The following is a 108901-nucleotide window of genomic DNA, read 5'->3' on the forward strand; positions in this document are numbered from 1 at the left end:
CCTCGTGCACAAGCCTGACGAGCGGGCGTTGCTCCCTGAGGACGCGGATCAGTGAGCCCGGTCAGTAAGCGACGCAGATCCGCCTGCGGACGTTGGCGTTCTTCTCCAGCTCGTCGGCGATCGCGACCGCGTAGTCCTCTGCGCTGATGAAGCTGCGGCCCTGCTCGTCGCTGAGCAGGGTGTCGCCGCCCACTCTGAACACGCCGGTGCGCTCCCCCGGCGCGATCTCCGCCGCCGGGGAGACGAACGTCCAGTCGAGGTCGCCGACCTCGCGGTAGAGGCGCAGCAGGGCCCGCCCGGCCAGCGCCTCCTTCTTGTAGATCTCGGGGAACTCGGGCGTGTCCACGAGGTCCTGGCCGGGAGCCACCTGGAGGCTGCCGGCGCCGCCGACCACGATCAGCCGGCGCACCCCGGCCGCGCGCAGGCCGTCGATGAGCGCCTTGTTGGCCTCGATGAACGGCGGCTCGGGCTCGGTGCCGTCGCGCGGCGGGGCGATGGCGGAGACGACGGCGTCGTGGCCGGGCGCCAGGGTGGCGGTGTCGCGGACGTCGCCCTTGACGGGGCCGCCGCCGCGGCTGACGCCGGTCACCTCGTGGCCGCGGTCGCGGAGCTCGGCGGCGATGCGCTGCCCGACCATGCCGGTCGCGCCAAAGACAAGGATCTTCATACGGCCAAGAGTATCCATCGGGTACTGGTTACTTCATCGTGCTATAAGTACCTCATGGATACTGGCGACGTCTTCGATCCCGACTGCCCGACCCGGGTGGTCCTCGACCGGATCGGCGACAAGTGGTCGGCCCTCGTGCTGCTCTGCCTCATCGGGGGGCCGATGCGGTTCACCCAGCTCAGAGCGCGGATCGGCGGGGTCACGCCCAAGGTGCTGACCCAGACGTTGCGGGCGATGGAGCAGGACGGGCTGCTGACGCGCGAGGTGTTCGCGGAGGTGCCGCCGCGGGTCGAGTACACGCTGACCGACCTCGGGCGCTCGCTGCACGGGCCGATCTCGGTGGTGGCCGCGTGGGCGGAGGACAACGTCCACGAGATCATGCGCTGCCGCGAGAAGCACGCGCAGCCCTGATCGGCCCCAGCGGGCCGATCAGAGCTGGAGGGTTCAGGACGCGGTCAGCTTGGTGATCTCGGCGACGATGTCGGGCCACAGGGCCTTCGGCAGGTCGTGCCCCATCCCCGGATACGTCACCAGTCGCGCCCCCGGCACCGCCTCCGCCGTCGCCCGGCCGCCGGCCACCGGGATCAGCGGGTCGGCCTCACCGTGGATCACCAGCGTGGGGGCGCGGACGCCGGCCAGTGCCTGCGTACGGTCGCCCGACGCCCTGATGGCCGCGAACTGCCGGGCCGTGCCCGCCGGGTCGAAGCAGCGGTCGTAGGCCAGGCCGGCCCGTTCCCTGATGGCCTCCTCGTCCAGCTCGTAGCCCGGTGAGCCGATCGTCGACCAGGTCACCACCGACTGGTCGAGCACGCCGGCGCGGTCGGCGGGCGGCGGCGTCATGAGCGCGGTCATCGCCTCGGGGGTGGGCGGGGCGACGTCGGGTCCCGGCGTGGACATGATGGAGGTCAGGGTCAGCACCCGCTCGGGGTGCTCGATGGCCAGCGTCTGAGCGATCATGCCGCCCATCGAGGCGCCCACGACGTGCGCGGACGGCCAGCCGATGGCGTCCATGAACGCGGCGGTGTCGGCGGCCATGTCCGTCAGCGAATACGGTGCGGGCGCCCCCGGCTGGGGGACGCCCGCGTCGTGGATGTGCGTGGACAGTCCCGCGTCGCGGTTGTCGAACCGTACGACGTGGTGTCCCTGCTCCGCGAGGAGCCGGCAGAGCCCTTCGTCCCACTGGATGAGCTGGGCGCCGAGCCCCATGATCAGGAGGAGCGGCCGCCCTGTGGGTGAGCCGAAGCTGTCATAGGCGATCTCAATGCCGTTTGCGGCTACACGGGTCGTCACGCAGGCCAGAATGTCATTCTGGTACGTGTGGCGTAAAGCCGTCAGCGGGCGGCCGGTACGGCGATGCCACCGGCCTGGGAGTTCTGCTCCTGGTCGGCGGGCGGGGGCGCCGGGTTCCTGTCACGCCTGGACCAGGCGCCGGTCGAGAACGGGACCGGGTGGTTCTTCTTGCCCACGCCGTCGCCCCACTTGGTGATGACGTACTCGACCTCGATGTGGCCCTGGCCGCCGACGCCGTCCACACCGAGCGTGCTGGAGTTGAACCTGCCGCCGGTCAGCTCGGCGAACGTCTTGGCGTCGAGGTCGAGCATGATGCCGCGGTTGGAGGGCTCGCCCGGCCCGCGGTCACCGACGAAGAAGGGCGCCTTCTTGCCCTTGTAGACCACGTAACCCTCGGTCATCAGCGGCCAGCTCGGGCTGGCCGCCAGACCCTTCTGCATGGGCTTGCCGCTGGCCGGCAGCCCGGTGTCACCGGCCCGGCCGGAGGCGTCGTCCCAGAAGTACGAGGCCGTGGTCGAGCCCTTGAGCAGGATCTTCTTGTCTTTGTCGGGGGTGTCGGCGTGCGCGGCCGTACTGGCGCAGGTCAGCATGCCGACGCAGCAGGCGGTCAGCGTGGCGAGGGAACGCAGGCTGAAACGGGCAGACATGAAGCAGCAAAACCCTTCACGAGGGGACGGGGGAGTTGCGCTCGGGCGCGAGGGGATGGGGGCGCGGCGGGGCGGTGGACCCCGCGGCGCTACGCGGAGCGCAATTGACGAGCCTGGGGAAGGGGGCCGCTCAGCGGGCGGCCGTCAAAGAGCGGTCTGGGGGTACGACGCGCTGGAACATGTAATACGTGATCCTCTCCATCACGCCTACCGGGTTAGCTGACGGGTTCGGGCGGTGGAGTTGCCCTACCGGCCGCGCTGGCCGGATTCACCCCGAATGCGGGTGGTTCCCCGGTTCCCGAATGGTTCGGGATTCGGCGCCAGCCGGTCGTCCGTCTTGGGTAAGGACTAGGTCACCGGCTGGTAATGGCGAACACTCTAACGACGGGATCGGACACCCGCAAACGTTTCACCACGAATCGGATAAAGATCTACCTTCAGCGGGAATGCATACAAAAGGGGGCACGGCATGCCGTGCCCCCTGAGGATTCGGTCCTCAGCCGCCGCTCTTGCGCCTGAACGATCTCTTATTGGCAGCCGGCCCGTGCGCCCCGTGAATCTTCGATGGGTCGACGCCCCTGCCACCCGCGCCCGCGCCCGCCTGCTGGCTGCGCTTGCGCTCCAGCGCTTCGCGGAACTTGCGCTTCATCTCGTCCTCGGGAGTTTCGCTGACTTCCGGCTCCGGTGTATCCGCCATGAGGACCTCCATGGTGTTGGGGACACTCAAAGCTTCGCACGCCCCCGCTCATGACGCGAAACCGGCCTCCACCGTGTCTTCAGGCCGCCGCGGCGGCCGGTCCGCCGACTCTGCCGGGTCCGCGAGCCGCCTGTCGGGCAGCGCCACCAGCGCGACCAGGGCGATCACCGCGCCCGCCACCCCGAGCGACGGCACGACCAGGGCAGCGGAGGAGGCGTGCGCGGCTGCGGCGCCCGCCCCGCGTACGCTCGCGGCGAACTCCGCCGTGTAGAGCGTGCCGCCGACGGCCAGCGCCACCGAGCCGCCGATCTGCCGGAAGAAGGCCAGGTTCGCCGAGGCGACGCCGAGGTGGCGCGGCTCCACCGACTGCTGCGCGGCCACCGTCAGCCCGGACAGCATCGGCCCCATGCCGAGCCCCAGCGGCAGCATCCACAGCGCGACCGCCGGGCCGGGGCTGTCCACCGCCAGGTTGAGGCAGAGCAGCGCGCCCGTGACCAGCAGGAACGGCGAGACGAGCAGCCACGGCTTGTACCGCCCGGTCCGCGACATCAGCGCGCCCATGAGCACGCTGCCGGCGACCATGCCCAGCGTCAGCGGGTAGATCCGCAGCCCCGACTCGGTGGCGGCCACGCCCAGCGCCTCCTGGAAGTAGCGGGGCAGGAAGACGACGCCCGCGTACATGCAGAAGGCCGTGACGAACGAGATGAGGTTGACCAGCGTGTACGACCGGTTGGCGAACAGCTCCATCGGCATGATCGGGCTGGCCGCGCGCCGCTCGACCGCCACGAAGACGGCCAGCAGCACCAGCGCCAGCAGGATCGGCCCCGCCACGGCCGCGTCGGTCCAGGTGTGGCCGTCGAGCCCCTTCTCGGTCAGGCCGAGCAGCAGGGACGTGACGGCCACGGTGAAGACCGCGATGCCGGCGTAGTCGGGCCTGCCGCCGCCGCCGGCGCCGGGCCGGCGCGGCAGCCGCAGCACGATGATCGCGATCAGCACGAGGCCGATCGGCACGTTCACGTAGAACGCCCAGCGCCAGCTCGCGTGGTCGGTGAACAGCCCGCCCAGGAACGGCCCCGCCAGGAACGACAGCCCCATCACGCCCCCGAGCGCCCCCTGCACGCGGGCGCCGCCCGAGCGGGGCGGGAACATCTCCATGACCAGCGCGATCGACAGCGGCAGCAGCGCGCCGGCGCCGAGCCCCTGGAGGGCGCGGAAGGCGATGAGCTGCGTCATGTCCTGCGCCGCCCCGGACAGCGCCGAGCCGATGAGGAACACCACCATGCCGATCAGCAGCAGCGGCTTCCTGCCGTGCTGGTCGGACAGCCGCCCGTAGAGCGGCACGGTGACCGTGGAGGTCAGCAGGTAGGCGGTCACCGCCCACGTGTAGAGCGCGCCGCCGCCCAGCTCCGCCACGATGCGAGGCAGCGCGGTGCCCACGATCGTCTGGTCGAGCATCGCCAGGAACATGCCGCCGAGCACGGCGAGCAGAACGACGATGTCACCCTTTTTGTCAGCTCTCACAGGTGAAGATTGATATGTAACTTCTGACATGTCAAGTTTTCGATATGCTCACTGCCATGTCCCTACGGATCGCGCTGCTCGGGCTGCTCTCGGCCGTGGGCCCGGCCAGCGGCTACGACCTGGCCAAGACGTTCGACCACTCGCTCAACCACGTCTGGCAGGCCGGGCACACGCAGATCTATCCCGAGCTGGTGAAGATGACCGCCGACGGGCTCGTGGAGGTCGAGTCGGAGGGCGCGAGGGGCCGCAAGATCTACCGCATCACGCCCGACGGCCGCCGCGAGCTGCGCGGGTGGATGGAGGAGCACGACGCCTCGATGACCGTACGCAGCGAGGTCGCGCTCCAGGCGTTCCTGCTGCACCTGGTGGACCGCGACCAGGCCGTCGCCGTGATCGAGCGCATCAGGGCCCGCTACGTGGCGCGGCTGGAGAAGCTGGAGTCGTTGCGGCCCGGCGAGTTCGGCCACCACGCCCACACCCTCGGCCTCGCCATGGCCCGCGCCGGCCTCCAGTGGGCCGACGACACCCTCGCCGAGCTCAGCAGTCCCGTCACTTGATCCAGCCGCGCCTGGCGGCCATGACCGGCCGCGAACCTGGTCTCCGCCGAGAGCAGCTCCATGATCGTGGAGATGTCACGGGCGGACCGTGCGCAGACTCAGCTGACGGGTGCGTCAGGCGGTGAAGGCCAGGAGGCGGAAGACCGGGTCGGGGGCTCCGGACGTGCCCTGGCCGTGGCCGGTGAAGCTGGTCTCGCCGCACAGCCGCAGCCCGCGCCGGGCCGCCGCCTCGATCACCGTGACGGCCCGGTCAGCGGGCCGCCGGTCAACTTTCATGCTCGCGCCGTGGGCGGCGCGTTTGTCGACGGTGGTGACGTACACACCGCCGGGGCGCAGGACGCGGGCGGCCTCGGCGATCACCGGGCGGGCGTCGTCGAGCAGGTGCAGCAGCCAGATCGTGGTGACCGCGGCCACCGACCGATCTCGTACGGGCAGCAGGCGGCCGTCGCCCAGCACCACCGGCACCCGGCCGGCGGCGAGGCGGGCCATCCCGGCGGAGGCGTCCACCCCCAGCACTCGCAGCCCGTCCCCGGCCAGCTCACGCGTCACCAGGCCGGTGCCGCAGGCGACGTCGAGCAGGGTGCCGCTGCCGGGCAACAAGGCGCGCACCGCCCGCGCGGCCGCCTGTGCGCGGGGCAGGCCGCCGCGGGTCGCGTCGTAGCGGGCGGCTTCCCTGTCGTAGTCGAGCACGCGTCCAGTATCGCGGCGCTAACGCCGGTTCGGTAAAAATGCCCGGCTCTCTTCCTGGTGTTGCGTTGGAGCGGCTCAGGAAATATGTCCGGCGATGAGTGTTTTCGGTCGTGATTTGGCGATGGACCTCGGAGCCGCAAGCACGCGCATCTACGCCAAGCGCAGGGGCATCGTGCTCGATGAGCCCTCGGCGGTGATGTGCGACGGCCGCACCGGGAAGGTCATCGGCTACGGCGCGGAAGCCGCCGCCCTCGGGGGCGGCGGCCGTACGTGCTGGCCGGTACGCGGCGGGCTGCCCGCCGACACCGAGCTGGCCCGGCGCATGATCCGGCACTTCCTGCGCAAGGTGCACTGGCACCCCTACTCCCGGCCGCGCGTCGTCATGGCGCTGCCCGGCGACTCGACGCCGATCGACCGGGCGGCGCTGCGCGACATCGCGTACGAGGCGGAGGCCAGGATCGCCCGGCTGGTGCCGCACGCGGTGGCGGCGGCGCTCGGCGCGGGCCTGGAGCTGTCGGACTGCACGGGCCACATGGTGATCGACATCGGCCGCGACAGCGCGCGCATCGCCGTACTGTCGGGCGAGTCGGTGGTGGCATCGGGCTCGGTCCCGTACGGGGGGCTGGCGATCAACCGGGCGATCGCCAGGTTCGTCGAGCGGGAGCACGGCCTGCTGCTCGACGACGACGAGGCGGAGTCGGCCAAGCGCCGGTCCTCGGGCACGAACTCCGAGGTCACCGTGCGGGCCAGGGACCCGGAGACCGGGCGCGAGCACGACCTCGTGCTGCCCGTACAGAAGATCTTCGAGGCCACCGAGCCGTCGTTCGAGTCGATCGCGCGCACGGCGGTGGAGACCGTCGAGCGCTGCCCGGCCGAGCTGGCCGCCGACCTCGGCGTGCGCGGCGCGGTCGTGGTGGGTGGCGGCGCGCTGCTGCGCGGCCTCGGCCGGTGCCTGCGCGGAGCCCTGTGCATGCCGGTACGCCGCGCGGACCGCCCGCTGGAGGCCGTGGCGCTAGGACTGGGCCGCTGCGTGGACGAGCTGGGGCTGATCGGGAGGTTCCGCAGCCGTAGGTGAGCGACCCCCCGTTCCGACAGGAGGTAGGCCATGACCGTCCGCGGCATCGATCACGTCGGGGTCACCGTGCCCGACCTGGAGGCGGCCACCGCGTTCTTCGTCCGCGCGTTCGGCGCCGAGGTGCTCTTCGACACCCTTCCGCGCGAGCGGGGACCCAAGGGCGGCTGGGCGACCGAGCGGCGCCTGGGCGTGCCGCAGGGCACGGCCGAGGTGGCGGTCCGCATGCTGCGCCTGCCGGACGGGCCCGGCATCGAGCTGTTCGAGTTCAGCGGGCCCCGGCAGGGCGGGCCCGTGGTGCCGTGTGACCTGGGGTGGCAGCACGTCGCGGTGTACGTGGACGACCTGGACGAGGCGCTGCGGCTGGTCACCGAGGCGGGCGGGACGGCGCTGTCGGAGCCGGTGCCGTTGCCGGGCCCCGAGGCGGGCCCGCACAACCGGTTCGTCTACTGCCGGACGCCCTGGGGCGCGACGGTGGAGCTGGTCACGTATCCGGACCCGCAGGCGTACGAGAAGGAGACGGACCTGCGCCGCTGGCGTCCTTAGCGCTCGTCGACGATCTCTCCCTCCTCACTGGTCGGGTCCTTGACCAGCGCGAACGCCGGCCCGGTCGCGGGCAGGTCGTGGGCGCCGGCGACCGCCGCCTCCATGGCGGCCCTGGAGTCCCAGCGCCAGGAGTCGACCCAGGTGCGCTCGTCCGGCCGGATGAGCCTGGTCTCGGACAGACCGGGGAAGCGGGTGCGTACGGCGCTGATGAGGTCGGCGCGCCGGGCGAGGATCTGGTCGGCGTCGGCAGGGTCGGCGGTGAAGCGCACGATGCGCAGCACGGACATGGTTGGAGTCCTTCGCTAGAGTTGACTTCTAGTTACTAGACTAGAGTTAAACTTCAGCGAATGAGCGATGTCAAGAGGGTGGGCAAACGCGCCCAGAAGGCCAAAGAGACCAGGGCGCGCATCTTGCGGGCCGCCGGCGAGCTGTTCGTCCACGACGGCTACGGCGCCACCAACCTGCAGGACGTCGCCACCAGGGCGGGGGTGGCCGTCCAGACCATCTACTTCGTCTTCGGCAACAAGCGCACGCTGCTCAAAGAGCTGGTCGACGTCACGATCGCGGGCGACGACGAGCCGGTGGCGACCATGGACAGGCCCTGGTTCAAGGAGGCGCTGGCCGCCCCGACGGCCGCCGGGCACCTGCGGGCGCTCGTCCACGGGTCGTCCGCCGTGCTCGCCAGGGTCGCGCCGATCATGAAGGTGCTCGACACCGCCGTCGCCATGGACCCCGAGGTCGCGGCGGAGTGGACGCAGGACACCGACCCCCGCCACGTCGTGCACACCGCCGCCGCGCGGAGCCTGATGGCCAAGCCGGGCGCCCGCGCCGACGTGCCGCCTGAGCAGGCCGCCGACGTGCTGTACGGGCTGCTCAGCCCCGAGCTCTACCTGCTGCTCGCGGGAGCGCGGGGCTGGCCGCACGAGCGGTTCGAGGAGTGGGTGCACGACACGCTGGCGGCCCAGCTCCTCGACCGCTGAAACCCCTCGATCGGCGCGAAGGTCCTCGATATGGTCGAAGGGTGCGCACCGGCCGTCACGCCCTTTCCGCGGTGCTCATCTGCGCCGCGGCGATGACGGCCTGCACCGCGGGCTGCACTGCGGCCGCCGAGCTGCCCTCCTTCGAAGAGGCGTCGCGGCAGCTCGACCACGACGCCGACACCCTGCTCGGCGCCGGCCTCAGCGGGCCGGCGGTGCGCCTGCGCGACGACGAGACGTGCGTGCCCGGGCAGGTGCGGCACGCGGTCCGCGCCGAGGGTGACCTGGCCGGCTCCTCCGACAGGCTGCTCGAACGGCTGGGCGCGCTGGGCTACGACCGCGTCGCCGACGACGTCGATCTGCGTGACGACGCCGAGGACGTCGCGCTCTTCCGCAACCCGCGCACCCAGGTGACGTTCGAGCTGACCCTGCGCCCCGAGGACGGCGACGGCGTCCGCGTGATCGGCAAGACCGTCTGCTACGCGACCGGCTGACGCCGGGCGCGCCGAGGCCACCGTCCGGCCCGGACGAGCGTCAGGGCGTCGCCAGTGCCTCCGTCGGGGACAGGCGGGAGGCGCGTACGGCCGGGTAGAGGCCGGCGGCGGCGCCGATGGCGAGGGTCGCGGCCAGCCCGCCCGCCGTCGCCCAGGCGGGCACGACCGACGGCCAGCCGCTGTAGAGCGCGTACGCCGTCGTCACCCCCGTCCCGAGCAGCACGCCGCCGATCCCGCCCAGCGCCGACAGCAGCAGCGACTCGGCCAGGAACTGCGTGCGGACCTGCCCCCTCGTCGCGCCCAGCGAGCGGCGCAGCCCGATCTCGGCCCGGCGCTCCAGCACGGAGATGACCATCGTGTTGGCCACGCCGACCCCGCCCACGAGCAACGCCACCGCCCCGACGCCCAGCAGCAGCCCGGCGAACGCCTGACTGGTCGCCTGCTTGGCGGCGAGCGCGTCGGACGGGCGGGAGACGTCCACCTCGTTGGGCGCCTGCGGGTTGGCGGTGGCGCCGAGCACCTCGCGTACGGCCTCCAGCCGCGCCTCGTCGGAGCGGGTGTAGAGCGTGGTCGGATGCCCGTCGAAACCCAGCCGCCCCTCGGCCACCGGCCACCCGACCAGCACGCCGCTGTCGAGGTCGGGGGCCAGCGCCACCGGCTCCAGCACCCCGACCACGGTGAACCTGACGCCGCCCACCACGATCTGGGTGTCCTGGCCGGGCGCGCCGATGCCGAGCCGCCGCGCGGCGTCCGCTCCGACGACGGCGGCCGGGTAGCGCTCGGTGGCCGCGTTCAGCCAGGTGCCGCCGCTCAGCGTGGCGCCGATGGTGGCGGGCAGGTCGAGGCGGGCGGCGTACGTGCTGAGGCCGCCGGTCTGCGCCTCCGGGATGCGCTCCGAGCGGTAGACCTTGGCCTCGGAGACCTTCCCGACCGACGACACCGCCCGTACGGGGCCGATGCGCGCGATCATCGCCTCGGCGTCCATCGGCAGCTGCGCGGCTTCCCCCATGAGCGTGGTGCCCGAGGTGACGGTGAGCAGGTTCGTGCCCAGCGCGGAGAGCTGGCGGTCCAGCTCGGCGCCCGACGACGACGAGAGCCCGACCACGCCGACCATGGCGGCGATGCCGATGGCGATGCCGAGCGCGGACAGGAACGCCCGCAGCGGCCTGGTCCGCAGGCCGATCGCGCCGACCCGCAGCACGTCGCGGGCCCGCATCCGGGCCGGGACGGGCCGGGGCCGCACCTCCATGAGCGTCATCACGCCCCGCCCTTCCACAGCCGCACGGGTTCCTGCGCCGAGTCGGAGACGATCTCCCCGTCACGCATGCGCACCTGACGGGGCAGCCCGTCCGCGATCTCCCTGTCGTGGGTGATGATCACGATGGTGGTGCCGGCCGCGTTCAGCTCGCGCAGCAGCTCCATGACGCCCGCGCCGGAGACCGAGTCGAGCGCCCCGGTCGGCTCGTCGGCCAGCAGCAGCGGCGGGTCGCCCGCCACGGCCCTGGCGATCGCCACCCGCTGCCGCTCGCCGCCGGACAGCTCGTGCGGCTCGTGATCCATGCGGTGCCCGAGCCCGACCCGTTCCAGCGCCTCTGCCGCGCGGCGGCGCCGCTCGGTACGGCTCATGCCGGTGTAGACGAGGCCGTCGGCCACGTTGTCCAGCGCGGGGACCCGCGGCGCGAGGTGGAAGGACTGGAAGACGAAGCCGATCGTGGTGGCGCGCAGCGCGGAGAGCTCATTGTCCGTCAGCGCCGAGACGTCGTGGCCGTCGATGTGCACACTGCCCGTGGTGGGCCGGTCGAGGGTGCCGATGACGTTGAGCATCGTCGACTTGCCCGACCCCGACGGGCCGGCGATGGCGACCAGCTCGCCGTGGCCGATCCGCAGCGACACCTCCCGCAGCGCCGCCACCCCTCCGGGATACGTCCTGGACACGCCGGTGAGAGCGATCATCTCGTACGTCACTTCGGCATCCCCACGGTCATGCCCTCCGCCAGCCCGTCGCCGGACACCTCGACCTTGCCCCCGGCGAACAGGCCGGTCTCGACCGCGACGTACCGGGACCTGCCGCCCTCGACGACCTCCAGGCCGTACCCGCCCTCCTGGAGCGCGACGAGCGCCGCGACCGGCACGGCGAGCACGTTCTCGCGCTTGGACGCGGTGAACGTGACGTCCACGGCCGCCTTGTCCAGCCCGCGCGCCGCCTTGGCATTCCCGATCGACACCAGCGCCTCGACCCGGGTCTCCGGGTCCTGGTTCTGGCTCTCAGCCGGCACGATGACGGTGGCCACCTCGGTCACCTTGCCCTTCACGCTCTTGCCGTCCGGCAGCGTGACCTGGACCTTCGCGCCCTTCTTCGCCAGCCGCTGGTCGTCGGAGCCGAGCTGCACGGTGATCACCTTCGAGGTGCCCGTGTACGCGAGCACCTGCTGCCCCGGCTGCGCCGGCCCGCCCTCCTCGGCCTGCAGGCTCTCCACACGCACCTTGCCGGGGGCGAACACCACCCGGCCCAGCTCCACCACGCCGGTCTCCGGCAGGCCGCGGTCGTCCTGCCACTCCATGACGGCCTGAGCGGTGTCCCAGGTGAACTCGTCGTCCACGGTGAAGCCGTCGTAGCCGAGCTGGTCGAGGTTGCGTTCCAGGCTCTCGACGTCCTTGCCGGTCATCCCGGCCTTCAGGTCGCGGTAGGCGGGGGTGCCGCCGTACATGAGGGTGACCGGCTCGTCGTCCACGCGGTAGAGCGACTTGCCTCGGGTGATCGTCGCGCCGCTCCCGGGCAGCCAGGTGATCGTGCCCGGCCTGCGGGCCACGGCCGTGGTGACCGGGCCGTAGCCGAGCTCGCCATCGGCGTCCGTGGTGTCGTTGAGCGTCTGCCTGGTGACGGTCGCGGTGGCCGGTGGCAGGGCGCTCGCCGAGCCGGACGAGCTCGCGCCGCCCTCCAGCAGGCCCGCGCCGTTGACGGCGACCAGCGCGCCGCCCGCGACCGCCGCCACGGTCAGCAGCGCGGCCACCAGCCCGCCGCGCCGCCGCCGCTTCCTGGGCGGCTCCATCAGGAGTCTCCCAGGCCGGCCTCGCCGGCCTCCTTCTGGCACTTCTTCCTGGCGGACTCGAAGTCGGGGTCGCCGCCGACCTCCGGGGTGATCCGCATCATGCCGCCCTCGGGGTCGGGGTAGCTCTCGACGCCGTTGTCCCGCATGCACTGGGCGAGCTTGCGCAGGCTCTCGGCGGCCTTGCCGTTGCCGCCGCGCCCCGCCTCACCGCTCGGCGCGTACTGCTTGCACGCCTCCTGGGCGGCCTCCACCTTCTCCTTCGGGGTGTTCTTGTCGAACCGCATCGTGAACCGGCCGTTCTCGGGGTCCGGCACGTCGATGCCGTTCTCGCGCATGCACTGGGCGAACTTGAGCGCCTTGTCCTTGCCGTCCTCGCTCGGCTGCGCGCTCGCGGTCGCCTGGGTGCCGGTGCCGGACACCGAGGCCACGTCCGACCCGGTGTCACCGCCGGAACCGCACGCCGCCAGCAGGACCGCCATGAGCAGCGCGGCCCCGACGGCGGGCGCGGTGCGTCTTCTTCCTCGCATGAAGCTCTCCTTCGTGGCACGAACGTCGTACGAGGGCAGATGCAACAGTCCGGGCTGTTTCCTCCGCGTTTCCACCGGCGGCTTACCTGGAGCGAACGCCGCATCGGCCACACTCGGCTCTGTCAGCGAACGAAAGGGGCCTGAGTAACGCCATGCGGGTGCTGGTGGTGGAGGACGAGCCGCTGCTCGCCGACGCGATCGCCGAGTGGCTGCGTGAGGAGACGCACGCGGTCGACCTCGCGCACGACGGCGCGGCCGCGCTCGAGCGGATCGCGGTGAACGACTACGACGTGGTCGTGCTGGACCGGGATCTGCCCCGCGTGCACGGGGACGAGGTGTGCAGGGAGATGGTGGCCGCCGCGTGCGCCGCGCGGGTGCTGATGCTCACCGCCGCCGCACAACTGGACGACCGGGTGAGCGGGCTGTCGATGGGCGCCGACGACTACCTGACCAAGCCGTTCGCGTTCCAGGAGCTGGCCGCCCGGGTGCTGGCGCTGGGCCGGCGCTCGCGCCCCGCCGTGCCGCCGGTGCTGCGGCGGGCCGGGATCACGCTGGACCCGGCCCGCAGGGAGGTGTTCAGGAACGGGAGGTTCGTGCCGCTGTCGAAGAAGGAGTTCGCGGTGCTGACGGAGCTGATGCGGGCGGACGGCTGCGTCGTCTCGGCCGAGCAGCTCCTGGAGAAGGCGTGGGACGAGAACGCCGACCCGTTCACCGGCGCGGTCCGCCTGACGATACTCAAGCTGCGCCGCAAGCTGGGCGACCCGCCGGTCGTGGAGACCGTGCCCGGCGTCGGCTACCGCATCCCATGAGCCTCCTGGTGCCGGCCCGCCTGCTGCGCAGAGCGCGGCCCACGCTGCGGCTGCGGCTCACGCTCGTGTACGGCGCCCTGTTCCTGCTGGCCGGGCTGACCCTGCTCGCGGTCACGTACCTGCTGTTCGACCAGCAGCTCAAGGGCATCTTCGACAGCCAGTACGCCTCCGAGCCAGGCCGGCACAAGCAGATCATCCTCACCAGGAACGGCGTCACGATCCAGGGCGAGGCGGCCCTGGAGTGGCTGCGCGACCAGCAGACCGGGGTGCGCGACGCCGCCGTCACCTCGCTCATCACCCAGGGCGTGGTCGCGCTGCTGGTGGTCGGAGCCGCCGCCGTGGCGCTCGGCTGGGTGGTCGCGGGCCGCGTGCTGGCCCCGCTGAACCTGGTCACCGACACCGCCCGCAGGATCGCCGCCGCCCCCATGGCCGAACGCGGCCTGTCCGAGCGCATCGCGCTGCGCGGGCCGGACGACGAGGTGAAGGACCTGGCCGACACGTTCGACACCATGGTGGAGCGGCTCGACCGCTCCTTCGACGGGCAGCGCAGGTTCGTCGCCAACGCCTCGCACGAGCTGCGCACGCCGCTGACGCTCAACCGGGCGCTGGTGGAGCTGGCCATGCACCGCCGTACGGCGTCGTCCGACGTCAAGGAGCTGGGCGAGAGCCTGCTGGAGATCAACGCCCGCCACGAGCGGCTGATCAGCGGCCTGCTCCTGCTGGCGCGCACGGAGCAGGAGCTGGCCGACCGGGCGCCCGTGGACCTGGCGGACGTGGTCACGCACGTGATCGAGCAGAACGCCGACGCCGCCGCCGCTGCCGGGGTGAAGCTGGACGAGGCCACCGGGCCCGCCCCCACCACCGGTGACGCGCTGCTGCTCGAACGCCTCGTGCACAATCTGGTGGAGAACGGCGTCCGCTACAACGTGGCCGACGGCGCCGGCTGGGTGCGGGTGACGAGCAGGACGGTCTCCCGGGAGACGGTCGAGGTGGAGGTCGCCAACACGGGGCCCGCCGTGCCGCCGTACGACGTGCCGCTGCTGTTCAAGCCGTTCCACCGGCTCGGGGACGAGCGGGCGGTGACGGGGACGAGCGCCGGGCTGGGGCTGTCGATCGTCCGGTCGGTGGCGGTGGCGCACGGCGGGGACGTACGGGCGCGGCCCCGCGACGGCGGCGGGCTGATCGTGGTCGTCTCACTCCCCCGCGCCCGTTGAGCGGCGGGCCGGCAGATCCTCCAGGCTGGTCGCCGGATGCCCGGTCAGGGCCGGACCGGCACCCTGACGACGCCCCGGCGCGCCGCTCACTCGGCTCCGGCGATCACCGCCACCGCCTCGACCTCCACGAGCTGGTCGCTGTAGCCCAGGACGGTGACGCCGAGCAGCGTGCTCGGGGGCTCGTGGTCGCCCATGTACTCCCTGTAGACCTGCCAGGCCGTCACCAGGTCTTTCTGGGAGGTGCCGGCGACGTAGACGGTCGTCTTGACGACGTCGGTCAGCTTGGCGCCGGCGCCTTCGAGCGCGGTGGCGAGGTTGCGCATCACCTGGTGGGTCTGGCCGGCGTAGTCGCCGACGGCCACCGTGGCGCCGTCGGTGTCGAGCGGGCAGGCGCCGGCCACCCAGATCGAGCGCAGCGGCGCGTCCACGGTGGCCGCGTACGCGTATTCGACCTGCTGGGCCAGCTGGTCGTTGCGGATGAGTCGAACACCTGGTGTCATGGGTGTTTTCCTACCATTCGGCGGGATGACGGCGCATCTCGATTGCGGTTGGATGACCGTGTCACCCGAGCATGCCCGGGTCGCGTCCTTTCTCGGGTGACTCGTCCGTCCCAAGGAGAGCCTGTCGTGCGTGTCGTGCCGGTCGTCTTATCCGCCGCCGTGGTGTTCTCGTGCCTGCCCGTACCGGCCACCCAGGCCGCCGCAGCGATGAACGCCACAGTGCCGTACGTGTGCACGGTCGTCGCCACCGGCGCCAAGCAGGACGTCTCCATCGACGTGGAGCTCACCGTGCCCGCCCAGGCGCAGCCCAACGAGGAGCTGACGATCGGCTGGACCGGCGCGTACACCACCGGCTCCGAGCTGCTCGCCCCCGCCACCGGGCTGGAGGGCGACATCAAGATGTACGCCTACGCCGGCATCAGCGGCATCCCGAACTTCACCTCGGCCACCGGCGTCGCCGAGATCGGCACGGTCATCCCCGACGAGCCCATCCCGCTGCCCACGACGACGGTCGACCTCAAGACGACCCCCAGGAACACCGGCACCGGCCAGGTGCACGCCGCCTCAGTCAACTTCGGCCTGCGTCCCACGGAACCGCTGATCGAGTGCGAGATCGAGGACACCAGCGGCCGGACCGACTACCCCATCACCGTCGGCACGGCCGGCCAGGACGACGACGACACCACCCCCACCCCCGACGACTCGGACAGCACCACCCCCACCGATCAGGAGACCGAAGAGGACACGTCGGAGACCACCACCGAGGAGACGCCAGAAGAGGCGCCCTCGGGCGGCGTGGACACGGGCGCCGGCGGTCTCGCCGGCCCGGACGGCCGGGCGCTGATGGGCATCGGCCTGGTGATCCTGCTGGCCGCGCTCACCGGCCTGCGCCTGCGCCGCCCCCGCCGTTCCTGAAAGCCTCCGAGGCGGGCGCGTTCGTGACCACCTCCGTGGAGATCTTCAAGGCGTACGACTCCAGCCTGCACCATTTACGGGATGCGGGCTACACCGGCCCCAACTACTACTACGACAACCACCTCACCGGTTGTGAAGGCCGGCGTGGTCTTTGATCCATGGTGCGGGTAGGCATCACCCGGTCCACATCTCAATGATCCCGTCCGGGCTCGCCGCGAACCCGCATCCCCACGCGGCGGCCTGGGCGGACACCGCGTCGAGCGCGGCTTGTGGCAGAGGCGTCGGCGTACTGTCGGGGACCACGACGAACCGTACGTGGTCCTGCTCCGCCTCCACCCGCACCGAAACTCCCCGTGCCGGAGAGGTCGGCGCCTTCAGCACCGTGCCGAGGAGCAGCAGCAGGTCTCTCATGGCAGAGGCGGACACCCGCGCCGCCGCGCCGGGCCGGTCGAGCGCCGCGTCACGGACCGTGATGGTGAGCCCGCGGGCGCGCCCTGCGACGACGGTTTCCGCCAGAGCGCGGCGCAACCGGCCCCCGGCGTCGCCGTGTCCAGGTCTGGCCAGGGCGCGCAACCAGGTCGCCCCCTCCATGGTCCGCTCTCGAAGCTCCGGATCGGCGATCGCGTCGATGCGCAGCAGCGTGTCCAGGGTCTGCAGCACGTGGTCGTGCAGGGAGCGGGCCTGGCGCTCTCTTTCCCGCTCGACGGCCAGCCGGGTGGCTTGTGTGATCGCTTCGGTACGGGCGGCGCTCAACTCCGCGCCGTCCCTGGTGAATCTGACCGCGCACAACCTGCCGATCGTCGGGTTGATCAGGTAGCCGCCGACGACCACGAGCGCCGGCAGCACCGGCTCGTCCCGCATGAGCACCATCGCCGTCGCGTACGTGCTTCCCCAGACAGCGCCGCACGCCCATGCGCCCGCCAGGCTCCGGCAGCTCAGCCCGAAGGTGAAGGACAGCAGCACCGTGTAGGGGTAGGCGAAGAAGCTCCAGCCGAGGAACCCGCCGGGGGCGGCTTGAAGGCCGGCCAGCAGCGCCGCCGTCCCGAGTGGCAGATCGAGTGCGAGCGTTGCGGGGTGCGGCAGGCTGTGCCGGCGCTCCCACGCCAGGACCACCAGCGCCCCCAGGGTGAGAGCGGCGGCCAGCGCGAGCCCTTGTGCGGGATGCGGCAGCCGCCACAACGCGGTGGGCAGGGCGGCCCACATGAGCACGACCGCGCCGAGGCGAATGGTCACCGCTACAGCCCTCAGGGATCGGTCGCCGCCGGTCAGGTCGAGGCTGGTAGCCACAGCGTCACCACCGTGCCCCATGCCGGCCGGGATTCGATCGTGGCCCGTCCTCCGGCCTGGGCGATCCGGCCGCGGATGGAACCGTCAAGCCCGATTCCCGGCGGTACGCTGCCGGTGTCGAAGCCGCTGCCCGCGTCGGCGACTATGACGGCCAGCCCGGTGGCATCCTTGCGGACGGTCAGGCGGGCATGCCTGGTGCCGGCGTGTTTGCCGACGTTGTTGAGGGCCTCTCTGGCGCCTTCCACCAGTGCGTCCACCTGGGCGGGCGACAACGCGGGCAGTCGTTCGGGAAGGTCTGCGGAGACGACGAGCCCCAGGCGGGTCTTTTCCTCGATCAGCCGCCGCAGCCCGGACAGCAGATCGCCGTCCGGGGGACGTTGGCGGCCGGCCAGATGCTCGCTCATCCAGGCGATGTCTGTGCGGAGTTGCTCCCGCAGCCGCGTCTCGCGCACGGCGTCGGTGCCGACGAGTTGCCGCAGTGTCTCGACCAGCCGGCCGTCGATGGACTCGGCGAGGGCGGCGCGCTCACGCCGGACGGCGAACTCCTGCGCGTGCCGCGCCGCCTGCTCGTACGCCTCGTCCCGCTGACGGCCGAGCCGGCGCAGCCGGGCCGACACGATCCAGGCGATGGCCGTGACGGCGGTGATGTTCATGGCTTCGGTCAGGGTGTTCCAGGCGACGGCCCCGCGTTCCCCGACGATGACGACGGTCGCGAACGCGGACAGCAGCCCGAGCCAGCCGCCCGAGGCGACCGCGGCCCACAGGGGCCAGGGCGCGGCACCGAAGACCAGAGCCAGCATGATGACGTGGTTGTAGACCAGCAGGCCGGACAGGGAACTCTGCGCGAGGGCACAGGCGCACATGGCGATGCTGTAGCAGGCGAGATCACGCAGCGCCCGGGGCCGCGTGATCCGGCGGGACCGCCGGTATCCGTATGCCGTGACCAACGAGTAGCCGCCGGTGGCCAACAGCACGGCGGGCAGCCACCGGGCGGAGGGACCTGCCGAGAGCGTGGGCGTGACGAGCAGCACGCAGGCGCCGGTGCGGGACAGGGCGGCCGCATACGCGAGAACAGCCTCGTGTCGAACGGCCGCCGATAAATGCACCACCGAGCCACTCCTTACCGCGATTCGCCCATCTAGTCTGAACTCAGGTTAATCCCGCCGCGCACTTGCCAACAGATTCGCCGCGTTTCCCTGTCAAAGACGCTCTACATCAGATGTGGTATAAATGCCCTACATCACGTAACAGCGGCTGCCCGAGCCCCTGGGAGCGTCCCTGGTGGTTGATATCGCGGTAATCGACGACCACCCCATCGCCCGTTATGGGGTCGAACACGTCGTCGCCGACGCCCAGGATCTGACGGTCGTCGCATCGGTGGGTTCCGTGGCCGAGTTCACGCGCCTGCTCCAGAGCGGCGGCCACGCCGACGTGATCATTCTCGACCTCTACCTCAACGGTGACGATGCACCCAGCCTGGCCGCGGTCGCGGACCTCGTCACGGCCGGCAGAGTGCTGATCATGTCGACCTCGGCCAAACCGAGCGACGTGATCAGCGCAGTGCGCGCCGGAGCCGCCGGATATCTCACCAAGCGCAGCCCCGCGGACCTGCTGATATCAGGCATTCGCACCGTCGCCGCCGGAGGCTTCCTGCTGTCGGCCGAACTGGCGGACATCGTCCATGACTCACTGCCCTCGCTGCAGCAGAAGGAGCCCCGCCTTTCCCCGCGCGAGGAGGAGACGCTACGGCTCATCGCCTGCGGACTCACCCACGGCCAGATAGCCACTCGGCTCGGCGTGCGCAAACCCACCGTGGACACCTACGTCGAACGCATCAGAGCCAAGCTTAACCTCGGCAACAAAGCGGACCTGACTAGAGCCGCGCTAATCCGTCAAGGCCAAATACCGGAAGATCCTCTGCATTTTCCGTAATCTCCGCCCGCGGGCCGTCCAGCGATTCCTCCACACCCCGATGTAGGTGCTTCTGCCGAACTGACGGCTTGCGCGGCATACGGCATTCTCCAGGTGATGGCGATGATCGCCATGACAAGGAGCCCCTATGGTCAACAGCGTCTTGACGGCCCAGCGCCGTAACCTCCGAACCCTCATCCTGGCCACTTTGGCCGTCGTCGTGGGCGGCTTGATCGCAGCCCCGCCGGCACTCGCTGCCTCAGGCACCATCTCCACCGATGGCCGGACGGATACACCTACTACAAGCGCGAGTGCGTGTCCTTCGCGGCATGGGCCGTCCGGAACGACGGCGTCACCGACCGGAACACCGATCTCACCTGGCTCGGGAACGCCCATTCTTGGGGCCACGACTCGCGTGCCGTCCAGCGCACCGGAACGCCTCGCCCAGGCGATGTCGCCTGGTGGGACAAGAGCGGCAACTACCCCCTCGGTCATGTGGCATACGTGGCCGAAGTTTCCGGAGGCAGTGCCCGCCTGTACGAATACAACGAGCGCGGCGACCATCTCCTGCGTACCGACCGGTGGGTCAGCCTGTCCAACCCCACCGCCTTCCTGACGTTCTCAACCCCGTTCACGCACGTCGCTGGTGCCTCCTGTTCCCGCTCACAGTGAGATCGGCGATGCGGACGCGACCCGTCGTAAAGATGCCCAGCCGGATGCCTCTGGAGTGCCTTCGGCCGGCGAGACGACGCCTGACCCGAGACGTACAACTGAAAGCGAGCCCATCCTCCGGTGGAACGCCCTTGGTGTCGACGCCCATCGACCTCCGGGAACCCTGATCCATGCTGGTGTCGATCGAGACCGGTATCCGTGTCCGGTGAGACCGCCAGATCGCCGCCACACGCGCGGACGAAGGCGAGCACAACGTTCAACGTGGACGGCTTGTTGCCCTTGCTCGCCGGCGAAACGCTGCAACGGCCCCCTGCCCCAGACCAACGTTCCTATCCCTTCGTTGTGCACGGGCGACAGCGCCAGCCCCGACCCCCGATATCAACCAGCACGAAGATTCGTTCCCCATTTACCGCGTCACGCGGAAGGAGACGTAACAGTGAGGTCATCGGTTACTTCCAGGAGCAGGATGAGAATCGCCCGTCTCGTGGGCGCCGCCGTCATCGGGGCCTCCGGGATTCTGCTCTCGGCGACCCCTTCGAATGCCGCCGACATCGCGGCCTGCAGGAACGCCCCGGGCGACGCGAACTGCACCGGCGCGCAGATCAAGCGGCACGACGCGTGCTGGGAAAACTCCCGGGTCGTGGCGGCACGGGCGTACTCCGAGCTGGGGTGGAACTTCCTCACCACGTTGCGCTGGAGCCAGCAGTGCCAGTCCAACTTCGCGGTGACGGAACTCACGTCCCTGGACATCCTCCACAGCCCGTACTACGAACTGCGCAACAAGGTGCGTCGCCACGCCGGCCCGAACGGGCCGTACCGGATGCTGTACGCCCCCTGGGCGAGACTGACCGGCGACGTCGGCAGTCTGGTCATCTCGCCGCTGGTCTGGTCGCCGACCAACCCCGCCGAGGCTTGCCTGAGCATCCGGTCGAACGATCAGGTCGTCTGCACTGAGGCGATCTGAGGGCAGAAACCCGCCCGGGACCGTCTGACACGGTCCCGGGACTCTCAAGCGCCTGACCAGCTAGATCACTTGACAGCCGTGTTCGTCGGGTGGCCGTGCTGCGCGCATACCGCAGCCCCTCGGTGATGAGCCAGGGGGCCCGGCCGCACCCACGGGCGAATGCGGCGCCGCAGGGACAGCTCCTGCTGTTCCCTGCTGACAGCGCAGCACCCGCACGTGATCCGGGCCGAGCGTGGCAGCAGAGCGCCGGGTCGACCAGCCACCTTCACCAGCCGCGTACGCAACGAGCTCCCAGCAGACCGGCCTCGACGGTGGCGTCGACTCGCGGCGGGACCAGGCCGGCGTTCGGCCCCAAAGCGATTTCCCCTGGTGAAGATGGAGGGCGACGGCCTGCTCGGGGCTCTTGCCCGAATGACCGACGGTCAAGCAGGGCGCCCGCGAGCGCGTCGAGGGCGCCCTGCTTGGCGGTCTTGCAGATCTGGTTCACCGTCATCCGGTTGACGCCATATCTGCCGGCGGCTTCGGTACCCGCGGTTGATAGGTGTTTCGGACTGGGACTGGTTCATTGACTCTGACGCGGAAGGGGGCCGGCACCTGGTGTGGACGGTCATGAGTTTCTCCAGGTAGGCGGCCAGCCTGATCCAGGCTGGCGGCCATGCCATCTCCAGGTAGATGGACATGTGACGTCCAGGTGGACGGTCAGGTCAGAGGAACGACGCCCTTCCCGGCGAGGGCCTCGGCCAGGCGATGGGATTCGCCGCTGGTCTCGACCATGTGGGCGTGGTGCATGAGCCGGTCGACGGTGGCGGTGGCCATGGTCTTGGGCATGATCGTGTCAAAGCCGGAGGGGTGGATGTTGCTGGTGACAGCGAGGCTGCGGCGTTCGTAGGCGGCGTCGACCAGGCGGTAGAAGGCTTCAGCAGTCTCGTGGCTGACCGGGAGCAGGCCGATGTCGTCGACCACGATGATGTCGGAGCGGCAGATCTTGGCGATGGTTCGGGCGACGCTGCCGTCGACTTTGGCCTTGTCTATGGTGATGGCCAGGGTTTCCAGGGTGAACCAGGACACGCGCAGGTCGGCGTCGATGGCCTTGTGGCAGAGCGCTTCCATGAAGTGGGTCTTGCCGGTGCCGGACGGACCGGAGATCACGCAGTTTTCGCGGCGGCTGACCCACTCCAGAGTGCGCAGGGCGTTCTGGGTGGCCTGCGGGATGGACGACAGCTCGCTCTCCCAGGAGCCGAAGGTCTTGCCGTTGGGCATGCCGGCGCTCTTGCGGCGGCTGCGCCGGGTGGCGTTGTCCCGGCCGACGACCTCTTCGGCGAGCAGCACCCGCACCACTTCGGCGGGATCCCAGCGCTGAGCGCGGGCGGTGGCCAGAACGTCGGGTGCGGCTTTGCGGGCGTAGGGGAAACGCATCCGGGTGAACAGGGTCTCCAGTTCGGCCGGGATGGGTGGCGCCTTGGGCAGGGAAACGCTCATGTGTAGTCTCCAAATGTTGTTGTTGGTGGTCAGGCCGCCGGATCGGCATGGTGGTTGATGCCGGCGGTCTGGTCAGTCCGTGCTCGTGCGGTTCCGGGGTGTTGCCCGGAAGGCGGCCCAGGAGGCGGTGCCGGGCTGGGCGGAGTGCTCTTCATCGGCCACGGAGGTGGGGCCCGCTGCTGAAGCGCGGTCAGGTGGTCGCAGATGGAAGCCAGATCGGTCTCACCGAAACGGCCGTGGACGGCGGCCAGGCCGAGCGCTGCATCGACGCGTTCGGTGCCGATCAGCGAGGCGAGTTCGATGGCGCGGGCCATCTTGGCGCGGATGCGGGCCACGCCGGTGGCCGCGGCTTCGATCAGCCAGGTCTCGGCGCCCGGGCCGATGGCCAGGAAGCGTTCTTCCGCCTTGGTCTGCGGGCGTGGTTTGGGCTGGCGTGGGCCGTTGCCGCCCGGGTGGTCGGGATAGTGCGCCTCGACGATGCGGGGCCGGCCGGGAGTCGAGAGCTGATGCCGCCAGAGTTCGGCCAGCGCGACGCCGCCGGTCTGCTGCTCACCGGGCCCGCCGTGCTTCCGCTGGCCGACGATGACCAGTTCATCGCCGTGGACGCGGCACCAGACCTTGCGGCCTTCGTGTCCGGGCGGCACCGAGTAGCGGACATCGCCCCAGCGGACGGTGCGGTCCTCGCCGACGAGTCGTTCCTCGCCCAGCGCCAGTGCGTAGGGATCGGCAGGCAGTGGGTGCAGGTGGGCGAGTTCCTCGTCGAGCATGTGAGCGGGCAGCCGGTGGGTGGACCGGTGCATGCGGTGGTTGACCTGCTCGGCCCAGCGGGCGCAGGCGTCCTGCAGTTCGGCGAAGCTGCCGTAGCTGGAGCGCAGATTCGTGGTGGTGGGCACCAGATCGGCTTTGGCGATCTTCACGGTGTTTTCCACGCCGCCCTTGGACTCGGGGTCGAACGGCTCGCAGGTGTGGACCACGCATCCGTAGTGGCGGCCGAGTTCGACCATCTGCGGGTGCCGGACCGGGATCTTGGCGATGTGCTCGACGGTGACCGTGCGGGGGTTGTCGGTCAGCAGATAGGTGGGCGCCCCGCCGATCGTCCGCAGCGCCGCGTCCAGGCAGGCGGTCAGCGAGCCGAGCGTCTGGTCCCAGGACGGCAGCACCACCCGGAACTTCGACCAGGCCAGCCAGGCGCAGAACAGTTGTGTGCGGCGTCCTGCGATACGGGGTCCCTCGCCCCAGTCCCATTGCAGCCACATGCCCGGTTCGGGGATCCAGGGCCGGTAGACCCGTCGCCGGCCCGCTCGCCACGACTCCTTGATCGTCGCGACGGCTCGCCGGGTGGTCCGCTCCGAGCCGCGAAAGCCCATCGCGACCAGGTCTCTGTGGACCACATCGGCCCGGACCTTGCCGCCTAATCGTTCGACCTTCTCCTCGATCTTGGCGAGGAACGGATCGATCGACTTGGGCCGCGGTGCTCGTTCCGACGGGACGCCGCCCGCATCGCGCATCGCAACGTAGCTGATGGAGATCTTCGGCGCCTACGATTTGACCGGATGTGCCTGGTCAGCGGCGCAACTGGCCGGGTGTGACCCCAAGACGGTGCCCATCAGGACCCATCAGGCCATCTACCTGGAATCATCTGTCCGCCGACCTGGAGTTTTAGATGGCCGCATACACCTGGTTCTCGTGACGGAGCACCGGCAGCTCAACGTCCGTGGACATATCAGCGCTGACCAGCACCGTTAGGAGACGATGCAGCAAGACGCAGTTCAGAGCACGAAATCGGGTATCCGAGCGCGACAGCCTTGCCCGGCGGCGGCCAGCTCTTGCGAAAGTCGCCGTTCGAGGCCGAAACCGCTTTGGCCGACGTGCCGTCGCACGGTGCCGGCCCGCCGCTGCGGCGGGCCGGCGTTCTCATGGCCGGGGAGCGATCAGCAGGGTGACCGTGCGGTTGCGGCGGTCGTCACGGAAGGGTTGCGCGCGCTGGTCCCCGCTGACCAGCTTGAACGACGTGCGTGGCAGGTCGCCGCCCTCGGCCAGATGGGCGGCGGCCACGACGGCGCGGGCCAGCGCGAGCACGGAGCCGTCGCGCGTCCGCCCGCCTGGCACGGCCACCGCGTGTCCCACCACGGTGATCTCCGCGTCCATGCCCGCCATCCGGCGGCCAAGTCCCTTCAGCAGCTCCGCGCCCGCGACGCTGATCTTGTCGTCGACCGGGAACAGTGCTGTGCCGAACCGCACCCGTACGTACTGGGGACGGCGCTGGACGAGCACGCCCGGCATGGTCACCCTCCGCGCGATGGCGGCCACCTCGCGCTTGCGGCGGGCCGTTTCCTCGGCGCGGCGGGCCTCGGCTGCGGCCCGGCGTTCGCCGGCGGCCGCGCGTTCGGCCTCGAGGGCCGCCAACCGCCTGCGCGTCTCCTCCGCCCTGGCCGCCTCGCTGGTCGCCGGCCTCGCGGCGGCCTCCCCGCCTCCCGGACGCGCGAGCTGACCGCCAGGGACGAGGACGACGATCCCCGCCACGAGAACCACGGCGGCCACCGCCGCCGCGGCCACCCCGAGCCAGCCAGTGTGGACGAGCGGGCGCTTCCTGCGGCGGCCGGCATTGATCTCCTCAATCGTGCGCCGCCCCGCCGCCGCCCCCTGGTCGTCCGGCGACACGGCCTGTACGGCGGCCCAGCACCGGTCCGCTTCGGTCAGTTCCCCCCGCTGAGCGTGCAGCCTGGCCCGTAGGTCCAGCACCGCCACGGCGGCGTCTCCAGCGGTGTTGACCGTATCGGCAGTGTCGGGTACGTCCAGGGCCTCCAGGAGGCGGACGGCGGTGGCCAGGTCACCGGTGCGGGCGGCCGCACGGGCCCGGTTGACAGTGAACTGCGCCCGCAGCGTGTCGCTCATCGTCTGATCAGGCCAATGATCTTGTCCTGCTCCTCCTTGGGCAGCATCCGGATCATGCGCTGGTTCACCCCTTCGAGCTCTTGCTGGTCACCACGGGTGATGGCCCGCTCGCCCTCCCGGATGAGGTCGTGGGCCCGCCCCGTGAGCGTCAGCGCCTCCCGCAGCGCCTGGAACACCTTGACCGGCCAGTCCGGCCGGCGCCGTTCCAGCTCCATCAACAGCGAGTAGGCCCGGTCAGTCTGGGTGCGAATCGCCGTGAAGTCCTGTGCCTGGATCGCGTCGCGTGAGCGCTGCCGCAGCGCGGACAGCTCCTGCCGATCCCCCGCGTCGCCCGCCGCGAGGATCAGCCGGTCCGCCTCGGCGAGCAGCCCTTCCAGCTCCTCCACCAGCGCGGGCAACTGCGCGGCGTCCTCGACGGCGTCCAGCTCGCTCTGCAGCTCCCGTAGCCGCTCCTCGGCCGTGGCCGCCGCGCCCGCGTCCACCCTGGCCGCCCGTACCTGCGCGCGGGCCACATCGAGGCCGCCCTCCTGGTCGATCTTCTCCAGGCGGCGCACGGCCTCGGGTACGGTGGAGCCGCGCAGCGCGGCCAGCCGCTGCTCGACCTCGGCCAGCAGCCGCTCCAGCGTGTCCGCGTCGGGCGTGCGGACCTCGGTCAGGTTGATCTCGGCCTCGAACTGCGTCTGCACCAGCGGTACATCCGCCACCACCGTGACCAGGCTGGAGTTGTCGACCTCGAAGGTGACCTCGACCTCGGTGCCCGCGGGCAGGTCGATGGTGACGTCCCTCGGCTTGATCTCCAGCTTGCCGACCTCCCGGTTACGATCGCCCCGGCTGCGCTCGCCCTGCAGGATGGGGATGCTGATCAGGGCCTCGCTGTCGGAGCGGTGCAGGGCGCTGGAGGTGTGGAACACCTCGCGTACGGAGGCCGGCAGGGTCGCGCCCTTGCGCAGCATCGGCGCGAACGCGCGGTCGGCGAGCTGGATGCCCAGCGAGTGCGCCAGCCGTACCCCGCCGAATTCCACCTCGCCCAGTTTGATGGACAGGGAGTCCGGCGTCAGCGGCCGGGGCGCGCCCTGCTCGTCGAGCAGCTCGACGCTGAACCGGGAGGTTCGGCCCTCGTCGAGGTCCACCTCGGTGACGAAGTGGCCGGTGGCGTTGAGCGGGACGCGGCCGGTGGTGAACGGGGGCCGTCCTTCGGGGTTGTTGAGGACGACGGAGTAGCCGTTCAGGTCGTCGGCCGGACCGCTCACCCGTCCCGCGACGGTCGGCGTGGGGTTCGTGACGATGGGCTCGTAGGCCAGGTCGACCACGAACTCGCCTTCCGCGCGGGTCAGTTTCCGCGGGCGCCGCAGCGTGCTGGCGAAGATGGCCGCGCCGCGGGCGACGACGGTGGTGGGGTCGAGGCTGGAGTCGAGCTCGATGCCCAGGCCGTGGCGCGGGTCCGCGAGCCGTTCCCTGAGCCCGGGCGACAGGGTGACGCCGCCGACCAGCAGCAGCCGGTCGATGTCGGACGGGTTCAGCGAGGCCTGCTGCAGCGCGTTCCGGCACAGGTTGATCGCCCGATCGTAGAACGGCTCTGCCATCGAGTCGAGTTCGCCGCGGCGCAGCAGGTACTCGAAGGTCTCGACCTCGCCGTCCTCGCCCGTGAGATCAACGGTGATGTCGGTCGTGTCGGAGCGCGACAGCCGGATCTTGGCCTCTTCGGCGGCGGCCTTGAGCTTGGCGAAGTTGGCGCTCCACCGGCGGTTGTCCCTGCGGAACTCGGCGAAGCCCAGCTCACGGACCACGGCGGGGGCCAGGATCCGCTCCACCAGCGCCCAGTCGATGAGCTTGCCGCCCAGGTACGGGTCTCCCGAGTGGTCGAGCACGCGCAGGTCGCCGTCATGCTTGCTGACCACCGCCGCGTCGAAGGTGCCGCCGCCGAAGTCGAACACCATCCAGTACGCCCGCTCGTCGGCGTCGTGGAACCCGTACGCGAAAGCCGCCGCCGTCGGCTCCTGCACCAGCGGGCACGCCGTGGTGAAGCCCGCCAGCATGGCGGCGTCGGTGGTGGCCTTGTTCTGGTTCAGCGTGAACGCCGCCGGCACCGTGATCACCGCGGCGTCCGGCGCCGTGCCCGTGTGGTGGGCCGCGTCAGCCCGCAGCGCCTTGAGCACCTCGGCCGACAGCTCCTGCGGCGACAGCTCCACCCCGCCCTTGACGAACGTCTTGCGGGCGTCGGCCAGCCCCATCTCCAGCTTGAACTCGGCGACGGCGTTCTCGGGGTCGACCTCGACCCGGTCCCGGGCCCGGCGGCCGACGTGAATGAGCTCCGGCTTGGGCATCCACACGGCGGACGGCGTGGTGTCCCACCCGTCGTTGTTCTTGATCACCGAGACCGTGTCCTGCTCGGCCACCGCGATCGCGCTGTTGGTGGTGCCGAGGTCGATCCCGAAGTCGATGGTGTCACGCATACTCGTTCCTCACGTGGTCTCGGGGCGGGCAGCCGACGATCACCTGGCCCATCTGGATGTGCCGATCCCCCAGGTAGATCGACGGTCGTACGGTCTCCAGCACCGTCTCGACGCTGAGCGACGGGTCGTCCTGGAACAGCAGGACCTCGATGGCGCGGCCGGAGTGGAAGGTCTCGCCATCGTGGTCCTGGACGACCAGCCCGGCGTCGGACAGCGCGCCCCGGGTTGTGCGCAGGTAGCGCCCGGCCTGGCGGCTGGTGGCATCCTTGCCCTGCTGGGCGAGCTTGCGCTCGGCCCGCCACAGGTTCGTGGCCGCGGTGGCCAGCGCCTTCTCGTCCAGCGGCGAGGCGGGCTCTGGGGCGGCGGGATCCGAGGCGGCGAGCAACCGGTCGAGCAGGTCCTGGACGGTCTCGTCCCAGAGCGGTGGCGGGATGCGGAAGGCCCGGTGGTGGCGGCGCTGCCGGAACTCCTCCCGCAGCCGGGGCAGCAACCTCACATCACCACCCCCCTGCGCCAGAGCCGCAGTCTGGGCAGGTGCTGTTCGCGTAGTGACGGCCAGAGTGCGATGGCTTCCTCCATGAGCTCCGTGGCCCGGCTGAGCTGGCCGGGTACGCGGTAAAGGCGCAGCGCCTCGGCGGCCAGCCGCCGGGCGTGCTCGTCGGGCGGCCTGGCGGCGGGCTCGCGCCGCTCACGCAGCGCGGCGGCCAGCACGCCGGCGTTGGGGGGCCGGTTGCGCGGGTCCCGCTCGAGCGTGGCCATGACGATCTCGTCGAGCCGGGGATCGACCTCGTCGTTGTACCTGCTGGGCGGCAGCAGCGGCCGGTTGAACCGGGTGAAGGAGTAGGAGGCGAAGGGGCCGGCGCCGTCGTCGTATGGGAAGTGGCCGGTGAGCAGCAGGTACGCGATCGTCCCCACCGACCACACGTCGCTCGCGCACGAATAACCCCCGTTGGTGACCACCTCGGGCGCCATGAAGACGAGGGTCCCGCGCGCGCTGGCCATGTGCGTGAACGGGTCGGCCCGCTTGGCCAGGCCGAAGTCGCTGACGCGCACCCGCATGACGCTGCCGTCGTAGCCGACCAGAACGTTGGCCAGCGTGACGTCGCGGTGCACGATGGGCGGGTCCTGCTCGTGGGCGACAGAGAGGCCGCCGGCGATCTGTTCCATCACCTCCACGGCGATGCCGGTCGGCACGCCGTGCGGGTAGGCCGCCATCAGGCTCTCCAGGCTGCCGCCGGGGACGTACTCCATCGTGAAGAAGCCACGCAGCCCTTCCGGGGTCTGCACTGTGTTGGCGTCGAAGAGCCGCACGATGTTGGCGTGCCCGAGCGTGGACAGCAGCCGGGCCTCGCCCAGCATCTGGTGGGTCTCCTCCAGCGAGGCGACCTTCTTGAACAGCTTCATCGCCTGCAACCCCAGGTACGCGTGCCGTACCCGGTGCACCTCGGCGAACGCGCCCTCGCCGAGCAGCCGATCGATCACAAGGGTGTCGGTGACCCGGTCACCGCTGTTGAGCAGCGCCATCGCCCCACCTCCCCGTGCCGTACTGCACAGCGATCACCGACACGTCGTCGATCGCCCCGCCCGCCGCGGCCGCGCCGAGCAACCGCGCGCACACCCTCTCGACGTCCCCGGCCGTGGTCAGAATGGCCCGCAGTTCCTCATCGCCCACGCTGTGGACGAGCCCGTCGGTGCACAACAGGACGCGGTCGCCGGCGCTCAGCTCGTGCACCGACACGTCCGGATCGGCGCGGCCCGGCATCCCCACGAACCTGGTCAGCCGCCCTTCGTGCACGTGGTCCTCGGTGAGCCGGGCGAGCAGCCCGTCGCGGGCCAGGTAGATCCGGCTGTCGCCCAGGTGCACCGCCAGCGCCAGGCCGCCGCGAACCAGCAGCAGGGCCGTGGCAGCGCCCGTGGTGCCCGGCCCGCTCCTGGCAGTGTCCCTGACGCGGTCGTTGAGCTCGGCCGCGGCCTCGGCTGCGGCGCGGGCGGCCTCGGGGGCGCCGATGGCCGTCACGCGCTCGCGCACCCGCAGAGGGAGCTGCTCGACGACCGCCCGGGCGGTGAGGGCCGCGTCGGCCAGGCCGCCGATGCCGTCGGCCACGACGAACGTGCCCGCTGCCGGGTCGGCCGCCAGCCGGTCCTGGTTCTCCTCGTGCAGGCCGCCGGCCCGGGTGCCGGACGCGTACGTGATCACGCCGGTGGCCCGCTGACGTTGAGCCGGTAGCCGATGCCCGTGACGGTCTCCAGGATCCGCGGGCGTGAAGGGTCCACCTCGATGCAGCGGCGTACGGCGCGCACCACGCCGGCCAGGTCGGACCTGGTGTACGAGCGGTGCGGCGCCCACTCCTCCGGCGGCCCCCACAGAGCAGCGATCAGGGCCGCATGGTCGCAGGCCACGGACTCGCCGCCGGTGCCGCGCCCGGCCATGTACCGCAGGAGTTGGTGACCCTGCGGGCGCAGCCCGGTGATGGGCGTCTCCACGCCGTTCTGGACGCGGTAGGCGCGCGCGGCGACCCAGTCGTAGCGCAGTCCCGGCCCGGTGTGGCGGACCTCGGAAGGCGGCCCGAACGGCGCCGGCTGCGTGGTGTGCGGGTCCAGGAAGGTCAGCTCCCAGTACAGGGGTTCGCCGTCGGCCGTCATGTCGCCGAGGATCAGCAGCTTGTCGCCGTGCTGGACGCGCTTGCGCCCCTGCAGCCGCTCGGTGACGTCACCGTGCCGCAGCAGCGTGCCGTTGACACTGGCGTTGTCGGTCACCGACCACATACCATCGGCGAAATCGAGCGTGCAGTGCAACCGCCCCACCCAGCGCTGCGGGTCGGGTCCCAGCTCCACGTCGGGGGCGTGGTCGGGCGAGGCGCGGCCCACCGTGATCGGCCCGCTGCCCAGCTCGACGCCGCTCATCACGCCCTCCGGTGAGCTGATGCGCAAGGTCACCGCCCGAACCAATGCCTGAACCTCCCGATCGTGCTGGTACGAAACTCGCTGAAGGTGCCGCCGCAGGCCATGGGAGCCAGGCGAAAACCAGATGGACGCCTCATCGCGGCATCCCGCTGAAGAGCCGGTCGTCCTCGCGGTGGACCAGGCACACGGCGTAGATGAGGCTCTCCTGGATCGCGCGTTCCTTGCGCACCCGCACCGTCATCCGGAAGGGGGTGCCCACGCCGATCTGCAGGTGCGAGGTGGCGGAGCCGCACATCTCCTCGGCCTTCTCCTCGACCTTGTCGTCAGCCGGGGTCTTGTCCGCGGCGCCGTACAGCTTGACGTAGGCCGCGATCTGCGCCCAGTGCGGGTAGTCGCACTTCACGATGTCGACGCTGTGCGGCGACTTGTCCCACTGTGACTGCGACTGAATGCAGCTGTCCGCCGGCGGATTGTCGTAGAGGGCCGGGGAGAGAACGTCCATCCGCACGGCCACGTTGTCCGCCCCCGGCGGAGGATCGGCCACGCGCCTGCCCGACGGGATGGACTCGCCGTCTTTCCGGCTCACCAGGCAGGGCGCATAGTTCTCGTACTCGCCGTCGCCGGTGTTCCAATGCTCCTCCCTCGGCACCACGGTGCCGGTCTCGTACTCGTCGAGCGGCAACTTCTGACGCAGTTGCAGAACTTTGCACTCGAACTCGGCCAGTGCGGAGACCTGGTCGCGGCCCGGATACGTCGAAGGCGCGTCGCCGAGCGACACGTACCCCAGCACCTCACCCCAGTGCGGCTCGTCGCACGAGATCGTCGGAACCTGGGCGATGTCGTGCTGAATCCAGTCGACGGGCTCGGCCAGGCACTCTCCCACGGGCGCGTTGTCCGCCTGCTTGGGGGCGAACAACGCGACGGTCGAGTTGCCGAGGGCGTCGTACTGGGTCAGCAGGAACCCCAGGGCGGCCAGCACGGCGAGCCAAAAGAGCAGTCTGAGCCCGCGGCGGCGCCGCCTGACCCCGTAACCGCCGGGGTGGTAGGCCGGCGCCGGACGCGCCGGCACCGTGCGGGTCGGTGCCGTTCTGTATCGGGAGCGGTTCAGGCCCAGTTTGGCGCGGATCCGGTCGAGCTCCGATCGGCTCGCCAGGTCGCCCAGTTGCCGCTCGAGGTGGGCCAGATAGGCGTTGGCCTGGCGGTGCCCACCCCCGGCCAGCAGGGCACTGGCCTCCTGTTCGATCGTCGTGAAGATGAGGATGAGCTCGTCCAGCGAGGCTTTGTTCCCCCTGATGGCCTCCGACGTGTGCGAGTCGGGGCTCAGCCGCCCGGCCGCGCCGAACCACTTGCGTGCCTGTTCGGCCGCTGCGAGCCCGGCGGAGTCGATGAGCGCCATGGCGCAGTTGTTGAACAGGATGGCGGTGTCATTGCGCAGTTTCGCCGTGGGGCGGTGCCGCTCGGGGGGCACCAGCACGGACAATCGGTTGAGGTCGGGTAATACCTTGTCGTAGACGTTGGAGGCGGCACGCTTCGGCTCGCCCTCCTCGAGCAGGCCGGTCGACTCCGACAGGGCCGCGCGCACCGACTCGTACATCGGCGCGGCGACCTCTTCAAGTTGGTCGTCGATGACCTGTCGCGGCGCGGGCCAGCGGCGGGCCAGGCCGGCCAGGCGGCTCTGGGTCGCCGTCGTGCCGCGCTGTCCGGCTAGCTCGGCCAGCGGCCTGAGCAGCGCCGTGGCGAGCGCGTCGCGCAGCGCGTCCACGGCTGACTCGTCGAGTTGACGGTCGTCGAGCGCGTCGATGCGGCTCCTGACGTGGTCCCAGAAGGATGCCCTGCGCAGGACGCCCTTCCACTCCCGTGCCGCCTTCTCCCACAAGGTCCTGCGCTCGTCGTCGCCCGTCATCGTGCCCTCGATCTCCCGGTCGAGTGCGGCGCTGTGGGCGCGTACGGCGGCGTCGTGGTCCTGGTGCAGGGCCTTGGCGCAGGAGCAGGTGGCGTCGGGGGTGTCCCAGAACCAGAGCAGCTCGTCGACCAGGCGACGGCGGGGGTCGTCGAGCAGGCGGTCGAAGGCGGCGCGGACCTCGTCAGGCCCGACCGGCATGCCATGGTCCAGATCGGCGTCGGCGCCGACCTGGAGCGCCGTGTTGACCCGCTGCCTGCGCTGCCGGATGGCGCGCCGGTCCGCGTACGTCGACAACCCGGTGATTCGGAACGCGTTACGCCGGTAGAGCCCGGCCCCGGCGATCTCGCGCAGCGCCGCGCCCGCTGCGTCGCCGGATCTGCTCACATCGCCTGCCCCGTACATGTCCTCCCCATCACGACCGAGGTACCGGTGGAACGACCTTGGCTCAGGCTCCTGCCGAGTTCCATGGCACGCGGATGGAATCCAGATGATCGGTGGTCGCGGGTGCTCGCCCGTCATTCATAACAACAGGACGCTTATGGGGGGCAAGGGGGTGATGGGGTATGCACACCGTGTAGCGGCCATGGCCACGGATCTTACGTTGATCGTGATATGCCGTACAACTCAGCAGTTCTTCCCCATTGCCTGACGCGTCGGCGTATCGGTCGCTTGAATGGTCACGTCGATCAGGCCCCGACCTCTTTCGAGCGGCCCCCGACATGTATGTACAGTCCGCCGTCACCGGGTCTACCCATGTGCGCGACCAGCCAGACCACCGGCACATAGTGGTATTCGGGCAGCGGCTTCATCATCAGGAATCGCACAGCCGGTACAGCAGGTCGATGACATCCCGGATGGCGTTGCGCGTCAGCGGCCCGTTGTCCCATACCTCTCCGGTGTCACACGTACTTGACGCGCTGCCCGCTCGACCCGAGCTTGGCACACCAACCGCACGACCGAGTCGACGTGGAAGGGTTTCTCGTGGCCGTAGCGCCGACACAGGTAGCTCGCTGCGAGCCTGGCCAAAAGCACCACGCAACGCCCGCCGTTCTATCTAACCGATGAGCGCAGGAGCCATCTTTTCCATATGTCTACTCGCTACCTGAAGAAGCGGTTTGATGAAAGCCATGATGACCAACCGGCCGCACGTGTCCGCTGCCCGCCCGCTGGTGCTGCTCGACGTGGACGGCGTGCTCAACCTGGAGGTACGACCCGGCCCTGGCTGGCAGCCGCATCGAGCACAGTCGCCGATCGGCACCTTCGACGTCATCCTCAACACCGGCCACGGACGGCTGTTGCTGGAGTTCGCCGACAGAGCCGGCGCTGATCTGGTCTGGGCCACGAGCTGGCAGCATTACGCCAACCATGAGATCGCACCGAGGATCGGTCTGCCGGAACTGCCGGTGATCGAGGTCAACGCCCATACGGGCGCGGCCGGCATCCACCCGAAGACACCACCGGTCGCCGAGTACGTGGCCGGTCGGCCGTTCGTGTGGTTTGACGACGACCTCGACCCGGCTGACACAGCCTTCCTTGAGCGGCACGGCAGCGTGGGCCACTTTCGCATCATCCACGTGGACCCGCATCACGGACTGGACGAGCATCACCTCCGCCAGGCCGCCGCCTGGCTCGCGTCCCTCCCTTCCTCGCACGAGAACACGAAATAGTGTCATTCCCCGCAGGGGCGGTTCTACCGATGCGCTGCCCAGTGTGCTGAGTGGAGGCAGCCGCTGTGGCCCGACGCCTGACGGACCTGGCCGGAGAACTGATCGGCACCCGCAGCGTTCTCATGCTCAACCGCGCTGGCGATGGGGCCGGCCAGCGTCGGGATAGTAACGCCGCAGCACCACCACCTCGTGCAGGAGACGGAGAGGCACAGGAACCGATCTCGCCTGAGCCGCCATCTCAGGTCGACCTGCAGGTCAAGCGCCCTGCGATGCATTTTGCAGCGGTACACGGCCTGGGCGGCGGCGCGTGGTGGACGTCGATCGTGCCGTTCCCACCCGGCCACGTGCCGAAACCGTGCCGAAGAGCATTCGGCGAGCGACCACGGGAGCGCCTCACCGTGGCGGGAGCCACTCGGAAATCGAGAAACCCCAGATCAGGGCCCTGAACTGGGGTTTCCACGCAGTGCGCCGCCAGGGACTCGAACCCCGGACCCGCTGATTAAGAGTCAGCTGCTCTGACCAACTGAGCTAGCGGCGCCCGACACGAAGGAATATACCGGTGATCGGGATCCTGGTCGAATCGGAATCCGCGGGACAGGACACGCTAGAATAAAGTTCGGCACTTCGGCTCCGGCAGACAGGATCCTTGATGTTCGACTCCCCCGCCGACGTGACGGAGCGGCTCGCCGCCGTGGACTACCTCTCCGACGACGCCATCTCCACCTCGGTGTTCCTGGCCGCCGCGCTGGGCAAGCCGCTGCTGGTCGAAGGACCCGCCGGAGTGGGCAAGACGCAGCTCGCCAAGGCCGTCGCCCAGGCCACCGGCGCCGGCCTCATCAGGCTGCAGTGCTACGAGGGCCTCGACGAGGCCAGAGCCCTGTACGAGTGGAACTACAAGAAGCAGCTCCTGCGCATCCAGGCCACCAGCGACGACGACGACATCTTCACCGAGGAGTTCCTGCTGGAGCGCCCCCTGCTCAAGGCGGTCAGGGCGCAGGAGCCGACCGTGCTGCTCATCGACGAGACCGACAAGGCCGACGTCGAGGTCGAGGGGCTGCTGCTGGAGCTGCTGTCCGACTTCCAGGTGACGATCCCCGAGCTGGGCACCATCGCCGCCACCCGCCGCCCGTACGTCGTGCTCACCTCCAATGCCACCCGCGAGCTGTCGGAGGCGCTCAAGCGGCGCTGCCTCTACCTGCACATCGAATACCCGACGCCCGAGCGCGAGCGCGACATCGTGCTGGCCCAGGTGCCGGGCCTGCGCGCCGGCCTGGCCGAGCAGCTCGCGCGGACGGTCGCCACACTGCGGGCGCTGGAGCTGAAGAAGGCGCCGTCGGTGGCCGAGACCGTCGACTGGGCCAACACGCTGCTCGCGCTCGGCCGCGACGAGCTGGACGAGGCCACCGTGGCCGGCACGCTGGGCGTGGTGCTCAAGCACGCCTCCGACCACGCACGGGCGGTCAAGGAGCTGGGGCTGCCCGATGCCTGAGCCGACGTCGCTGGTCGATCGGCACGTCGACTTCGTGCACGCGCTGCGCGAGGCCGGGCTGCCGGTGTCGGTCGCCGAGGGGCTCGACGCGGCCAACGCGCTGCGGGTGATCGAGCTGGCCGACCGGGAGTCGCTGCGTGCCGCGTACGCCGCCACGCTGGTCAAGAAGCCCGCCTACCGGCCGGGGTTCGACGTGCTGTTCGACCTGTGGTTCCCGGCGTCCACGTCCGCACTGCGGGCGCGATCCCGTACCGACTTCGAGACGGCCGACGTCAAGGAGCTGCGCGCGCACCTGGCGGAGCTGCTGAGCGGCTCGACCGACCAGGAGATGCGCGCGTTCGCCGAGGCCATGGTGGCGCGGTTCGGCCGGCAGGAGGCCGCTCCCGGGCGGCAGAACTGGTTCTCCTACAGCGTGCTGCGCGCCCTGTCGCCCGAGACGCTGATGGCCGGCATCCTGCGTGCCGTGCTCCAGGGGCAGGAGCGCGGCGGGCTGGCGGAGAAGACCGTGCGGCAGCGGGTCACGTCCAACATCAGGCGCTTCGAGGAGGCGGTGGCCACCGACGTGCGCCGCCGCATCGCCGAGGACTCGGGGATCGAGCGCATCGCCCGCTCGGCCGTGCGCCCGCCGCTCGACCAGATCGACTTCCTGCGCATCACCAGAGCCGACCTGGCCAGGCTGCGCAGGGAGGTGCATCCGCTGGCCCGCCGGCTGGCCGCCCGGCTGACGATCAGGCAGCGCAGGGGCAAGCGCGGCAGGCTCGACTTCCGCAGGACCATGCGGGCCTCGCTGCAGAGCGGCGGCGTGCCGCTCACCACCCACTTCAGGCCGCCCCGCCCGCACAAGCCCGAGCTGGTCGTGCTCTGCGACACCAGCGACTCGGTCTCGTCGTTCGCGCACTTCACGCTGCTGCTCACGTACGCGCTGCGCGAGCAGTTCACGAAGGTGCGGGCGTTCGGGTTCGTCGACACCGTGGATGAGATCACCCGGTTCTTCCAGCCGGGCTCCGACGTGGTGGAGGCCATGGCCAGGCTGGCGGACGAGGCCGACATGGTGCGGTTCGGGCGGACCAACTACGGGCACGCGCTGGAGCGCTTCGCCGAACGCTACGGCGACGCCATCGGCCCGAAGACGTCGCTGCTGATCCTCGGCGACGCCCGCTCCAACTACCAGCCGCCCGCCCTCGACACGCTCAAGTCGCTGGTGTCGCGGTGCAGGCACGCGTACTGGCTCAACCCTGAGCCCACGCAGCAGTGGGACACGGGCGACTCGGTGGCGGGCGACTACGGCACGGTCGTGCCCATGCACGAGTGCCGCAACGTCGCCCAGCTCACCGCGTTCATCGAGACCCTGGCGTAGACCGGGGTCAGACGCGCTGCAGCTCGCGGGCCGCCGTGCGGGAGAGCAGCTCGATCTGCGACGGGCTGAGCACGTCGCGGTCGGCGGCCTTGATGAGCTTGGCCATCGCGCGCGGCTTGGCCAGCGTCAGGCCCTCGGCCACGACGACGCCGCTCTTGGGCAGCAGCCCGCAGTGGACCGCGAGCATCGGCGTGATGCGCACCTGGACGCCGGTCTCGCGGGTCAGCAGCTCGGCGAACGCCTCGGCCTGCTCGACCAGCGGCTTGGCGGTCTTGCTGCCGTACTTCTCGCCGAAGAACAGCCGGCCCGCGTAGCAGGCGATCTCGGTGTCGGGACTCCACGACTCGTTGTCGATGATCCAGACGCCGCCCGGACCGATCACGAGGTGGTCGATGGAGGCCTGGCCGCGGATCGCCCGGCCGTCGAGCACGTGGTAGCTCTGGCGGCTGAGCGAGCGGCGCAGCAGGCGCCCCGTGATGAGCTCGCCCCTCTTGGCGCCGCGCCACACCGCGGTCTTGTGGAAGGAGTACCAGTCGAGCAACCAGTCGCCACCGAACGTGAGCGCTCCGAGCAGCAGGCCGGTGATCGCGGATCCGCCCGCGAGCCCGAACCTGATCCCCAGGGCGATGCCGATGACGAAACCCACAGCGGCCTTGGCGTACCTGTACTTGCGCCGGTTCGGAGCGTCCTCGCGCCAGAATTTCTCGTACCACCACTGCGGGGATGAGCCTGTGTACTTCTCGTTGGGCTGCACGTAGATAGAGCCACCGGGCACGGCAAACTCCCCGAATGTAGATGTTGTGCAGGATCTGCCACGCCGAAGATCCCTCGCCGGTCAAGGGATACCCGTTCCCCAACCAAGGCGAGCCTAAGGTGACGGAATTAGTACCCGCAAGACCATCAACCGACCAGTCGGTATGCTAAGCCGGTGACCAAGGGGGACCGAGTGAAAGACGAACCGGTCAGGCAGCGCCTGCTCGCCGAGGCGACCCGGCTGTTCGCCGAGCGCGGCTTCGAGAGCACCTCGGTGCAGGAGATCGTGGTCGCGGCGGGCGTGACCAAGGGCGCGATGTACCACTACTTCGACTCCAAGGACGATCTCCTCCACGAGATCTACGCCCGGGTGCTGCGCATGCAGATGGACCGGCTCACCCATATCGCCGACGGGCCCGGCACGATCAGGCAGCGTCTCCACCGCGCCGCGGCCGACGTCGTGGAGACGACGGCCGCCAACCTCGACGACTCCAAGATCTTCTTCAGGTCGATCCACCTGCTCGCCCCCGAGACGCAGAAGACCGTGCGCGCCGAGCGCCGCCGCTACCACGAGCGCTTCCGCGCGCTCGTGGCCGAAGGGCAGCGCACCGGCGTCTTCAGCGACCGGGTGCCGGCCGAGCTGGTCGTCGACTACTTCTTCGGCTCGGTGCACCACCTGGGCACGTGGTTCAGCACGCGGGGGCCGCTCACCGGCGCCCAGGTGGGTAAGCACTTCGCCGACCTGCTGCTCGCCTCACTCGGGGCTGGGGACGTCGACGAGTGAGGCCAGCGCCTCCCGGTGGTCGCCCGGCGTGCCGAGCGCGACCTCGGTGGCCTTGGCGCGCTTGAGATAGAGATGCACGGGGTGCTCCCAGGTCATCCCGATACCGCCGTGCAGCTGCAGGGCCTCCTCGGCCGCGTGCACGGCCACGCCGGCGTTCCACGACTGGGCCACCGCCACGGAGATCGACGAGGCGTCCGCGACCGCGTTCCTGGCCGCCGCCCTGGCCCTGACGACGTCCAGCCAGAGGTCCGCGAGGCGGTGCTTGAGCGCCTGGAACGAGCCGACCGGGCGGGCGAACTGGTGGCGCTCCTTGACGTACGCGAGCGTCGTCTGCAGGCACCACTCGGCCACCCCGAGCTGTTCCGAGGCGAGCAGCCCGGCTCCGAACCGCAGCACCGCGGCCAGGTCGCAGGCCCCGACCCGGCGGGCCCTGGTCCTGGTGAACGTGACCGTGGCCACCGGCCTGGTGAGGTCCAGCGACGACACGACGCGCACCACGCCGGCCTCGATCGCGTCGCCCTCGACCGCGTACAGGTCGCCGTCCACCGGCACCAGCAGCACGTCCGCCACCTCGGCTCCGGCCACGCCGGTCACCGAGCCGGACAGCCGTCCTCCGCCGTCCACCCGCACCGACGCGCCCCGGTCAGGCCGGTACGCCGACGCCCCGAACGACACCACCAGCGCCGCCGTCCTGCGCCCCTCGGCCAGCTCGCCGAGCAGCGCGTCGCGGGTCGGCAGCAGCGCCCGCGTGGCCAGCACCGAGCTGGTGAAGAACGGCACCGGCGCGACCGCCCTGCCCAGCTCCTCCAGCACCACGGCCGCCTCGCTGGCCGACGCGCCCGCCCCGCCCAGCTCCTCGGGCACCAGCAGTCCCGCCACCCCGATCTCGCCGGCCAGCGTCTTCCACAGGTCCAGGTCGTACGGCTGCGACTCGACGCGCTGCAGCACCGCGGACGGCGGGCAGCGGTCGGCCAGCAGCCCGCGTACGGCGGCGCGCAGCTCCTCTTCGACCTCGGAGTACAGCAGGCTCATCGCGGCAGGTCCTTCCACGGCACGTCCTTGTCGACACGGGGCTCCGACGGCAGGCCGAGCACCCGCTCGGAGATGATGTTGCGCAGGATCTCGGAGGTGCCGCCCTCGATCGAGTTGCCCTTGGCCCGCAGATAGCGGTAGCCGGGGCCGCGGCCGTAGAAATCGACCTCCTCCGAGCGGCGGAACGCCCAGTCGTCGTAGCCCAGCTCCCGCCTGAACTCCATCTCCAGCCCGGTCAGCGCCTGGTTGAGCCGGGCGAAGGAGAGCTTCATGCCCGAGCCCTCGGGCCCCGGCTGGCCGGCGGCGAGCTGCTCGCGCAGCCGCGCGCCCGACAGGCGGGTCACCTCGGCCTCCACCCACAGCGACAGCAGCCGCTGGTGCAGGTCGTGCGTGCGCAGCTCGGGCTGCTCGCGCCAGGAGGCCAGCACGGACGCCATGACGCCGCCGCCGCGCCGGGTGGGCGCGCCGCCGATGGCCACGCGCTCGTTCATCAGCGTGGTCTGGGCGACCCGCCAGCCGTCGCCGACCGCGCCGAGCCGCAGGTCGTCGGAGAGCCGCACCCCGGTCAGGAACACCTCGTTGAACTCGGCCTCGCCGGTGATCTGCCGCAGCGGCCGCACCTCGACGCCCGGCGCGTGCATGTCGCACACGAAGTACGTCAGCCCGCGATGCTTGGGCACCTCGGGGTCGGTACGGGCGACGAGGATCGCCCACCGCGCGTGATGGGCGCCTGACGTCCACACCTTCTGCCCGTCGACCACCCATTCGTCGCCGTCCCTGACCGCCCTGGTGGCCAGCGTGGCGAGGTCGGACCCGGCGCCCGGCTCGCTGAAGAGCTGGCACCAGATCTCCTCGCCGGTCCACAGCGGCCTGAGGAAGCGGCGCTTCTGCTCATCGGTGCCGAACGCCAGGATCGTCGGCGCCGCCATGCCCAGCCCGATGGCCTGCAGCCCGGCGTTGGGCTGCGGGGTGTCGGCGAGTTCCTTGTCCACGACCTGTTGCAGCTCGCGCGGCGCACCGAGGCCGCCGAGCCCTTCGGGGAACCACACCCAGGCCAGCCCGGCGTCGAACCGGGCCCGCAGGAACTCAAGGCGGTCCCCGCTCGGATCGTGCTCCCCGAGGAACGCGCCCACGCGCTCCTTGATCTGCGCTTCGTTCACATGTACCTCTTCAGCTCGCGATAGGCCAGGGACCGCTTGTGCACCTCGTCGGGGCCGTCGGCCAGGCGCAGCGTACGGGCGTGCGCCCAGAGCCCGGCCAGGGGGAAGTCCTGGGAGACACCGCCGGCGCCGTGGACCTGGACGGCCTTGTCGAGGATCCACTCCACCGTGATGGGGGTGGAGATCTTGATGGCCTGGATCTCGGTGTGGGCGCCCTGGTTGCCCACCGTGTCCATGAGCCAGGCGGTCTTGAGCACGAGCAGGCGGGCCTGCTCGATCTTCACGCGGGACTCGGCGATCCAGTCCTGGACGACGCCCTGCTGCGCGACGGGCTTGCCGAACGTGGTCCGCGACAGCGCCCGCCGGCACATCAGCTCGACCGCGCGCTCGGCCATGCCGATCAGCCGCATGCAGTGGTGGATGCGGCCGGGGCCGAGCCGCGCCTGCGCGATGGCGAAGCCGCCGCCCTCCTCGCCGATGAGGTTCGCGGCGGGCACGCGGACGTCCTCGAAGACGACCTCGGCGTGGCCGCCGTGGTCGGCGTCGGTGTAGCCGAAGACGTGCATGCCGCGCTTGACCTGCACGCCGGGCGTGTCACGCGGCACGAGGATCATGCTCTGCCTGCGGTGCTTGGGCGCCTCGGGGTTCGTCTGGCCCATGACGATGAAGATCTTGCAGGTGGGGTTCATCGCGCCGGAGATGAACCACTTGCGGCCGTTGATGACGTACTCGTCGCCGTCGCGCACGATCGAGGTCGCGATGTTGGTGGCGTCGGATGAGGCCACGTCGGGCTCGGTCATGGCGAAGGCCGAGCGGATCTCGCCGTCGAGCAGGGGCTGCAGCCACTCCTTGCGCTGCCACTCGCTGCCGAACATGGACAGGACTTCCATGTTGCCCGTGTCGGGGGCCGCGCAGTTGGTGGCGACGGGGGCCAGGGCCGGGCTCCTGCCCATGATCTCCGCCAGCGGGGCGTACTGCAGGTTCGTCAGTCCCGCGCCGTGCTCGCCGGGCAGGAACAGGTTCCACAGGCCGCGCTTCCTGGCCTCGTCCTTCAGGTCCTCGATCAGCGGCGGCGGGCTCCAGCCGCTGGTCCGCGCCTGTTCCTCGAAGGCCGGCTCTGCGGGGTAGACGCATTCGTCCATGAAGCGGAGCAGTCGCTCGCGCAGGTCCTCGGTGACAGTGTCGAAGGCGAAGTCCATGACGCGACCCTACCGACCGGCCGGTATGCGTGTCGACAGGTGGCTTCCCGTAAATACCCCCAGGTGGACATCTACCTGCACGTTCTCATGCCCCTACAGTGGCCGCCATGACCGCGAAGCTGCCTACCCCCACCGTGCTCGAGAACGACGTCGTCCGGCTTGAGCCGCTCACCATGGACCACGTGCCCGACCTGTTCGCCGCCGGGGGCGGTGACGAGGAGGTCTGGCGCTGGATGCCGGCCGCCGCGCCGCAGACCGAGGAGGAGCTGGGCAAGGTCGCGCGCATGCTGATCGACGACGACAAGCACGTGCCGTTCGCCGTGGTGGTGAAGGCGAGCGGGCGGGCCGTGGGCTGGACGACGTACGCCGACGTGCCGGGCTTCGAGGCCAGCGTGGAGATCGGCTGGACGTGGTACGGCCGCGCGTCCTGGCGTACGGCGGTCAACACCGCGTGCAAGCTGCTGCTCGTGGAGCACGCCTTCGAGCTGGGCCACAACCGGGTGCTGCTCAAGACCGACATCCGCAACGAACGCTCGCAGAACGCGATCAGGCGCATCGGCGGCGTGCACGAGGGCACGCTGCGCCGGCACCGCCGCAGGGCCGACGGCTCCTGGCGCGACACGGTCTGCTTCGGCATCCTCGACGACGAGTGGCCGCCGCACCGCGACCGCCTGCGCGACCGCCTGCGCGACCGCCTGCGCGACCGCCTGGCGGCCTCCTAGCCGAGCATGCCCGCGAGCAGCTCGCGGACGAGCTGTTCGAGCTCCTCCCGCGTGGGCACGGCGCCGGCGCCCGCGATCGCGTCGAACAGCAGGCCCTCGGCGAAGGCCACCATCGCGCGCCCGTGCCGCACCGGGTCGCGGGAGCCCAGGGCGGCCAGCATCGCCACGGCGGGGTCGCGGAAGCGGCGGCCCGCCCGGTCGTAGATGGCGCGCAGCTCGGGCCGCCTGGTGGCCTCCAGCGCCAGCTCGTAGCGGGCCAGCGTGCGGGCGCTGTCGGAGAGCTGGATGTGCAGCGCCTCGGCCAGCCGGGCGGGCAGCCTTTCCGGGTCGTAGGCACCCTCGTAGTCACCCTCGTAGGCACCCGACAGCGCCTCTGCCTCCCGCTCGGTGAGCCTGGCCAGGGTCAGCTCCAGCAGCGCCGCCCTGGTGCGGGCCAGGTTGGAGGTGGAGCCCGGCGGCAGGCCGGCGGCCTCGTCCACGGCCCGGTGGGTCAGGCCGCGCATGCCCCGCTCGGCGAGCAGCGCGATGGCCGTGTCGGCGACGACGTCTGAGCGCTTCACGGAAGCCGATACTACTGCGGTAGTGGGACCGGACTACGGGCGTAGTACGGTTCAACTACGGACGTAGTGACCGGAGGAGGCGCGGATGGCCAGGGCTGTGGTGATCGGTGGCGGGATCGGCGGACTGAGCGCCGGTGTCGCGCTGCTGCGCAAGGGGTGGGACGTGACCGTGCTGGAGCGGGCGCCCGCCATCGAGCCCGTCGGCTCGGGCCTGGCGATCGCCGCCAACGCGCTGAAGGCGCTCGACGTCATCGGTCTCGGCGACAGGATCCGCGCCCTCGCCCACGCGGAGGGGCCGCTGGGCCTGCGCAGGGCCGACGGGCGCTGGCTGGCGCGGGCCACGGAGGAGGAGGCGGACGACGCGTACGGCGACTCCGTGGTGGTGTTGCTGCGGGCCACGCTGCTCGACGTGCTCACCGGCGCCCTCGCCGAGGCGGGCGGGCCCGGCCGCCTGCGCCTCGACACGACGGTCACGGAGGTGGACGCCGAGCGCGGCGTCGTACGGACGGAGGCGGGCGACCTGGAGGCCGACCTGGAGGCGGACCTGGTGGTGGCCGCCGACGGCATTCACTCGGCCACCCGCCGCGCCCTCTTCCCCGGCCACCCGGGCCCGGTCTACGCGGGCGTGACCGCATGGCGCGGCCTCATCCCGCTCGCCGACCTGAAGGCGACCGAGGCCCAGGAGCCGGGCACCCGCGCTCCCTCGCGGTCGCTCGTGTCAGAGCGCCGGGACGGTCGCGGCGCCTTGCGGGTGCCGAGGTCGGAGAGCTGGGACGGTCGCGGCGCCTTGCGGGTGCCGAGGTCGGAGAGCTGGGGGCGGGGCACCGTGTTCGGCGTCCACCAGCTGGCCGGCGACCTCGTCTACGTCTACGCCACCGACGTCGCGCCGCCCGGCGGCACGGCCGCGGACGAGCGTGAAGAGCTGCTGCGCAGGTTCGGCGGCTGGCACGAGCCGATCCCGGCGCTGCTGCGGGCCGCCGACCCGGCGCGGATCACCCGCAACGACGTCTACTACCACGCCACGCCGCTGCCCGCCTTCCACCGGGGCAGGGTGGCGCTGGTCGGCGACGCGGCCCACGCGATGACGCCCAACCTCGGGCAGGGCGCCTGCCAGGCGATCGAGGACGCGGTCGTGCTGGCCCACCTGGCCGATCCCGGCGCCTCGGGTGACGGCCTGGCCGCCTACAGCGCGGCGCGGACGCGGCGGACGGCGCGGGTCGTCCGGCGGTCGATGACGTTGTGCCGGCTGACCAAGTGGCGCAACCCGGCGGCCGTGTGGCTGCGGGACGCCGGGGTGGCGGCGGCGAGCCGGCTCAGCCCAGATCTGATGTTGCGGTCGATGGACGAGGTGCTGCGCTGGCGTCCACCGGCGGAGGCGTGACCGCCTGCTCGGCGGGAGGCGGGGCGGCGGCCGGCTTGGCGGTGTGGTCGGGGGCCAGCCGGCCCAGCGTGATCGTGCCACCGATGGTCAGCGCGGCGGCCAGCAGGGCGGGCACCGCGGTGCTGGGCGAGGTGGGCAGCGGCTCGCCCAGCAGGATCGCCCCGGCGAGCACGGACGTGATGGGGTCGATGACCTGGACGCCGGCGTAGGCGATGCCGAAGTAGCCGACCGCGTACGAGCGTTGCAGCAACACCACGGCGCAGATCAGCAGCACCGGCACGACCAGGCTGAACCAGTGGATCAACCGGCCCCAGTCGCCCTGCATCCCGCCGCCGACCACCCGGACGAACGTGGACACGCTCGCCGTCATGACGCCCGCGCCCACCGACAGCAGCAGCGCCTTGTTCGCCCCGTGCACCCGCCCGGCGAACAGCTGGGTGGCCAGCGTGACGGCGCCGATCACGGCGATGAAGGCGAGCGCGGCGCCGTCGCCCAGCCGGGGCGTCACGTCGTGCGCGGGCACCAGCAGCATGAGCCAGAGCAGCCCGACGGCGACGGCGATCGAGCCGATGATCTCGGCGCGATACGGCCGCCGCCCGTACATGAACGCGGCCAGCGGCACGGCGAAGACCAGGGTGGCCACGCTGATCGGCTGGACGGCGACCAGGGGCGCGAAGCTGAGCGCGACGGCGTGCAGGCAGGCGCCGGTGAAGGAGATGACGCCGCCCACCCACCAGCGGGGTCGCCGCACCAGGCTGAGCGAGGCGCCCTCGGCCACGACCTCGTACTGCTGCAGTGCGGCGCCCAGCGCGTAACCCAGCGCCCCCGCCAGCGCGATGAGCATGCCGACCCAGGTCATCGCGGCCCGCGCAGAAGCAGGGATCCTCTCAGGAGCATTGCCCCAGCTTATGAGGCCGGGCGAGGGGGAGAATCATCCTTTGGTCGGAAAAGTCCATACAAACCGGTCTCGGCCTGCACGAACTTGTGGCCCATCCTTGGGCCTCGCCTGGACGCCGGCCGCCCCCTTTTGCCCCGTTACGCCGGCTGCGGGCAGACGCAGAACAGGTGGCCCTGCGGGTCCTGCAGCACCACCCACCGGGTGCCCTCCTCGGTGACGCCCGGCTGGAACTCGGGCCTGGTGGCCCCCAGCTTCAGGTAGTCCTCGACCGCCTGAGCCACGTCCGGCACCCGGAAGTCGAGGTGGAACTGCTTGTCGGGGCTGGGCCACGTGACCGGCTTGCGGTCGGCCACCCGGCCGAAGTAGATCGAGACCGTGCCGTCGGTGATGGCGGCGTACTCGTCCTCCGCGTAGGTGATCTCCATGCCGGTCACCTGGGCGTAGAACTCGGCCAGCGCCTTGGGGTCGGCGCAGTCGATGGTGAAGGCCATGAGGTTCGCTTTCGTCGTCATGGCGCCCAGCGTTTCAGCCATACCTGCCATCTCCTGTCAGGTACGTACGCACTACCCGCAACATCCCTCTTGTCGGGCATCGCGCTAACTACCGGTCGGTACTCGTGTAAACCCGTAAGAATGCCTTTGCTGTCCTTTAACCATTCCGCAAGCTGATGCCGCCACCCTCTCCCCATCAGAAAGGAGATGCCGTGCGTACCAGGCCAGAACGGCTCTACGAGATCGACGGGCTCCGGCTGCTTGCGGCACTGTGCGTCGTGCTGTTCCACTACGTGTTCTCCGGCTGGGCCGGCGGCAAGACCACTGTGACGTTCGTCACCGAGAGCGCCTGGGCCAAGTACGGCTACCTCGGCGTCGACCTGTTCTTCCTGATCAGCGGGTTCGTCGTGCTGATGAGCGCGTGGGGAAGGACGCCACGGCAGTTCGTGGTCTCGCGGGTGGTGCGGCTCTATCCGGCCTATTGGGTGGGCATCGCGGTCACGGCGACCGTCACCGTGCTGCTCGGGTGGGGCCTGTTCCAGGTGTCGGTGCCGCAGGTGCTGGCCAACCTGACGATGTTCCAGTCGGTGCCGAACATCGAGAACGTGGACGTCGTCTACTGGACCCTCTGGGCCGAGATGCGCTTCTACATCCTCATGCTGATCGCCACCGTCATCGGGATCACCCGGGGGCGGATCATGGCCGGGCTGTGGGGGTGGCTCGCCCTGACGTTCCTCGTCGAGCTGGGCGTGCTGCCGGGCATCGCCGACCTGGTCGTCCAGTCGGAGTTCTCGCACTACTTCATCGCCGGCATGGCGCTGTTCATGCTCTACCGGTTCGGGCTCGACTGGCAGATCGCGCTGCTCGTGCCCATCTGCCTGGGCAACGCCGTCTACCGGGCCATCGGGTACGCCGAGGCCGTCGGCGAGCGGTATCACGTCACGTACTCGCCCGTCGTCATCACCGCCGTCGTCGTGCTCATCTTCCTCGTGATGACGTTCATCGCGCTGCGGGTCACCAGGGCGCTCGCCCGGCCGTGGCTGGTGACGGCGGGGGCGCTGACCTATCCGCTGTACCTGCTGCACGCGCACGTCGGGTTCATCCTGTTCGCCAGGCTCGAAGGGGCGTTCAACAAGTACGTGCTGCTCGTCGGGATGATCGTGGTCATGCTGGTGGCCGCGTACGCGGTGCACCGGTTCGTGGAACGGCCGCTCGCGCCCGTGCTCAAGCGGCTGCTGTCCAAGCGGGAGCCGCCGGCGCACGCCGCGGTCCCGGCCGGCAACCCCACAGGGTGAGTCGACTCTGCCGACAACCCGTTGTCAGGGCGGGCGCGGAGATCCCCGGGCCGGATACGATCCGCGTCACCGAAGCGGCGCCGCTGAACGGCGAGAGGGGGCCGGATGAGTCTCGGCGAACACGAGTGGGCCCCGCCCGGCGTCGACCCGGAGCGGCCCACGGTCGCCCGCGTCCACGACGCCCTGCTCGGCGGCACCGAGAACTTCGCCTCCGACCGCGCCGTCGCCCGCAAGCTCAAGGACGTCGTGCCCGAGGTGGTGAACCTGGTGTGGTGCGACCGGGCCTTCGTCGGCCGGGTCGTCGACTACCTCGTCCGCGAGGCCGGCATCCGGCAGATCATCGACCTCGGCGCCGGGCTTCCCACCGTCGAGAACACCCATGAGGTCGCCCAGTTCGCCGACCCCACCTGCCGCGTCGTCTACGTCGACAACGACCCCATGGTCGAGCCGCACGCCAAGGCCATTCTCGGCGGCAACCCGAACGCCGACGCCATCACCGCCGACCTGCGCGACGTGGACGCCGTGCTCGGGCACCCCGCGCTGCGCCGCCTCATCGACCTGTCCCAGCCCACCGCCGTCCTCGTGGTCGGCGTGCTGCACCTGCTCGCCGACCACGAGGACCCGCACGGCATCGTCCGCAGGTACGTCGCCGCGCTCCCGCCCGGCGGTCACCTGGCCGCCTCCGGGTTCCTCGCCTCCGGCAACCCCAAGGCCAAGGCGCTGGAGGTGATGCTTCAGGCCACCATGGGCACCGGCCACTTCCGCGACCGCGCCGCCATCACCCGCTTCTTCGACGGCCTGGTGCCGGTCGAGCCCGGGGTCGTGCACTTCCCCGAATGGCACCCCGACGAGCGCCTCCCCGGCCCCCTCGCCCCCTGGGAGGAACTCCTGCTGGGCGGCGTCGCCCGCAAACCCCAGCCCTGAGCGGCTATCGTGGGGCGCATGCATCGGCGCTTCATCTGTTCTCCGCCCCCCGCCCGCTAGCGGGCGGCATCCTCTGAAGCTCGCCGGGTCACACTGATCCGGGGGTGGTCGCTGCCCGCGCACCGGGCCCTGATCGACCTTCACCTCCGGAGAACCCTTCAGATGACGCATGTCTCCGCCCGGCGGGGCGCTTTTTACGTGTCCGTGGCCGCGACCGCCTGGGGCACCGGCGGCGCCACCGGGTCGCTGCTCTTCCAGACCGGCGGGCTGGGCCCCGTCGGCGTGTCCCTGTGGCGGTATGTGATCGGCGCCGCCTTCCTCGTCCTGCTCATCCGCCCGGCGAGCCGCCCGGCGCTCACGGGCCGCACGCTGGTGGTCGGCGCCGGGATGGCCGTCTACCAGACCGCCTACTTCGCCGCCATCGCCCACTCGGGCGTCGCGGTGGCGACCGTGGTGACGATGGGCGCCACCCCGATCTTCACCGCGCTGGGCAGCCGCTTCCTGCTCAAGGAGCGCCTCGGCCGTACGGCGCTGCTCGCCCTGGCCGTGGCGCTGGCCGGCCTCGTCCTGCTCACCGGCGGGTCGGCCCTGGGCGGACAGGGAGCGGGCATCCAGGGAGCGGGCACCCCGGTGCTCGGGGTGCTGCTCGCGCTGACCTCCGCCGCCGGGTACGCCGGGGTCACGCTGGTGTCCAGGCGGCACCGCGACGACGGCGGCCCCGAGGCGGCGGCGATCGGCGGGTTCGTGGTGGCCGCGCTGTGCCTGGCCCCGTTCGCACTGGCCGAAGGAGTGCTGCCCGCGGTGAGCTGGACGTCGGCGACGCTGCTCGTGTATCTGGGCGCGGTGCCGACGGCGCTGGCGTACGGGCTGTTCTTCCGTGCGCTGACCGCCCTGCGCGCCACCACCGTGTCGATCATCTCGCTCGGCGAGGCGGTCGGCGCGGCGCTGCTGGGGGTGGCGCTGTTCGGCGAGCGGCTCACCCCCTTGGCCTGGGCGGGGTGCGTGCTGCTGCTCGCCGCGGTGGCCGTGCTCGCCGCACGAGCCGATGCGGCGTGATGTGACGGCGCAGGCGGCCGGATGAGTTAAGGTCCGGTACGGCGGCGCTTGCCGGATCGTCGCTCCGTTCCCCCACAGCGGCAGGGGGAACGGTGTCGGCGTGGCGCGCGTTGGAGGAACTGTGGCCTCGTTCAAGGGAATACTGAGGAACCTCCTGGACCGACCGGGAGGCGTCCCCCTCGCGCCCTACCAGAAGATCGTCAAGGCGGCCGAGTCGCGGGCCGACCGGGTGCGCGGTCTCGACGAGCTGCGGGCGCCCGACAAGAGCGACCTCATGAGCGACCTCGCGGAGTTCTGCGCGGTGGCCCGCGAGGCCGCCGACCGCACGCTCGGCCTGCGCCCTTATGACGTGCAGCTGCTCGGCACGCTGGCGTTGCTCGACGGCAAGGTGGCCGAGATGGCCACCGGTGAGGGCAAGACGCTGTCGGGTGCGATGGCCGCGGCGGGTTACGCGTTGCAGGGCAAGCGCGTCCACGTGATCTCCGTCAACGACTATCTCGCCCGGCGCGACGCCGAGTGGATGGGCCCGTTCTACGAGGCGCTGGGCGTGAGCGTGGGCTGGATCGACCAGAACTCCACGTTCGAGGAGCGGCGCGAGGCGTACGCGAAGGACGTCACGTACGGGCCGGTCAGCGAGATCGGCTTCGACGTGTTGCGCGACCGGCTGCGCACCGACGCGAGCGAGCTGATCGTGCCCGCGCCCGAGGTGGCGCTGATCGACGAGGCAGACTCCGTGCTGGTCGACGAGGCCAGGGTGCCGCTGGTGATGGCCGGGGCGTCCGAGGTGGGCAACGCGGTGCCGGAGATGGCGGCGCTGGTCAGGCAGCTCGTCCGCGGCTACCACTACGAGATCGACGAGCAGGCCCGCAACGTCTATCTGACGCCCAAGGGCGCCGACAGCGTCGAGAACCTCCTCGGCGTCGACCTCTACGACGAGCACGAGCCCGGCACGCTGATCGAGCTCAACCTGGCGCTGCACGCCCACGCGCTGCTGACCCGCGACGTCGACTACATCGTGCGCGACGGCAAGGTGCAGCTGATCAACCCCTCGCGCGGCCGGGTGGCGCTGCTGCAGCGCTGGCCCGACGGGCTGCAGGCGGCGGTCGAGGCCAAGGAGGCGCTGCCGCCGAGCGAGAAGGGCGAGATCCTCGACTCGATCACCGTCCAGGGGCTGATCCGGCGCTACCCGCAGATCTGCGGCATGACGGGCACGGCGGTGGCGGTCAGCGAGCAGCTCGGCGAGTTCTACGGGCTGAAGGTCGCGGTCATCCCGCCCAACCGGCCGTGCGTGCGGGTCGACGAGCCCGACCGCATCTACCCGACGGTGCCCGACAAGGACGCGGCGCTGGTCGAGGAGATCCAGGCGGTCCACGAGACCGGCCGGCCGATCCTCATCGGCACGCTCGACGTCGCCGAGTCGGAGAACCTCGCCAAGCTGCTGCAGCGGCGCGGCCTTGAGCCGGTCGTGCTCAACGCCAAGAACGACGCGGAAGAGGCGGCGATCATCGCGCGGGCGGGCGAGCGCGGCGCGATCACCGTCTCCACCCAGATGGCCGGGCGCGGCACCGACATCAGGCTCGGCGACGGCGTCGCGGAGCTGGGCGGCCTCTACGTGATCGGCTCCGGCCGCCACGCCAGCAGCCGGCTGGACGACCAGCTGCGCGGGCGGGCCGGGAGGCAGGGCGACCCGGGCGGTTCGGTGTTCTTCGTCAGCATGAAGGACGACCTGATCACCCAGTTCGTGCCCGACGAGCGGCCGCCGGCCGCCGACCCCGACGGCATCGTCAGGCACCGGCGCGGGGCGTACCTCGTGGGTCACGCGCAGCGCGTCGCCGAGGGCGTCAACCTGGAGATCCACCGCAACACGTGGCGCTTCACGCGGCTGCTGGAGCAGCAGCGCGAGCTCATCCTGGAGTGGCGCGGCAAGGTGCTCCACGGCGACGCCGCCGCCAAGGCGCTGGCCGAGGCCGACCCCGAGCGGTGGGCCGAGCTGCCCGAGGACACCCGCGACGAGACGGCGCGGCAGATCGTGCTGCACGCCATCGACCAGTGCTGGACCGAGCACCTGGCCTTCCTGACCGACCTGCGCGAGGGCATCCACCTGCGGGCGCTGGGCCGGATGAGCCCGATCGACGAGTTCCACCGCGAGGCGGTGGCCGAGTACAAAGCGCTGATGGCCGAGGTGGAGAAGCGCTCGCTGGCCTCGTTCGAGGCGCCCGAGCCCGATCTGAAGCGGCCGACGGCGACGTGGACCTACCTCGTGCAGGACAACCCGTTCGGCACCGAGTGGGACCGCATCCTCAAGCGGGTGACCGCCGCGACCCGCAGGGGCTGATCAGGACCGGGTATCAGGGCCAGATATCAGGGCCAGACATCAGGGCCAGGAGGGGTCACCCGACGGCACCACGGGCCCGTCGAGCACGCCCAGGCGTTCCAGCAGGGTGATGAACGTGGTCGCGTACGGCGAGGTCGCCGTGACGGCGGCCACCCGCGGCCAGTCCACCTGCTCGCGCAGCGCGCGCACCTGCGCCAGCAGCGCGCCGTAGTCGCAGGCGTGCTCCGACAGCGGCAGCAGCCACGAGATCACCAGGTCGGTGGCCTGCAGCACGGGGACGATCACCGCCGACGCCTTCAGCGGCTCGGCCCGGTCGAGCAGCTCGTCGGTGATCGCCATGTCGGAGACCCGGAAGATCAGGTCCACCAGGCGCCCCTCGTCGTACGCCTTGACGAGCCAGTCCTCCGGCGGCTTGGCGGTCTGGAAGCCGATGCCGCGCAGCGCCTCCAGCGCGGCGGGCACGTCGTGCTCGGTGAGCACGAAGTCCACGTCGTGGAGCGAGGGCGCGGCGCCGCGCGCGTACGCGGCACAGCCGCCGGCCAGCGCGAACTTCACTCCGGCGTCCTTCAGTCCCGTGCTGGCTCGCTTGAGCGTGTCGAGGATCGCGTCGGTGACCGCGTGGCCGTGGCTGCTCATGCCGATCGGCTACCCAAACGATCGTCAACTAGGCGTTGGAAATAAGGTCGTCAGGGTAGCCCGATGAGCTATGACCGACATCCTGGAAAAGACCGAACGGACCTACGCGAACGGGCACGATCGGCCGCTTGCGCGCTACGCCGGGCTGCTCGGCGCGTACGGCGGCACGGTCGGCGTGGCCGCGGCCGCGGTGGCGCTCGCGGGGCGGCGGGTGCCCGAGCAGGTCGGGGTGCTGGACATCCTGCTCATGGCGGCCTGCACGCACAAGGTGTCCAGGCGGCTGGCGAAGGACCCCGTCACGAGCCCGCTGCGGGCCCCGTTCACCCAGTACGAGGGTCAGGGCGGCCCCTCGGAGGTGCGGGAGAAGCCGCGCGGCGCGATCGGCGAGCTGCTCGCCTGCCCGTTCTGCCTCGCGCAGTGGGTGGCCACCGGCTACGCGGCCGGCCTCGTGCTGGCGCCCCGGGCGACCCGGCTGGTGGGCGCGACCATGACCGCCGTCGCCATCTCGGACTGGCTGCAGTTCGCGTACGCGAAACTGATGAAGACCGCCGAGTGATTCCATTTTTCCCCCTGCGCCCGGCCGGGGTGGGAAAAATGTTAATGAGGGCTCGGCCAGGGCAGTAGCAGACCATGGCTACATTGCTCTGGATCATCGCCGTCATTCTCGTCATCGCCGGGATCTACGTGCTCCTGGCCCGGCGCGACATCCTCTGGGGGATCGTGCTCATCGTTCTCGGATTCCTGGTCGGGCCCGGCGGGGTCAGCATCTTCAATGTCTAGGGGAACCGTTTCTCCGGTTCCCTGTCCGCCGCCCACGAAAAGAAAAACGCTCCCCGCTGACGGGGAGCGTTTTTTCTCGCGCCATGCGTGCGCGTCGCGCTATGCGTGCACGTCCTCGCAACTGATGCAGTAGACGCAGTAGGCCCGGCCGAGCACGGGCAGCGCCACGTTGCGCACCCGGATGCCGCCCGGCGTCATGCCCTTCTCGCTGCCCTTGTGCGCGTGGCCGTGCAGGACGAGGTCGGCGCCGGCCGTGTCGACGGCCTCGGCCAGCAGGTAGCTGCCGAGGAACGGGTAGATCTCCGGCGGCTCGCCCTCCAGGGTCTCCTTGATCGGCGAGTAGTGGGAGAGCACGACGCGGTAGTCGGCGGTCATCTCCTTGAGCGCCATCTTCCACGACTCGGCGATGTGGCGGGTGTGGGAGACGAAGTTCTTGATCTCGCGCTCGCCGAACTCGCTGGCGCACTTGCCCGCGAACCCGCCGCCGAACCCCTTGCCACCGACGACGCCCAGCTTCGTGTCGCCGCACTGCAGCACCACGCCGTCGTCGTCGAGCACGATGACGCCCGCGTCGCGCAGCTCGGCGGCGATCTCGCGCTCCAGGTCGGAGTGGTAGTCGTGGTTGCCGAGCACCGCGACCGTCGGGATGGGCAGGTCGCGCAGCTCGTCGGCCACGATCCGCCCTTCCTCCAGGGTGCCGTGCCTGGTCAGGTCGCCCGCGAGCATGAACACGTCGGCGCGGTCCTCGATGTCGTGCAGCCGCTTCCTGTACTGGCCTCTGACGTCCTCGCCCAGGTGGATGTCACCCACCGCGGCTATGCGCAGGTCAGTCAAGACGCTCATCCTCCCCCGGCTCGCCGGCCTCGACGACGTTGATCTCGTTGTGCAGGTGCAGGTCGGGCGCGACCTCGTGGGCCACCTGCCCGAGCCGGTCGCGCTGCTCGCACCCGCTCACCTGACCGCGCAGGAAGAGCTGGTCGCCTCGGATGTCGACGCGGATCCCCAGCTCGGTCGTACGACCGTCCTCGGCCAGCGCCTGCTGGACACGGGCCGCGACGTACTGTGGAGCTTCCATCGCTCGTCCTCCTTCTCTGTCGCCGCATGCCCGAGCGCCAATCGCTCAAACAGCACGAATCAGGTCGATGACCGCCCGTTCCACCGGGCCTGCCGTGGCGAGCTGGCCGAAGTCGGCGTCCGCGCCCAGCTCGGTCAGTGCCGCGCCGATCGTCCTGTCCCGCTCGTACGCCTCGATCACCCGCGGGTCCACGTACGACGCCCTGGCCACGGTCGGTGTGTTGCCCAGATACTCCGACACCTCGCGCATCACCCGCGTGACGGCGCGCTTCTTGCGCGTGACCCCCTCGCGCCCGGCCGGCCGCGACACCGCCAGCCCCACCGCCGCCAGCACGGTGGCGTGCCAGGTGCGGAAGTCCTTGGCGGTGACCTCGTACCCGATGGCCTCGCGCAGGTACTCGTTGATGTCCTCGCTCTTGATGTCGCCCCAGCCGTCCGCGCGCCGGTAGCGCAGCAGCTCGCCCTCTACCCGCAGCGCCTTCAGCGAGCGCAGCACCTTGCACGCGCCGGGGTCGGCCACCTCGACCTCACGCAGGATGTCGCCCTTGGCCTGGTAGGCGCAGACGACGATGCCGCGCGAGCAGGTGACGTGCTCCATCCTGAGCGTGGCCAGGCCATAGGTGTCGTAGCTCTCGCCGCCGATGCGGAAGAAGCCGATGTCGAGCAGCCGGGCGGCGGCGGCCAGCACCCGCTGCCTGGTCAGCCCGCGTCCCTGGAGCTGCTCGTCCACGATCTTCCTGAACGCCGGCAGCCGCTCGGCCACCTCCAGCACCCGGTCGAACTTCGCGCGGTCCTGCTGCTCGCGCCACACGTCGTGGTAGCGGTACTGCCGCCGCCCCGCCGCGTCGGTGCCCACGGCCTGGAGGTGCCCGTCGGGTGAGGCGCAGATCCACACGTCCTGCCAGGCCGGCGGGATGGCCAGCGTCCTGATGCGGGCGAGCACCTCGGGGTCGCGCACCGGCCGCCCGTCGCAGTCGAGATAGCGGAACCCGCGGCCGCACCTGCGCCGGGTGAAGCCCGGCTCGTTCTGGTCGCTCGGGCGCAGCTCGACGTCCGGCCCGGTGGCGAACGCCGCGGCCGGGGCTTCGGCGTCGGATGCCTGCGTGCGGGGATCTGTCTCGGGCACGCGATGCGGCTACCCCCGACGTTAGGCGACAAACAGCACGGGCAGGTGAGCCGCATGTCTGACAACGGAGAGTGGCACGAGGAACGGGACAGCAGAGGTCACGCCATGGTGCCCGCCACCCCCCGCGACGTGGTGCACATCAGAGTGGTGTCCTTCATGCTGGTGTTCCTTTTCGCGTTCACGGTGCTCGGGATCATGACGCGGGCGTGGGTGCTGGCCGCCATCGCGGTGGTGCTGGCGGTGGTCGCGGTGATCGACCTCCTGCTGGCCGTACGCCGGCAGAAGCAAGGGGCCGGACACGACGGAGAGGCGGGCTGATCCTGACATGGCACCACTTCGAGGGCGGGTTGTCGTGGTGACGGGCGCGAGCGGCGGGGTGGGGCGGGCGGTCGTCCGCCAGCTGGGTGCTCAGGGAGCCAAGGTGGCCCTGATCGCCCGCGGCACCACCGGGCTGGGCGCGGCGGCCGTGGACGTCGGCACCGAGGGCGGCACGGCCCAGGTCTACGAGGCCGACGTGGCGGACTACGAGCAGGTACGGCAGGCGGCCGAGCGGATCGAGAAGGAGCTCGGCCCGATCAACGTCTGGATCAACACCGCTTTTTCCTCCGTGTTCGCGAAATTTGCTGACATCTCCCCGGAGGAGTTCGAACGCACCACCGCCGTGACGTACCTCGGCTATGTCTGGGGCACCAAGGTGGCGCTCGACCTGATGCGCCCGCGCAACGCCGGCGCGATCGTCCAGGCCGGCTCGGCCCTGTCGCACCGCGGCATCCCCCTGCAGTCGGCCTACTGCGGCGCGAAGCACGCCATCAAGGGCTTCACCGAGTCGGTGCGCACCGAGCTGATGGCCGACGGCAGCGCCGTCAAGATCACTCTGGTGCAGCTGCCCGCGCTCAACACGCCGCAGTTCCAGTGGGTGCTGTCCAAGCTGCGCAAGCACCCCCAGCCCGTACCCCCGATCTACCAGCCCGAGGTGGCCGCGCGGGCCATCGTGTACGCGGCCGAGCATCCCGGACGCAAGGAGTACTGGGTCGGCACCAGCACGGTCGCCACCCTCCTCGCGCAGAAGGTCGCCCCCGCCCTGGTGGACCGCTACCTCGCGCGGACCGGCGTCGAGTCGCAGCAGACCGAGGAGGAGGCGCCCAGCGGCGTGTCCAACCTGTGGGAGCCCGCCGACGAGGACACCGACTACGGCGCGCACGGCACGTTCGACCGCCGCTCGCACAAGCGCAGCCCCCAGCTCTGGCTCGCCCAGCGCCGCGGGCCCGTCCTCCTCGCGCTGGCCGGCGGCGGCGCGGCCGCGGCCGCGTACGCGGCGCTGCGCCGGGCGGGACGGCTCTAGAGCGCTCGGGGCGGGAGCCGACTTAAGCGCTCCCGCCCGGGTAGACGGGGCGGAAACACCGTCTACGAGGAGGCTCCACCGTGCCTGAGCGCGATCTTCAGTATCTGGCCGGGCTCGCGGCGCAACTGCGCGTCGACTCCGTACGCGCCGCCGCCGCGGCCGGCTCCGGCCACCCCACCTCGTCGATGTCGGCCGCCGACCTGATGGCCGTGCTGTTCGCCTGTCACCTGCGCTACGACTTCGACCGGCCGGACAACCCCGCCAACGACCACCTGATCTTCTCCAAGGGACACGCCTCTCCCCTGCTCTACTCCCTCTACAAGGCCGCCGGCGCGATCACCGACGAGGAGCTGCTGACGTTCCGCAAGCGGGACAGCCGCCTGGAGGGGCACCCGACCCCGCGCCTGCCCTGGGTGGACGTCGCCACCGGCTCGCTCGGCCAGGGCCTGCCCGTCGGCGTCGGCGTGGCGATGGCCGCGCGGCTGGAACGCCTGCCGTACCGGGTGTGGGTCCTGTGCGGCGACAGCGAGCTGGCCGAAGGCTCCATCTGGGAGGCCGCCGAGCACGCGGGCAGCGAGGGCCTCGCGAACCTCACCGTCATCGTGGACGTCAACCGCCTCGGCCAGCGCGGGCCCACCCGGCACGGCTGGGACACCGGCGCGTACGCCCGCAGGTTCGGCGCGTTCGGCTGGCACACCATCGAGATCGACGGCCACGACCCCGGGCAGATCGACTTCGCGTTCACCGACGCCTCCAACACCAGGCGCCGGCCGACCGTGATCCTCGCCAAGACCCGCAAGGGCGAGGGCGTGCTGGAGGTCGAGAACCGCGAGGGCGCCCACGGCAAGGCTCTGAAGGACCCGGACAAGGCCGTGGCGGAGCTGGGCGGCGTGCGTGACGTGCGGGTCGAGGTGCACGCGCCGGACGCGGCTGCGGCGCCGTTCCGCTTCGACGCGGGCGAGCTGGAGCCGCCCGTGTGGCCGGTGGGCGAGCAGGTCGCGACGCGGGCCGCGTACGGGGAGGCGCTGGCGGCGCTCGGCGCGGCCAGGGGCGACGTGGTGGCGCTGGACGGCGAGGTCGCCGACTCCACCAAGACCGAGACGTTCGCCGAGGCGTTCCCCGAGCGCTTCTTCGAGATGTACATCGCCGAGCAGCAGCTCGTCGCCGCCGCCATCGGGCTGCAGGTGCGCGGGTGGAAGCCGTACGCGGCCACCTTCGCGGCGTTCCTGACCAGGGCGCACGACTTCATCAGGATGGCCGGGGTGAGCGGGTCGTCCATCCGGCTCGTCGGCTCGCACGCCGGGGTGGCGATCGGCGAGGACGGGCCGTCGCAGATGGGCCTGGAGGACCTCGCCATGCTGCGCACCGTGCACGGCAGCACCGTGCTCTACCCCTGCGACGCCAACCAGACGGCGGCCCTGCTGGCCGAGATGGCCGACCTGGACGGCGTGTCCTACCTGCGCACGACGCGCGGGGCCACGCCGGTCATCTACGAGCCCGGCGAGCGCTTCCCCGTGGGCGGCTCGCGCGTGCTGCGGCACTCACCCGGCGACCGGGCCACGATCGTGGCGGCCGGGGTGACCGTGCACGAGGCGCTCGCGGCGGCCGACGACCTGCGCGAGTCCGGCATCCCGGTCGGCGTCATCGACGTGTACTCCATCAAGCCCGTGGACAGCGCCGCCCTCATCGAGGCGGCCACCACCACGGGGAACCTCATCACGGTCGAGGACCACCGGATCGAGGGCGGTCTCGGCGACGCCGTCACGGACGCGGTGAGCGAGCTGGGGCCGCGCGTCATCAAGCTGGCCGTCACCGGCCTGCCCGGCTCGGCGACGCCGCAGGAGCAGCTCGCCGACGCCGGCATCGACCGCCACGCCATCGCCGACGCCGTCAAGCGCCTGCTGTGAGCCGGCCGTGCACGTTCGGGAGGCTTCCATGCAGTGCGGCGGGGCGGGTGTCACCACCCGCCCCGCTCGCTGTCCCGGCACGCGGCTGGACGGGATGAGCGGGGACATGCGAAAGGGCCGGCGGTTCGCGGCGGTGAATGACCGCCGCTCCTCGTCGGCCCTCTCATCGGCCCGTTCGTCGGCCCTCTCGCCCGACGGGACCGGCCCGGCCCCGGGAAGCTCGTGCGGGGGACGCTCAGCGGGACTTCGCCGTGGCCTTCCTGTTGGCCTTCTTGATGGCCGTGACGAGCTCCTGCTTGGTCATCTTCGACCGGCCGCGCACGCCCAGCTTGGCGGCCAGGCTCTGCAGGTGCTCCTTGCTGGCGTTGGCGTCCACGCCCTCGGCCGTACGCCCGGAGCGGTCGGTCGCGCCCTTGTCGGAGGGGCCCTTCTTGTCCTTCGGCTCCCAGTGGTCGCCGACCTTCTCGAAGGAGTGCTTGAGCGCGGCGAACGCCGTCATGTGGGCGCGGCGCCCCTCGCCGTACTCCTTGACGGCCGAGTCGTGCGCCTTGATCCACGTGTTCTGCGCCTTCTTGGGAGAACGCTTGACGGTCGACGGCAGCTCTTCGACACCTGGCATGTCGCTTCACCTCCTACAGCGGTGAGGTCAGAGGGGCGGTTCGTCGTAGTGGCGGCGGTCCTCGTACACGGTGGTACGACGGGCCTGGGGCTCCTCGTGGATCTCGTGGCGGTGCACCGGCTCGTCGATCGGCCCGACCGCCCGCCGCGCGACCCTGATCCGGTAGAGACCGAACCCGAGCCCGACCAGGCCACCGAGCATGAGCACGACGCCCACTACGTTGATGTCGAGGCCGGCGAGGTCGAACTCGACGGCCCAGGTGAGGATCGCACCGAGCATGATGAGGATGATGCTTCCGGCGATGGTCATCAGATTTACCTCCTTGACACGAAGGAACCTCTATCCACATGGCGAAAAACAAACACGTCGTGATGATCGGGCTCATGGGCTCGGGCAAGTCGACCGCGGGGCGGCTGATCGCTGAGGCGCTCGGGCTCCCGCTGTCCGACAGCGACCAGTACCTCCTTGACGAGCACGGCGCCACCTCCGCGCCGATCGCCGCCCGCGAGGGCAAGGAGGCCTTGCACAGGTACGAGGCCCAGCACGTGCTGGACGAGCTGGCCGGGCCGCCCAAGGTGATCGCGGCGGCGGCCAGCACGCTGGAGGTCCCCGAGGTGCGGGCGGCGCTGGGCCGGGCGTTCGTGGTCTGGGTGGACGCCGACGACGCGGTGCTGCGCAGACGCATGCACACCAGCGACCACCGCCCCGACTACGATCCTGCCGCCATGCGGGCACGCCGCGAGCGGTACTTCCACGAGGTGGCCGACCTGGTCTGCGACGTCGGCGTGATGGCCCCCGAGCAGGTGCGCGACGCCGTACTGAGCAAAATGGGCTTGCCCGGCGATGATCGCGGCTGATAGCCAACGAGGATGTTCGCTGAGAAACCCACGCTGAGGGGCGAGCGCGTGACGCTGTGCCCGGTCGGGCCCGAGCACGCGGAGGGCCTGTTCGAGCTGGTGTCCGACCCGGAGGTGCGCCGGCTCACCGGCTCGCACGCCCGCGCCGACCTGGAGAGCCTGCGCACCTGGTACGCCACCCGCGCCGGCCACTCCGACCGGCTCGACCTCGCGATCACGGCGGACGGCGCGTTCGTCGGCGAGGTGGTGATCAACCAGCTCGACACCGACAACCTGTCCTGCAACCTGCGCATCGCGCTGGTCGGCGCGCGCGCCTTCGGCAGGGGCTACGGCAGCGAGGCCATCGAGCTGGTGCTCGGCCACGTCTTCCGCACCACGCCGCTGCACCGGGTGCGGCTGGAGGTCTACGCCTTCAACGAGCGGGCCAGGCACGTCTACGAGAAGGCCGGGTTCGTCGCCGAGGGCGTCGAGCGCGACGCGCTGCTGTGGGAGGGCGAATGGCACGACGTGGTGGTGATGGCCGTCCTGCGGCCCGAGTGGCAGGCGCGGACGGGAACCCTGGCATAATGATCATGACGCATGGGTCCCCCGAGGCGCGCGGGGGACCTGTGGCGTCTTCGAGGCAACCAATGGGCGGTGTCGTGCATCTAAGCATCAGTGACGATGCGCTTGGTGCCCGGTGACCCCGCGAGGCTTGGCGGCTACTGGTTGGCCGCCAGGCTCGGCGCGGGCGGGCGCGGTGTCGTCTACGACGCCTACGATGACGAAGGCCGCCGCTACGCCGTCACCGTGCCCCTGGGCGAAGTCGGTCAGCGCTACGAGCAGGTGACCTGCCCTCACCTCGCGCGGGTGGTGGCCGTCGGGTCCGACGCGGGCGTCCCCTACGTCGTCAGCGAATACGTCAGCGGGCCCGACCTGCGCCAGGCCGTGGGGCTGCACGGCGGCCCCTACTCAGGTGACGAGCTGGTCGCGCTGGCCGCGGCCCTGGCGGCGGCGCTGCGGTCGCTGCACGCGGCCGGGCTGACCCACTCCGGGCTCAACCCCGAGTGCGTGCTGCTGGCCGACGACGGTCCCCGGGTCATCGAGCTGGGGCTGGCCGGCGCGCGTACGACCGATGGCGCGTGCCCGTACCAGGCGCCCGAGGTGCTGACCGGGCAGGAGGCCGGGGCCGCCGCCGACGTGTTCGCGTGGGGCGCGGTCGTGCTGTTCGCGGCCACCGGCGACGACCCGTTCGGCGGCGACAGCCCGGGTGCCGTCATGCACCGGCTGCTGACCGTCGACCCCGACCTGAGCTGCCTGCCCGAGCCGCTGGCCGGGCTCGTCGAGCGGGCGCTGGCCAAGAGCCCCGCCGACCGGCCCGCCGCGGCCGAGCTGCTCATCGAGAGCCCCGTTGAGAGCGCAGTCGAGCTGCGCCCGCCCGACGCCTACGTGCGCACGCCGTCGCTCGGGGAGGCCGCCGAGCAGGCGTACCTGTCGCTCACGCCCCGCCAGCAGGAGGAGGTGCCCGGGCTGCTGCTGCGGCTGCTCGACGGTGACCGGCCGCACGACGAGGGCGACGTGCTCGCCCCGCTCATGGCGGCCGGCCTGCTCGTACGGCGCAGCATCCGCGTACCGTCCGCCGAGACCTCCATCGGCAAGCTCGTCGCCGTCAGCGACGACAAGGTCGCCCCCGCCAGCGCCGCCCTCTACCGCGCCTGGCCCCGGCTGCGCGGCTGGGTCGCCGACGAGCGCGACGGCATGGCCGTGCACCGGCGCCTGCGCCGGTCCGCCCGGCAGTGGTCGGAGCACCGGCGCGGGCGCGGCCACCTGCTGCGCGGCGACGAGCTCGCCACCGCGCTCGGCTGGGCCGCGGCCAAGCGCCGGCACGTCCGGCTCAGCCAGCTCGAACGCGACTTCATCAGCGACAGCGTGGCCCTCGCCAAGCAGCGCAGGAAGCTCCTCGTGCCCGCCCTGTCGGCCGTCGCCGCCGTGGTCGCGGTCGCCGTCACCATGACGGTGGTGACCGTCCAGGGGCAGAACGACCTGCGCGGGCGCCTCCTCGAGGCCGGCGCGCGGGCCGTCGCCGCGCGGGCCGAGGCGCTGCGCACCAGCGACCCGCGGGCCGCGATGCGGCTCAGCGTGGCCGCCTGGCGGATGTCGCCGATCTTCGAGGCGCGGGCCGCCCTGCAGTCCTCGCTCGTACAGCCCGAGCTGGGCGTCTTCACCGACCCCCGGGCCGACGGGCGGGCCCGCTACCTGTTGCGCGGCGACGAGCTGGTCCGGTGGGACGCCGGGGCCGTGACCGTGTACGACGTGACCGGCGGGCGGGAGGTCGCGTCGTACCCGCTGCCGCCGGGGAGCATCGGGCTGAGCGACGACGGGCGGTTCGCCGAGGGCGCCTCAGGGCCCGTCGAGGTGGCGACCGGGCAGGCGCCCGCTGACGGGGTCTTCACCATCAGCCGGGGCAATCGCACGCGGGTCTACCGGGGGACGCGGGTGCTGTTCGACGTGATCGACCGCAAGGTGGCGCTGTCGCCCGACGGCACCAGGGGCGCGCTGTCCGGGCTGGACGGGCGGGTCGAGCTGTGGGAACTGGCGCCGCGGCGGGTGCGTACCGGGGTGGTGAAGGTCGAGCCGCTCACCGGCTCCGTGGCCGCAGCCCCCGCCCTCGCCTTCAGCCCGGACGGCGGCACGCTCGCGGTCGCGGGCCGCGACGGCGTCACGCTGGTGGGCGCCGGCGCCCGGCGCACCGGCGCCCCGGAAACCCTCGCCACCCACCACCCCGACCTCCCCACCCCGACCACACCCCCTTCCCCCGGCCCCGGCCTCCTCGCCCTTCCCAGCCCCCTCCCCTCTGCCCCCGCTGACCCCTCCCCAGCCCAACCCTCCCCCGCCCAACCCTTCACCGCCGGAATCCCGGCGTCCCCCGGCACGAACGGCTCACCGCCCTCCCCCGGTGTGGCCGCCGCCCCCGCGTCGCCCGGCACGGCTGCCGCCCCCGCGTCGCCGGGCGCGACTGGGGCTCCGGCCACCCCCGGCTCGGGTCCTTCCCGGAGCGCTGAGACGTTCGGCTTCGCGCCGAGCCCCCGCGCTTCGGCCCTCCCATCGCGCGCGGGCACCTCCGGCCGTCCCCAGGCCGCGTCCCCGTCCCCGTCCCGCACACCGGACCCCCGAGCCACGGCCGGCCCGTCCACCGCGGACCCGGCCCCCACCAAGACCCCGACCCCCACCAAGACCCCGGCCCTTACCGAGACCCCGGCACCCAAAGACGGGCGCGATGCCGAGGCCGCGCCCGGCACCCCCAGCGCCCCCGACGCCAGGGCCGCGCGCGATGCCGAGGCGGCGGTGGTGCGGGATGGCCGTGTGGGTGCGGATCCGGACGCCGGGCGTGACAGCGGCTCCGCCCGCAGTGCCAAGGCCGAAGTGGCGCGGGTGGTGGCGCAGGCGGTGCGGGCTAAGAGGGTGCGGGTGAAGAGTGGGGATCCGGGCTCCGGGGCCGAGAGGGCCTGGGGAGTGGAGGTCGTGGACGGGCTGGAGGTGACGCCTGCCACGGCGGCGGGGCCGCTGGTGTTCAGCCCCGACGGACGCCTGCTGGCGCTGCCCGGCGACGGTGAGGTGCGGGTGTGGAACGTGGCCGAACGCCGCCTGGCCGGCTCGTACCCGCTCAAGGACCCGGGCCGGGAGCTGGCGTTCTCGGCGGACGGCCGCACCCTGCGCTACCTGAGCGGCATCGGCTCGGTCGTCTCGCTCGACGTCTCCGGCCTGCCGGCCCCGGCAGGCGAGGGCCAGGTGGCGGCGTTCTCGGGCAACGGGCGGGTCGCGGCCAAGGAGGTGGGCGACGCGATCGAGCTGACGGACGCCGAGAGCCGCAGGACGCTGGGCCGCATCGCCGCAGCGGGCGACCTGGCGTTCGACGCGACCGGTCGGCTGCTGGCCGTGGCGGGCGACCCGGTGACGGTGTGGGAGGTGGCGAGCGGCAGGCAGGTGACGTCGATCGAGGCGGGCGGCGACGTACCGGCCGTGGCGCTCTCCCCCGACGGCGGCACGCTGGCGACGGCGCGCGGCCCGCTCCTGGAGACGTGGGACGTGCGCTCGGGCCGCCGGATCAAGGCGTACGAGAGCGTCGGCGACCTGGCGCTGGCCTTCAGCCCCGACGGCATGACGCTGGCCGCGGGCATGCGCCTGCTCGACCTGCGTACCGGCCAGGTGACCCCCCTCGACCTGGCGGCCAGGGCCGGCGAGGGCGCGGCGGCGACGGCGCTGGCGTTCTCGCCGGACGGCGACCGGCTGGCGTTCGGGCTGGAGGGCGGCCGGGTGCTGCTGTGGGGCGTGCACGAGCGGGCCCCCATCGGCACGATCAGGACCGGCAGCGGCCCCGTGGACGAGGTACGGTTCTCGCCGGACGGCGGCCTGATGGCGATCGACGCAGGCCGTACGTCGTTGTGGGACGTCAGCACGCTGCGCGAGGTCGGCCAGGCCGGGTCGTGGGCGGCGGGGCCGGCGTTCAGCCAGGACGGCACCCGGCTGCGCGGCGTGGCGCTGGACGGCTCCGTACGCGAGTTCCCCGTCGATCCCGCGCTGACGGCGCAGGCGGTGTGCGAGCGCGCGGGCGGCTCGCTGACCAGGGAGGAGTGGGCCCGGCTCATCCCGGAGGCCGACTACCGCGAGGTCTGCTGACCACCACGCCCGGCCCCGCGCCGCCGCGGAGGGCCCGCGCGAGCGCCTATTCGTTGCGGATCAGTTTGAGCACCTTGCCCTGGGGGCTGGCCACGAGGTAGCCGGTGCGGTGGTAGTCGTCGCTGACGTACACGAGCAGCACCGGATTGACCGAGGTGAAGCCGTAGTCCGTGTCGACGATGATGTAGCGCGAGGTCGGCTCGGGCACGCCGAGGTCCTTGTCGGCCCGCTTGAACAGGGCGGGCAGCCGGTCCCAGTTGAAGGTGTCGAGGTCGGCCGGCGAGGCTTTGACCTGGCCGCCGATGCGGGGCTCGTCGACCTGGCCGTCGCGGTAGTCGTAGGTGTTGTAAACCTTTTTGTCGCGCTTGAGCGGCACGTCCAGGCTGGCGTGCGTCTCGTGCACGGACATCCCGACGACCTTGCTGGTGCCGATGACCGGCTTGACCACGCGCAGCATGGCGCGGATGCCGTCGGGGGTCAGCAGCTTCTCCCGCACCGGCTGCTTGGTGCTCGGCGTGAGGCTGGGGATGGTCACGCGGGGGGTGGTCGGCGTCCTGGACGGCGTGGCGGTCATGGCCAGGTGGCTCGGCTCGGGATCGGGCACGGTCTCGTCGGGCGTGCTCGGCAGCAGCCGCCACACCAGCACGCCGGCCACGACGACGGCCGAGAGCGACACGGCGATGGCCGCTCCCCTGCCGCCACGCTTGGGCCGGGGGTTGAGCGTGTCGGCGTGCGGCACCGGCCCGCCGCTCCAGGGCTGCGGGTATCCGGGCGGCACGGTGTGCGAAGGACCCGGAGGCCGCGGCGCCTGCATCACCGGCGGGGGCGGAGGCGCGGCGTTCGGGTCCATCGCCACCGCGAGCATGCGGTCGAGCGTCTCGGCGTCCGGCCTGGCGGCGGGGTCGCGGGCGAGCAGCGCGGTCAGTACGGGCGTCAGCGCCCCGGCCCGTACGGGCGGCGGCACCTCCTGGTTGAGCACCGCCGCCAGCGTGGCCAGCGCCGTGCTCCTGCGCAGCGGGTGGCGGCCCTCGACGGCGACGTACAGCATCATGCCGAGCGACCACAGGTCGGAGGCGGGGTCGCCCTCGACGCCGTTGATGCGCTCGGGGGCCATGTACTCGGGCGAGCCGATGAACGCCCCCGTGGACGTCAGGCTGGTGGACTCGCGCATGGCCGCGATGCCGAAGTCGGTGAGCACCGAGCGGCCGTCGGCGTGCAGCAGCACGTTGGCGGGCTTGACGTCGCGGTGGTGGATGCCGACCGCGTGGGCCGCGCGTAACGCCGACAGCACCTCGCGGCCGGTCCGCGCCGCCTCCGCCGGGTGCACCGGGCCGCTCTGGATGCGGTCCTGGAGCGAGCCGCCGGTGACCAGCTCCATGACGATCCACGGGTAGCCCTGCTCGCCCGGGTCCACGATGTGGTGGATGGTCACCACGTGCGGGTGGTTGAGCTGGGCCAGGGCCCGCGCCTCGCGCAGCACCCTGGCGCGCAGCTCGCGGGCGTGTGTCGGGTCATGCTCGTCGATCGTGGGGTCGGGCGGGCGTACCTCCTTGAGCGCGACCTCGCGGTGCAGGGCGACGTCCCAGGCCCGCCAGACCAGGCCCATGCCGCCGCCGCCGAGGCGCTCCACCAGCTCGAAGCGGCCGTCGATCACCCGTTTCTGCATGCGCAGCAGATTAGGGCCGAGCCCCCGTCGCCGTCATCAGGCCCCCACATCAGGCGCTGGTCGCGAGCTCCTCGGCGGCCACGCCGTGCGCGAACGGCAGCCCGCGCGCGTACCTCGCGACCTCGTCCACGGCCAGGTCGGCGATGCGGGCCAGCTCGCCGCCGAGCGAGCCGGCGACGTGCGGGGTGAGCAGCACGTTCGGCAGGTCGTACAGGGGTGAGCCGGGCGGCAGCGGGTCGGGGTCTGTGACGTCGAGCACGGCGTACAGGCGGCCGGAGGTCAGCTCGGCGATGAGCGCGTCCTGGTCGACGAGCGCGCCCCTCGCGGTGTTGATGAGCGTGGCGCCGTCGCGCATGCTCGCCAGGCGGGCCGCGCTGACGAGGTGGCGGGTCTCGGGCAGGTCGGGCGCGTGCACGGTGACCACGTCGGAGCGCTCGAACAGCTCGTCGAACCCGACGTGCGCGACGCCGAGGTCCTCGCTCAGGTACGGGTCCGCGACCAGCACGTCAAGCGCGAACGGCCGCAGCAGCTCGATCACCCGCCGCCCGATCCTGGACGCCCCCACGACGCCCACCGTGCGCCGGTAGTTGCCGAACCCGGGGAACATCGCGTCGAGGTCGGGCCGCTCCTGCCGCTCCCGGTAGAGCCTGGCGCTGTCGAGCACCCGCTTGCCCGCGAACAGGATCGCGGCCAGCGTGTACTCGGCGACCGGCTCCGCGTTGGCCGCCGCCGCGGACGACACCAGCAGCCCGCGCTCCCAGCACGCCTCGGTGACGTGGTGCTTGACGGACCCGGCGGCGTGCACGATCGCGCGCAGCCTGGGCGCCGCGTTCAGCACCTCGGCGGTGATCGGCGGGCACCACCAGCTCGTGAGCAGCACCTCGGCCTCGGCCAGCGCGGGGGCCACGGCGGGGTCGGCGAAGTCGGTGGCGACCAGGCCGGGGTCGATGTCGGCGACGGCGATCAGCCGGTCGCGCACGGGGCCGGTGATGAGCCGGGCGGCGGTGTCGGCGCCCATCGCGAGCAGGGTCTTCGGCCGGGAATCCGTCATTCGTGCTCCCCCGATCTGCTGCGGTCGCTCTTGATCATAACGAGGGCGATCGCGACGGTTCGTCCGGGGTCATCAGCGAAGGTGGCTCAGGCCGTCATCCCCAGGGTGTTCCCCGATGCTTTCCGCCCGGGGCGTTCATAGCGTCCAACGTGGACGAATGCCCCTCACCTCCCGGGGACCGCCGGCCCCAACGGAGTGGCACGAGTTTCTCAAGAATGACGCACAAACGCGTACCATCGGGCGTGAGGAGACCACATGCCGGCGGCTTCGCCGGCGTCGCTGGGGCTATTGCGGCCCGGGACCGGCCGCAATAGCCCCTCCCTTGTCACCATGCATCCCCTCGTCACCCGGCGGGCGCTCAACCGGGCCACGCTCGCCAGGCAGCACCTGCTGCGCCGCACCGGCGACTCCGTCATCGACGTCGTCGAGCACCTGGTCCCGGCCCGCGACTGCCTGGCCATGCGGGCCAGGGAGTGGCAGCCGGTCGGGGACCCGGCCGAAGTGGCGGCGGAGGGCCGCCGCCTGCTGGCGTTCCTGGCGCCGGGCGACGAGCACGCGATCGAGGTCTCGGACAGACCCTCCAGGAGCTAAAGGAGTGCGCCGGCGCGGCGGAGCCGCCGTTCGCGGAAGGCGAGCAGCGGAGGCAGGCCGATCCGCAGCACCACGTACGCGGTGACCGCGATCGCCTCCCAGAACGCGGCCGACCCGATCTGCCCGGACAGCAGCCGCTCCACGCCCCACTGGGCCAGCGACACCATGAGGGGCAGCATGACGGTGAGGAAGAGCCAGACCATGACCGCCATGCCCGCCACGTACAGGAGCGCGAACCAGCGGGCCATGTCGCGGTCGCGCGCCCCTGACGCGGCGAGCTCGGCGGCCTCCGCCTCGGTGAGGCGGAAGATCCGGTTCTTCACGGTCAGCCAGGTCGTCCGGTAGAGGTTGTGGCAGCGCAGCGCGTTGGCGAGCAGCGCGTACGAGTCGCTGCGCAGCGGCAGCGCGGCCCACTGCCATACGATGGCGACGACCCTGAACAGGATGACGGCGGCGAGCAGGTCGTCCAGCAGACCGGGCGGGACGATCATCCGCAGGCCCAGCGCGACGGCGACGACCACGACCTCGACGGCCATCCCGGCCAGATAGACGCCGTGCCGGCGGTCACGCGGCACCGCGACGATCTGGGTCAGGTCGGTCTCGTAGACGATGTACATGCCCCGGTAGCTGACGCGGAACGTGGCGGGCACCCCGACGGCCCGCCCGGCGAGCCAGTGCCACGCCTCGTGCAGCGCGCCGAACGCGATCCCCAGCACGAGCCAGCCGAGCACGGACAGGCCCACGCTGGGCAGGAACCACGCGTCCTGCCATGAGGGCCGAAGGTCGGGGCGGGCCACGAGCACGGCGAGCGCGAAGAGCAGCGCCGCCGCGTACACCGACCAGCCGGTACGCCCGAACAGGCGGGCGGCGGCCCGGGGGCTGATGCCCTCGATCCACCTGATCCGGCGGCCGCGTTCCGAGGTGTCGTCGTCCTGGGCGGCGGCCTGGTCGAGGAGGCCCGCTGCGGTGAGCCCCTCGATGAAGTCGCCGCCGTCGACCGGCTCGCCGGCCTTCTCGCTCGCCCGCTCGGTGGCCTCGGTGACCGAGCCCGTCTCCTGCAGGGTGGTGATGAAGATCGCACCTGGCTCCGGCACCGCGACGAACACCCCCAGGTCCGGCCGGCCCAGCACCCAGGCCTCGCCGTCGAAGGTGACGGTCAGCCGCGCGGCTCGCTCGCGCAGGCCGGCGTCCGTGGCCGCGGTCATCGGTCTTCACCACCTCAGAACGTGAGTGGGGGCCGCGCCGCACACCGGAGAGAGGCGCGGCCCCGATACTTCAGCTGTCGGAACCCGGGTCCGCGTCGACGGTCAGACGGGTGTTCTCGATGCGCACGATCTCGATCTTCATGGGTCACCTCCCTCCGCACACTTCACAGCCGGGATCGCGGGTCCATTCGGTGCGGCTGGTGGCGCACCCGCCCGCGAAGTCGATGATGAGCGGCCGGCCCGCGTAGGCCGGCGGCTCGAAACCGGTGAGGTAGCGCAGGACCTCGAACGCCCCGTACGCGCCGAGCAGCCCGGCGACAGGCCCGATGCCGCGGTTCGGGCGGGGCCCGTCCCGGTAGAGGCGGATCGCGGCGAGGTCGGGCGTGTCGGGGTCGGCGCTCGGCGGCACGCAGGCCCGGCAGGCGCTGACGCCCGGCTGGACGGACCACACGGTCCCCGAGGTGACCCACATGCCGCCCCGCACGAACGGCACCCCGTGCCGCACGCAGGCCGCGTTCACCCACAGGTCGATCTGGGTCGGCCGGTCGATGCCGGAGGCCACCACGTCGGGGCGGGTGCGGCCGACGAGCTCGTCGAGCTGCTCGGGGCTCTCCACGCCCATGTCGACGGTCTCGACCTCGATGGAGGGGTCGAACGCGCGGACCCAGTCGGCGGCGCGTTCCACCTTGCGCGCGCCGACGTCGTCCCAGCGGTAGAGGTACTGGCGGGCGAAGTTGCGCGGGTCCACGGTGTCGCGGTCGAGCAGGGTCATCTTGCCGACGCCGAGCCCGGCGAGGTGGGGGATGGTGTTGGAGTTCAGGCCGCCGGTGCCGAGCACCAGCACGTGCGACTCGCGCAGCCGGCGCAGCACGTCCTCGCGGCTGCGGTCCAGGGTGCCGAACGACTCGAAGAAGGCCAGGTTGCTGAAGTGGCGCTCGGCGTCTTCCTTGTTGAGCAGGCCGAGGTGGTCGCCGTCCTCCAGCAGCCGCTCCGCGTCAAGGGCCTTGACGGCGGCGGAGACGTCGGAGACCGGCAGGGACAGCTCGGCGGCGAGTTCCCCGACGGTCCTGCCGCCCTCCTCCAGGAGGTCGAGCAGCTTCTCCACCGTCCCCTCAGGGTCGGTGAGGACCAGCCGGTCGCGGGGGTCGTACACGAGCCTGAGCTCGTGCCCGACGCGCTCACGGGCGAGGGTCTTCAGTCGCGGCCTCATCGGTTCTACAGCGCCCAATCTGACGGGAGTGCTGGACAGACTTTGACAGCCGGCCGCATGGAGGCTGTATGGACGCCGCATGGATCCCGCAACGAACGGCGGTGGGTCCGATTGATCCCTCGATGGGCACTGCACTAGCGTCTGCGGTTGTGCGTAAGGCTGTCCGCGTCCTCCTCCTCGGTCCCCTGGAGGCCGTCGTGGACGGCGAGGCGGTGCGCCTGACCGGCAGGCAGCGCGCGTTGCTCGCCGCCCTGCTGCTCGACGCCGGGTGCGTGGTCTCGGTGGAGCGGCTGGCCGAGCGGCTCTGGGGCGCTGACCCGCCGCCGTCGGCGGCGCCCCGGGTGCGGGCGCTGGTCACGGAGCTGCGCAGGGCGCTCGGCGAGGCGATCGTCACCAGGAGTCCCGGCTACCTGATCCCCGAGGGTGCCGTCGAGGTGGACGCCGACGCGTTCGGCGCCCTGGTCGGGCAGGCGGGCGGCGCGGAGCCCGAGGAGGCCGTCGCCGCATACGACAGGGCGCTCGAGCTGTGGCGCGGCGATCCGTACCCGGATCTGCGCGGGCCCGTCGCGGAGGCGGAGCGGCACCGGCTCGACGAGCTGCGCATCCAGGCGATCGAGGGCCGCGCGCAGGCCCAGCTGGAGCTGAGGCGCCATCAGGCGGTCGTGGCCGGGCTGACCAGGCTGGTGGCCGAGCAGCCGCTGCGGGAGCGGCCGTACGGGCTGCTCATGCTGGCGCTGCACCGCGACGGGCGGCTGCCCGAGGCGCTGCGCCTCTACCGGGAGTTCCGCGACCGGCTCGTCCGCGAGCTCGGCGTGGAACCGGGAAAGGACCTGCAGTCGCTGCACCAGCGCCTGCTGGCCGAGACCGCCGAGGCCGAGCCGCCCAGAGAGCCGCCCAGAGAGCCGGCGGACGAGCCCGCCGCGCCGGTCCCCCGCCAGCTCCCGCCCGTCACCGGCCACTTCGTCGGCCGCGAGGCGGAGCTGCGGCGCATGGACGACGGCCGGGTGACGCTCGTGGCCGGGCCGGCGGGCGTCGGCAAGACGGCGCTGGCGCTGCGGTGGGCACATCGGCGGGCCGACCGGTTCCCCGACGGGCAGCTCTTCCTCGACCTGCGGGGCTTCGACCGGCGCGCGCCGATGCCGCCCGCCGAGGCGCTGCCGCTGCTGCTGCAGGGACTGGGCCAGGCGGCCAAGGACATCCCCGTCGAGCTGGACGCGCAGGTCGCGCTCTACCGCTCGCTGCTCGCGGGCCGGCGCGTGCTGCTGGTGCTGGACGACGTCGCAGAGCCCGACCAGGTACGCCCGCTGCTGCCCGGCGACCCCGGCTGCCGCGTCGTCATCACCAGCAGGAACCGGCTGGGCGGCCTGGTCGCCCTGGACGGCGTCGAACGCGTCACGCTCGGCGTGCTGGAGCAGGACGAGGCGCTGCGGCTGATCTCGGCGGGCGTCGGCGAGGAGCGGCTGTCGCGCGAGTCGGAGGCGTCGCGGGAGCTGGTGGCACTCTGCGGCCGCCTGCCGCTCGCGCTGTCCATCGCCATGTCCTGGATCGGCGACCACGAGCACCGCAGGATCGGCGACTACGTGCGCGAGCTCGCCGACCGGGGGCGGCTGGTGCGCCTGCGAGTGGAGGGCGACGAGAGCGTGGCGGTGCGGGCGGCGCTCGACCTGTCGTACCGGGCGCTGCCCGCGCCGGCGCAGCGGGTGTTCCGCCTGCTCGGCCTGGCGCAGGGGGCCGGCGTGTCGGCCGCGGCGGTCGCCGCGCTGGCGGGCACCACGCCTGAGCAGGCGGCGATGCTGCTCGGCATGGCGGCGCGCATCCACCTCATCGAGGAGGTCGGCCCCGACCGCTTCGCCGCGCACGACCTGGTGTGGGAGTACGCGGCCCAGCTCGGCCGCACCGAGGACTCCGCCGCCGACCGGGAGGCCGCTCTCCGGCGCCTGTGCGACCACTACCTGCGCACGGCCGCGGGCGCGCTCACGGCGGCCGGCTTCGAGGTGCCCGAGACGTCAGGCGAACCCGTGGCCTTCACCGGGCGGAAAGAGGCGCTCGCCTGGCTGGACCTCGAATGGGACAACCTGGCCGGGGTGATCGCCTCCGGCACGCCGCCGTACGCGTGGCTGCTGGTCGAGGCGCTGACCGACGTGCTGCTGCAGTACCGGCGCAGCCGCGTGGAGTGGCTGCGCCTGGCCGAGACCGCGCTCGCCGCCGCGGAACGCGCCGGCGACCTGCGCGGTCAGGCGGCGATGTGCCACTCGATCGGCCGGGCCCGCCTGCTCGTCGCCGACCTCAAGGGCGCGCTCGGCTACCTCGGGCGCGCGCAGGAGCTGTGCCGCCGCTCGGGCTGGCCGCAGCAGGAGGCGGCGGTGCTGCAGGCCCTCGGCGTGGCGCGCAAGCAGCTCGGCGAGCCGCGCCGGGCCATCCCGCTCTACCGGCGGGCCGCGGAGATCAACCGTTCGCTCGGCCTGGTACGCGGCGAGGCTCGGGTGCTCAACAACCTGGCCTCGGCCCACCTCAAGCTCGCCCACCTCGACCAGGCGGAGGAGTCGCTGCTGGCCTGCCTCGCGCTCACGGGCGAGCCCGAGGACACGCATCTGCGTACGCTGACGCTGGTCAACCTGGCGCTCGTCCGGCAGCGGCAGGCCAGGTTCGCCGACGCGCTCGGCCACCTGGACGAGGCACTGGCCCTGGCCCAGGGGGCGGGCCTGCTCTACGCCGAGGCGGTCACGTACGAGACGTACGGCTGGGTGCACCGCGACGCCGGCGACCACGTCCGCGCGATCGACGCCTTCGCCCGCGCGCTCGGCCTCGCGCAGGAGGTCGAGAACCGGCGCTGCCAGATCGCCTCGCTCGCCGGCACCGCCGCCGCCGAGACCGGGCTCGGCCGGCTGGAGGCCGCGCTGGCGCATCTCGGCACGGCGGCCGAGCTCGCCGAGGACACCGGCACCGACCTCGACCAGGTGCTGCTGGAACGCGCGGAGGTCCGGCTGCGCCAGGGCAGGCACGCCGACGCCATGCTGGACGCGGGCCACGCGCTGGAGCTGGCGCGCACCGCCAACCCGCTCGACCTGCCCCGCGCGCACCTCCTGCGCGCCGCCGGCCACCTCGCGTCCGGCGACACCGAGTCGTGCGTACGTGAGTGCGAGCGGGCGCTGCGGCACGCCCGCAGGTCGGGCCAGCCGCTGCAGCACGCCCGCGCCCTGACCACGCTCGGGCACGCCCGCAGCAGGGCGGGCGACGACGGCCGGGCGGCCCGCCTCTGGGCCCGGGCCCACGCGCTGTTCACCGGCATCGGCGTGCCGGAACAACAGGGGACCGCGGCGCTCCTCGCCGGTCACTGAGAAATTTCCGCCTCCCGTGGTAATCGAGAGACCGCCGCCGGGACTACTGGGTGTGGACGATCCCAAAGAGCGATTCACCGCGCTGTACGACCGGTACTACCGGAACGTGCTGGGCTACGTGCTGCTCCGCGTCGAGCAGGCCGTGGCGGAGGACGTGTGCAGCGAGACGTTCCTCGTGGCCTGGCGGCGGCTCGACGAGCTGCCCGAGCAGGCGCTGCCCTGGCTGCTAGGCGTCGCCCGCAACAAACTCGCCAAGCAACGTCAGGTACGGCACCGGCGGCAGGACCTGGTCGAGCGGATCGCCGCGCTGACCAGTGAGCACGAGCACCTCGCCTGGGACGTCGCCGAGCACGTGGTGGACCGGGAGCAGGCCGTCTCCGCCCTGCGCGCCCTTCCGGAGAAGGACGTGGAGGCGATGATCCTGGCCACCTGGTACGGCCTGACGCCCGACCAGGCCGCGACCGTCATGGGCTGCTCGGCGCGGACGTTCAACGTCCGGCTGCACCGGGCGCGCAAGCGGCTCAGCGGCAGCCTCAGCCGCCAGGCCGCCCGGTCACCGGCACGACCGCCGCGCGGTCGATTTGCCGAGGAGAGCTGACGTGCGCAAGACCATTCATAGGGGGAGAACATGACCGATCGTACGTTCGCCCGGCTCAAGCCCGACAAGCTTGACGAACTCGCCGAGGACAGTTACGAGCGGCGCCGCGGCGCAGACCTGGCCCGCGCGTTCGCCGACGACCGGCGCCCGGCCCGCCGTCCCGTATTCCTGCTGACGGCCGGCGCGATCGCCGCGGGCGCCGCCGTCGTCGCCACCGGCGTGCTCATCGTCGCCCCGCCCCCGGCCGCCCCGCCCGCCAGCACGCCGGCCGCCCGGCAGGTCCCGTCCGGCGACCCGGGGGCGTCGCCGGCCACCAAGGTCGACGCCCGCGCCTTTCTGCTCGCCGCCGCCGACACCGCGCTGCGCGAGCGGCCCACGTCCGGCGCCTACTGGTACGTCCGCCAGCGCACGACCTCCCCCACCGGCTACTGGCCCAAGGAGTTCTGGGACGGGGTGAGCAAGCTCCAGCGCCAGGAGAAGGCCGAGATCGACAGGACCGGCGCCGAGGACGACGAGCTGATCGCGATCAACGAGAAGTACAACAAGAAACTGGCGGACCTGCGCGATCGCGTCTACCCCGGCGGCCCCCCGTTCAAGGCGTACGTCGTCGAGTCCGAGGAGCGCTGGCGGCCCAAGAAGGCGGGCGGCACCCACCGCACGAGGCGCACCGACCGCGAGGTCGTCTTCCCCACGCCGCAGGACGAGGCCGCCTGGCGCAAGGAGGGCTCGCCCAAGCTCTTGCAAGACCGCCCTGAGAACGTCGACGACACCCTGCCCAGGCCGCTGTCCATCGAGAACATGGACATCACCATGCAGAACGTCGGCGACCTGCCCCGGTCGAAGAAGGCGCTGGCCGCCCGGCTGAAGGCGCAGTTCAAGCGGCTGCCCGAGGACGGCAAGGAGTTCGACCTCTACCTGTGGCAGACCACCGTCGACCTGATGACCGCCCCCACCACCCCCGGCACCCGCGCCGCGATCTTCCGCATCCTCGCCGACCAGCCGGGCATCCGCTCGGCCGGCGAGGTCGAGGACGCCGCCGGCCGCGAGGGCGTCGGCCTGGAGGTGGACAGCGACGACGGCTACGAGTTCCGGCTGGTCGTGGATGAGGACACGGCGGAGCTGCTGGAGTACTCGGTGGCGCAGCAGGGCGAGGACACCACGAAGGTGACCTTCGAGGAGTCCGGCTGGACCGACGAACTCGGGGAACGCCCCCAGGGCTGACCCCTCAGTGCTGACCCTTCAGTGCTGACCCCTCAGGGCCGGGCCGGCGCGCCCCGCTAGGGTGGGGGGCGCGCCGGCGCCCGGCGCTGGTTCGAGGAAGGGCTGGGGAGCACGATCCGATGACTGAGCTGGTGACCTTCGGTGAGACCATGGCGCTGTTCGCGGCGCGCCGCACGGGGCCGCTGCGCTTCGCCCGCGACTTCGACCTCGGCCTGGGCGGCGCGGAGTCGAACGTCGCGATCGGCGTGTCCCGGCTCGGTCACGCGGCCACGTGGGTGGGCCGGGTGGGCGCCGACGAGTTCGGCGACCTGATCAGGTTCACGCTCGCCGGCGAGGGCGTCGACGTGCGGGCGATCCCCGACCCCGACGCGCCCACCGGACTGATGATCAAGGGCAGGCGCACCGCCGACCTCATCGACGTGCGCTACTACCGCAGGGACAGCGCGGGCTCGCGGCTGCGCGCCGGCGACCTCGACCCCGCCCTCATCAGGTCGGCCAGGATCCTGCACGTCTCCGCGATCACGCCCGCGCTGTCGGCGTCGGCGCGCGAGGCCGTACGCCACGCCATGGCCGTCGCCAGGGACGCCGGGGTGCCGATCTCGCTGGACGTCAACTACCGGCGGGCGCTGTGGAGCCCCGAGGAGGCCGGGGCGTGGCTGCGCGAGGTGATCGGCGAGGTGGACGTGCTGTTCGCCACCGAGGCGGAGGGCCGGTTGATCGCCGACGTCGAGGGCGCCGACGAGCTGGCCGCCGAGCTGGCGGGCCGGGGGCCGAAGCACGTGCTGATCAAGTTCGGCGCCGAAGGGGCCATGGAGCTGTCCGGCGGGGCGGTGCTGCGGGCGGAGCCGTACCAGGTGACCGAGGTCGACTCGGTCGGCGCGGGCGACGCGTTCGCGGCGGGCTGGCTGGCCGACTGGCTGGCCGGGGCCAAGCCCGCCGAGCGGCTGGCCACGGCGTGCGCGGCGGGGGCGTTCGCGGTCACCTCGCAGGGCGACTGGGAGAGCCTGCCCCGCCGGTCCGACCTCGACCTGCTCCGCAAGCCGGCCGACGGTGTGAGTCGTTAGTGCGTAGGTGACCAAGCCTTAGCATGTGGGGCATGAGACGCCCCCTGGGAGACCTCGAGTCCACGATCATGGACAGGATGTGGGCCTACCGCAGGCCCGCCTCCGTCCGCGACGTGCTCGAAGACCTCCGCAAGGAGCGCGAGATCGCCTACACCACGGTCATGACCGTGATGGACAAGCTGCACACCAAGGGCCTGCTGCGGCGCGAGCCGGTCGGGCGGGCCTACGTGTACGAGCCCATCGCCACCAAAGAGGCCTACACCGCCGAGCTGATGCGCCACGCGCTGGCGGCCAGCGGCAACCAGGCCGCCACGCTGGTCCACTTCCTCGAACGGCTCACTCCCGAGGAGGCGACCGCGCTGGAGACGGCGCTCCAGGTCGTGCCGCCCGGCAGCCGCCGCGCCTAGCCGATCCTCCCCCTGTTTTCGTCCCTGCCTCGCGGGCAGGCGGACAGGACTACGCAACGGGGAAGGAAACGGCACGATGACCGACGTTTCGGGCCAAGGCTCACAGCCGGAAGACCAGCGCCCCATCCTCACCAACCGGCAGGGGCACCCGGTCTACGACAACCAGAACCAGCGGACGGTCGGCCCGCGCGGCCCGGCGACGCTGGAGAACTACCAGTTCCTGGAGAAGATCAGCCATTTCGACCGCGAACGCATCCCCGAACGCGTCGTGCACGCCAGGGGCACGCTCAGCTACGGCTACTTCGAGTCGTACGGCAAGCTCGGCGACGAACCCATCGCCCGCTACACCAGGGCCAAGCTCTTCCAGGAAGAGGGCAAGCGCACCGACGTGGCCGTGCGCTTCTCCACGGTGATCGGCGGCCGCGACTCGGCCGAGACGGCCCGCGACCCGCGCGGCTTCGCCGTCAAGTTCTACACCGAGGACGGCAACTGGGACCTCGTGGGCAACAACCTGGCCGTCTTCTTCATCAGGGACGCCATCAAGTTCCCCGACGTGATCCACGCGCTCAAGCCGGATCCCGTGACGTTCCGCCAGGACCCGAACCGGATCTTCGACTTCATGTCGCAGACGCCGGAGAGCCTGCACATGCTGGTCAACCTGTTCAGCCCGCGCGGCATCCCGGCCGACTACCGGCACATGCAGGGCTTCGGGGTGAACACCTACAAGTGGGTCAACGCGCAGGGCGAGTCGCGGCTGGTCAAGTACCACTGGATGCCCAAGCAGGGCGTACGCAGCATGACCGAGGCCGACGCCGCCGCCGTCCAGGCGCACGACCTCGGCCACGCCACCAAGGACCTGCACGACGCGATCGAGCGCGGCGAGTTCCCCGAGTGGGAGCTGCTCGTGCAGATCATGACCGACGACGAGCATTCCGAGCTGGACTTCGACCCGCTCGACGACACGAAGGTCTGGCCGGAGAACGAGTTCCCCGCACTGCCGGTCGGCCGCATGGTGCTGAACCGCAACGTGGACAACCAGTTCGCCGAGAACGAGCAGTCCGCGTTCGGCACCGGCGTGCTGGTGGACGGCCTCGACTTCTCCGACGACAAGATGCTCATCGGCCGGACGTTCTCCTACAGCGACACCCAGCGCTACCGGGTCGGGCCGAACTACCTGCAGCTGCCGGTCAACCAGACCAGGGCCGAGTGCCGGACCAACCAGCGCGACGGCCAGATGACGTATTTCGTGGACACCGGCGGCGAGGACCCGCACATCAACTACGAGCCGTCACTGCGCGACGGGCTGCGCGAGGCGCACTATCCGCACCCCGACGAGGTGGGCCCGGTCATCTCCGGCCGGCTGACCCGCAAGCGCATCCCGCGCACCAACGACTACACGCAGGCCGGGCAGCGGTATCTGCTCATGGAGGAGTGGGAGCGCGACGACCTCGTCCGCAACTTCGTCACCAACCTCAAACAGTGCGACCGCGCCATCCAGGAGCGCATGGTCTGGCACTTCCTGCTCGCCGAGGACGACCTCGGCCTGCGCGTCGGCGAGGGCCTCGGCATCACGCCGGACGACGTGGCCCACCTGGAGCCGCTGCAGAGCCAGGACCTCACCGACGAGGACCGCAACCGGCTCGCCAAGCTGGGCAGGAACGGCCCCCGCGACGTCGAGAACCTGAAGATGACCCACTGCGTGCCCGACGAACGGGCGGTGCACGCGGAATCGTAGCTCACCAGGTGCGAGCGGGCCCTCGACGTGGGGGCCCGCTTCCCGCGCGTCAGGCCGGCCAGCGCTCCACCCGCCGCCACCGCCCGCGCCAGTCGCCGAACCACTGCGCGAACCACGGATGCGCCCCCGCCAGCGGCATGACGTACGCCACCGTCTCGAGGTAGTAGCGCCGCTGGAACCGCCACGGCATCCGCTGCAACTCCTGCACGTTGCTCACCCGGTCGGCCAGCTTGACCAGCACGGCCTTGGGCGGCGCCTTCACCAGCGAGGCGAGATGGTCCGCCTTCGCGCCGCCCGGCGGCTTCGTCACCCACCGCACCAGCGCCCCCACCTCGGGCCCGAACCTGCGCGCCACCTCCGCCTCGGTGCAGGCCGTGTCCTCCAGGACGTCGTGCAGCACGATCGACACCAGCACGTCCCTGTCGCTCAGCCCCGCGCCGCGCACCGCCACCTCCAGCGCCTCCAGCAGATGCTCGAGGTACGGCCGTCCCGTGGGCCGCTGCTGCACCCCGTGCCGGCGCCGGGCGAAGGCGACCGCGTCACGCAGGGCGTCCACGGTGCGCTCCGGGAGCGCCGCGGCCAGCGGGCCCTCCGCGTGCGCCCAGGACGGCCAGCTCGTGAAGATCTCCATCCCGCTCCTTCGTCTGTGATCGTGCCGCGAGCGTGTCCTAGGCTGAGAATATGGCCGAGATCGCGGTGCCCGACGGGCAGTGGACGTTCAATGGTGAATTACTGCGGATCGTCCCCGGCAGCGACAAACGCGTCGATGAGCTGCGCAGGACGCTCGGTGAGGTCGAGGTGCCGCTGGAGGCCATCGCGGGGGCGGCGTTCGAGCCCGGACGCAAGGGCGGCCACCTCCGGCTGCGGCTGCGCAAGGGGGCCGACGCGCTGTCCGACGTGGTGGCGGGGGCGCTGGCGGCGCCGGCCGATCCGTACCGGCTGGCCGTGCCCAAGGCGCGGGCCGGCGCGGCCGAATACTTCGCCGACGAGGTCCGCGACACCCTGCGGGTCTTCGAGACGCCCAGCGGCCCGTGCGACGCCTACCTCCTGCGCGTCCCCGACGTCCCCATCACCGCCACGGCCGGCGACGGCCAGGTGTTCTTCGACGGCGAGCGCATCCGCCTCGAATGGACCGGCTGGGCGAGCACCGACAAGGAGAAGATGGGCACGCAGGACTTCCCGCTGAGCGACGTGGCGGCCGTGGAGTGGAAGCCGCAGTCCGGCATGGGCTACGGCACGCTGCGCTTCCGGGTCAAGGGCGGCGGGCCGTCCCTGCCGCCGCAGAAGGACCCGCGCTGCGTGGCGTGGAGCGTGCAGCGCTTCGGCGGCACCACCGCGCTGGTGGCCGCGGCCGTGCTGGCCCGCCTGCCCCGCGAGCTGCCCGAGCTGCCGCCCGCGCCGGCCCCCGACGACGACGTCCATGACGCGGTGCTGCGCCGCCTGGCCGAGCTGGGCCGGCTCCACCAGTCGGGCGTGCTGACGGACGAGGAGTTCGCCGCCGCCAAGCAGGCCATGATCCGCCGCCTCCAGGAATCGTAGCGGTGGCATGAGAGGCTGCTGTGACCCGACGTACCGATGAGGAGCTGGTCATAGTGACACCTGACGAGGAGCGCCTGCTGCGCCGCGCGATCGAGCTGGCCGCCGAGGCACGGGAGGGCGGCAACCCGCCGTTCGGCTCGCTGCTGGCCGCCGCCGACGGCACGATCCTGGCCGAAGAGCGCAACAGCTCGCTCACCGACCGCGACATCACCGCCCACCCCGAGCTGAAGCTGGCCCGCTGGGCCGCCCGCGAGCTCGACCCCGGGACGGCGGCGGCCACCACGATGTTCACCAGCTGCCAGCCCTGCGGCATGTGCGCGGGCGCCATCGCCCGCTCGGGCCTCGGCCGGGTGGTCTACGCCCTGTCGGGCGAGCAGCTCGACGGCCTCAAGCCCCCGGGCGCCGCCTTCACCGATCCGCCCGCCTCCGGCCCCGCCCTGTACGACGAGGCCCGCATCCCTGTCGAGGGCTATTACCGCTAGGCAGACTGCAACTCCTCGCTTACGATCGACTACGCAAAGTAATGTTCGATCGTTCGTCCAGGAGGGGCAATGTCCAGAAGGATGTGGATGGCGGCGGCCGGCGCGCTCGCACTGCTGACGACGGGACTCACCGCGTCACCGGCCGCCGCGGCCACCCACCTCAACTGCCACACCTTCGTCCACGAGAACGACCGCGACCTCGGCATCGCCTCCTGCTCCAACCCGACGGGCGGCACCTGGATCTTCCGCGCCGTGGTGGTCTGCGGCCGCGCCCCCGATGTGGTCGGCGAATGGGTCCGCCTCACCCCCGGCGCATCGGGCCAGTCACAGGGCTACTGCGGCGGCATCTTCACCAGCGGCGTCGGCGCAGTGGGCGTCGACGAACGCCCGGCCTGACGGCCGAAGAGGCGAGAGCACAGCACGCACCGGCGAGATCTCCACAGCAAAAACCCCAGCTCAGTGTGCCGAGCTGGGGTTTTTGCTGCACTTTCTCCATGGAACTTCAGTTGACAAACCGTACTTGCAAAAGACAAGCTTACTGCTCGTTCGACCAGCCGGCCGGACCGGCCCGACCGTAATCCATGGAGCAAGTAGCCCCTCATGACGCACACGATCCAGTCCTCAGCCGCCCCCGTCCGTCCCGCGCAGACAACCCGTCCGGCAGCCCGCCTCCTGCTCGGATGCGGCATCGCCGCGGGCCCGCTGTTCCTTACGGTCGGCGTCCTTCAGGGCGTGTTCCGTGACGGCTTCGACTTCACCCGCAACGCCATCAGCCAGCTCAGCCTCGGTGATCTGGGCTGGATCCAGGAGACCAGCTTCGTACTCACCGCAGCGCTGATCATCGCCGGCGCGATCGGGATGCGGCGGACGCTGGACGGCGGGCCCGGCGGCACCTGGGCGCCCAGGCTCATCGCCGTGTTCGGGACCTCGTTCCTGGTCAGCGCGGTTTTCCCCGCTGATCCCGGCGCGGGCTTCCCCACCGATGCCCCTGAAGGCCCCGACGCCTCAATCAGCACCAGCGGCATCGTCCACATGCTCGGCGGCATGGTCGGCTACCTGGCGCTGTGCGCGGCGTTCTTCGTGCTGGCCCGCCGCTTCTCGGGCCAGGGCCGACGCGGCTGGGCGGCGGCCTGCCGGATCGTTCCGTTGGCGGTCCTGGCCGGCTTCGCCGGATCCGCGACCAGCGTGCTGGCCTTCTTCACGGGGGCGGCGCTGGGCCTGCTGTGGCTCACCGCGACAACCGCACGGCTCGCCACCGCGCCGTCGGCCGAACGGTGAACACGAACCGCCGACACTGGCCGACCTGCCAGCCTGACCAGCCACACCCGCCACCGGAGTGACGATGAGCATGGCGAGCCTGGGGTTGACCGTCGAGCAGGAGCGTCTCTATCGCTACCTGCTGCGCCATCCCCATGCGGACCCAGAGGCGGCCGGGGCCGAGCTGGTCATGCCCGGCGTGCGGCTGGTGCTGGCGGAGCTGCGTTCGCTTGAGCTGGTGGACGGCACGCTGACCGCGCTCCCTCCGGCCGCCGCAATCGACGTACTGATACGGCGGCGCATCGAGCAGACACAGCGCCAGCTCACTGAGCTGACCCTCGCCTGGGACGTGCTCACCGAGCTGACGGAGGAGCACCGCAGCGGCCGGCTGGTCCAACTGGTCGAGCACATCTCTGAGGGCGCCGCTGTCACCCGTCGCATGCGTACGATGCTGGCCGCCGACCCCGGCGAGTTCGCGCACCTGAAGATCCGCGCCATCAACGCCTCGCCCGGCTACGACGACCGGCCGTTCCGACGGCTGCTGGCGCGCGGGTTACGCAGTCGCACCCTGTTCCCCGCGGACACGTTGGAGGACCGGGACGAGGAGTCGCACGCGCGGACCTTGCACGCCCTGGGCGACTTGCACCGGGTGACCACCGAGCCGGTGAGGCACCTGGCCATCGTCAACCGCACGATCGCCTTCGTCCAGGCCGACCCCGCACGGGCGAGTGCGGGGGCGTTGCAGATCCGGCAGCCGGGCGTGGTGATGATGCTGGCGGACGTCTTCGACGGCATGTGGGCGCGAGCCCGTGACCTGGATGACCTGCCGCTGTCACCGATCGAGCAGCAGGTCCTGCACGCGCTGACCCGGCACGACAACGACGAGGCCGCCGCCCGGTCGATCAGCGTGTCGGTGCGCAAGTTCCGCGCGCACGTGGCGGAGCTGATGGCCCGCCTGGATGCGGCCACCCGCTTCCAGGCGGCCCTGCGTGCCAAGGAACGTGGCTGGCTGTAGGGGCGGGGCCGGCTGTGATCAGGGCCGGTCAGGGCAAGGTGCGGCTGTAGGCCGTGATCATGCGATTCTGCGGGTGTAGACGACCCGGTCGATGAGGCGTTCCCGCTGCCCCGGCGGGGTGAAGTAGAGATCGAAGGTCGGCCTCTTGCCGAGGGTGACGACGGTGCGCATGGGGATGGATCTGCCCTGGTATGCGCGCTGCCGGACGTGGTGGCCGAGGCGCCTGCCGTACCGGTCAGGGCGATGACGACGGCAGCGGCCGTCCAGGCGAGTTTCCTGATCACGAAGGTTGCTCTCTGAATGCGGGGGCGTGGGTGGTGGCCCACTGTGCGAAGGTGCGGGGCGGCCGGCCGGTGAGGTTCTCCACGGTGGGGTGGACGGTGCTCTCGTCGATGGTGTGGCCGCGGTAGAAGCTGAAGAACGCCTGCACGTAGGCGATCGGTGTGGTGGCGCTCATCCGCGTCCAGGCTTCCTCGTCGGTCAGCGCCTCGAAGCGCAGATCGCGGTCGAGTGCCCGACCGAGGATATGGAGGCGCTCGGCGGGGAGCAGGGCCTCGGGGCCGCTGAGGGAGTAGGCGCGTCCCTCGTGTGCCGGCTCCAGCAGCGCCTTGGCGGCCACCGCCGCGATGTCGGCCGGGTCGATACTGGCGATCGGCACGTCGCCGAAGGCGTCGCTCACGACGTCGCCCGCTCGCAGTTGGGGCAGCCAGCGCAGGGTGTTGGACATGAAGGCGGCCGGCCTCAGGATCGTCCAGGCCAGGCCGGACTCGCGGACGGCCGTCTCGGAGTCGATCATGTAGGCCGAGACGGCGTTGGCGGAGTCGGTGGCCACGGCGGCCTGGCTGGACAGCAGCACCACCCGCTCGACCCCGGCGGTGGCGAACTCGGCGGCCAGCCCGCGCATGTCGCGATAGCCCGGTAGCAGGAACACCGCCCGCACCCCTTCCAGCGCGGGACGCAGCGAGGCGGGGTCGTCCAGGTCGGCCCCGGCGGTCCGCGACAGGCCGCGCGCCGGGACGCCGGCCGCGGTGAGCTGCGCGAGCACCTCGCGACCGACGTTGCCGGTGGCTCCGGTGACGAAGATCATCGCAGCGTCCTGCGGAAGTGCGCGGCCACGGTGTCGGCCGAGACCGTCACCTGCGGTTCCTGGTCGTAGAAGTCGAACTGGGTGCCCTGGGTCCACAGGATGTCCTTGGGCCCGGCCAGCCCGGTGTGGAAGCGGCGCGCACCGTCGGGGATCGCGGCGTCCTGGCTGTGCACGAGCAGGGTGGGCTGGGTGATCCGCGAGGCCAGCGCGATGGAGTCGTAGGTGAGCCAGTCCGGCCATGCCATCACCGCGAACCGGTTGGGCCAGGCCGGGATGCCGCCGCGGGCGGGATCGAGGTAGAAGTCGATGGCGTACGGCATGGCCGCCCGCGGGTCCGTGGCGCTGACCACCGGCACGTAGTCGATCTCACCGGTCTCGTCGTAGCGTGAACGGGCCTCCCGCCCGGCCTTGATCTTCTCGGCCACCGCCGCCGCGCCCCCGTAGGCGGCCTCGCAGATGGCGGCGTCATGCAGCCAGGGCGCCACCAGCGCCAGCGAGGTGACGCGGGGATCGTGCGCGGCGGCGTCGGCCATGTACATCGCCGCCGCGCAGATGCCCAGAGCACCCACCCCGTCGCCCTCGACCGCCGGGTGGGCGGCCAGGAAACCGGCCGCGTGGCGGATGTCGCGGACCTTGCGTGCCGGGTTCTCCACCTCCCGCGGCTCGCCGCCTGAGGCGCCGAAGCCGGTGAAGTCGAACGACAGCGCCGCGAAGCCGCGCTCGGCCAGGCGCTGCGCGTAACGGTCGGCCATCAGCTCCTTGACGCTGGTCCAGGTGCCCGCCACCACCACACCCGGCGCCCGTTCCACCCCTTCGGGCAGGAACAGGTTGCCGGCCAGGGTGACGCCGTCGCTGTCGAAACTCACGTTCACGCGTACTCCAAGGTCGCTTGGGTGATCAATCCATCGGTGATGTCGAAGTGGTAGTTCGCGCGGAAGCCGCCCACGCCTCCGGGCTGGAAGCGGACCAGCATGCTCACCCCGCCCGCGCGCGGCGTGCTGCCGAGCAGCTCGTACACGCCGCCGATGACCTCGTCGGCCGCCCATCGGCGGATGGCGTCGCGGCCGCGGATCTCCCGGCCGACGTCGACGACCAGGCCGTCGGGCGCGAAGGCGGCACCCGCGCGCGGCAAGTCGCTGCCGGCCACGGCTGCGATGCCGCCGACGACGAGGACGGCCACCGCCGTACCGGCGATGAGGGGACCCGTCCTCATCGCACGCCGTCGTTCCAGGCCGCGGCCATCACGACCGCGGTGATCCGCCAGCCGCTGCCGGTGCGCGCCAGCTCGAAGCGGTACGTGCCGCCCAGCGTCCACGAGGTGTCATCGCTCTTGCGATGGGTGGCCTGGAAGGGGGCGGTGCACAACGCGGTGTCGCCGTCGACGACGACCAAGGGGTGGCTCAGCAGGTGCTGGGTGGCCGCGTAGCCGCCGAGCACGGCCTGCCAGCCGCCGACGATCTGCGCCGGGGTGAGCGTGGCCGGCTCGCCCCCGTCAAGGCTCGTATAGTCGAGGGTCACCTGGTCCGCGAACACCTCGGCCAGCTCGGCCCACTGCCGCTGATCGGCATACCAGGCCATCTTGACGCAGGTGTCGATGACGTCGAATCGTTCCATGCGTCCAAGAATGTCGGCCTCGTTCGCCCGGGTGGGAGAGGGAAAAGTTGCAGCGTCGGCTGCAGGTGCCTGCAGCGCCGCCTGCCTCGGCATAGCCGCAACCGGCGAGCCGCGATTCTCCTGCTCTCTGGCGCGATACGCCGGGCTCCTGGCCTGCGCGGTGAGTGGCATGGTGGCACCATCCAGCAGTGCCGGCGGCCCGTTCGCCCGGGTGGCCCGCGAGCGATCAGCGAGCAACCAAAGGGACCATCTCGGCATCGCCCGAGAGCCTCCACAACCGAGAAACCCCAGCTCAGCGTGCTGAGCTGGGGTTTTTCTGTGGTGCGCCGCCAGGGACTCGAACCCCGGACCCGCTGATTAAGAGTCAGCTGCTCTGACCAACTGAGCTAGCGGCGCAACAGGGATAACTGTATCAGCCGCAAGACAGTGCCCGCGCCGCCCGGACGCTCCTCCTTACGTCAGGCGGGCCGAGAGCTTCTCGTACGTCCCCAGCACCAGGTCCCAGAAGGCCGGGACGTCCATCGCCGTGGCCACCAGGGCGTTCGCCTGGCTTGCGTCGATGCGGAAGTCGGTGACCGTCATGCCCCTGGTGTACTCCCCTGCCGTCTCCACCTTCACCACGGCCGGCACGCAGGTGAACAGCGTCGGGCGCAGCACGTACGCGACCGCGACGGCGTCGTGGATCGCCGGGCCGCCCTCGGCCGAGACCACCCCGTAGTACTGGGCGGCCGGCACCAGCAGGTCCGACAGCCGGCCGAGCGGGCGCATCCGGTCGAGCACCTGCGAGGTCACGGCGGCGGTCAGCGTGACGTCCAGGCCGAACATCTTGACCGTCCACCCGGCCTCGAACACGATCGCGGCGGCCTCGGGGTCGGCCAGCATGTTGAACTCGGCGGCCGGGTTGTGGTTGCCGCGCGTGTACGAGCCGCCCATGATGACGAAGTCGCGGGCCCACTCGACGATGCGGGGCTCGCGGCGTACGGCGAGGGCGATGTTCGTCAGCGGCCCCACCGCGACCAGCGTGATCTCGCCGGGCGCGGCCCGCAGCGTGTCCACGATGAAGTCGACCGCGTGCCCCTCCGACGGCCCCCGCGAGGGGGCGGGCAGCACCACGTCGCCGAGCCCGGTCGGCCCGTGCACGGCGGTGGCCCTGACCGTGCGCCGCAGCAGGGCTCCCGCGCTGCCGGGCGTCACCGGCACGTCGCCGAGCCGCAGGAACTCGCGCAGGGCGAGGGCGTTGGCCGTGGTGAACTCCAGGTCGACGTTCCCGCCGACGGTGGTGATGCCCACCAGGTCGATGTCGTCCGCCGAGCCGGCGGCCAACGCGAGGGCGAGGGCGTCGTCTATGCCCGGATCACAATCGATGAGAACTTTCTTCACTCATCGGAGCTTACGCATGGATCGGGCCGGGCAGTTCCCCCAAATCTGCCCGGCCCGATCGGTGGCGGTCCAGGCCGACGCTTTCCCCCAAAAACGCCGGCGGTCCCGCACTTTGCGAACCGCGGTCCCCCTCCGCGCTCGCATCGGTGAAGGTCCTCGTGGTCAGTCGCCAGTGCTCCTGACCTGCTCCTACGCTACCGAGACGAATGCAACGGTCGCGTCATAACGGGGTCGAATATCTGTTTAATCCACCTACGGAAGCTCCAACCGAACTTCAGTGCCGTCCTGCAGCGATCTGCTCACCGTGCAGTACTTCTCGTGCACCCGGTGGGCGACCGCCTCGAACACCTCGCCGGCCTCCTCCGACGGGAGCTCGACGTCGTACGTGACCGTCACCGGCCCCAGCTTGTTGGGCTCGACCTTCTCCGACTCGACGGTCATCGCCAGGCGCACCAGCCGGTGACCGCGCTTGGCGGTGAGCGGCTCGACGGTCACGATGTTGCACCCGCCCACCGCCGCCAGCAGCAGCTCGACCGGAGTGAACACGCCCTCCTGGTCTCCGCCGCCTATCGAAACCTCGGCGCCACGGGCGTTGGTCGCCCGGAATCCGCCCTCTTCAGTCCGCTCCACGCGCACGTTAGCCATGTTTCTAGACCCTACTCAGAATGCTTTCATGTTCGATCCGCAAGGTAGATGGCATGGCTAGCGAGGCGAATGCTCATCAGGGGCCGATCCTCTTCTGGAGCGGCGTCGCGGTCGCCGAGTTCGGGGCGATCCATCCGGGTTCCGGCCATCCGTCGACGCCTTCGGCCTACGCCGCCGCGGCGCTGCTCGTCGCGGTCGGCTTCCTTCACGTCAAGGCCGCCGGCCGGCTCCGCACCGAGGAGGCCAGGCAGCGCCTGCGGCTCGGCGGCTATCTCGCGGGCGCGCTGCTGGTGGCCCACCAGTTCGGCGCCACCACCCAGGCCACGGGCTTCACCCGGGTGGCCTCACTCCTGCTGTACGCCGCCGCGGCCGTGATGGCCGTCCGGAGCCACCGGGTGCCCGGCCCCACGAGGCCGATCCTGCTGATCGCGACCGGCCTCGACCCCCGCGCGCTGGGCGAGCGCCTGGCCGGCGAGCCGGACACGGTCGCGGTCTACCGGACCGAGCGGGTCACCGACGAGCTGCGCGAGCTGCAGTCCCGCTACGGCGTCATCCTCGTGGTGGGCGCCGAGCACGATCCGCGCGTCAAGGAGCGGGTGAGCGCATCCGGGCTCGGGCGCGAGGTCCCCGACATCGCCGAGCGCGAGGTGGTGGTGGCCGGTCCGCGCCGTTTCCAGCGGTACGTCGGGGGCGCGCTGTCGCGCCTGGCGGTGCCCAGGTCACAGGTTCATTTCAGATCTGGGCTCAAGGCTTAGGCTGAGCATACGAGCGATCTGACAACGTGGGCGACGGACAAGGAGGCAAGATGACGACTTCCAAGGTCACCGGGTCCGTGACGACTTCCCATATTGCAGAAGCCCCGACGGCGTTCCCCGGCAGCAGCCGGGTCGAGACGGTCATGGGCCGGCCGGTCAGCATCGACATCCGCACCCCCCTTCCCGCCCGCGAGCTGACCCCGCTGCTGGACGACGCGTTCGCCTGGCTGCGCTGGGTCGAGGACACCTTCAGCCCCGACAAGGAGGACAGCCAGATCAGCCGCCTCAACAGGGGCGGCACCATCAAGCAGGTCCCCGAGCTGGTCGAGGTGCTGCACCGCTGCGAGGAGCTGAGCGAGGCCACCGACGGCTGGTTCGACGCCCGTATCAACGGCGTCACCGACCCCTCCGGCTACGTCAAGGGCTGGGCGCTGGAGCGCCTGTCGCGCGCGCTGGTGCAGGCGGGCGCGGGCGACCACCGCATCACGGCGGGCAACGACGTGCGGGTGCGCGGCTCGGCCGCTCCGGGCAGGCGCTGGCGGGTGCCGGTGCGCGACCCGCGTACGGGCGAGGTCCGCAGGACGGTGCTGGCCCACGATCTCGGCATCGCCACCTCGGGCGGGTCCCGCGTGCTCGACCCGCACACCGGCGAGGTGCGCGACGCGCTGGGCGCGGTCACGGTCATCGGCCCCGACCTGGGGCTCGCCGACGCGTACGCCACCGCCATGTACGCCATGGGCCCCGTGCAGGCCCGCCGCTACGCGACCGAGCTGGCCGGGAAGGGGCCGTACGAGACGCTGATCGTGCTGCACGACGGCCAGGAGCTCACCACGCCGGGCTTCGCGACGTACGGCGGCCCCAGGGAGCGCCTCGCGGGCTGAGCCGCACCTCCCACGTGTCAGGCGTCAGGATGTTTGCGCAGGTAGTCGAGGTAGACCGGGCGCAGCGCTTCGCCCAGCTTGCCCTCGCCCGCCGCGAGGGCGTCGCTGAGCAGCGCGGAGACCTTGCTGAGGTCGTTGGCGGACTCCGTCGAGTGTCCGCTGGCGGCCTCGGCGGCCGGGATCACTTTGAGCAACTCCCATAGGAACCCCAGGTCCCCGTGGCGTACGGCGTAGCGCACCGCCCGATCGTGCAATTCGGCGGCCGGCAACGACTCGAGCCCGTTCGTGTCCATGTCGGTTCCTCCCCTGCACGCCTCTTCCCCGCGTCGTCCGGCGATAACCGGTGACCACCCGGCGACTACGGAAAGTGATCGGCGGGCATCGTTCTGACGGCGCCCCTATCGAGCACTGATCTCAAGTGGGAGGATCAACCAGCGTGAGATTCATCATCAGAACGCTCGCAGCGGCAGTGGCGCTGTGGGTGGCCATCCAGTTCCTCGACGGCATCTCCGTCGACGCCCCCACGAACTCGGCCCGATACTGGGGCGTCCTGCTCCTGGTGGCGTTGATCTTCGGTGTCGTCAACGCCATCGTCAAGCCGATCGTGAAGGCGCTCGGCTGCGCGATCATCGTCCTGACACTAGGCCTGTTCCTGCTGGTCATCAACGCGGCGATGCTGCTGCTGACGAGCTGGATCGCGGGCGAGCTCGGCATCCCCTTCCATGTCGACAACTTCTACCCGGCCGCCTTCTGGGGCGCGATCATCGTCAGCGTGGTGAGCTGGGTGCTCAGCGCGTTCATCCCCGACGGAGACTGACCCCCACGTTCATGGAGCTCGACGGTGCCGGCCTGACGTGCGCGCGGGTGCACGAGGCCGCCTACGGAGGAGCCCGGGTCGCGATCGCCTCCCTCGATCGGGCCCGGGCGGCGTGGGCCACCGCCCAGGAGCTGACCGGGCCGGTGTACGGCAGGAGCACGGGCGTGGGCGCGAACCGGGACGTCCTGCTGGAGGGCGGCGGCCTCGACCTGCTGCGCAGCCACGCGTGCGGCGCGGGTCCGCGCGTCGACCCTGGGCGGGCCAGGGCGATGCTGGTGGTGCGGCTCAACCAACTGCTCGCGGGCGGCTCGGGCGTGGACCCGGGGGTGTGCGAGGCGCTGGCGTACGCGATCAACCATGGCTTCACGCCGCCGCTGCGCACGTACGGGGCGATCGGCACCGGTGATCTGACCGCGCTGTCCACGACGGCGCTCTGCCTGCTCGGCGAGCTGCCCTGGGACGGCGCAGAGCCGGTGGACGAGGAACCCCCGCTCTACCCGCTCGCCTCCAGCGACGCGCTGCCGTTCATCAGCTCGGGCGCGGCCACGCTGGCCGACGCCGCCATCGCGGTGCACCGCCTGCGCACGCTCATGGAGGCCGCCATCGGGGTGGCCGCCATGTCGTTCGCCGCCGTGGACGCCTCGGCCGAGCCGCTGGCCGCCGTCGTGCAGGAGGCGCGCCCGCATCCCGGCCAGGCGGCGGTCGCCGCGGCGCTGCGCGGGCTGGTGTCGCACGAGCCGAGCACCCGCGTCCAGGACCCGTACGGTTTCCGCGCCTTCGCCCAGGTGCACGGCGCCGCCGTGGACGCGCTCGGCAGGGCGGTCACCGCGATCGAGACCGACCTCAACGCCGCCACCGAGAACCCGCTCTTCGCCGGCTCGCTCGCCTGGCACAACGGCAACTTCCACTCCGCTCCCGTGGCGCTGGCGCTGGACGCGCTGCGCCCGGCACTCGTGCAGGCGGCGCAGCTCAGCGCCGCCCGCCTGGCCACGCTCATGGACCCGGCCTACACCGGCCGGCTGCCCTTCCTCGCCGACCGCCCCGGAGCGTCGGGCATGCTGATCCTGGAGTACGTCGCCCAGGACGCCGTCGCCGAGCTGCGCCATCTCGCCCAGCCGGTGACGACGGGCACCGCGGTGGTCTCGCGCGGCGCCGAGGACCACGCCGGGTTCGCCACCCAGGCGGCCCGCCACACCCTGCGCTGCCTGGAGCCGCTGGAGGTCGTGCTGGCCTGCGAGCGCACGGCGGCCGCCCGCGCGCTCGACGCCCCCGCCCCCGACCGCCCGCTCACCGCGGACCTGGAGGCGTCGCGCCGGGCCCTGACGGGAGCCTGAACGTCAGGAGCGCTCAGCCACCGAGCCGCGCTCGCGCAGCGTCGGCTTCTGGACGACCCGCCGCCGGCGCGCGCCGCCGTCGGCCGCCGCCGCGATGAGCCGCACGGCGGCCCTGACGATGCCGTCGATGTCCCAGTCGACGGTGGTGAGCCCCGGGCTGAGCAGGCCCGACATCGGATGGTCGTCGTAGCCCATGACGGACACGTCGCCGGGGATCGACAGCCCGAGGTCGGCCGCGGCCGCGTAGACGCCGTAGGCGATGGAGTCGCTGAAGCAGAAGACGGCGCTCGGCTGCTCGCCCGACAGCACGCGGTGGGCGGTCGCGGTGGCGCCGGCCAGGTCGTGGGGCGCGGTGGTGAGCTCGATGTCGAGCCCGAGCCGCTCGGCCTCGGCCGTGACGTGGACGTCGGCGGGCCGGTCTGGCGTGCTGGGCCGGGTGGGCGTGAGCACGGCGATGCGGCGGTGGCCGAGGGCGCGCAGGTGCTCAAGGGCGAGCGTGACGCCGCGCCGGTTGTCGAAGACGACCTCGCCCGCCGTGCCGGCGATGGAGTCGCCGATGGCCACCACCGGCACCGACTCGCACAGCTCGGCCCAGAACGCGGCGGCGGGATCGACGGGCTGCACGATCATGCCGTCGACGCGCTGGTCGCGCAGCTGCCGGCCCAGGGCGCGCTCGCGGGCGGGGTCGCCGACCGCGTCGAGGATCAGGGCGTAGCGGTCTTTCTCCCGCAGGCCCCTGCTGATGCCCACGGCCAGCGACTGCTGCCACAGGTCCTCCAGCGAGCCGCAGAGCAAGCCGATCATGCCGGTGCGCCCGCTGGCCAGGGCTCTTGCGATGGGGTCGGCCTCGTAGCCGAGCTCGGCGGCGGCGGCGCGGACCCGCTCCATGGTCTCCTCAGAAACCTGGAGGCCGCGCAGCGCGTAGGAGACGGCCGCCGGCGACAGACCCGTGGCCTGTGCCACCTCACGGATCGTGGCTCTCTTCCGAGGCATTGAGCCAGCCTATTGCGTGTCACCGACAGAAGCCGTTTTCCCGCCACTGCTTGTCGGTCTTGTGGCGGGGGCGCCCCATTGACAGCCCTCTAGTGAAGCGGTTCACTGAACCGTATCACTGAAACGGTTCACTCCTCCGGTTGCGCAGGCCGGACGGTTTACATGTATTGTGAGTAGGAAATAGCGGAAGGAGGGCCGCGACGATGAGCATCGACGTGCACCAGCACCTGTGGACACCGGCGTTCATCGACGTCCTGCGCGCCCGTACGAGCCCGCCGCACCTCGACGGCTGGACGCTGATCCTCGACGGCGAGCCGCCGTACGAGGTGAACCCCGCCGACCACGAGCGGCGCGACACGACCGGCCTGGAACTGGCCCTGGTGTCGCTGTCGAGCCCGCTCGGCATCGAGTCCCTGCCGCCGGAGGACGCCTGGCCGCTGATCGACGCCTACCACGACGGCGCGCTCGCGCTGGGCGAGCCGTTCGGCGCGTGGGCGGCCACCTGCCACAGCGAGCTCGACCCCGACCGCCTGGCCAAGGATCTCGACCGCGGCTTCGCCGGCCTGCAGATCCCGGCCACCGCCGTCCCCGACGACCGGCTGCTGGAGGTGCTGACCGCCAGGGACCTGCCGCTGTTCGTACATCCGGGCCCGGCCGCGCCGGCCCCCGGCACGCCGCCGTGGTGGCCCGCGCTGGTGCCGTACGTCCAGCAGATGCACGCGGCGTGGCACTACTTCCACGCGATCGTGCGGCCCAGGCACCCGCGGCTGCGGGTCTGCTTCGCGCTGCTCGCCGGCCTCGCGCCGCTGCACTCCGAGCGCCTGATCGCCAGGGGCGGCGGCGGGCGCGGCCAGATCGACCGCGACTTCTTCGTGGAGACCTCCTCCTACGGCCCGCGCGCGATCGACGCGATCGTCCGCGAGCTCGGCATCGACGTCGTGGTCAACGGATCCGACGCCCCCTACGCCACCGCACCCGACCCCGGGCTCGGCGCGGCCGCCGGTCACGCCGTCCGGGTCGTCAACCCCCGTCGTCTGCTGAACAGAAAGGAGACTCGTACGTGAGCACTGACCAGATCCAGGACGGGGGCACCTGTGCCGGCCTCCCCGAGCGCACTCTCGACCGGCGTGAGTTGCGCGACCTGGTGAACGAGCTGGCCGCCCATCCGGAGGAGTGGCGCGACCAGGTGGACTTCCCCGCCGACGGCGGGCGCCACTACGCCTCCCTCTACCGCGACGCCTACGTGGACGTCTGGCTGCTGTGCTGGCGCCCCGAGGACGACACGGGCTGGCACGACCACGACACCTCCTCAGGGGCGGTTCACGTGGTGCAGGGCGCGCTGCTCGAATGCAACCCGCGCATCGGCGGCGAGCACCTGGAGACGGTGGTGACGGAGGGTCAGTCGTTCTCGTTCGGTCCCGACCACATCCACCGGCTGACCGGCGCGGTGGACCAGAGCGTGTCCATCCACGCGTACTCGCCGCCGCTGTGGCGGCTCGGCCAGTACTCCATCGACGGCACGGGCGTCATGCGCCGCGTCTCGGTCAGCTACGCCGACGAGCTGCGTCCCATCGACGAGCCCGCGAGGCACCCCGTCGGATCAGTGGCCTGAGGACGCGCGGGCCCGCGCGGCGGGCAGGAGCACGCAGCAGCTTCCGCAGGGCTCCACGTCGGGCAGGGTGATCCACAGACAGCAGGTCCTGCGGAAGTAGCCGTCGCCGGCGGGCTCGATGAGCCCGTCGAGCGGCGGCCCGATGCGGCGCAGCAGCTCCATGTAGTCGCCCGGCACGATCGAGGTCAGCGGGTGGGCGAACGCCTCGGCCGTCGAGCCCCACAGCGTGCGCTCCCCCACCTTGGCCAGCGCGCCGATCGCCGTGACCAGCGGGCGCTGCGACTCCTCCAGCGCCTCGCGGACGGCGCCCTCACCGGTCTCCCACCGCACGCTCGTGGCGGCCAGCGTCACCCCGGCGTCCGACACCTTGACGTACGTCTCCCCGAACGGCATGACCGGCACCCGCCCGTCGAGCGCCCACCCGAGCGCCATGGGCAGCGCGTGCCAGTAGCCGTAGGTCTTCCAGAACAGCGCCGCGCCGACGTGCCGCGGGGCGTTCCAGCGCGCGGCGGTCTCGTCCACCAGCCGCGCCAGCAGCGTGTACGGCTCGCGCACCAGCTCGGTGACCGGGGTCCACGAGTCGTCGGGCTCGATGACGAGCTCGGGCACCACCCCGAGCACCCCGCCGCGCTCGTCCGCCAGCCGGCGAAGGACGTCGGTCAGCACGCGGGGCCCTGCTTGTGAGTCATCGTCTCCAACGTAGCAGGGCGGCCGGCCAGCCAACCGGCCACGAGCTGCACCACCAGCACGCCGAGGCCGACGGTCAGCGGCACCGTCCAGCCGCCCGACACCTCCCGCAGGAAGCCGAAAAGCAGCGGGCCCAGCGCCGCGACCACGTAGCCGACGGACTGGGCGACGGCCGACAGCGCGGTCACCGCCGCGGGGCCGGCGGGGCGCAGCGCGATGATCAGCAGGGCCAGCGCGAACGCGGCGCCCTGGCCGACGCCCAGCACGATCATCCACGCCCACGGCAGCGTCGTGGGGGCCAGCAGCACGCCCAGGTAGCCGAGCATGGTCAGCAGGCACGCGCCCACCACGTACGGGACCTGCGAGGCTCTCCGTCCCGCCAGCACGGGCACCGCGAGCGAGGTGCCGACCTGCACCAGGTTCGTCAGGCTGAGCAGGTAGCCGGCCTGGTCGGCGGGCAGCCCGGCCTCCAGGAAGATGGTGGGCAGCCAGGCCAGCATCACGTAGAAGGTGAGGGACTGCAGGCCCATGAGGGCGGTGACGTACCAGGTGACGCGGCTGCGCAGGACGGCGCCGAAGGGGCGGGGGCCGTTGGGGGCCGCCTCCGGCCTGCGCAGCGCCTGCGGCAGCCAGAGCAGCGCCGCCAGCAGCGCGGGCACGGCCAGCAGCGCCGTGACGCCGCGCCAGGAGAACCCGGTGCCGTGCTCGATCGGGATCACCAGCGCGGAGGAGAGCGCGGCGCCGGCGACCACGCAGGAGACGTAGACGCCGGTCATGAGGTTGACCCGATCGGGGAAGTGCTGTTTGACGACGCCGGGCATGGAGACGTTCATGACGGCGATGGCGGTGGCGGCCAGGGCGGAGCCTAGGTAGAGCAGCGGGGCGCCGCCGAGGCCGCGTACGGCGACGCCCGCCGCGATGACGAGCAGGCCGGCGAGCAGCGTGCGGTCGAGGCCGATCCGGCGCGCCAGCAGCGGCGTGACCGGCCCGAACACGCCCAGGCAGACCACCATGACCGTGGTGATGGCGCCGCCGCCCGCCGGGCCGAGACCCACGTCCCCCATGATCTCGTCGAGCAGCGGGGAGACGCCCGCGATGGCCGGGCGCAGGTTGAGCGCGGCCAGGGCGACCCCGGCCACGAGCAAGGCGGATCTCAGCGACATAGACGACCACTCTCGCATAAGCGCTTGACAACGTTGTCCGCCCCTCCCGAGTAGGAAATGATCCAGGCGTGAGACCGACGATGAAGGACGTCGCCTCGGCGGCCGGCGTGGCGCTCAAGACCGTCTCGCGGGTCGTGAACGGCGAGCCAGGCGTCCACCCGGCGACCGCGGAGCGGGTGCGGGCGGCCATCGAGCGGCTCGGCTACAGCCGCAACGAGAGCGCGCGCGTGCTGCGCAGGGGCAGGACCGCCACGATCGGGCTGGTCATCGAGGACGTGGCCGACCCGTTCTACTCGGGGCTGAGCAGGGCGGTGGAGGACGTCGTGATCGAGCACGGCTGCCTGCTGCTCAGCGGCTCGTCAGGCGAGGAGCCGGGCAGGGAGCGCGAGCTGGTCGAGACGTTCTGCGCGCGGCGGGTGGACGGGCTGATCGTGGTGCCGGCCGGTGACGACCACACCTACCTGCGGCCCGAGCTGGAGGCGGGGACGCCGGTGGTGTTCGCCGACCGGCCGCCGGGCGCGGGGCTCGACGTGGACACCGTGCTCGCCGACAACGCGGGCGGCGCGCGGCAGGGCGTACGTCACCTGATGGCGCACGGGCACCGCAGGATCGCCTTCCTCGGTGACGACCCGGCCATCTTCACCGCCGCCGAGCGGCTGCGCGGCTACCGGGACGAGCTGGGCGAGCTGTACGACGAGCGGCTGGTGGCCATGCGGGCGCCGTCGGCCGAGCCGGTGCAGGCCGACCTGGAGCGGATGTTCGCCCTGGACGAGCCCCCGACGGCGCTGTTCACCGGCAACGGCCGCTACACGGTGACGACGCTGCGGGCGCTGGCGCGGCGGCGGGTGGCGCTGGTCGGGTTCGACGACTTCGAGCTGGCCGACCTGCTCGACCCAGGGGTGACCGTGGTGGCGCAGGACCCCGCGTGGATGGGGCGGGTGGCCGCCGAGCTGCTGTTCCGCCGCCTGGGCGGCGACACGGGCCGCTCTGAGCACGTCGAGCTGCCGGTACGCCTGATCGTGCGCGGCTCGGGCGAGCTCCCCCCTTAAGGCGCAGGGACGGCGACGGGGACGGCCGGCGGGCGGAGCACGCGGACCAGCGCGAGCGCGACCAGCACCCCGGCCACCCCCGACGCGGCCATGGCGTACCCGGGGGCGACCACCTCGCCGAGGGCGCCGATCAGCGCCGCGCCGGCCGCCTGTCCCGTCATCAGCCCGGCCGACTGGAGCCCGAACGCCTGCCCGCGCACCTCCTCCGGCACCGCGTCCACGAACCGCCGCTGCAGCCCGAGCTGGTACGACAGCCCCGCCGCCCCGAGCGCGGCGAGCACCGCCGCCCACCCGATGCCAGGCTGCAGGGCGAAGGCGATCCACGGCACCGCGATCAGCACGGCGAGCGGGAACGACAGCCGCTCACGAAGGGCGGGCGCCGCGAACCGCCCCACGGCGAACTCCCCCGCCGCCATGCCGACGGCCGCCGCCGCGAGTACCGTCCCGGCCTGCCCCTGCCCCCCGAGGTACGGCACCACCATGGCCTCCGCCCCCGCCATGCACACGCACGGCAGCCACCCGGCCAGCAGCAGCCCCCGTACCCGGCGATCGGCCAGCAGCCGCCGGTTGACCCGCAGCGTCTGGCGGACCGCGCCCGGCTCACCGGCCTTCCGCGCCGCCGTGTACGGCAGCCCGTACCGCAGGACGAGGGCCGCCACGATGGACAGCCCGGCGGTGACGGCGAGCGCGCCGGAGGGCCCCGCGACGGCGAGGAACGTGCCGCCCGCCGCCAGCCCGACGACCTGCGCGCTCGCCGAGGCCACGTTGAGCAGCGAGCGCCCGAGCACGAACGCGTCGCCGGGCAGCACCTCGGGCAGCATCGCGGCCCGCGCCGCGAAGAACACCGGCGACAGCAGCCCGGAACCGATGACCAGCGCCAGCATCGCCCACACGGGCAGCCCGGCGTAGGCGAGCAGCAGGCAGGTGACGGCCCTGAGCAGCTCACCGGCGATCATCAGGGCCCGCGCCGGCAGCCGGTCGGCCAGGGAGAGCAGGAAGAGCCCGCCGAAGATGTACGGCAGCCACCCCGCCATGTACGCCGCCGCCGACAGCCCGGCCGAGCCGGTCCTGGCGTAGACGAGCACGGACAGGGCCAGCATCTTGATGGAGTCACCGGCGATCAGCAGCGCGAAGCTGCCGAACAGCACCCGGAACTCCTTGACGGCGAACACCTCGCCGAACGTCGCACCTTTCACGGCCACGATGCTGCGGCCCGCCCCGAGCCCCGGGCGACTTCTTCGGATATAACCGAAAGGTGGTGGCGATCGCAGTGGGCCCGCAGGACGTGATGGCCAGCAGGTTCGCCATCTCGCCGCTGATCGAGACCATGCACGCGCAGTGGGTGCTGGCCGGACACTACCGGGCGGGCCCCCACCAGGCGTGGGTGGCGCGATGGCGGGAGAGGTACCTGCGCCTGTCGCGGGAGCTGCCCGCGCTGCGCGCGGCCGGCGCGATCACCGGCAACAAGGGCGGCGCGAACGTCGACTTCATCGCCCCGCCGCCGACGGCCGTGGACGTGCCGTTCGAGGCGGAGCTGGCCGCCGTGCGGGCCACGCCGGTGGCGCGGGCGCACGCAGACATCGAGCGGGTGCTGGCCGAGCGGCCCCCGGTGGCGCCCTGGGTCAGGGAGCTGCTGCTGGGGCCCGACGTGGTGACGCTGGTCGCGCGGGCGTACGAGGCGCTGTGGTCGGAGATCCTGGTGCACGAGTGGCCGCGGCTGCGGGCGGTGCTCCAGCGGGACGTGGCCTACCGGGCGGGGCGGCTCGCGGCGTACGGGTGGCAGGCGGCCCTTGAGGACCTGAGTCCGCAGCAGGTGCGCTGGCGGGGCGGGCGGATCGAGGTGAAGCTGCGCAGCATGAAGGGGGAGGAGCGGCGGCTGGGCGGCAGGGGGCTGCTGTTCCTGCCGTCGGCGTTCATGGAGAGCGTGGGGGCGTACCTGGAGGAGGGCTGGCCGTACGCGCTGGTCTATCCGGCCAGGGGCATCGCCGCCGCGCCCGCCGCGCCCGACCGGCGGCTGGCTGCGCTGATCGGCCGCAGCAGGGCCCGCATCCTCGCCGAGCTGGCCGAGCCGGCGACCACCACGCAGCTCGCCGCCCTGCTCGGGCAGAGCGTCGGCACGGTCGGCGAGCACGTGGCGGCGCTGCGCGGCGCGGGCCTGATCGCGGGCACCCGCACCGGCCGCAGCGTCGTGTACGCGCGCACCCCGCTCGGCGACGCCCTGATCGGCGGCTAGCCTGTCCCCCGGGACGTGCAGGAAGCACGCGGCTATAGTGGTTGCGCATCAGTTCTGCAAATCTGTTCACCGAGGAGCGCGTGCATGAATGCCGCCGACGTCGCACCCGAGGCGCAGGCCAGATTTCCCCAGGAGCTGATGTACACCGCGGCCCAGCAGTACTACCTGGAGGACGCCACCCAGGGCGACATCGCCAAGCGGCTCGGCGTCAGCAGGGCGACCGTGAGCCGGCTGCTCACCGAGGCCCGCAGGCAGGGCATCGTCGAGATCAGGGTGCACCGCCCTGCCGCGCTGGCGGACGGCCCGCTGGCCGCCGAGGTGGCCGAGGCGCTCGGCCTCGACCGCGTCTATCTGGTGCCCAAGGCCAACGGCCCGGCCCTCGGCCCCTGGCTGGCGCCCGGCGTGGCCCGCGCGCTGGCCGGCGCCGGGCTGGTGTCGGGCGACGTGGTGCTGGTCTCCTCCGGCACCACCGTCTACGAGTGCGCCCGCGAGGACCTCGGCCGCCATCCCGGCGTGACCATCGCCCCCGCGGTCGGCGGCCAGGAGGAGCCGCAGCCCTGGTACCAGACCAACGAGACCACCCGCATCCTGGCCGAACGCGTCGGCGGCGTGCCCGCCTACCTCTACGCGCCCGCCCTGCCGGGCCCCGAGCTGTTCTACTCGCTGCAGCACGAGCCGTCGGTGCGCCGGGTGATGGACCTGTGGGGGCGGGCCAAGTGCGCGCTCGTGGGCGTCGGCTCGGCGCCGCTGATGCGGCAGATGGTGCCCTCGCTCATGCCTCGCGACGCCGACAGCCTGCGCCACGCGGTGGGCGACGTGTGCATGCGGATCTACGACCGCGACGGGGCGCCGGTGACGTACCCGGGCAGCGAGCGGCTGGTCGCGGCCGAGCAGGAGGACCTGCGGCGCATCCCGCACACGATCGCGGTCGCGGTCGGCGCCGAGAAGGTGCTCTCGATCGTGGCCGGCGCCAGGGGCGGCTACTTCAACCAGCTCGTCACGGACACGCCCACGGCGGAAGGGCTCGTCGCCGCCGCCCACCAGCTCTGAACATCTGTGCTGGACAAAGTTTCTGACAGCGCGCTAACGTGAGCCGCACCACAGGGTGTGCGCTCCTGTGCGGGCATCCCTGTCCCGGGGACGGCGTGCGTTCAGAAAATCTGGCGTAAGTGAGGTAACAACCCGTGAACAGAGCTCAGATGCGGACCTCCGCGTTCGCCGCGGCGGCCGTGCTCGCCACCTCCGTGCTGGCCGCCTGCGGTTCCGGCGCCGGCTCGACCGGCGGGGACACCGCGGGAGGCGGCGACCTGCAGAACGCCAAGGTCGCCTTCCTCATGCCCGACCTCGCGTCCACGCGCTACGAGCTGCAGGACAAGCCGCTGTTCGAGGCGAAGATGAAGCAGCTCTGCCCGACCTGCGAGGTCATCTACCAGAACGCCGACTCCGACGCCTCCAAGCAGCAGCAACAGGCCAACTCCGCGCTCGCGCAGGGCGTCAAGGCCATCGTGATCGACCCGGTCGACTCCGCCGCCGCGGCCACCATCGTCAAGTCGGCGCAGTCGCAGCAGGTGCCGATCATCGCCTACGACCGCCCCATCCCGGCCACCCCCGCCGACTACTACATCTCGTTCGACAACGAGAAGATCGGCCAGCTGATCGCGCAGTCCCTCGTCGACCACCTCAAGGAGGAGAAGGCCGAGGGCGGCATCCTCCAGGTCAACGGCTCCCCCACCGACGCGGCGGCCGGGCTGATCAAAAAGGGCATCCACAGCGCGGTCGACCCCAGCGGCTTCAAGCTGCTGGCCGAGTACGACACCCCCGACTGGCAGCCGGAGAAGGCCCAGACCTGGGTCAGCGGCCAGATCACCCAGTTCAAGGACCAAATCGTCGGCGTGGTCGCGGCGAACGACGGCACCGGCGGCGGCGCGATCGCCGCGTTCAAGGCCGCCGGCGTGAAGGTGCCGCCGGTCACCGGCAACGACGCCGAGATCGCCGCCGCCCAGCGCATCATCAACGGCGACCAGTACAACACGATCTCCAAGCCCATCAAGATCGTGGCCGAGGCGTCGGCGAACGTGGCCTGGGAGTTCATGCAGGGCAAGAAGCCCGCCGGCAAGACCACGCTGTACGACACGCCGTCCGAGCTGTTCGTCCCCACGGTCGTCACCAAGGACAACGTCAAGGAGGTGCTGTTCGACAGCGGCATCATGAAGGCGTCCGAGGTGTGCACCGGCGAGTACGCCAAGGGCTGCGACGAGCTCGGAATCAAGTGATGAGCGTTCTGTCCCTCCGGGGGATCAGCAAGACGTTCGGCGCGGTCGCCGCGCTCACCGGCATCGAGCTCGACGTGGACGCCGGCCAGGTCGTGGCGGTCGTCGGCGACAACGGCGCGGGCAAGTCCACACTGGTCAAGATCCTGTCGGGGGTGCACCCGCCCGACGCGGGCACGATCACGTTCGAGGGCCGCGAGGTGCACATCCCCACCCCGGCCGCCGCGCACCGGCTCGGCATCGCCACGGTCTTCCAGGACCTCGCGCTGTGCGAGAACCTCAACGTCATCCAGAACCTCTTCCTCGGCCAGGAGATCCGCCCGCTGCGGCTCGACGACGTGGCCATGGAGACCCGCTCGTGGGAGCTGCTGCGCCAGCTCTCGGCGAAGATCCCGAGTGTGCGGGTGCCGGTCGCGGCCCTGTCGGGCGGCCAGCGGCAGACCGTCGCCATCGCGCGGTCGCTGCTCGGCGACCCCAAGGTGATCATCCTGGACGAGCCCACGGCCGCGCTCGGCGTGGCCCAGACCGCCGAGGTGCTCAACCTGGTCGAGCGGCTGCGCGAGAACGGCCTCGGCGTCATCATGATCAGCCACAACATGGCCGACGTGAAGGCCGTCGCCGACACCGTCGCGGTGCTGCGGCTGGGCCGCAACAACGGCGTGTTCGCCGTGGACGAGGTCACCACCGAGGACATCATCGCGGCCATCACCGGCGCCACCGACAACGCGGTGTCCCGCCGGGCCCAGCGCGACCCCGAGCGCGACCCCCAGCGCGACCCCCAACGCGACTCGGCACAGCGCGGCCAGGAACAGGGCGGCCAGGAACAGGGTGGCCAGGAACAGGGTGGCCAGGAACAGGGTGGCCAGGGACAGGAAGGACAGGTGTCATGACCGCCGTGACCACCGACCGCCAGGACGAGCGGCTGCGGCAGAGCGAGGGCCTGCGGGGCGCGCTCTCCGACGTGGTGGAGCGGGCGCGCGGCGGCGACCTCGGCGTCATCCCCGTCGTGGTGGGCCTGATCGTCATCTGGTCGGTCTTCCAGGCGCTCAACCCGATCTTCCTGTCCAGCGCGAACCTGGTGAACCTCACGCTGGAGTCGGCCGCCGTCGGCGTCATCGCGCTCGGCATCGTGTGCGTGCTGCTCGTCGGTCAGATCGACCTGTCCGTCGGCTCGGTCAGCGGCCTGTCGGGCGCGGTGCTCGCGGTGCTGTTCGTCGGCCAGGGCCTGCCGGTGTGGGTGGCGATCGCCGCGTCCGTGCTCATGGGCGCGGTCATCGGCTGGCTGTACGGGCAGTTGTTCAACCGGTTCGGGGTGCCCAGCTTCGTGATCACGCTGGCCGGGCTGCTCGCCTTCCTCGGCTTCCAGCTCTACGTGCTGGGCACCAAGGGGTCGATCAACCTGCCGTTCGACTCGGGCCTGGTGAGCTTCGCGCAGCTCGACTTCGTGCCCGCGTGGCTCTCGTACACGTTCGCGGTGATCGCCGCCGGCTGGTTGTTCGCCAGCGGCCACCTGCACGCCAGGCAGCGGCGCAAGGCCGGGCTGTCGGCCCGCAGCACGACGACGCTGGCCGTGCGGAGCGTGGCGCTGCTCGCGGTGCTCGCGTTCGTGGTCTGGTACCTCGGGCAGACGCGCGGCGTGGGCTGGATGTTCGTCTTCTTCGTGGCGCTGGTCCTGATCATGCACTACCTGCTGTCGCGGACGAAGTGGGGCAGGTCCGTGTACGCCGTCGGCGGCAACGTCGAGGCCGCGCGCCGCGCCGGCATCAACGTCAGGGCCGTCTACACCTCGGTGTTCGTGCTCTGCTCGACGTTCGCCGCGGTCGGCGGCATCCTCGCCGCGGCCAGGCTGGCGGCGGCCAACCAGAGCAGCGGCGCGGGCGACGTCAACCTCAACGCGATCGCCGCGGCGGTGATCGGCGGCACCAGCCTGTTCGGCGGGCGCGGCACCGCCTTCGGCGCACTGCTCGGCATCATCGTCATCCAGTCCATCTCCAGCGGCCTGACGCTGCTCAACCTCGACTCCTCGATCCGGTTCGTGGTGACCGGCGCGGTGCTGCTGCTCGCCGTGATCGTCGACTCGGTCTCGCGCCGGTCCAGGACCTCGCACGGCAGGGCATGATGGCGATCATCTGCGTGGACGCCGGCACCACGGTCATCAAGGCCGTCGGGTACGACGACGCCGGCGCCGAAGCGGCCGTGGCCCGCCGCGCGACCGTGGTCACCAGGCCCGCGCCCGGCCACACCGAGCAGGACATGCACGCCGTCTGGGACGCGGTGGCCGAGACCGTGCGCGAGGTCGCCGCACAGACCGGCGGCGCCGAGTTCGTCGCGGTCACCGCCCAGGGCGACGGCTGCTGGCTGGTCGACGCCGCGGGCGAACCCACCGGCCCGGCCATCCTGTGGAACGACGCCAGGGCCGCCGCCACCGTGGCCGCCTGGACGCGCGACGGCCAGGCCGGGACGGCGTTCCGCCGCAACGGCTCGTCGGCCGCCTCCGGGCTGCCGCACGCCATCCTCACCTGGCTGCGCGCCCACGACCCCGATCGCCTCGACCGCTCCAGCGCCATGCTGACCTGCGGCGGCTGGATCTTCTCCAGGATGACCGGGGAGATCGCGGCCGACGAGTCCGACGCCTCGGCGCCGTTCATGGACCTGCGGGAGCGGGCGTACTCGCCCGAGCTGCTGCGCCTGTTCGGCCTGGAGTGGGCCGAGCGGCTGCTGCCGCCGATCAGCCCGACGCCGGTCGCCGGGCTCACCGCGCGGGCCGCCGAGACGCTGGGGCTCGCGGCGGGCACGCCGGTGGTCATGGCCCCGTACGACATCGCCGCCACGGCACTCGGCTCCGGCGCGGTACGCCCAGGGCAGGCGTGCGGCATCCTCGGCACCACGCTGTGCACCGAGGTCATCGCCGCCGCGCCCGACCTCGACGGCCTGCCGACCGGCATCACGATCGCGCTGCCCGGCGGCTACCTGCGGGCCTTCCCCACGTTCGCGGGCACCGAGGTGGTGCAGTGGACGTGCCGCCTGCTGGGGCTGTCGGCCCCCGACGAGCTGGGCGAGCTGGCCATGACGAGCGAGCCTGGCGCGGGCGGGCTGGCGTTCCTGCCGTACCTGTCGCCGGCCGGTGAGCGGGCGCCGTTCTCCGACCCGCTGGCCAGGGGCGCGCTGCTCGGCATGTCGTTCGAGCACGGCAGGGGCCACGTCGCCAGGGCCGTGCTCGAGGGGCTGACCATGGTGATCCGCGACTGCCTGGAGGCGACCGGGGCGGCGCCGACCGAGCTGCGGGTGTGCGGCGGCGGCGCGAACAGCGCGGTCTGGCTGCAGCTCATCGCCGACGTCACCGGGCTGCCCGTGCGCCGCTCCACCGACACCGAGGTGGGCGCGCGCGGGGCGGCGCTGGTGGGGATGGCCGCCACGGGCGGGGCGCCGTCGGTCGCCGAGGCGGCGGCCCGGCACGTACGGCTGCGCCAGGCCGTCGAGCCCGACCCCGGCCGCAGGGCACGCTACGACGACCTCTTCGCCGCCTTCCTGACCCTGCGCGGCGGCACCGCCGAGAACTGGCCGCTGCTGGCCGGGCTGAGGAACCGTACATGAGCGTGTGGATCGGCATCGACCTCGGGACCCAGAGCGTGCGCGCGCTGGCCGTGGCGGGCGACGGGCGGGTGCTCGGCACCGGCAGCCGCCCGCTGACCAGCCACCGCGACGGGCCGCGGCACGAGCAGGACCCCGAGCAGTGGTGGCGGGAATTGGCCGCGGCCACCCGCGAGGCGCTGCGCGGCGTGCCCGCCGGCGAGCGGGTCGAGGGCGTGGCGGTGGACGCCACCTCTGGAACGATCCTGCTGACCGACGCCGCGGGCCGCGCCGTGACGCCCGCCCTCATGTACGACGACCGCCGCGCCGACGCCACCCGCGCGAACGAGGCGGGCGCGGCGGTGTGGGAGCGGCTCGGCTACCGCCGCATGCAGCCGAACTGGGCGCTGCCGAAGCTGCTGTGGCTGCTGCGCGACGCCCCTCCAGGCGCCCGCGCCGCCCACCAGAGCGACTTCGTCAACCGTCGCCTGGTCGGCCAGGAGGTCGCCACCGACCTGAGCAACGCGCTCAAGACCGGCGTGGACCTGATCGACGAGCGCTGGCCTTCCGACGTGTTCGACACGCTGGGCGTGCCCGAGGGCATGCTGCCCGCCGTCGTACGCCCCGGCGCCCGGCTCGGCACGGTGTGCGCGGCCGCGGCGGAGGAGACCGGCCTGCCCGAGGGCACGCCGGTGATCGCCGGCACCACCGACGGCTGCGCCGCCCAGCTCGGCGCGGGCGCCCGGCAGCCGGGCAGCTGGAACTCGGTGATCGGCACGACCCTGGTGCTCAAGGGCGTCACCAAGGAGCTGATCCACGACCCGCTCGGCGTGGTCTACTCCCACCGCGCGCCCGACGGCTCCTGGCTGCCCGGCGGCGCGTCCAGCACGGGCGCCGGCGTGCTCTCCCGTGACCTGCCCGGCGCCGACCTCGACGCGCTCAGCCGGCAGGCCGCCGAGCGGTACGGCCGCCGCCTCCCGCCGGTCGTCACGTATCCGCTGGTGTCGCGGGGTGAGCGGTTCCCGTTCGCGGCGCCCGCCGCCGAGGGCTTCACGCTCGGGGAGCCGGCCGACGACGTCGAGCGCTACGCGGCCATCCTGCTCGGCGCGGCCTTCGTCGAGCGGCTCTGCTTCGACTACCTCGACCTGCTCGGCGCGCCCGTGGACGGGGAGATCATCCTGACCGGCGGCGCCACCAGGAGCGCCTACTGGACACGACTGCGCGCCGACGTCCTGGAACGCCCGGTGACGCTGCGCGAGAACGCCGAGCCCGCCCTCGGCATGGCCGTCCTGGCGGGCGGCGACCCGGCCGCCATGATCAGGACGAGCGCCGTCGTCGAGCCGTCGGACGCCGGCGTGCGCGAGCCGTACCTGCGGTTCGTGGCCGAGCTGGAACGACGCGGCTGGCTCGACGGCCGGGCCGCCGCACACGCCCGCGAGAGGACCACCCGATGACCGACCTCGTGCTCGTCCGCCACGGCGAGACCGTCTGGCACGCCGAGAACCGCTACGCCGGGATCAGCGACGTCGAGCTGACCCCGCGCGGCCGCGAGCAGGCCGCCGAGCTGGCGTCCTGGGCGGCGGGAGCGGGGCTGACCGCCGTGTGGGCGTCCACGCTGAGCCGGGCCAGGATCACCGCCCAGGCCGCCGCCGACCAGGCGGGGCTTCCGGTGCGGACCGACGAGCGGCTGCGCGAGCTGGACTTCGGGCAGGGCGAAGGGCTCACCTCGGCCGAGATGAAGGCCCGCTTCCCCGAGGCCAGGGCCGCGTTCGAGGCCGACCCGGCCGGGAACCCGCTGCCGGGGGGCGAGGACCCGTACGAGGCCGCGGGCCGGTTCACCGCCGCGCTCGACGACATCGCCGCCGCGCACTCCGGAGGCCGGGTGCTGGTGGTCGCGCACACGACCGCGATCAGGCTCGCCCTGTGCGGGCTGCTGGGGGTGCCGCTCGGCGAGTACCGGCGGTTGTTCCCCCGGCTCGACAACTGCGCGCTGACCGAGCTGCGCCTGTGCGACGCCCGTACGGGACGGGTGGCGATGCTGCAGTACAACTCCCCGATTGGAGCCGTTCGTTGACACTCAAAGTCCTTGCCGCAGGCGACCACTTCGTCAGGAACAGCCTGCTCATCGACGCGCTGAAGAGCGCGGTGCCCGGTGAGCTGGACGTCCGCGAGCTGACGCTGCCCTGGCCGGTCGAGCCGTTCGGGCGGGTGGGCGAGGTGGACGAGGCTTCCGACGTGGAGGACGAGCTGATCGAGGCGCTGCGCGGGGTGGAGGTGTGCGTCACCCAGATGGCGCCGCTGACCAAGCGGGTCCTGGACGCCTCGCCGGAGCTTCGGCTGTTCTGCGTGAGCAGGGGCGGTCCGGTCAACGCCAACCTGGAGGCGGCGTCCGCGGCCGGGGTGAAGGTGACGTTCGCGCCGGGCCGCAACGCGGTGGCCACCGCCGAGCACACGCTCGCCATGCTGCTCGCCGCCACCCGCCGCATCCCGCAGACCCACGCGGAGCTGGCCGCCGGGGTGTGGCGGGGCGACTACTACACCTACGACCGGGTCGGGCCCGAGCTGGAGGGCAACACGGTCGGCCTGGTCGGCTACGGCGCGATCGGCAGCAGGGTGGCCCGCATGCTCGAAGGGTTCGGCGCCACCGTGCTCGTCCACGACCCCTACGTGGACGTGCCCGGCAACGTCGCGCTGCCCGAGCTGCTCGAACGCTCGCTGTTCGTCTCCCTGCACGCCCGCGCCACCCCCGAGACCACCGGGATGATCGGCAAGGCCGAGATCGCCGCCATGCCGGCCGGCTCGGTGCTGGTCAACTGCGCGCGGGGCGCGCTGCTCGACTACGACGCGCTGTGCGACGCGCTCGACTCCGGCCACCTGTTCGGCGCCGCGTGCGACGTCTTCCCCGACGAGCCGATCCCGCCGGGCTCGCGCCTGCTCACGACGCCGAACCTGGTGATGACCCCGCACCTGGCCGGGGCCAGCAAGGAGACGGCGATGAAGGCGGCCACCATCGTGGCCGCCGACGTGGCCCGCTACGTACGCGGCGAGCCCGTCGCCCACCTTGCCAACCCGAGCTGACCCGAGCTAACCCTTGAGTGCGCCCGCCATGAGCCCGCGCATGAAGAACCGGCCGAGCAGCACGTAGATCAGCATCGTCGGGATCGACGCCAGGATGGCGGCGGCCATCTGCTGGCTGTACGGGGTGGCCTGCGCGCCCGCGATGTTGTTCAGCATCACGGTCGTGGGCCAGCTCGTCGGCCCGGTGAGGAACACCGCGAACAGGAAGTCGTTCCACATCGAGGTGAACTGCCAGATGATCACCACGGCGATGGCGGGCCCCGACACCGGCAGGATGACCGACCAGTACGCCCGCAGCATGCCGGCCCCGTCCACCCGTGACGCCTCGATCAGCTCGTCGGGGATCGTCACGTAGTAGTTGCGGAAGATCAGCGTGCAGATCGGGATGCCGTACACGACGTGCGCCAGCACCAGGCCGGGGATGCCGCCGTAGAAGACGCCCTGGAGCCCGGTGAGGTCGTTCAGCCCGACGAGGAGCTGCACGAGCGGGATCATCACGCCCTGGTAGGGGATGAACATGCCGAACAGGAACAGCGTGAACAGCACGTCGGCCCCGGGGAAGCGCCATTTGGACAGCACGTAGCCGTTCATGGAGCCGAGCGCGCACGACAGC

General features: G+C 71.8%; 112 protein-coding genes, 2 tRNA genes, 1 pseudogene and 1 riboswitch (2 of these 116 running past the window's edge). Of the genes and pseudogenes, 60 read left to right on the plus strand and 55 right to left on the minus strand.

Annotated features, from left to right (window positions below; all coding sequences use genetic code 11):
• Positions 1-55, plus strand: partial view of a DUF4032 domain-containing protein gene (locus AB0K12_RS17690; protein ID WP_364561743.1) — the final stretch only. 1154 nt of this gene lie to the left of the window's left edge; only the last 55 of its 1209 coding nucleotides appear in the window; the start codon falls outside the window, past its left edge; it ends in the stop codon at positions 53-55.
• A gap of 6 nt (positions 56-61) precedes the next feature.
• Here the strand turns inward: AB0K12_RS17690 and AB0K12_RS17695 are convergent, their stop codons facing one another.
• On the minus strand, positions 62-667 hold the full coding sequence (locus AB0K12_RS17695) for an NAD(P)-dependent oxidoreductase (RefSeq protein WP_364561746.1): 606 nt from the start codon (positions 665-667) through the stop codon (positions 62-64).
• Between the two features lie 54 nt (positions 668-721).
• On the opposite strand from AB0K12_RS17695, the gene AB0K12_RS17700 reads away from it, so the two are divergent.
• Positions 722-1078, plus strand: a complete 357-nt coding sequence (locus AB0K12_RS17700; RefSeq protein WP_364561748.1) for a helix-turn-helix domain-containing protein — start codon at positions 722-724, stop codon at positions 1076-1078.
• Between the two features lie 33 nt (positions 1079-1111).
• Here AB0K12_RS17700 and AB0K12_RS17705 read toward each other — a convergent pair whose 3' ends face one another.
• The 4 genes from AB0K12_RS17705 to AB0K12_RS17720 all read right to left on the minus strand — a co-directional run bounded on the left by AB0K12_RS17705 (position 1112) and on the right by AB0K12_RS17720 (position 4822).
• Entirely contained in the window at positions 1112-1957 is an 846-nt protein-coding gene (locus AB0K12_RS17705; RefSeq protein WP_364561751.1) for an alpha/beta hydrolase, read from the minus strand.
• A 41-nt stretch (positions 1958-1998) separates the two neighbouring features.
• Entirely contained in the window at positions 1999-2604 is a 606-nt protein-coding gene (locus AB0K12_RS17710; protein WP_364561754.1) for a hypothetical protein, read from the minus strand.
• A gap of 189 nt (positions 2605-2793) precedes the next feature.
• Positions 2794-2934, minus strand: a riboswitch (cyclic di-AMP (ydaO/yuaA leader).
• A gap of 166 nt (positions 2935-3100) precedes the next feature.
• Positions 3101-3301 carry a DUF5302 domain-containing protein gene (locus tag AB0K12_RS17715; protein ID WP_355418768.1) on the minus strand — a complete coding sequence of 67 codons (201 nt, stop codon included), beginning with the start codon at positions 3299-3301 and terminating at the stop codon, positions 3101-3103.
• A 48-nt stretch (positions 3302-3349) separates the two neighbouring features.
• Positions 3350-4822: an MDR family MFS transporter gene (locus AB0K12_RS17720; protein WP_364561759.1), complete on the minus strand. Its 1473-nt coding sequence runs from the start codon at positions 4820-4822 to the stop codon at positions 3350-3352.
• Between the two features lie 56 nt (positions 4823-4878).
• Between AB0K12_RS17720 and AB0K12_RS17725 the strand changes: the two genes are divergently transcribed.
• Positions 4879-5379, plus strand: coding sequence for a PadR family transcriptional regulator (locus tag AB0K12_RS17725; protein WP_364561761.1), 501 nt, complete (start codon positions 4879-4881; stop codon positions 5377-5379).
• Positions 5380-5493: 114 nt separating this feature from the next.
• Here AB0K12_RS17725 and AB0K12_RS17730 read toward each other — a convergent pair whose 3' ends face one another.
• On the minus strand, positions 5494-6069 hold the full coding sequence (locus AB0K12_RS17730; RefSeq protein WP_364561765.1) for a class I SAM-dependent methyltransferase: 576 nt from the start codon (positions 6067-6069) through the stop codon (positions 5494-5496).
• A gap of 121 nt (positions 6070-6190) precedes the next feature.
• Here AB0K12_RS17730 and AB0K12_RS17735 point away from each other — a divergent pair, with 121 nt between their 5' ends.
• The gene (locus AB0K12_RS17735; RefSeq protein ID WP_364561767.1) at positions 6191-7144 is read left to right on the plus strand and encodes a rod shape-determining protein; all 954 of its coding nucleotides are present in this window, start codon (positions 6191-6193) and stop codon (positions 7142-7144) included.
• A 30-nt stretch (positions 7145-7174) separates the two neighbouring features.
• Positions 7175-7687, plus strand: a complete 513-nt coding sequence (locus tag AB0K12_RS17740; protein WP_345388902.1) for a VOC family protein — start codon at positions 7175-7177, stop codon at positions 7685-7687.
• Here the strand turns inward: AB0K12_RS17740 and AB0K12_RS17745 are convergent.
• A complete protein-coding gene (locus tag AB0K12_RS17745; protein WP_364561771.1) occupies positions 7684-7974 on the minus strand; it encodes an antibiotic biosynthesis monooxygenase in 291 nt (96 codons plus the stop codon). The two genes, AB0K12_RS17740 and AB0K12_RS17745, sit on opposite strands and share 4 nt — an antisense overlap.
• A gap of 60 nt (positions 7975-8034) precedes the next feature.
• Here AB0K12_RS17745 and AB0K12_RS17750 point away from each other — a divergent pair, with 60 nt between their 5' ends.
• Both AB0K12_RS17750 and AB0K12_RS17755 read left to right on the plus strand, forming a co-directional pair.
• Positions 8035-8667 carry a helix-turn-helix domain-containing protein gene (locus tag AB0K12_RS17750; protein ID WP_364561773.1) on the plus strand — a complete coding sequence of 211 codons (633 nt, stop codon included), beginning with the start codon at positions 8035-8037 and terminating at the stop codon, positions 8665-8667.
• A 41-nt stretch (positions 8668-8708) separates the two neighbouring features.
• Entirely contained in the window at positions 8709-9158 is a 450-nt protein-coding gene (locus AB0K12_RS17755; RefSeq protein WP_364561776.1) for a hypothetical protein, read from the plus strand.
• A gap of 40 nt (positions 9159-9198) precedes the next feature.
• On the opposite strand, the gene AB0K12_RS17760 is transcribed toward AB0K12_RS17755, so the two are convergent.
• Genes AB0K12_RS17760 through AB0K12_RS17775 form a run of 4 tightly spaced genes read right to left on the minus strand, consistent with a single transcriptional unit; the run spans position 9199 to position 12735 of the window.
• Positions 9199-10416 carry an ABC transporter permease gene (locus tag AB0K12_RS17760; RefSeq protein WP_364562683.1) on the minus strand — a complete coding sequence of 406 codons (1218 nt, stop codon included), beginning with the start codon at positions 10414-10416 and terminating at the stop codon, positions 9199-9201.
• Positions 10416-11111 (minus strand): ABC transporter ATP-binding protein, encoded by a 696-nt coding sequence (locus AB0K12_RS17765; protein WP_364562687.1) that lies wholly within the window; start codon positions 11109-11111, stop codon positions 10416-10418. Before AB0K12_RS17765 ends, AB0K12_RS17760 begins: the two co-directional genes overlap by 1 nt.
• Before the next feature lie 8 nt (positions 11112-11119).
• Positions 11120-12208, minus strand: coding sequence for a peptidoglycan-binding protein (locus AB0K12_RS17770; RefSeq protein ID WP_364561778.1), 1089 nt, complete (start codon positions 12206-12208; stop codon positions 11120-11122).
• Positions 12208-12735, minus strand: coding sequence for a hypothetical protein (locus AB0K12_RS17775; protein WP_364561781.1), 528 nt, complete (start codon positions 12733-12735; stop codon positions 12208-12210). The genes AB0K12_RS17770 and AB0K12_RS17775 overlap by 1 nt, the downstream gene beginning before the upstream one ends.
• Before the next feature lie 152 nt (positions 12736-12887).
• Between AB0K12_RS17775 and AB0K12_RS17780 the strand changes: the two genes are divergently transcribed.
• Positions 12888-13544, plus strand: coding sequence for a response regulator transcription factor (locus AB0K12_RS17780; protein WP_345388918.1), 657 nt, complete (start codon positions 12888-12890; stop codon positions 13542-13544).
• Complete coding sequence (locus tag AB0K12_RS17785) at positions 13541-14758, plus strand: HAMP domain-containing sensor histidine kinase (RefSeq protein WP_364561784.1); 1218 nt, start codon at positions 13541-13543, stop codon at positions 14756-14758. Before AB0K12_RS17780 ends, AB0K12_RS17785 begins: the two co-directional genes overlap by 4 nt.
• An 86-nt stretch (positions 14759-14844) precedes the next feature.
• Here the strand turns inward: AB0K12_RS17785 and AB0K12_RS17790 are convergent, their stop codons facing one another.
• Positions 14845-15258, minus strand: a complete 414-nt coding sequence (locus AB0K12_RS17790) for a RidA family protein (protein ID WP_364370030.1) — start codon at positions 15256-15258, stop codon at positions 14845-14847.
• 126 nt (positions 15259-15384) lie between these two features.
• Here AB0K12_RS17790 and AB0K12_RS17795 point away from each other — a divergent pair, with 126 nt between their 5' ends.
• Positions 15385-16173 carry a hypothetical protein gene (locus AB0K12_RS17795; RefSeq protein WP_364370027.1) on the plus strand — a complete coding sequence of 263 codons (789 nt, stop codon included), beginning with the start codon at positions 15385-15387 and terminating at the stop codon, positions 16171-16173.
• A 23-nt stretch (positions 16174-16196) separates the two neighbouring features.
• Entirely contained in the window at positions 16197-16328 is a 132-nt protein-coding gene (locus AB0K12_RS17800; RefSeq protein ID WP_364370024.1) for a hypothetical protein, read from the plus strand.
• 19 nt (positions 16329-16347) lie between these two features.
• Here AB0K12_RS17800 and AB0K12_RS17805 read toward each other — a convergent pair whose 3' ends face one another.
• Together AB0K12_RS17805 and AB0K12_RS17810 are read right to left on the minus strand one after the other, a co-directional pair.
• Positions 16348-17406: a hypothetical protein gene (locus AB0K12_RS17805; RefSeq protein ID WP_364370022.1), complete on the minus strand. Its 1059-nt coding sequence runs from the start codon at positions 17404-17406 to the stop codon at positions 16348-16350.
• 32 nt (positions 17407-17438) lie between these two features.
• Positions 17439-18569: an ATP-binding protein gene (locus AB0K12_RS17810; RefSeq protein ID WP_364370019.1), complete on the minus strand. Its 1131-nt coding sequence runs from the start codon at positions 18567-18569 to the stop codon at positions 17439-17441.
• A 172-nt stretch (positions 18570-18741) separates the two neighbouring features.
• Between AB0K12_RS17810 and AB0K12_RS17815 the strand changes: the two genes are divergently transcribed.
• The 3 genes and pseudogenes from AB0K12_RS17815 to AB0K12_RS17825 all read left to right on the plus strand — a co-directional run bounded on the left by AB0K12_RS17815 (position 18742) and on the right by AB0K12_RS17825 (position 21007).
• Positions 18742-19392, plus strand: coding sequence for a response regulator transcription factor (locus AB0K12_RS17815; RefSeq protein ID WP_364370016.1), 651 nt, complete (start codon positions 18742-18744; stop codon positions 19390-19392).
• A 279-nt stretch (positions 19393-19671) separates the two neighbouring features.
• Positions 19672-20043 (plus strand): annotated as a pseudogene (locus AB0K12_RS17820) (CHAP domain-containing protein); the annotation flags it as partial.
• A 466-nt stretch (positions 20044-20509) separates the two neighbouring features.
• Positions 20510-21007 carry a hypothetical protein gene (locus AB0K12_RS17825; RefSeq protein WP_364370013.1) on the plus strand — a complete coding sequence of 166 codons (498 nt, stop codon included), beginning with the start codon at positions 20510-20512 and terminating at the stop codon, positions 21005-21007.
• A gap of 699 nt (positions 21008-21706) precedes the next feature.
• Here the strand turns inward: AB0K12_RS17825 and istB are convergent.
• The 9 genes from istB to AB0K12_RS17870 all read right to left on the minus strand — a co-directional run bounded on the left by istB (position 21707) and on the right by AB0K12_RS17870 (position 33025).
• Positions 21707-22486 (minus strand): IS21-like element helper ATPase IstB, encoded by a 780-nt coding sequence (gene istB / locus AB0K12_RS17830; protein ID WP_364370010.1) that lies wholly within the window; start codon positions 22484-22486, stop codon positions 21707-21709.
• A 29-nt stretch (positions 22487-22515) separates the two neighbouring features.
• On the minus strand, positions 22516-23994 hold the full coding sequence (gene istA / locus AB0K12_RS17835) for an IS21 family transposase (RefSeq protein WP_364561794.1): 1479 nt from the start codon (positions 23992-23994) through the stop codon (positions 22516-22518).
• 406 nt (positions 23995-24400) lie between these two features.
• Complete coding sequence (locus AB0K12_RS17840) at positions 24401-25381, minus strand: hypothetical protein (protein WP_364370005.1); 981 nt, start codon at positions 25379-25381, stop codon at positions 24401-24403.
• Positions 25378-27834: an Hsp70 family protein gene (locus AB0K12_RS17845; protein ID WP_364370002.1), complete on the minus strand. Its 2457-nt coding sequence runs from the start codon at positions 27832-27834 to the stop codon at positions 25378-25380. The genes AB0K12_RS17840 and AB0K12_RS17845 overlap by 4 nt, the downstream gene beginning before the upstream one ends.
• Positions 27827-28330, minus strand: coding sequence for a hypothetical protein (locus tag AB0K12_RS17850; RefSeq protein WP_364369999.1), 504 nt, complete (start codon positions 28328-28330; stop codon positions 27827-27829). Before AB0K12_RS17850 ends, AB0K12_RS17845 begins: the two co-directional genes overlap by 8 nt.
• Positions 28327-29358, minus strand: a complete 1032-nt coding sequence (locus tag AB0K12_RS17855; protein WP_364369996.1) for a serine/threonine-protein kinase — start codon at positions 29356-29358, stop codon at positions 28327-28329. Before AB0K12_RS17855 ends, AB0K12_RS17850 begins: the two co-directional genes overlap by 4 nt.
• Positions 29336-30031 carry a PP2C family serine/threonine-protein phosphatase gene (locus tag AB0K12_RS17860; protein ID WP_364369993.1) on the minus strand — a complete coding sequence of 232 codons (696 nt, stop codon included), beginning with the start codon at positions 30029-30031 and terminating at the stop codon, positions 29336-29338. Before AB0K12_RS17860 ends, AB0K12_RS17855 begins: the two co-directional genes overlap by 23 nt.
• Positions 30028-30771 (minus strand): FHA domain-containing protein, encoded by a 744-nt coding sequence (locus tag AB0K12_RS17865; protein WP_364369990.1) that lies wholly within the window; start codon positions 30769-30771, stop codon positions 30028-30030. Before AB0K12_RS17865 ends, AB0K12_RS17860 begins: the two co-directional genes overlap by 4 nt.
• 100 nt (positions 30772-30871) lie before the next feature.
• Complete coding sequence (locus AB0K12_RS17870; RefSeq protein WP_364369988.1) at positions 30872-33025, minus strand: hypothetical protein; 2154 nt, start codon at positions 33023-33025, stop codon at positions 30872-30874.
• Positions 33026-33768: 743 nt separating this feature from the next.
• Here AB0K12_RS17870 and AB0K12_RS17875 point away from each other — a divergent pair.
• Positions 33769-34308 (plus strand): HAD domain-containing protein, encoded by a 540-nt coding sequence (locus tag AB0K12_RS17875; protein WP_364561803.1) that lies wholly within the window; start codon positions 33769-33771, stop codon positions 34306-34308.
• A 464-nt stretch (positions 34309-34772) separates the two neighbouring features.
• On the opposite strand, the gene AB0K12_RS17880 is transcribed toward AB0K12_RS17875, so the two are convergent.
• Positions 34773-34846: transfer RNA gene (locus AB0K12_RS17880), tRNA-Lys, on the minus strand.
• A gap of 111 nt (positions 34847-34957) precedes the next feature.
• Here AB0K12_RS17880 and AB0K12_RS17885 point away from each other — a divergent pair.
• Together AB0K12_RS17885 and AB0K12_RS17890 are read left to right on the plus strand one after the other, a co-directional pair.
• A complete protein-coding gene (locus tag AB0K12_RS17885; RefSeq protein ID WP_345388929.1) occupies positions 34958-35797 on the plus strand; it encodes a MoxR family ATPase in 840 nt (279 codons plus the stop codon).
• A complete protein-coding gene (locus AB0K12_RS17890) occupies positions 35790-37154 on the plus strand; it encodes a VWA domain-containing protein (protein ID WP_364561806.1) in 1365 nt (454 codons plus the stop codon). The genes AB0K12_RS17885 and AB0K12_RS17890 overlap by 8 nt, the downstream gene beginning before the upstream one ends.
• Before the next feature lie 7 nt (positions 37155-37161).
• Here AB0K12_RS17890 and AB0K12_RS17895 read toward each other — a convergent pair whose 3' ends face one another.
• The gene (locus AB0K12_RS17895; protein WP_345388933.1) at positions 37162-37929 is read right to left on the minus strand and encodes a nuclease-related domain-containing protein; all 768 of its coding nucleotides are present in this window, start codon (positions 37927-37929) and stop codon (positions 37162-37164) included.
• Between the two features lie 171 nt (positions 37930-38100).
• Between AB0K12_RS17895 and AB0K12_RS17900 the strand changes: the two genes are divergently transcribed.
• Positions 38101-38691 (plus strand): TetR/AcrR family transcriptional regulator, encoded by a 591-nt coding sequence (locus AB0K12_RS17900; protein ID WP_364561809.1) that lies wholly within the window; start codon positions 38101-38103, stop codon positions 38689-38691.
• Here the strand turns inward: AB0K12_RS17900 and AB0K12_RS17905 are convergent.
• Genes AB0K12_RS17905 through AB0K12_RS17915 form a run of 3 tightly spaced genes read right to left on the minus strand, consistent with a single transcriptional unit; the run spans position 38662 to position 42082 of the window.
• Positions 38662-39723, minus strand: coding sequence for an acyl-CoA dehydrogenase family protein (locus AB0K12_RS17905; protein WP_364562690.1), 1062 nt, complete (start codon positions 39721-39723; stop codon positions 38662-38664). The two genes, AB0K12_RS17900 and AB0K12_RS17905, sit on opposite strands and share 30 nt — an antisense overlap.
• Complete coding sequence (locus AB0K12_RS17910; RefSeq protein ID WP_364561812.1) at positions 39720-40883, minus strand: acyl-CoA dehydrogenase family protein; 1164 nt, start codon at positions 40881-40883, stop codon at positions 39720-39722. The genes AB0K12_RS17905 and AB0K12_RS17910 overlap by 4 nt, the downstream gene beginning before the upstream one ends.
• On the minus strand, positions 40880-42082 hold the full coding sequence (locus AB0K12_RS17915; protein WP_364561814.1) for an acyl-CoA dehydrogenase family protein: 1203 nt from the start codon (positions 42080-42082) through the stop codon (positions 40880-40882). Before AB0K12_RS17915 ends, AB0K12_RS17910 begins: the two co-directional genes overlap by 4 nt.
• 107 nt (positions 42083-42189) lie before the next feature.
• Here AB0K12_RS17915 and AB0K12_RS17920 point away from each other — a divergent pair, with 107 nt between their 5' ends.
• On the plus strand, positions 42190-42804 hold the full coding sequence (locus AB0K12_RS17920) for a GNAT family protein (protein ID WP_364561817.1): 615 nt from the start codon (positions 42190-42192) through the stop codon (positions 42802-42804).
• Here AB0K12_RS17920 and AB0K12_RS17925 read toward each other — a convergent pair.
• Positions 42801-43364, minus strand: coding sequence for a TetR/AcrR family transcriptional regulator (locus AB0K12_RS17925; RefSeq protein ID WP_364561820.1), 564 nt, complete (start codon positions 43362-43364; stop codon positions 42801-42803). The two genes, AB0K12_RS17920 and AB0K12_RS17925, sit on opposite strands and share 4 nt — an antisense overlap.
• 85 nt (positions 43365-43449) lie before the next feature.
• Between AB0K12_RS17925 and AB0K12_RS17930 the strand changes: the two genes are divergently transcribed.
• Positions 43450-44745 carry an FAD-dependent monooxygenase gene (locus AB0K12_RS17930; RefSeq protein WP_364561823.1) on the plus strand — a complete coding sequence of 432 codons (1296 nt, stop codon included), beginning with the start codon at positions 43450-43452 and terminating at the stop codon, positions 44743-44745.
• On the opposite strand, the gene AB0K12_RS17935 is transcribed toward AB0K12_RS17930, so the two are convergent.
• On the minus strand, positions 44678-45604 hold the full coding sequence (locus AB0K12_RS17935) for a hypothetical protein (RefSeq protein ID WP_364561826.1): 927 nt from the start codon (positions 45602-45604) through the stop codon (positions 44678-44680). The two genes, AB0K12_RS17930 and AB0K12_RS17935, sit on opposite strands and share 68 nt — an antisense overlap.
• A gap of 176 nt (positions 45605-45780) precedes the next feature.
• Positions 45781-46176, minus strand: coding sequence for a VOC family protein (locus AB0K12_RS17940; RefSeq protein WP_364561828.1), 396 nt, complete (start codon positions 46174-46176; stop codon positions 45781-45783).
• A gap of 170 nt (positions 46177-46346) precedes the next feature.
• On the opposite strand from AB0K12_RS17940, the gene AB0K12_RS17945 reads away from it, so the two are divergent.
• The 4 genes from AB0K12_RS17945 to secA2 all read left to right on the plus strand — a co-directional run bounded on the left by AB0K12_RS17945 (position 46347) and on the right by secA2 (position 51744).
• A complete protein-coding gene (locus AB0K12_RS17945; RefSeq protein ID WP_364561831.1) occupies positions 46347-47429 on the plus strand; it encodes an acyltransferase in 1083 nt (360 codons plus the stop codon).
• A gap of 105 nt (positions 47430-47534) precedes the next feature.
• Complete coding sequence (locus AB0K12_RS17950) at positions 47535-48353, plus strand: SAM-dependent methyltransferase (protein ID WP_364561834.1); 819 nt, start codon at positions 47535-47537, stop codon at positions 48351-48353.
• Positions 48354-48515: 162 nt separating this feature from the next.
• Positions 48516-49409 (plus strand): EamA family transporter, encoded by an 894-nt coding sequence (locus tag AB0K12_RS17955; protein ID WP_364561837.1) that lies wholly within the window; start codon positions 48516-48518, stop codon positions 49407-49409.
• 121 nt (positions 49410-49530) lie between these two features.
• The gene (secA2, locus tag AB0K12_RS17960; RefSeq protein WP_364561839.1) at positions 49531-51744 is read left to right on the plus strand and encodes an accessory Sec system translocase SecA2; all 2214 of its coding nucleotides are present in this window, start codon (positions 49531-49533) and stop codon (positions 51742-51744) included.
• 39 nt (positions 51745-51783) lie between these two features.
• Here the strand turns inward: secA2 and AB0K12_RS17965 are convergent, their stop codons facing one another.
• Positions 51784-52380 carry a nucleotidyltransferase gene (locus tag AB0K12_RS17965; RefSeq protein WP_364561843.1) on the minus strand — a complete coding sequence of 199 codons (597 nt, stop codon included), beginning with the start codon at positions 52378-52380 and terminating at the stop codon, positions 51784-51786.
• 70 nt (positions 52381-52450) lie between these two features.
• Here AB0K12_RS17965 and AB0K12_RS17970 point away from each other — a divergent pair, with 70 nt between their 5' ends.
• Positions 52451-52936 (plus strand): DUF1360 domain-containing protein, encoded by a 486-nt coding sequence (locus tag AB0K12_RS17970; protein WP_364561845.1) that lies wholly within the window; start codon positions 52451-52453, stop codon positions 52934-52936.
• Positions 52937-53010: 74 nt separating this feature from the next.
• A complete protein-coding gene (locus AB0K12_RS17975; RefSeq protein ID WP_345388959.1) occupies positions 53011-53160 on the plus strand; it encodes a GPGG-motif small membrane protein in 150 nt (49 codons plus the stop codon).
• Between the two features lie 99 nt (positions 53161-53259).
• Here the strand turns inward: AB0K12_RS17975 and AB0K12_RS17980 are convergent, their stop codons facing one another.
• From AB0K12_RS17980 to AB0K12_RS17990, 3 genes are read right to left on the minus strand one after another with little or no spacing between them, the layout of a single operon-like run.
• Positions 53260-54003 carry a metallophosphoesterase gene (locus AB0K12_RS17980; RefSeq protein ID WP_364561848.1) on the minus strand — a complete coding sequence of 248 codons (744 nt, stop codon included), beginning with the start codon at positions 54001-54003 and terminating at the stop codon, positions 53260-53262.
• Entirely contained in the window at positions 53987-54235 is a 249-nt protein-coding gene (locus AB0K12_RS17985) for a BON domain-containing protein (RefSeq protein ID WP_355418822.1), read from the minus strand. The genes AB0K12_RS17980 and AB0K12_RS17985 overlap by 17 nt, the downstream gene beginning before the upstream one ends.
• A 45-nt stretch (positions 54236-54280) precedes the next feature.
• Positions 54281-55360, minus strand: coding sequence for a DNA topoisomerase IB (locus tag AB0K12_RS17990; RefSeq protein WP_364561851.1), 1080 nt, complete (start codon positions 55358-55360; stop codon positions 54281-54283).
• A gap of 54 nt (positions 55361-55414) precedes the next feature.
• On the opposite strand from AB0K12_RS17990, the gene AB0K12_RS17995 reads away from it, so the two are divergent.
• From AB0K12_RS17995 to AB0K12_RS18005, 3 genes are all read left to right on the plus strand, one after another.
• Positions 55415-55678 (plus strand): hypothetical protein, encoded by a 264-nt coding sequence (locus AB0K12_RS17995; RefSeq protein ID WP_364561853.1) that lies wholly within the window; start codon positions 55415-55417, stop codon positions 55676-55678.
• A gap of 7 nt (positions 55679-55685) precedes the next feature.
• Positions 55686-56702: an SDR family oxidoreductase gene (locus AB0K12_RS18000; RefSeq protein WP_364561857.1), complete on the plus strand. Its 1017-nt coding sequence runs from the start codon at positions 55686-55688 to the stop codon at positions 56700-56702.
• Between the two features lie 80 nt (positions 56703-56782).
• The gene (locus AB0K12_RS18005) at positions 56783-58609 is read left to right on the plus strand and encodes a transketolase (RefSeq protein WP_364561860.1); all 1827 of its coding nucleotides are present in this window, start codon (positions 56783-56785) and stop codon (positions 58607-58609) included.
• A 235-nt stretch (positions 58610-58844) separates the two neighbouring features.
• Here the strand turns inward: AB0K12_RS18005 and AB0K12_RS18010 are convergent, their stop codons facing one another.
• Positions 58845-59228: a ChaB family protein gene (locus AB0K12_RS18010; protein ID WP_364561863.1), complete on the minus strand. Its 384-nt coding sequence runs from the start codon at positions 59226-59228 to the stop codon at positions 58845-58847.
• A 27-nt stretch (positions 59229-59255) separates the two neighbouring features.
• Positions 59256-59537 (minus strand): hypothetical protein, encoded by a 282-nt coding sequence (locus tag AB0K12_RS18015; RefSeq protein ID WP_364561866.1) that lies wholly within the window; start codon positions 59535-59537, stop codon positions 59256-59258.
• Between the two features lie 38 nt (positions 59538-59575).
• Between AB0K12_RS18015 and AB0K12_RS18020 the strand changes: the two genes are divergently transcribed.
• The 3 genes from AB0K12_RS18020 to AB0K12_RS18030 all read left to right on the plus strand — a co-directional run bounded on the left by AB0K12_RS18020 (position 59576) and on the right by AB0K12_RS18030 (position 64741).
• On the plus strand, positions 59576-60085 hold the full coding sequence (locus AB0K12_RS18020; protein ID WP_364561869.1) for a shikimate kinase: 510 nt from the start codon (positions 59576-59578) through the stop codon (positions 60083-60085).
• Between the two features lie 12 nt (positions 60086-60097).
• Positions 60098-60652: a GNAT family protein gene (locus AB0K12_RS18025; RefSeq protein WP_364561871.1), complete on the plus strand. Its 555-nt coding sequence runs from the start codon at positions 60098-60100 to the stop codon at positions 60650-60652.
• Positions 60653-60757: 105 nt separating this feature from the next.
• Positions 60758-64741 (plus strand): protein kinase, encoded by a 3984-nt coding sequence (locus tag AB0K12_RS18030; protein ID WP_364561873.1) that lies wholly within the window; start codon positions 60758-60760, stop codon positions 64739-64741.
• Between the two features lie 46 nt (positions 64742-64787).
• On the opposite strand, the gene AB0K12_RS18035 is transcribed toward AB0K12_RS18030, so the two are convergent.
• Together AB0K12_RS18035 and AB0K12_RS18040 are read right to left on the minus strand one after the other, a co-directional pair.
• Positions 64788-66407, minus strand: a complete 1620-nt coding sequence (locus AB0K12_RS18035) for a protein kinase (RefSeq protein ID WP_364561876.1) — start codon at positions 66405-66407, stop codon at positions 64788-64790.
• Positions 66408-66456: 49 nt separating this feature from the next.
• A complete protein-coding gene (locus AB0K12_RS18040; RefSeq protein WP_364561879.1) occupies positions 66457-67458 on the minus strand; it encodes a hydroxyacid dehydrogenase in 1002 nt (333 codons plus the stop codon).
• A 330-nt stretch (positions 67459-67788) separates the two neighbouring features.
• Between AB0K12_RS18040 and AB0K12_RS18045 the strand changes: the two genes are divergently transcribed.
• Positions 67789-68049 carry a hypothetical protein gene (locus AB0K12_RS18045; protein ID WP_364561881.1) on the plus strand — a complete coding sequence of 87 codons (261 nt, stop codon included), beginning with the start codon at positions 67789-67791 and terminating at the stop codon, positions 68047-68049.
• On the opposite strand, the gene AB0K12_RS18050 is transcribed toward AB0K12_RS18045, so the two are convergent.
• Together AB0K12_RS18050 and AB0K12_RS18055 are read right to left on the minus strand one after the other, a co-directional pair.
• Entirely contained in the window at positions 68046-69254 is a 1209-nt protein-coding gene (locus AB0K12_RS18050; protein WP_364561884.1) for a hypothetical protein, read from the minus strand. The genes AB0K12_RS18045 and AB0K12_RS18050 overlap by 4 nt on opposite strands.
• 145 nt (positions 69255-69399) lie before the next feature.
• Positions 69400-70464 carry a ThiF family adenylyltransferase gene (locus tag AB0K12_RS18055; RefSeq protein ID WP_364561887.1) on the minus strand — a complete coding sequence of 355 codons (1065 nt, stop codon included), beginning with the start codon at positions 70462-70464 and terminating at the stop codon, positions 69400-69402.
• A 149-nt stretch (positions 70465-70613) separates the two neighbouring features.
• Here AB0K12_RS18055 and AB0K12_RS18060 point away from each other — a divergent pair, with 149 nt between their 5' ends.
• The 6 genes from AB0K12_RS18060 to AB0K12_RS18085 all read left to right on the plus strand — a co-directional run bounded on the left by AB0K12_RS18060 (position 70614) and on the right by AB0K12_RS18085 (position 78827).
• Positions 70614-73802 carry a BTAD domain-containing putative transcriptional regulator gene (locus AB0K12_RS18060; RefSeq protein ID WP_364561891.1) on the plus strand — a complete coding sequence of 1063 codons (3189 nt, stop codon included), beginning with the start codon at positions 70614-70616 and terminating at the stop codon, positions 73800-73802.
• 52 nt (positions 73803-73854) lie between these two features.
• Positions 73855-74400: a sigma-70 family RNA polymerase sigma factor gene (locus AB0K12_RS18065; RefSeq protein WP_364561893.1), complete on the plus strand. Its 546-nt coding sequence runs from the start codon at positions 73855-73857 to the stop codon at positions 74398-74400.
• 30 nt (positions 74401-74430) lie between these two features.
• Positions 74431-75621, plus strand: a complete 1191-nt coding sequence (locus AB0K12_RS18070) for a hypothetical protein (protein WP_364561896.1) — start codon at positions 74431-74433, stop codon at positions 75619-75621.
• 119 nt (positions 75622-75740) lie between these two features.
• Positions 75741-76685, plus strand: a complete 945-nt coding sequence (locus AB0K12_RS18075) for a sugar kinase (protein WP_364561899.1) — start codon at positions 75741-75743, stop codon at positions 76683-76685.
• A gap of 32 nt (positions 76686-76717) precedes the next feature.
• The gene (locus AB0K12_RS18080) at positions 76718-77092 is read left to right on the plus strand and encodes a BlaI/MecI/CopY family transcriptional regulator (protein ID WP_355426844.1); all 375 of its coding nucleotides are present in this window, start codon (positions 76718-76720) and stop codon (positions 77090-77092) included.
• Positions 77093-77168: 76 nt separating this feature from the next.
• Entirely contained in the window at positions 77169-78827 is a 1659-nt protein-coding gene (locus AB0K12_RS18085; protein ID WP_364561901.1) for a catalase, read from the plus strand.
• Positions 78828-78876: 49 nt separating this feature from the next.
• Here the strand turns inward: AB0K12_RS18085 and AB0K12_RS18090 are convergent, their stop codons facing one another.
• The gene (locus tag AB0K12_RS18090; RefSeq protein ID WP_355426850.1) at positions 78877-79458 is read right to left on the minus strand and encodes an HD domain-containing protein; all 582 of its coding nucleotides are present in this window, start codon (positions 79456-79458) and stop codon (positions 78877-78879) included.
• 50 nt (positions 79459-79508) lie between these two features.
• Between AB0K12_RS18090 and AB0K12_RS18095 the strand changes: the two genes are divergently transcribed.
• The 5 genes from AB0K12_RS18095 (at position 79509) to AB0K12_RS18115 (ending at position 83120) form a co-directional block, all read left to right on the plus strand.
• Positions 79509-80366, plus strand: a complete 858-nt coding sequence (locus tag AB0K12_RS18095) for a DUF4429 domain-containing protein (RefSeq protein ID WP_364561905.1) — start codon at positions 79509-79511, stop codon at positions 80364-80366.
• Positions 80367-80386: 20 nt separating this feature from the next.
• Positions 80387-80848, plus strand: a complete 462-nt coding sequence (locus AB0K12_RS18100; protein WP_364561908.1) for a nucleoside deaminase — start codon at positions 80387-80389, stop codon at positions 80846-80848.
• A 69-nt stretch (positions 80849-80917) separates the two neighbouring features.
• A complete protein-coding gene (locus AB0K12_RS18105) occupies positions 80918-81244 on the plus strand; it encodes a hypothetical protein (RefSeq protein ID WP_364561911.1) in 327 nt (108 codons plus the stop codon).
• A 204-nt stretch (positions 81245-81448) separates the two neighbouring features.
• On the plus strand, positions 81449-82126 hold the full coding sequence (locus tag AB0K12_RS18110) for a DUF998 domain-containing protein (protein WP_364561914.1): 678 nt from the start codon (positions 81449-81451) through the stop codon (positions 82124-82126).
• 64 nt (positions 82127-82190) lie between these two features.
• On the plus strand, positions 82191-83120 hold the full coding sequence (locus AB0K12_RS18115) for a hypothetical protein (RefSeq protein WP_364561917.1): 930 nt from the start codon (positions 82191-82193) through the stop codon (positions 83118-83120).
• Positions 83121-83400: 280 nt separating this feature from the next.
• Here the strand turns inward: AB0K12_RS18115 and AB0K12_RS18120 are convergent, their stop codons facing one another.
• The 7 genes from AB0K12_RS18120 to AB0K12_RS18150 form a co-directional block, all read right to left on the minus strand.
• A complete protein-coding gene (locus AB0K12_RS18120) occupies positions 83401-84207 on the minus strand; it encodes an NAD(P)H-binding protein (protein ID WP_364561920.1) in 807 nt (268 codons plus the stop codon).
• Positions 84204-85079, minus strand: a complete 876-nt coding sequence (locus tag AB0K12_RS18125; protein WP_364561923.1) for an alpha/beta fold hydrolase — start codon at positions 85077-85079, stop codon at positions 84204-84206. Before AB0K12_RS18125 ends, AB0K12_RS18120 begins: the two co-directional genes overlap by 4 nt.
• Entirely contained in the window at positions 85076-85420 is a 345-nt protein-coding gene (locus tag AB0K12_RS18130; RefSeq protein ID WP_364561926.1) for a nuclear transport factor 2 family protein, read from the minus strand. Before AB0K12_RS18130 ends, AB0K12_RS18125 begins: the two co-directional genes overlap by 4 nt.
• Entirely contained in the window at positions 85417-85821 is a 405-nt protein-coding gene (locus AB0K12_RS18135) for a nuclear transport factor 2 family protein (protein WP_364561929.1), read from the minus strand. Before AB0K12_RS18135 ends, AB0K12_RS18130 begins: the two co-directional genes overlap by 4 nt.
• 319 nt (positions 85822-86140) lie before the next feature.
• Positions 86141-86217, minus strand: a tRNA-Lys gene (locus AB0K12_RS18140).
• A 57-nt stretch (positions 86218-86274) separates the two neighbouring features.
• Positions 86275-87201, minus strand: coding sequence for a nucleoside hydrolase (locus AB0K12_RS18145; protein ID WP_364561932.1), 927 nt, complete (start codon positions 87199-87201; stop codon positions 86275-86277).
• Between the two features lie 252 nt (positions 87202-87453).
• A complete protein-coding gene (locus tag AB0K12_RS18150) occupies positions 87454-87846 on the minus strand; it encodes an OsmC family protein (RefSeq protein ID WP_355426865.1) in 393 nt (130 codons plus the stop codon).
• Between the two features lie 53 nt (positions 87847-87899).
• Here AB0K12_RS18150 and AB0K12_RS18155 point away from each other — a divergent pair, with 53 nt between their 5' ends.
• Together AB0K12_RS18155 and AB0K12_RS18160 are read left to right on the plus strand one after the other, a co-directional pair.
• The gene (locus AB0K12_RS18155; protein WP_364561936.1) at positions 87900-88601 is read left to right on the plus strand and encodes a hypothetical protein; all 702 of its coding nucleotides are present in this window, start codon (positions 87900-87902) and stop codon (positions 88599-88601) included.
• 50 nt (positions 88602-88651) lie between these two features.
• Positions 88652-89482: an FAD:protein FMN transferase gene (locus AB0K12_RS18160; RefSeq protein ID WP_364561939.1), complete on the plus strand. Its 831-nt coding sequence runs from the start codon at positions 88652-88654 to the stop codon at positions 89480-89482.
• 17 nt (positions 89483-89499) lie between these two features.
• Here AB0K12_RS18160 and AB0K12_RS18165 read toward each other — a convergent pair whose 3' ends face one another.
• The gene (locus tag AB0K12_RS18165; protein ID WP_355426873.1) at positions 89500-89775 is read right to left on the minus strand and encodes a hypothetical protein; all 276 of its coding nucleotides are present in this window, start codon (positions 89773-89775) and stop codon (positions 89500-89502) included.
• A gap of 143 nt (positions 89776-89918) precedes the next feature.
• Here AB0K12_RS18165 and AB0K12_RS18170 point away from each other — a divergent pair, with 143 nt between their 5' ends.
• Positions 89919-90299 (plus strand): phage holin family protein, encoded by a 381-nt coding sequence (locus AB0K12_RS18170; protein ID WP_355426876.1) that lies wholly within the window; start codon positions 89919-89921, stop codon positions 90297-90299.
• Positions 90300-90310: 11 nt separating this feature from the next.
• Positions 90311-91633 carry an aromatic amino acid ammonia-lyase gene (locus AB0K12_RS18175; RefSeq protein WP_364561943.1) on the plus strand — a complete coding sequence of 441 codons (1323 nt, stop codon included), beginning with the start codon at positions 90311-90313 and terminating at the stop codon, positions 91631-91633.
• A 3-nt stretch (positions 91634-91636) separates the two neighbouring features.
• Here the strand turns inward: AB0K12_RS18175 and AB0K12_RS18180 are convergent, their stop codons facing one another.
• Positions 91637-92626, minus strand: a complete 990-nt coding sequence (locus AB0K12_RS18180; protein WP_364561946.1) for a LacI family DNA-binding transcriptional regulator — start codon at positions 92624-92626, stop codon at positions 91637-91639.
• 203 nt (positions 92627-92829) lie between these two features.
• Here AB0K12_RS18180 and AB0K12_RS18185 point away from each other — a divergent pair, with 203 nt between their 5' ends.
• Both AB0K12_RS18185 and AB0K12_RS18190 read left to right on the plus strand, forming a co-directional pair.
• Complete coding sequence (locus tag AB0K12_RS18185) at positions 92830-93690, plus strand: amidohydrolase (RefSeq protein WP_364561949.1); 861 nt, start codon at positions 92830-92832, stop codon at positions 93688-93690.
• Positions 93687-94238: a cysteine dioxygenase family protein gene (locus AB0K12_RS18190; RefSeq protein ID WP_364561951.1), complete on the plus strand. Its 552-nt coding sequence runs from the start codon at positions 93687-93689 to the stop codon at positions 94236-94238. Before AB0K12_RS18185 ends, AB0K12_RS18190 begins: the two co-directional genes overlap by 4 nt.
• Here the strand turns inward: AB0K12_RS18190 and AB0K12_RS18195 are convergent.
• Together AB0K12_RS18195 and AB0K12_RS18200 are read right to left on the minus strand one after the other, a co-directional pair.
• A complete protein-coding gene (locus AB0K12_RS18195; protein WP_364561953.1) occupies positions 94227-94904 on the minus strand; it encodes a (2Fe-2S)-binding protein in 678 nt (225 codons plus the stop codon). The genes AB0K12_RS18190 and AB0K12_RS18195 overlap by 12 nt on opposite strands.
• Complete coding sequence (locus AB0K12_RS18200; RefSeq protein ID WP_364561956.1) at positions 94898-96088, minus strand: MFS transporter; 1191 nt, start codon at positions 96086-96088, stop codon at positions 94898-94900. Before AB0K12_RS18200 ends, AB0K12_RS18195 begins: the two co-directional genes overlap by 7 nt.
• An 80-nt stretch (positions 96089-96168) precedes the next feature.
• Here AB0K12_RS18200 and AB0K12_RS18205 point away from each other — a divergent pair, with 80 nt between their 5' ends.
• On the plus strand, positions 96169-97137 hold the full coding sequence (locus AB0K12_RS18205; protein ID WP_364562693.1) for a LacI family DNA-binding transcriptional regulator: 969 nt from the start codon (positions 96169-96171) through the stop codon (positions 97135-97137).
• Here the strand turns inward: AB0K12_RS18205 and AB0K12_RS18210 are convergent.
• A complete protein-coding gene (locus AB0K12_RS18210) occupies positions 97134-98333 on the minus strand; it encodes an MFS transporter (RefSeq protein WP_364561958.1) in 1200 nt (399 codons plus the stop codon). The two genes, AB0K12_RS18205 and AB0K12_RS18210, sit on opposite strands and share 4 nt — an antisense overlap.
• Before the next feature lie 59 nt (positions 98334-98392).
• Between AB0K12_RS18210 and AB0K12_RS18215 the strand changes: the two genes are divergently transcribed.
• The 9 genes from AB0K12_RS18215 to AB0K12_RS18255 all read left to right on the plus strand — a co-directional run bounded on the left by AB0K12_RS18215 (position 98393) and on the right by AB0K12_RS18255 (position 108288).
• Positions 98393-99370: a DUF5937 family protein gene (locus AB0K12_RS18215; protein WP_364561961.1), complete on the plus strand. Its 978-nt coding sequence runs from the start codon at positions 98393-98395 to the stop codon at positions 99368-99370.
• Between the two features lie 84 nt (positions 99371-99454).
• The gene (locus AB0K12_RS18220; protein ID WP_364561963.1) at positions 99455-100420 is read left to right on the plus strand and encodes a sugar-binding domain-containing protein; all 966 of its coding nucleotides are present in this window, start codon (positions 99455-99457) and stop codon (positions 100418-100420) included.
• 134 nt (positions 100421-100554) lie between these two features.
• Positions 100555-101643, plus strand: coding sequence for a sugar ABC transporter substrate-binding protein (locus AB0K12_RS18225; RefSeq protein ID WP_364561966.1), 1089 nt, complete (start codon positions 100555-100557; stop codon positions 101641-101643).
• Positions 101643-102530 (plus strand): ATP-binding cassette domain-containing protein, encoded by an 888-nt coding sequence (locus AB0K12_RS18230; protein WP_364561968.1) that lies wholly within the window; start codon positions 101643-101645, stop codon positions 102528-102530. The genes AB0K12_RS18225 and AB0K12_RS18230 overlap by 1 nt, the downstream gene beginning before the upstream one ends.
• On the plus strand, positions 102527-103759 hold the full coding sequence (locus AB0K12_RS18235) for a sugar ABC transporter permease (RefSeq protein WP_364561971.1): 1233 nt from the start codon (positions 102527-102529) through the stop codon (positions 103757-103759). Before AB0K12_RS18230 ends, AB0K12_RS18235 begins: the two co-directional genes overlap by 4 nt.
• Entirely contained in the window at positions 103756-105234 is a 1479-nt protein-coding gene (locus AB0K12_RS18240; RefSeq protein WP_364561974.1) for an FGGY-family carbohydrate kinase, read from the plus strand. Before AB0K12_RS18235 ends, AB0K12_RS18240 begins: the two co-directional genes overlap by 4 nt.
• Complete coding sequence (locus AB0K12_RS18245; protein WP_364561977.1) at positions 105231-106664, plus strand: FGGY family carbohydrate kinase; 1434 nt, start codon at positions 105231-105233, stop codon at positions 106662-106664. The genes AB0K12_RS18240 and AB0K12_RS18245 overlap by 4 nt, the downstream gene beginning before the upstream one ends.
• Positions 106661-107284, plus strand: coding sequence for a histidine phosphatase family protein (locus AB0K12_RS18250; protein ID WP_345389086.1), 624 nt, complete (start codon positions 106661-106663; stop codon positions 107282-107284). Before AB0K12_RS18245 ends, AB0K12_RS18250 begins: the two co-directional genes overlap by 4 nt.
• Entirely contained in the window at positions 107281-108288 is a 1008-nt protein-coding gene (locus AB0K12_RS18255) for a 2-hydroxyacid dehydrogenase (RefSeq protein ID WP_364561981.1), read from the plus strand. The genes AB0K12_RS18250 and AB0K12_RS18255 overlap by 4 nt, the downstream gene beginning before the upstream one ends.
• 6 nt (positions 108289-108294) lie before the next feature.
• On the opposite strand, the gene AB0K12_RS18260 is transcribed toward AB0K12_RS18255, so the two are convergent.
• Positions 108295-108901 carry the 3' portion of a carbohydrate ABC transporter permease gene (locus AB0K12_RS18260; RefSeq protein ID WP_364369820.1) on the minus strand. It continues 254 nt past the right edge of the window, so the window shows 607 of its 861 coding nt (coding positions 255-861); its start codon lies beyond the right edge, outside the window; the stop codon is at positions 108295-108297.

Source organism: Nonomuraea sp. NPDC049419, from assembly GCF_040676995.1.
Taxonomy (GTDB): Bacteria; Actinomycetota; Actinomycetes; order Streptosporangiales; family Streptosporangiaceae; genus Nonomuraea; species Nonomuraea salmonea.

What these genes read in the sequence shown, in the direction of transcription:
- AB0K12_RS17695 (WP_364561746.1), bottom strand. Translation starts at nt 667, where the DNA reads ATGAAGATCCTTGTCTTTGGCGCGACCGGCATGGTCGGGCAGCGCATC.
- AB0K12_RS17700 (WP_364561748.1), top strand. Translation starts at nt 722, where the DNA reads ATGGATACTGGCGACGTCTTCGATCCCGACTGCCCGACCCGGGTGGTC.
- AB0K12_RS17710 (WP_364561754.1), bottom strand. Translation starts at nt 2,604, where the DNA reads ATGTCTGCCCGTTTCAGCCTGCGTTCCCTCGCCACGCTGACCGCCTGC.
- AB0K12_RS17715 (WP_355418768.1), bottom strand. Translation starts at nt 3,301, where the DNA reads ATGGCGGATACACCGGAGCCGGAAGTCAGCGAAACTCCCGAGGACGAG.
- AB0K12_RS17725 (WP_364561761.1), top strand. Translation starts at nt 4,879, where the DNA reads ATGTCCCTACGGATCGCGCTGCTCGGGCTGCTCTCGGCCGTGGGCCCG.
- AB0K12_RS17735 (WP_364561767.1), top strand. Translation starts at nt 6,191, where the DNA reads ATGGACCTCGGAGCCGCAAGCACGCGCATCTACGCCAAGCGCAGGGGC.
- AB0K12_RS17740 (WP_345388902.1), top strand. Translation starts at nt 7,175, where the DNA reads ATGACCGTCCGCGGCATCGATCACGTCGGGGTCACCGTGCCCGACCTG.
- AB0K12_RS17745 (WP_364561771.1), bottom strand. Translation starts at nt 7,974, where the DNA reads ATGTCCGTGCTGCGCATCGTGCGCTTCACCGCCGACCCTGCCGACGCC.
- AB0K12_RS17750 (WP_364561773.1), top strand. Translation starts at nt 8,035, where the DNA reads ATGAGCGATGTCAAGAGGGTGGGCAAACGCGCCCAGAAGGCCAAAGAG.
- AB0K12_RS17760 (WP_364562683.1), bottom strand. Translation starts at nt 10,416, where the DNA reads ATGACGCTCATGGAGGTGCGGCCCCGGCCCGTCCCGGCCCGGATGCGG.
- AB0K12_RS17765 (WP_364562687.1), bottom strand. Translation starts at nt 11,111, where the DNA reads ATGATCGCTCTCACCGGCGTGTCCAGGACGTATCCCGGAGGGGTGGCG.
- AB0K12_RS17770 (WP_364561778.1), bottom strand. Translation starts at nt 12,208, where the DNA reads ATGGAGCCGCCCAGGAAGCGGCGGCGGCGCGGCGGGCTGGTGGCCGCG.
- AB0K12_RS17775 (WP_364561781.1), bottom strand. Translation starts at nt 12,735, where the DNA reads ATGCGAGGAAGAAGACGCACCGCGCCCGCCGTCGGGGCCGCGCTGCTC.
- AB0K12_RS17780 (WP_345388918.1), top strand. Translation starts at nt 12,888, where the DNA reads ATGCGGGTGCTGGTGGTGGAGGACGAGCCGCTGCTCGCCGACGCGATC.
- AB0K12_RS17785 (WP_364561784.1), top strand. Translation starts at nt 13,541, where the DNA reads ATGAGCCTCCTGGTGCCGGCCCGCCTGCTGCGCAGAGCGCGGCCCACG.
- AB0K12_RS17790 (WP_364370030.1), bottom strand. Translation starts at nt 15,258, where the DNA reads ATGACACCAGGTGTTCGACTCATCCGCAACGACCAGCTGGCCCAGCAG.
- AB0K12_RS17825 (WP_364370013.1), top strand. Translation starts at nt 20,510, where the DNA reads ATGAGAATCGCCCGTCTCGTGGGCGCCGCCGTCATCGGGGCCTCCGGG.
- istB (WP_364370010.1), bottom strand. Translation starts at nt 22,486, where the DNA reads ATGAGCGTTTCCCTGCCCAAGGCGCCACCCATCCCGGCCGAACTGGAG.
- istA (WP_364561794.1), bottom strand. Translation starts at nt 23,994, where the DNA reads ATGCGCGATGCGGGCGGCGTCCCGTCGGAACGAGCACCGCGGCCCAAG.
- AB0K12_RS17840 (WP_364370005.1), bottom strand. Translation starts at nt 25,381, where the DNA reads ATGAGCGACACGCTGCGGGCGCAGTTCACTGTCAACCGGGCCCGTGCG.
- AB0K12_RS17845 (WP_364370002.1), bottom strand. Translation starts at nt 27,834, where the DNA reads ATGCGTGACACCATCGACTTCGGGATCGACCTCGGCACCACCAACAGC.
- AB0K12_RS17855 (WP_364369996.1), bottom strand. Translation starts at nt 29,358, where the DNA reads ATGGCGCTGCTCAACAGCGGTGACCGGGTCACCGACACCCTTGTGATC.
- AB0K12_RS17875 (WP_364561803.1), top strand. Translation starts at nt 33,769, where the DNA reads ATGATGACCAACCGGCCGCACGTGTCCGCTGCCCGCCCGCTGGTGCTG.
- AB0K12_RS17885 (WP_345388929.1), top strand. Translation starts at nt 34,958, where the DNA reads ATGTTCGACTCCCCCGCCGACGTGACGGAGCGGCTCGCCGCCGTGGAC.
- AB0K12_RS17890 (WP_364561806.1), top strand. Translation starts at nt 35,790, where the DNA reads ATGCCTGAGCCGACGTCGCTGGTCGATCGGCACGTCGACTTCGTGCAC.
- AB0K12_RS17905 (WP_364562690.1), bottom strand. Translation starts at nt 39,723, where the DNA reads ATGAGCCTGCTGTACTCCGAGGTCGAAGAGGAGCTGCGCGCCGCCGTA.
- AB0K12_RS17915 (WP_364561814.1), bottom strand. Translation starts at nt 42,082, where the DNA reads ATGGACTTCGCCTTCGACACTGTCACCGAGGACCTGCGCGAGCGACTG.
- AB0K12_RS17920 (WP_364561817.1), top strand. Translation starts at nt 42,190, where the DNA reads ATGACCGCGAAGCTGCCTACCCCCACCGTGCTCGAGAACGACGTCGTC.
- AB0K12_RS17930 (WP_364561823.1), top strand. Translation starts at nt 43,450, where the DNA reads ATGGCCAGGGCTGTGGTGATCGGTGGCGGGATCGGCGGACTGAGCGCC.
- AB0K12_RS17935 (WP_364561826.1), bottom strand. Translation starts at nt 45,604, where the DNA reads ATGACCTGGGTCGGCATGCTCATCGCGCTGGCGGGGGCGCTGGGTTAC.
- AB0K12_RS17940 (WP_364561828.1), bottom strand. Translation starts at nt 46,176, where the DNA reads ATGGCTGAAACGCTGGGCGCCATGACGACGAAAGCGAACCTCATGGCC.
- AB0K12_RS17950 (WP_364561834.1), top strand. Translation starts at nt 47,535, where the DNA reads ATGAGTCTCGGCGAACACGAGTGGGCCCCGCCCGGCGTCGACCCGGAG.
- AB0K12_RS17955 (WP_364561837.1), top strand. Translation starts at nt 48,516, where the DNA reads ATGACGCATGTCTCCGCCCGGCGGGGCGCTTTTTACGTGTCCGTGGCC.
- AB0K12_RS17965 (WP_364561843.1), bottom strand. Translation starts at nt 52,380, where the DNA reads ATGAGCAGCCACGGCCACGCGGTCACCGACGCGATCCTCGACACGCTC.
- AB0K12_RS17970 (WP_364561845.1), top strand. Translation starts at nt 52,451, where the DNA reads ATGACCGACATCCTGGAAAAGACCGAACGGACCTACGCGAACGGGCAC.
- AB0K12_RS17975 (WP_345388959.1), top strand. Translation starts at nt 53,011, where the DNA reads ATGGCTACATTGCTCTGGATCATCGCCGTCATTCTCGTCATCGCCGGG.
- AB0K12_RS17980 (WP_364561848.1), bottom strand. Translation starts at nt 54,003, where the DNA reads ATGAGCGTCTTGACTGACCTGCGCATAGCCGCGGTGGGTGACATCCAC.
- AB0K12_RS17985 (WP_355418822.1), bottom strand. Translation starts at nt 54,235, where the DNA reads ATGGAAGCTCCACAGTACGTCGCGGCCCGTGTCCAGCAGGCGCTGGCC.
- AB0K12_RS17995 (WP_364561853.1), top strand. Translation starts at nt 55,415, where the DNA reads ATGTCTGACAACGGAGAGTGGCACGAGGAACGGGACAGCAGAGGTCAC.
- AB0K12_RS18000 (WP_364561857.1), top strand. Translation starts at nt 55,686, where the DNA reads ATGGCACCACTTCGAGGGCGGGTTGTCGTGGTGACGGGCGCGAGCGGC.
- AB0K12_RS18010 (WP_364561863.1), bottom strand. Translation starts at nt 59,228, where the DNA reads ATGCCAGGTGTCGAAGAGCTGCCGTCGACCGTCAAGCGTTCTCCCAAG.
- AB0K12_RS18015 (WP_364561866.1), bottom strand. Translation starts at nt 59,537, where the DNA reads ATGACCATCGCCGGAAGCATCATCCTCATCATGCTCGGTGCGATCCTC.
- AB0K12_RS18020 (WP_364561869.1), top strand. Translation starts at nt 59,576, where the DNA reads ATGGCGAAAAACAAACACGTCGTGATGATCGGGCTCATGGGCTCGGGC.
- AB0K12_RS18025 (WP_364561871.1), top strand. Translation starts at nt 60,098, where the DNA reads ATGTTCGCTGAGAAACCCACGCTGAGGGGCGAGCGCGTGACGCTGTGC.
- AB0K12_RS18035 (WP_364561876.1), bottom strand. Translation starts at nt 66,407, where the DNA reads ATGCAGAAACGGGTGATCGACGGCCGCTTCGAGCTGGTGGAGCGCCTC.
- AB0K12_RS18040 (WP_364561879.1), bottom strand. Translation starts at nt 67,458, where the DNA reads ATGACGGATTCCCGGCCGAAGACCCTGCTCGCGATGGGCGCCGACACC.
- AB0K12_RS18045 (WP_364561881.1), top strand. Translation starts at nt 67,789, where the DNA reads ATGCATCCCCTCGTCACCCGGCGGGCGCTCAACCGGGCCACGCTCGCC.
- AB0K12_RS18050 (WP_364561884.1), bottom strand. Translation starts at nt 69,254, where the DNA reads ATGACCGCGGCCACGGACGCCGGCCTGCGCGAGCGAGCCGCGCGGCTG.
- AB0K12_RS18055 (WP_364561887.1), bottom strand. Translation starts at nt 70,464, where the DNA reads ATGAGGCCGCGACTGAAGACCCTCGCCCGTGAGCGCGTCGGGCACGAG.
- AB0K12_RS18070 (WP_364561896.1), top strand. Translation starts at nt 74,431, where the DNA reads ATGACCGATCGTACGTTCGCCCGGCTCAAGCCCGACAAGCTTGACGAA.
- AB0K12_RS18075 (WP_364561899.1), top strand. Translation starts at nt 75,741, where the DNA reads ATGACTGAGCTGGTGACCTTCGGTGAGACCATGGCGCTGTTCGCGGCG.
- AB0K12_RS18080 (WP_355426844.1), top strand. Translation starts at nt 76,718, where the DNA reads ATGAGACGCCCCCTGGGAGACCTCGAGTCCACGATCATGGACAGGATG.
- AB0K12_RS18085 (WP_364561901.1), top strand. Translation starts at nt 77,169, where the DNA reads ATGACCGACGTTTCGGGCCAAGGCTCACAGCCGGAAGACCAGCGCCCC.
- AB0K12_RS18090 (WP_355426850.1), bottom strand. Translation starts at nt 79,458, where the DNA reads ATGGAGATCTTCACGAGCTGGCCGTCCTGGGCGCACGCGGAGGGCCCG.
- AB0K12_RS18095 (WP_364561905.1), top strand. Translation starts at nt 79,509, where the DNA reads ATGGCCGAGATCGCGGTGCCCGACGGGCAGTGGACGTTCAATGGTGAA.
- AB0K12_RS18105 (WP_364561911.1), top strand. Translation starts at nt 80,918, where the DNA reads ATGTCCAGAAGGATGTGGATGGCGGCGGCCGGCGCGCTCGCACTGCTG.
- AB0K12_RS18110 (WP_364561914.1), top strand. Translation starts at nt 81,449, where the DNA reads ATGACGCACACGATCCAGTCCTCAGCCGCCCCCGTCCGTCCCGCGCAG.
- AB0K12_RS18115 (WP_364561917.1), top strand. Translation starts at nt 82,191, where the DNA reads ATGAGCATGGCGAGCCTGGGGTTGACCGTCGAGCAGGAGCGTCTCTAT.
- AB0K12_RS18120 (WP_364561920.1), bottom strand. Translation starts at nt 84,207, where the DNA reads ATGATCTTCGTCACCGGAGCCACCGGCAACGTCGGTCGCGAGGTGCTC.
- AB0K12_RS18130 (WP_364561926.1), bottom strand. Translation starts at nt 85,420, where the DNA reads ATGAGGACGGGTCCCCTCATCGCCGGTACGGCGGTGGCCGTCCTCGTC.
- AB0K12_RS18135 (WP_364561929.1), bottom strand. Translation starts at nt 85,821, where the DNA reads ATGGAACGATTCGACGTCATCGACACCTGCGTCAAGATGGCCTGGTAT.
- AB0K12_RS18150 (WP_355426865.1), bottom strand. Translation starts at nt 87,846, where the DNA reads ATGGCTAACGTGCGCGTGGAGCGGACTGAAGAGGGCGGATTCCGGGCG.
- AB0K12_RS18155 (WP_364561936.1), top strand. Translation starts at nt 87,900, where the DNA reads ATGGCTAGCGAGGCGAATGCTCATCAGGGGCCGATCCTCTTCTGGAGC.
- AB0K12_RS18160 (WP_364561939.1), top strand. Translation starts at nt 88,652, where the DNA reads ATGACGACTTCCAAGGTCACCGGGTCCGTGACGACTTCCCATATTGCA.
- AB0K12_RS18165 (WP_355426873.1), bottom strand. Translation starts at nt 89,775, where the DNA reads ATGGACACGAACGGGCTCGAGTCGTTGCCGGCCGCCGAATTGCACGAT.
- AB0K12_RS18175 (WP_364561943.1), top strand. Translation starts at nt 90,311, where the DNA reads ATGGAGCTCGACGGTGCCGGCCTGACGTGCGCGCGGGTGCACGAGGCC.
- AB0K12_RS18180 (WP_364561946.1), bottom strand. Translation starts at nt 92,626, where the DNA reads ATGCCTCGGAAGAGAGCCACGATCCGTGAGGTGGCACAGGCCACGGGT.
- AB0K12_RS18185 (WP_364561949.1), top strand. Translation starts at nt 92,830, where the DNA reads ATGAGCATCGACGTGCACCAGCACCTGTGGACACCGGCGTTCATCGAC.
- AB0K12_RS18200 (WP_364561956.1), bottom strand. Translation starts at nt 96,088, where the DNA reads ATGTCGCTGAGATCCGCCTTGCTCGTGGCCGGGGTCGCCCTGGCCGCG.
- AB0K12_RS18205 (WP_364562693.1), top strand. Translation starts at nt 96,169, where the DNA reads ATGAAGGACGTCGCCTCGGCGGCCGGCGTGGCGCTCAAGACCGTCTCG.
- AB0K12_RS18220 (WP_364561963.1), top strand. Translation starts at nt 99,455, where the DNA reads ATGAATGCCGCCGACGTCGCACCCGAGGCGCAGGCCAGATTTCCCCAG.
- AB0K12_RS18230 (WP_364561968.1), top strand. Translation starts at nt 101,643, where the DNA reads ATGAGCGTTCTGTCCCTCCGGGGGATCAGCAAGACGTTCGGCGCGGTC.
- AB0K12_RS18235 (WP_364561971.1), top strand. Translation starts at nt 102,527, where the DNA reads ATGACCGCCGTGACCACCGACCGCCAGGACGAGCGGCTGCGGCAGAGC.
- AB0K12_RS18240 (WP_364561974.1), top strand. Translation starts at nt 103,756, where the DNA reads ATGATGGCGATCATCTGCGTGGACGCCGGCACCACGGTCATCAAGGCC.
- AB0K12_RS18245 (WP_364561977.1), top strand. Translation starts at nt 105,231, where the DNA reads ATGAGCGTGTGGATCGGCATCGACCTCGGGACCCAGAGCGTGCGCGCG.
- AB0K12_RS18250 (WP_345389086.1), top strand. Translation starts at nt 106,661, where the DNA reads ATGACCGACCTCGTGCTCGTCCGCCACGGCGAGACCGTCTGGCACGCC.